Source organism: Echinimonas agarilytica (assembly GCF_023703465.1).
GTDB lineage: Bacteria > Pseudomonadota > Gammaproteobacteria > Enterobacterales > Neiellaceae > Echinimonas > Echinimonas agarilytica.
Genome location: NZ_JAMQGP010000002.1, coordinates 1 through 115,343 on the forward strand (window position 1 = coordinate 1; position 115,343 = coordinate 115,343).

Genomic DNA, 115,343 nt, shown 5'->3' on the forward strand with positions numbered 1-115,343 from the left:
CACCTGATCCCATTCCGAACTCAGTAGTGAAACGCAATCGCGCCGATGGTAGTGTGGGGTTTCCCCATGCGAGAGTAGGTCACCGCCAGGCACCTTTTCAGAGAAAGCCCGATTCGTAAGAGTCGGGCTTTTTTGCGTTTACGGATTTCGTTATATGCACAGACGTCCTTGTCTTGGCGGCATACACGCCATCCTAAAAATCTCTATTCAATCCCCGAATTTTTTAAAGTCTATTGTTAGTTCAGTGAGAGTTGAGTTACCTCAATCGATGGTAAGTTTTGAAGTTCTTGCAACAGACTTGTAACGTCAGTTTGTGGTATTTAATAGCATCAAATTTTAACGGTACCCGAACTCATGAATTTAGTACTTAAATTAATTGCAGGTATTGCGGCGGGGTTAATGATCGGTGCATTTGCTCCAGATGTCATTGCTCGGATAATGCTCACTGTCCAAACAATGGTTGGGCAACTGATCAGTTTTACCATTCCTCTGATCATTCTGCTTTATATTGCCAATGGTATCGGTGGTCTTCCCAGAAATTCAGGTAAAATGCTTGCTCATACGGTCGCCCTCGCATATGGGTCTACGGTTATCGCTGGTACACTTGCCTTCATTTTTGCCAGCAGTGTGTTACCGAGCTTGGTCTCTGCGCATAGCATTGCAGAGTCTGCGGCTGAGGCAGGGCTCACGAGTTATATTAATTTAAAATTGGTGCCTGTCATGGAGATTATGACAGCGTTGGTTTTGGCGTTTGTTTTAGGCATTGGCATGAGCGCCATTCAGTCCAAGTATCTGAATTACGTCATTGATGAAGGTCGCCAGATCATCGATAAATTGTTAGCTCATATCATCATTCCACTATTGCCGTTTTATATCGCCGGTGTCTTTACTCAAATGACACTTGAAGGTTCAGCCGTTGCGACTCTAAAAACATTTGGCGTGGTTTTGATGTTGGCTGTGGCTATGCACTGGTTTTGGCTGACATGCCTTTATGTGTTGACTGGTTTGGTGCAGAAAAAGTCGCCGCTCACGTTACTTAAAAACATGTTGCCTGCTTATTTCACTGCGCTAGGCACAATGTCGAGTGCGGCTACTATTCCGGTGTCACTCAACAGCAGCAAAAATAATGGCGTTGATTCATCCATCGCAAACTTTACAGTACCATTGTGTGCGACGATTCATTTGTCGGGCTCGGTCATTACCATTGTGACGTGTACGACCGCAGTGATGTTAATGACACCTGAATTGGTGACGCCTTCACTTGGGAATATTATTCCATTTATTTTGATGTTGGGCATTACTTTGGTTGCTGCACCTGGGGCTCCAGGTGGGGCTATTATGGCGGCGTTGGGCATTTTGGCATCGATGCTCGGTTTTGGCGAAGGTGCCGTTGCATTAATGATCGCGCTGTATTTAGCACAAGATAGCTTCGGAACCGCCTGCAATGTGACGGGTGATGGAGTGATTGCGTTGTGGGTTGACCATTGGCATGGCAATGGTCAAACCGAAGCCGTTAACTCACCGAATGCTGCGTAATAATTCTTTGAGGTGTTTGACTGGCACTGAGTAGGTAATGGCGCTTGGGTGAGTGAGCGCCGATTCCTTGTTGCTGGTTAATAATACCTTGTTGATGATGGCCACGACTTCGCCAGAATCCACGTCATACACGGGGCTACCACTGTTGCCGGGGTAGGCTGTGGCGTTAAGTTGAAATACTGAATATGGATTTCTTAGAATTTTGAGTTGAGCAGCTGTAAGCTCTGATACATTGGCCACGGGCAACATGACTGGCGCAATTGATGCGATCATTCCCTTGTGCGTGACCGGATGTAGGCCGAGCATGGTGCCAATAGGGAAGCCGGTGAAAGCAATGTCTAATCCTTCTTTTACTTCCATGTTGGAAAGAGTCAAAGGCGGTAAATTATGACCCCTAATGCGCAGGATCGCTAAATCATGCACTTCATCTTTAGCCACTAATGTTGCTTCATATACGCGGCTTGAATGTCTGCCAGGTAATAATACTGCGATGTTTTGTTTGCGGCTGGGATCAAGTTCAGGAACGGCATGCGCATTGGTTGCAATTAAATCCCCTCCGGCAACGGCAAAGCCTGTAGCCATCAGGGTGGCTTTGGGGGCGGCAAGTGGATCGTATAACCCGACACCGACAATACTAGGCTTCACCGATTCGATGAGTTGAATCATGGGTTGGTGTGCTTTTGTAGTAAATACCCATGCACAAAGAATGATAAGCAAAGGAATTTTGAGCTTATTAACAAAACATGCTGAAATGGTCATATTAATGAGTGAAGGCTGTGTATTTAGAGATGATAGAAATTATCATAGCGTAATACGAACTCCGACTGGGAAATCGATCTGTTCATGGAAGAGCTGAAAGTAGCTTCTTTACACCACATTGTCGAATCAGCACCGCAAGATGCTGTAGCAATCATCGACAAAGGCAAAACATTCAGTTTTGCTGATATCAATTTGGCTGTGAGTGCTTATCGTGAACTCATCAACCATTGTTGTCCGATTCAGCCGCGCCAACGGGTCGCTTTTTTTGATGTTAAGTCGGTCGAGCAGGTTGCGCTAATATTTGCGGCTTGGTCTTTGGGGGCTGTAATTGTACCTATAAACCCGACTTTAAAATCAGCCCAAGTGCAACATATTCTGAATGATTCTCAAGCAAGCCTGTTCATAACCTCAGCGCCGCGTTTAAAAGCGGCTGCTGACGATTTTCTGTTGCAGACCGAAGGCCTAACGGTCGGATTGATTGGAAAAAGCGATCTCGTTCAAAGTCCTCGTGTGTTCAGTATTCCTGCGGTTGATGAAATCAATCACCTAGCGGGTGGGCCTCCAATTAATACGGTTCAACCTGATCCCAACGCGCTCGCAGCCTTGCTATATACCTCTGGCAGCACGGGCATGCCGAAGGGCGTCATGGTGTCTCAGAAAAACTTACTATTGGGTGCAGGTAGTGTGGCCGCGTACTTGGGCCTTTCGTGTGATGATCGAGTGATGGCGCTACTGCCTTTTAGTTTTGACTATGGTTTGAACCAACTACTGAGTAGTTGGTATGTTGGTGCTTCAGTGGTACTTCACAATTTCTTTCTTCCCGGTGCTGTTGCAGCGGATTTAACAAAGTATGAAGTGACTGGATTAGCAGGAGTTCCGCCGTTGTGGCGACAACTGTTAAAGCCGCTTACTTCTGCTGGAGCGCTCAAATTACGATTTGTCACCAATTCGGGTGGCGCTTTGACACTCGACATTATCCACGCACTCAATTCGTTGCATTGTGCGCCTGAAATCTATGCTATGTATGGTTTGACGGAGGCATTTCGGTCGACCTATTTAGCACCGAGCCTGTTGCATCAAAAACCGGCGAGTAGCGGCCAAGCTGTGCCCCATGCGCGCATCTATATTCTTGATGATTATCACCAGCCTTGTGCGGCTCACCAAAAAGGTCAGTTGGTTCATGCTGGACCGTTGGTGGCGTTAGGCTATTGGAATAAGCCAGAACAAACCGAACAACGCTTTATGCAATTGCCAACCGATTTAGCAGAATATGAAGGCGAAAAAGCCGTATTCTCTGGTGATCTTGCGTGGCAAGATGAAGATGGCGACATATACATTGAAGGCCGTCTTGATGAACAGATCAAAACATCTGGGTATCGAGTTAGCCCGAATGAAGTGGAAGCTCTTGCCCAATCTATCGAAGGGGTTGAGCAAGTCGCTTGTCTGAGTGTCAAGGACGAAGCAATAGGCCAAGCTATAATTATTGTCTATCAAGGATCGGTTCTATCCAATCACGATTTCCTCACGGCATATAAAGCATTGGCGCCGAATTACTTGTGGCCTAAAAAAATTCACCATGTTTCTCATATTCCACTGAATGCCAATGGCAAAGTGGATCGCGTTTCCTTATCTGAGCGTTATTGTCATGTCACACATCACTAAATTGTCGTCCGGCCATCAACTTCAATCAGCACACGAAGTGGTGAATCATGAACTTGTTATTGCCGGAGAGCCTTTATCAAAACGCGTACAGGAAGCTGGCGGAACGCCTTGTTATATGTACGACATGACACGCGCACAGCAACAAATTACCGCTGTGCGTGAAGCTTTTCCAAAGCAGTTCTCAGTTTTTTATGCGGTGAAAGCGAACCCCAACTCTCAAGTTTTAGCAGCTCTACAGCCATGGGTCGACGGGCTTGATGTTGCATCTTATGGTGAAGTTGAAACTGCTATGAACGTCGGCTATAAGCCCCAAGATATGGGGTTTGCAGGCCCAGCAAAAAGCCAGGGTGAACTCAACGCATCGCTTGAAAATGGGGTGTTCCTTAGCCTCGAATCCATCACCGAAGCAAAACGCATTTGCACGTGGGCTGAACAACATCAAAAGCCGATAGAGGTGGGGATTCGGATTAACCCATCATTTGAACTTCGCGCCTCAGGAATGCACATGGGCGGCGGGGCTCAAGTGTTTGGGATTGATGAAGAAACATTATTTAAAGTGGTTGAAACCATCAACCAAAGCGCTTGGGTGAGTGTCACAGGCCTACACATTTATGCCGGCTCTCAGTGTCTTCAAATGCCCGCTTTGGTTGAGCAGTTTCGTGAGACATTCCTTTGTTTTTCAAGGGTTTGTGAACAATTTGAATTACCTATTAAGCGTTTAAACTTTGGTGGTGGGCTAGGCGTACCATACTTTGCTGGCAATGTGCCCATCGACCTTGCGCTATTAGGTCACGCTCTACATGAATTATGCGCGGAATTTAAAGATTTTATTCAACACAAAGAGTTGATTGTCGAACTCGGGCGTTTTTTGATGGCTGACGCTGGCCTATATGTATCGCAAGTTTCAGATGTGAAAGTTTCACGGAAACACACTTTTGTTATGACGAACGGTGGGATGCATCATCATTTGGCAAACTCTGGGAATTTGGGGCAGTTGCTAAAAAAGAACTATCCTGTTGTCTTAGGTCAGAAAGTTGATTGCCCAGTAGAACAAAAAGTCACGATCGCGGGTCCGTTGTGTACCCCGCTCGACGTGTTGGCAAAGAATATTGAATTGCCTCAGGTAGATATTGATGACTTTGTTGTGATTATGCTCAGTGGGGCCTATGGATTGAGTTCAAGCCCTCAACAATTTTTGAGTCACCCATCAGCTAAAGAATTAGTGATACCGGTTATTTAAAGTGGAGATCGAATGCAGCATCCAATTGAGAGTAAACCAGAGCCCCTTTCGCACATACAGTGGCTAAGTCAGTCGCAAGCGCAAGAGGCTTATGGAGGCAGCGCGATTCAGTCGTCTCGCCAATTGAGTGGTGGGTTTGTTGTGACAAAACAAACGGATGTTGCTGATATTCTGCAATGGGCTGTAGCGCATGATGCAGCCGTACAACCGATCAGTTCAGGTCGAAATTGGGGCTATGGTTCGGCGCTTCCTGTTGCCGATGAAAAGCCCATCTATATTCTGGATCTATCCAAACTCAAGGCGGTCATTGACTTTGATGAACAGCTTGGACTGGTCACTCTAGAACCCGGAGTCACCCAGGGAGAGCTATTGGAGTGGCTTGAGTCTCGTAACTTTGATTACATGGTGCCGGTGACGGGCGCAGGCCCGAATTGCAGTATTGTTGGGAATGCTATCGAGAGGGGGTATGGCATTACCCCTTATGCCGATCACTTCGCTGCCGTGACTGCTCTGACCGCATATCTGTCGAACGGATCCCTCTATCGCTCAAGTTTGAGTGAACTGGATAGATCAACTCACGTCACCGCAGATAAGTCATTTAAATGGAAGGTTGGGCCTTACCTCGATGGCTTGTTCACGCAATCCAATTTGGGCGTCGTGACTCAAATGACCATCCGTTTAGCAAAGCGTCCAAAAGCTTTTGAAAGTTTCTATGTGCAATTTGCTAACGATACTGACTTGGAAGTCGCAGTGGAGTTATTGCAAGGTATCATGCGCGATTATGAAGGTATTGTTGGTTCTATTAACTTAATGGATAGGCGTCGGATTCTTTCGATGGTTGCCAACAATCCAAATGGGCCTGAACAGCACCAAGTGATGACGGACGAACAATGCCAAGCATTGGCTAAATCCTATCAGGTACCTGCATGGATGCTTGTGGGCTCTATTTACGGAACTCCGGCCGTCGTTAAAGCGGTACGCAAAGATGTTCGCCAGAGAGTTAGAAAGTATGCGTCGCGCACCATTTTTTCTGAAGGTTGGCTATTGAAGTTTGCTCGAGGGTTGCTATCGGTATTGCCGGCATCAGTGATGAAAGATGAAAGGGAACAACTTCAAGCGCTTGCCGAGGGTGTGGAGATCATGTTGGGCAAGCCAAATCAAGTCGCATTGCCTTTAGCGTATTGGCGCAACCCCAAGCATCGTCCTGATAAGAGCAAAGAGCTAAACCCTGCAAAAGATGAATGTGGACTCATGTGGTATGCACCGTTGGTGCCGACCAAGAGCAAGAATATGCGCGAATTTGTGAACATGATTCGCGAAATTTGCCCGCTGTATGGTATTGAGCCCCTGGTGACATTGACCAACCTCCGTTTTGACCTAACCGATAGCACGATTCCAATCTTATTTAATGCGCAAGATGAGAATGCAGTGAAGCAAGCCAAGCTATGTATTGCTGAGTTGGTGGATAGAGGGCTTGACCAAGGCTGTGTGCCTTACCGAATGAATATCGATCAACAAACGGAGTTACTTGATCCAAATGCTGAATGCTGGCAGCTGGTTCAGGGAATTAAAAAAACCATGGATCCGACCAATACGATCTCCCCAAACCGTTACAATCCATAATGTCCCCAAATCAAATCAGTACATTGCTCCCAAATTGAAATTTCATTTTGGGAGTTTTTTTTGCGTGTTAATTGTTATCTAAACTATTAACTTGTGTTGCGCTAGATCTCGTTTCTCATTAACATGCTCCGCTATAACGATAAAAATAATGATTTTTCTAAAAACTTAACTTAGGGATTTGCTGTAATGCGCAAACTTATTTCGCTATCCGTTGCTATGGTTTTGTCTGGACCTGCTCAGGCATTAGATATTTCTGATGATGACTTAAAAGAGAAGGGCTTAGCGGCTGAAGTTGAAGGCGGTTTGACACTGTCTACAGGTAACTCAGAAACCACTAATTTACGTGGTCGTCTTGCGGTTGACTATTTTCTTGAAGACTGGCGTCACTATACGCTGGTTGAAGGAAACAGCTCGCAAGATGATGACAAAACCAGTGCTGAGCGTTATTTCGCGGGCTACAAAGTCGATCGCGATTGGAGTGATGTAAACTATACCTACGCTGGTCTGTCGTATGAAAACGACCGCTTTAATGGTTTTGAAGATCTAGTGACAGTTTCTGCCGGTTATGGTCATCGCTTTAAGTTTGGTGATAACATGAACCTCGATACAGAAATCGGTCCTGGTTACCGTTGGAACAATGCTGGCGAAGGCACTGATGAGTGGATTCTTCGTGGTTCGATGAAGTATTTGTGGGAAATCAGTGATAACAGCAAGTTTACTGAAAATGTATCGGTTAATGCGGGTGATGAAAACACCATTAGCCGTTCTGAAACATCATTAACGACCACCATTATTGGCGAGCTTGCTCTGAAATTGTCATTTACGATGACGCATCAGACGAATCCAGAATTTAATGGTGATGGTACGCGTAAAGATAAGTTAGATACAACAACAGCAGTGACTTTGTTGTACCGCTACTAATTGCTAAGCGTGATTTTAAACATTAAAAAACCAGCGATATTCGCTGGTTTTTTTGTAGGTGAGCGTTGTAAGTCAAGGTTGTTGCGTCACAGAGATCGCCACTGCTTTTTTGTATGTCACAACGACCTGATCACCCACTTCAACTCGCTCTAGGTGCTCCGGATGGCGGCGCACAGGTAAGGTAAACTCTCCCCCTGTTGGGCCTTTGAGGGTGACGGTTTGATTGACCTTATCAATGACCAAAATGTCAGCGATCACTTCAGTGACTTCAGAGGCAGAAATACTTGGCTCTGTGCCTTCCTTAGACATATCGAGCTGTTCTCTGTTTTCGATTCGTGCTGAGCCTTCGCTTGCCTGGACTCGGACTGCAAAGGATTCGGTATATTCGGTAGACACCAGATCGCCGACTCTCAATTGCTCGAAGTTGGAAACTCGAGGAGATGCCACTAAAGTGACTTGTTGTCCGGCTCTTGAGATAGTGAGCGTTCTTGATGGATAGTCGATCCCTACAATTTTAGAGTTTGAAGTGATCGTGTTCGATTGCAATACTTCTGGCTCGATAATGGTTTCACCGGGACTCGGAGCGGTTGCACACGCCGTTAACATGGATGCTATGAAACCTACACAAAGAACCATACAGTTACGATTCATAAATAATCCTTTTCGATAATTTTATAAAGCTAAGACTCGCTTAAGGCTAAACAGTTCAGACAATACTTCCAATCACTTAAAAAGTTTACTGACCACTCAATCAGGGCTTGTAACTCCGATCAATGTAACTATAGTAATTGCGATAGGGGTCTGGTGATTAGACTCAATTTTATTTTAAGGATATGACATGAAATTTTCGTTAATGCCACTGTGCCTTCTGTTGATCAACTCTGTTGCTTGGGCTGACTGGCAGTCGGTGCCAGAAGAGAGCGAAATCAATTTCATTTCAATTAAAAAGGGCAGTGTGGCTGAAACACATCGTTTTGATGCATTCAGTTTGTCGTTTAGTGAGACTGGCAAAGCGAAACTTACTATCGATTTGTCTTCGGTTAATACCGGTATTGATATTCGCAATGAACGTATGAAAGAGGTGTTATTTGAGGTTGCTCAATACCCCTCTGCCACTTTCACGGCAGAAGTTGACGATGTAAAAATGTCAGAATTAATGATTGGTGATCGAATTCAGCGCAATGTAGAAGGTCAATTCACCATGCACGGTAAAACAGTGCCTATGACCATGACGCTAAAAGCGGTAAAACTTGCTGGCGGCGATGTTCTAGTGACCACTGTTGCGCCAGCCATTATCGATGCCAAAAACTTCGACCTCGTGAATGGTATTTTGAAACTTCAAGAGTTAGCGGGTCTGCCAAGCATTGCATCAGCAATTCCAGTGACTTTTGAAATACTCATGCGAAAGCAGTAGCCCCACTGACAACAGGTTTTGGGTAGGCGGGCATTGTGCGTTGCCTCCCAAATTGTTGGTTTGAGCGATGAGGTACCGTTCGCATAGTCAATTGGCCCAAATGACAGAATATGTGGGGCTCTGTTGTTTTCTAAAGAACAGAACGTCTTGGCGTTCAGCACGCGTTGACTTAGGTGCGGATCAGAGGCTCTAAAACATTATTAAAGTATGTCAGACCTTTGTTCGTCATTTGCCAGTTCGCTTCTTCTAATATCATTAATCCCATTCCGGCTTGTTGCTCAAGGTAGGGCAATATTTGTGTGCGGCATTGGCCTGTTCTACGTTCAAACTCTTCAAGTGGCGCGGCACTGGTTAAACGAGCTCGATTCATAAAGTATTCGAAAGCTCGGTCATCATCGGCAACATCGGTCAAACTTATTCGGGGGTTCTTGCTGGGTGTTAAGTAGCTTGCAGGTGAAGCGACCTTAGAGGTTCTGAGTAGCCGTTGACTATCGACAACTGTAATTTTTCCGTGCGCTCCGCAGCCTATGCCCAAGTAATCGCCGAAGGTCCAATAGTTTAGGTTGTGGCTGCATTGATGCCCCGGTTTGCTATAGCCCGAGATCTCATACCGTTCATAGCCTGCCTGAGTCAGCCGTTGATGGCCTTGCTCAAAGATATCGACCAGCACTTCTTCGTCTGGCAGTTTCGGTGGCTTTCGATAGAAGTGAGTATTGGGCTCAAGAGTGAGTTGGTACCAACTAAGGTGTGGAGGAGCAAGCTGAATGGCTTGTGCTAGATCGTCCAAACCATGCTTTAGTTGCTGTTCCGGAAGGCCATGCATCAAGTCAATATTGAAGCTTTGTAAAGGCAGTTGACTCGCTAATTCTATGGCGGTAATTGCTTGGTCTTTGTCGTGTATGCGTCCAAGTAAGTTAAGTTGGCGACTGTGTAAGCTTTGAACTCCGATCGAGATACGAGTAATACCTGCGGCAACAAATCCTGCGAACTTCTCTGCTTCTACTGTTCCTGGGTTGGCTTCCATTGTGATTTCGGCATTATAGGCAAATGCAACGGTGTCTTTGAGGCCGTTGATGAGCCGAGTCATAGCCTTTACGCTCAACAAGCTCGGCGTGCCGCCACCGATGAATACGGTTTGAATTTCACGGCCTTGCACCCACAGTAGGTCCTGTCTTAAATCTGCAAGTAGAGCCTCTACATACTGGAGTTCTGGGATCTCGCCTTTCAATGCGTGGCTATTGAAATCGCAGTATGGACACTTCTCAACGCACCAAGGTATATGAACGTAGAGTGATAACGGTGGAAGCTCTAAATGGACCATAATTCGTGCCTGCTAAACCGGTTGTGGGTTAAGAAAGGCGGGTAATTCAGAGAGCAAGGCGTTTAATGCTTGTCCTCTGTGACTGATCTTATTCTTTTGTTGTTTGGTGATTTCAGCGGCGGTCACTGTCATGTCGCTAGGAATGAAAATGGGATCATATCCAAATCCACCGTCACCAAATGCGATTTGTGCAATATTACCGTTCCATCTGCCTTGGCAAATGAGTGGCGTAGGGTCATCGGCATGACGCATGAAAACCAAAACACAGCGGAATCTTGCAGTACGCTGTTGGGGAGGGACGCCATTTAGAGCGGTGAGAAGTTTTTCAACATTATCGCTGTCTGAGGCTTGCTCGCCAGCGTAGCGTGATGAATAGATACCGGGCTTGCCCTGCAAGCAGTCAACTTCCAAACCCGAGTCATCAGCGATGGCTGATAGGCCGGTGATACGAGCGGCATGGCGTGCCTTGATAATTGCATTTTCAACAAAGGTTGTGCCGGTTTCAGGAACCTCTGGTACATCAAATTCACTTTGCGGAACAATCTCAACATCAAGTGGCGCGAGCATGCTTGCAAGCTCTTTTACTTTGCCTTGGTTACCCGTTGCTAAAACCCATTTCATATCGATTATCCTCCGCACTTTTGTGAGCGACGCATGATACCAGATGGAAGCAGCCTGAACGGGTTAGTTCACATAAAACTTTTTAATGAACTGCACAGGGTATTCGCCTTCGTCGGTTTTAATCACTAAATAAAATCGAAAGGTTTCTTCATTACTGTATTTGAGCTGATCAATGTAATAGACCGCATTGCCTTCGATGATTTCTTTAAATGACAGAGTGACGTTATGCCCGAGTAAGTTTTTTGCCTCTCCCGTGAGTGGTGTTTTTATAGCCGCGTTGGCATTCCGTGTGTCTAATATCGATACGTTGATAACAGCATGATAGCGGCTGCGATTGATTTGATAGGTCTTTGCAATTTCGGGGGTTAGAAATGTGCTTTCAAAAGCTGAGAAATGCACTTCGTAAGGCCCTACCTTTTTCATTTCAGCAGATGCGTTGGGCAGCCAAATCATGAAGCCCATAACGGCAGCAATAATGAGTTTAAAAGCTTTCATGATGTATTCCCCAGCATGTTTTTAGGTGGATTTGAATCTTTAGTATAGAAAAAGCCACGCATTAAGTTGAATCGATGCGTGGCTTATGTGAACCCAAAGAGAGTTGCAATGCGCTCTTATTGGAATATCAACACCTGCAAGAATTGCAGTCCAATCAGCAAAATAACGACTGACAAATCGAGTCCGCCAATGCTGGGTATGACCCGACGAATAGGCGCAAGCATTGGTTCTGTGAGCTGATGCAAGGCGGCTTCAATAGGATTATAGCCCTGACTAACCCAGCTGAGAATTGCTCGAATGACAAGAATCCAGAATAGCATGCTAAATATTTGTTTTAGAAGCGTTATTCCAGCACCCACCACAATGACTTGAACGTCCGGCGCGTAGCCAGAAACGGTGAGTAATAACGCAACTTTTGCACAAGCAATGACATATGCAAACAACACAGAGGCGGTATCGACGTTGCCCAAAGGTGGAATCACTCGACGTAATGGGCCCACAACAGGGTGGGTTAATTTCACCACGAACTGACTGAGCGGATTGTAAAAATCAGCCTTTACTAACTGCATCCAGATACGCAGAAGCACGACCATCAAATACAAATTGAATACAGTATCAATCAAAAAGCCTAAGGCTGATTGGTTTGCCATATGAAACATTCCTTCATCAATTTAGAGTAATTTTTCCATCTCTTCAGCACGCGCAACACAAGCTTGCATGGCCTGATCGACCAAACCGGCTAAGTCGCCATTTTCAAAGGTTGCCACGGCTTGCGCTGTGGTGCCACCTTTAGATGTAACTTGTTGTGTTAATTCAGTCAGAGTTTTATCGCTTTGGTGAGCTGCAAGTTGGCTTGAACCGATGGCGGCTTGCTCTACCAATTTGCGTGCTGTTTGAGAATCCATGCCCATGCCTTCTAAACTTTTCTGCATGGCATTCATAAACATAAAGAAGTAAGCCGGTGAGCTTCCGGCCGCAGCGATCACTTGGTTAATTTCAGCCTCTTGTGATACCCAAGCGGTTTTTCCTACTGCTGCCATTAAAGAATCAGCGAGATTTTTGTCGGCATCACTTGTATCGATTTGGGCAAACAAGCCCGTCATGCCTAAGCCAATTAAGCTGGGAGTGTTGGGCATTGTTCTAACAATACGCTTGGCACCATTAAGCATGCTTTGTAAGCGAGCAATGCTTATTCCCGCGGCAACTGAGACGAATAACTTTTGATCGAATCCAGCAACCTCTGTGGTTAATGGTTTCAGCATGTCTTCCATCATTTGAGGTTTGACTGCTAAAACAACAACATCAGCGTCAGCAACGGCTTCAGCATTGTTGGTGCTGACGTGTAAGGTCGGAAACTCCTGCTTTAGGGCGTCGAGCTTACCTTGGCTGCGGTTGCTGACTCGAATTCTATCGGCAGGGTGACCTTGCTTGATGAGGCCTTTGAAAATTGCGCTGGCCATGTTGCCCGCGCCAATAAATGTCACGATTGGATACAAGATTAAGATTCCTTTTTAGGTTGGCGTTGGCCAAATATAGCGGTGCCGATACGAACCATGGTGCTGCCATGCTGAATTGCAAGTTCGAGGTCTTGGCTCATTCCCATCGACAGTGTATCGACCGATGGGTGCTCGGCCTTCAGTGCATTAAATAACGAGCGCATGGTAGCAAATTGTTCGGTTAAACGTTGGGTATCGTTGGTATTTTCCACGATGGCCATCAGGCCGCGCAATGACAGGTTTGGCAGGGTTTCTATTTGACTCACCAGTTGAGGTAATTGTTCGATACTCACACCCGCTTTTTGATCTTCCTGACTGACATTCACTTGAATACAAATATTTAAAGCTGGGAGGCTTGAGGGGCGTTGGTCATTTAGCCGTTGGGCAATTTTGTCTCGGCTTATGGTGTGAACCCAAGCCATGTGCTCTGCAAGGCCTTTGGTTTTGTTGGATTGTATGGGACCAATAAAATGCCAGTTTAGCTCCAAATGAGATAAACGTTGTGCTTTTTCGATGGCTTCTTGACTATAGTTTTCACCAAAATCGAGTTGACCTAATGCGGCGACTTGCTCAATTTCCGAAACCGGTTTGGTTTTTGACACTGCCAGCATCTTGACAGAGTTTGGGGCTCGGCCAAATTTTTGGGCAGCAAATTGAACTTGGTCGTTTGCAGCAGCGAATCGCTCTGTTAGGGTTTGCATAATTTCGTAAAGGCTAACCATTTGGAGTTATTGGCCATGGATATTACCGAACTTTTAGAATTTAGTGTAAAGCATAATGCATCTGATCTGCATTTAAGTGCTGATATGCCTCCGCTTATTCGCGTTGATGGCGACGTACGCAAACTAAATGTTGCGCCGTTAGATCACAAATCAGTACATGCGCTGATCTACGATATTATGAATGACAAGCAACGTCGCGATTATGAAGAGCAACTCGAAAGTGACTTTTCATTTGAAGTGCCAGGACTGGCACGCTTTCGTGTCAATGCATTTGTGACCAACCGAGGCGCAGCTGCGGTATTCCGAACCATTCCATCTAAAGTCTTAAGCTTGGAGGAGCTCGGAGCGCCCGATGTGTTCCGTTCTATCTCGGACAAACCAAGAGGGTTGGTGCTGGTGACGGGACCCACGGGTTCGGGTAAAAGTACCACGCTTGCAGCGATGGTAGACTATGTCAATCAACATCGGAATGATCATATTCTGACCATTGAAGATCCGATTGAATTTGTTCATGAGAACAAGAAATCGCTCATTAACCAACGCGAAGTTCATCGAGATACGCACAGCTTTAGTAATGCGTTGCGCTCGGCATTGCGTGAAGATCCCGATGTGATTCTGGTAGGGGAAATGCGCGATTTGGAAACGATTCGTTTGGCGATGACAGCAGCAGAAACTGGGCATTTGGTGTTTGGCACTTTGCACACCACCTCCGCTCCTAAAACGATCGACCGAATTATTGATGTGTTTCCAGCCGAAGAAAAATCAATGGTGCGTTCCATGCTATCTGAATCACTTCAGGCGGTGATTTCTCAAACGCTGTTAAAACGCAATGGTGGTGGTCGAGTGGCGGCTCATGAAATCATGATTGCCACCCCTGCGATTCGAAACCTGATTCGGGAAGATAAAATTGCTCAAATGTATTCCGTGATTCAAACGGGAATGGCATTGGGTATGCAAACTTTAGATCAATGCCTTCAGGATTTGATGAATCGTGGGTTGGTTGCTCGCGAGGAAGTGATGAAGAAGTCTGCTGGCAAGCAAACCATATAAGGAATCACCATGGAACTGTTGAGACCCTATTTGCAACAAATGGTCGAGCGCAAAGGCTCTGATTTATTTGTGACCGTAGGTGTGCCGGTTAGCGTGAAAGCACATGGCTCTTTAGCGGCATTGGATCAAAATAAACTGAGCTCAGAAGATGCAGAGCGTCTTGTTCATGACACCATGAACGACACACAACGCGCCGAGTTTGAAGTAACCCATGAGTGCAACTTTGCTATTGCTTTGAATGATGTAGGGCGTTTCCGTGTGAATGTGTTTTGCCAGCGAGAGCACTTGGGGATGGTGATCCGCAGAATTGAAACCAAAATTCCCGATGCTGATGAATTGCAACTTCCGCCGATTCTAAAAGATGTGATTTTGTCTAAACGTGGCCTATTTTTATTTGTGGGCGGAACTGGAACGGGCAAATCTACATCGCTTGCGGCCTTGCTGGGTTTTCGAAACCTAAAAACATCGGGTCACATTCTAACCATTGAAGATCCGATTGAGTTTGTGCATGAGCATCGCCAGTGCATTATCACGCAGCGCGAAGTGGGCATTGATACTCCGAGCTTTGATTCGGCTTTGAAGAATAGTTTACGTCAAGCGCCGGACGTGATTATGCTGGGCGAAATTCGCACCTCCGAAACCATGGAGTACGCGCTATCGTTTGCTGAAACAGGGCACCTTTGTATTGCTACATTGCATGCCAATAATGCTAACCAAGCATTGGACAGAATGTTGCATTTGGTTCCGAAAGAAATGCAGGACCAACTGCTGTTCGACTTATCGTTGAACCTAAAAGCTATTGTGGCTCAGCAATTGGTGCCAACAAAAGATGGAAGTGGCCGTAAAGCCGCGATTGAAGTGTTGATCAACACGCCGCATGTGTCGGACTTAATTCGTCGTGGAGAAGTGCATCGCATCAAAGAAACCATGTCGAAGTCGAAAGAGCAAGGAATGCAAACCTTTGATCAGGCCTTGTATGAGTTGTTTAAACGTGGCGACATTACCTATGCCGATGCTTTGCATGCGGCCGATTCAGCGAATGACTTAAGGTTGATGATCAAATTGGCCGATGAAAAAGAGGGCAAAGGAGGCGTGCTCGATGGCGTATCCATTGATATGGATTAACTTCTGAACGTTGGTATATTGTGAGTGATTCGCCGCTATGAATCACTCATCTCTCAAATTCTTTAATCACTTTCTCTTTCATTGAACACAATTTGTTAAACTGGTGGGCAACTTATTCTCAGTGAATACGCTGCTGTATGATTGCGCTTCTTATTAACCAAGGCACATACGTGCTTTTGCCGATCTTGTGTATTTCTCTGTTGGGGAACTATGGTTCCGTTTCAGATATTGCAAGTTTTTCGGTTGCTTCGGCAATTGCTGCTCCAATTGCGCTACTCGTTGCTGTGCCTCATAAAAATTCCGCATTAACCATTCGCGGAGTTTCTATTTCCGGCTTTTTATCCATACGTTTATTGATAATCGCATTCGCGATTTTACTGCTGTTACTGTGTGCCAGTATTATGCCAGCTGCCGTCGTTGGCGCGACCGTATTGCTGTTGAAACTTTCGGAGTTGATTGGAGATGTAGTCACCGTTCAGCACGTTAAACGTCAGCCTCACGACAATGCGCCAGGTGACAAAACCTTGTTGCTCTACAGTGTATTCAAGCTTTTGTTGTTGGCGCCGTTTATCTATCTTGCCTCGCTTGGTTTTTTTGTTGAAGGTCTTCAATTCTTGGCCATTGTGTGGGTCGTTTTAGCATGGCGTATGTCTGGCCAAAAATTTGATTTCAAGGCGGCGAGCGAAAGCGCCAACAAAACGCTTGCGCCGTCTTTGATGGCGGGCATTACCGCGGTATTGCTGGCGGTTCAAATCAACATGCCTAAATATTTGATGGATGTAACCGAACATTCTGAGGCCATTGCAATATTTACCTGCTCTGCATTTATCGGTATGGGCGGTGTATTGTTAGTGAACCTTGTGTGTTTAAAGGATCTTCGAAATTTCTCCATTCGATTGCAGCAAGGCGATTTTCGAGTGATTGGCGACTTTAGTATCAAGGTATTTATGGCTTCAGGCTTATATGCAGCCTTATGTATGATATTGGCTTATGGTGACATCGCTGCTTTTTACATGCGTTTATTTGGGCTTGATTGGTCGGCTTATGAATCTTTGCATTGGGTCTATTACGCAGCCTTAGCTGCTTCAGTTTTTCAAGTTGCCGCGTCAGCAGGTAACCACTATTTAATGGCCGCTAATCGGTATGATTATCCGGCCATATTCAATAGCACCATGGTGTTGCTATCACTCGTGTTATGTTTAACGGGTTTTAAGCTCTATGGGCTAGAGGGACTGTTTGTTGGTTTTGGTTTGGTGTACGTGATTCAAGCCATTGGTGTTTTTGGCCTGTTTCGGTCACTTGTCCGATATAAGCTGGTGGTACCTCGGCGTTAAACATCGAGGGCCGAGTCGACAATAGAGTCGAGATTGTTATTATGAAACGCACTGCCGGCGACGAACAACAGGATGTCGTAGCCATATATAGTTGGAGTAACTGAGTGATTAAACGCATTTTTGATGTCGTTGTGACCGTCCTAATGGTTCTGACATTGTGGCCTGTGATGATTGTGTTGGCGCTGCTCATTCGCTACAAATTGGGTGGACCCATTCTCTTTTGTCAGGTGCGTCCGGGGCTCAACGGCCAGCCTTTTAAAATGTATAAGTTTCGAAGTATGACTGATGAAAGAGATGAAAACGGTGAATTGTTGCCAGACAGCGTTCGTCTCACGTCATTTGGTAAATTGCTTCGGGCGTCAAGTTTGGACGAGTTGCCGGAATTATGGAATGTGCTGAAAGGCGAAATGAGTCTCGTTGGCCCGCGCCCTCTGCTAATGGAATATTTGCCGCTATACAGCACCGAACAAATGCGCCGACATGAAGTTCGCCCCGGTATTACTGGATGGGCTCAAGTGAATGGTAGAAATGCGATCTCATGGCAACAGAAGTTCGAGCTTGATGTGTGGTACGTTGGCCATCAAACCTTATGGCTCGATCTTAAAGTTTTGTTTCTTACCGCGTACAAGATTGTGAAGCGCTCTGACATTAGTAGTGACACATCTGCGACTATGGAGAAGTTCGAGGGCAACCGATAATGCGATTAGTGATTCTAGGTGCCGGGGGGCATGGCAAAGTTGTATTGGATGTTGCCCAACAAATAGGGCGTTATTCAGAATATATCTTTTTGGATGATTTCCACCCTGTCGGCAGTTTGGTTGCGAATACTGAAGTGGTTGGAACATTGGATTCGTTTAAACAATTCGAGTCCAACAGTGAGTTCTTTATTGCTATGGGTCGTTGCCAAAGTCGAGAAATTTGGTATCAAAAATTGGACGTGGCTGGTTTGCCACTAGCCACTTTGGTGCACCCATCAGCGGTGATCTCACCATCAGTGACGTTAGAGCGAGGTGTTTTAGTGTGTGCGGGAGTGGTAGTAAACCCTCATGCTCAAATTGGGCTCTGTACCATTTTAAACACAGCATGCTCGGTTGATCATGATTGCGTCATTGGAGACTTCAGCATTATTTGCCCAGGCGTGTCTCTTGCGGGAGCTGTCTCTATCGGCCCGCGTTGCTGGATTGGAATCGGCTCCACCATTATTCAACAAGTCAACGTGGCTAGCGATTGTGTGCTTGGCGCTGGCGCAGTACTTTTACACTCCACAGAATCACATCAAACATTAGTTGGCGTGCCAGCTAAAGCAATTCAACAAGGGAACGTCAATGCTTAATACACCTTATTCGCCGTGGCCAAGCTTTACTCAAGAAGAAGCCGATGCTGTACAACGAGTACTGCTGTCTAACAAAGTCAATTATTGGACAGGGCAAGAAGGGCGGGAGTTTGAGAAAGAGTTTGCAGCATTCAGTGATTGTAAATATGCCGTAGCGGTAGCGAATGGAACAGTTGCACTCGATTTAGCGTTTCATGCGATAGGGTTGGGTGAAGGAGACGAAGTCATTGTGACGTCAAGAACGTTTTTGGCGTCAGTGAGTTCCATTGTAAACGCTGGCGCAATTCCTGTGTTTGCTGATGTCGATCGGCAGAGTCAAAACATCACAGCCGACACTATTCGGCCGCATATCACAGAAAAGACCAAGGCGATTGTTTGTGTTCACTTAGCCGGTTGGCCTTGTGATATGGATGAGATCTTAGCGCTTGCAAAACCGTACGAGATTAAAGTGGTTGAAGACTGCGCACAAGCGCATGGAGCGAAATACAAAGGTCGTTCAGTGGGTGGTTTAGGGCATATAGCAGCGTGGTCTTTTTGCCAAGACAAAATCATGTCGACGGGCGGTGAAGGCGGTATTGTGACAACCAATGATGAAGCCTTATGGAAAAGAGCGTGGGCGTTTAAAGATCATGGCAAAAGCTTTGATAAAGTTTACAACACACAACACCCGCCAGGCTTTCGTTGGTTGCACGATTCATTTGGTACCAATTGGCGGTTGACCGAAATGCAATCTGCCATTGGACGAATACAATTAAAACGAATGCCACAATGGACTTCAATCCGGCAGCGCCATGCCAAGGCTTTAAATGACGCGTTAAAACAATTTGAATTTATTCGAATTCCAGATCTACCAGATGACATTGAGCACGCGTGCTACAAACATTATGTGTTTGTTGAACCATCGAAACTATCGACACAATACAGCCGAGACCAATTAATGGCAGAGTTGAATGAAGCTGGGGTGCCCACGTTCTCGGGGTCGTGTTCAGAAGTGTATCTTGAAGATGCATTTGCAGGGAGTCATTTGCAGCCGGAACAGCGTTTGAAAATGGCACAGGAACTGGGCGAAACGAGTTTAATGTTTCTTGTTCATCCCACGTTAGAAGACTGCGAAATAGGGAAGTTTTGCGATGGGATCAAACAAGTTCTGACAAAAGTTAGTCCTTAGTCAAATTCTTGACTGTACGGTTGTTGTTAAAAAGTAACCAAAATGTTAGATTTGGATTAAAGATCGTGAACAGTTGTACCTATGATCATAACTAATTACTTAGATAAAATGCCACGCAAAGCGAAGCAGGTGGTCGTAATTGCATACGATGCCTTTGCAATGGCATTGTCTTTTGTTGGCGCTTTTTGGTTGCGTCTGGGGTGGGATTCCTCAAATCTTCATTCCGATCAGCTCATTGTTTTAATGACATCGATTGTCATTGCGCTGGGTATTTCGTCTTTTTCAGGCGTATACCGAGCGGTAACACGCTTTATGACAGGTTCCGTATGGCTTTTAACCATTATGTCTGTCGTTATCGCATCCGCTTATATGCATGCTGTGAGTGTGTTTGCTGACGTATTTATTCCACGATCAATTCCAATCGTATTTGGTGCTTTCTCGGTTTGTTTACTGAGCATTCCCCGTGGTTTGTTGAGTTTAACGTTTGTTCAAAACAAAACTCTCAACAAAGAGAAGGTGGTTATCTTTGGTGTAGGTTCGGCTGGCCGCCAACTCGTTAACGCCCTTAATTCAGGGCGAGATTATCATCCCGTTGCATTTATTGATGAAAAACAACGTTTTGTGGGGTCGTCAGTACTCGGATTGCATGTATACGGCTTCGAGCAGTTGGAAAAGCTCAAACGCCATCATGGCCACATTAAAATACTATTGGCTTTGCCAAGCACCACAGCAGAGCGTCGGCGTGATCTGATCAACAAGATCGAACCATTTGCGCTAGAAGTACTCCAAGTGCCTCATTTAACTGACATCGTCAGTGGTAAGCATCGTATTGATGATTTGCGCCATGTTGATGTGGTGGAAGTGTTGGGCCGTGAACAGGTGCAACCGATACAGGACCTATTTGAGCGAAATATTCGTAACAAGGTTGTTATGGTGACCGGGGCGGGAGGTTCAATTGGGTCTGAATTATGCCGCCAGGTGATTGACCAAAAACCTAGGGTTCTTATTTTCTTCGAATTGTCTGAGTTCAATCTTTATAAAATTGATGCTGAGCTAGCTCAAAAAGCAAAAGCTCAGGGCACTAAACTAGTCCCCGTATTGGGCTCGGTATTAGATCAAACACTGGTTCGCGAAGTGATGAAGCAAAACCGTGTGGACACTGTTTACCATGCGGCAGCCTATAAGCATGTGCCAATTGTTGAAGCCAACGTGATGTCGGGCGTCAACAATAATGTATTTGGAACTAAAACAGCGGCAGAGGCAGCGATTGAATGTAACGTCGAAACATTCGTGCTGGTCTCAACGGATAAAGCGGTGCGGCCTACCAATGTCATGGGGGCGAGCAAACGATTTGCTGAATTGGTGCTTCAGGCACTTGCCGAGGGAAAACACAATACTCGTTTTGTGATGGTTCGATTCGGCAATGTATTAGATTCGAGCGGTTCTGTGATGCCATTGTTTAAGAAACAAATTGAGAACGGCGGTCCAATTACGGTCACACATCCCGATATTATTCGTTATTTCATGACGATTCCCGAAGCCGCGCAATTGGTGATTCAAGCTGGTGCGATGGGCAGCGGTGGCAACGTGTATGTGTTGGATATGGGCAATCCGGTGAAGATTGTTGAGTTAGCCTACAAGATGACTCACCTGATGGGCTTGTCTGTTAAGGATGAGAAGAATACCAGCGGCGACATTGAAGTGAAGTTTACCGGGTTAAGGCCGGGTGAAAAGCTTTATGAAGAGCTGCTTATTGGCGATGATACGATTGACACCAAGCATCCTCGAATCATGTCGGCGAATGAATTTTCATTGCCTTTGTCACAAACATTACCTTTACTGGATAAATTATCGGCGGCTATTTTGCGTCATGATAGTCGAGCCGTGAAGCGCGTGTTACTCGAAGCTCCTTTAGCATATGACCCATCAGAGCCGGTAATGACGTTAGTTTCCAGTGCAGATGACAAGTTAGCGGCGGTTAATTAACCAATCAGTACAAGGTTTTAAATAAAAGGCTTTACCTTTTGATCGAGTGCGTTATAATCCTGCTCGCTTATCTAGGGGCGTAGTTCCAATTGGTAGAACAGCGGTCTCCAAAACCGATGGTTGGGGGTTCGAATCCCTCCGCCCCTGCCAAATTTAAGTAGACCCGGCCTTGCGCCGGGTTTCTTGTATCTACACCATATAAATTTCTTCTTTATTGAATCCGATCGCCCTATATTAGTGCAATACCTATTGATTCTAATAATTCCCGCCGTTATCTTGGTGCATTGTGTTGGTGCGTTTTTAATTATTATTCATTTAAAACAGGTGGTTATATTTTTGGCCTGCTCTTTGCTGAGTCATTGTGTAAGAAGTTAATTGATAAAAGCTCTGCAACGAGTTTTTACAAATTGCCCATAACAATGCAATGAAGCATTAGAGAATATAGTGGCTATGCAAGAAGAACAGTCTGTCATCAAAATTATGTTGGTTGATGATCAAGTTGAACGAGCGGCGCTTGTTGAAGCAACGCTAATTGACAACAACTTTGATGTTGTTGCCAATCTACCCAACGCCTCTGGATTACTTCATCAAATCGGTCTGCATATGCCAGATATCGTCTTGATGGAGTTGGACTCTCCCGATAGAGATATTTTAGAAAGCCTTGCGTTCGTCAATAACCATCATCCCATTCCTGTTGTGATGTTTTCAGAAGACGACAGTCAGCAATTTATGCAACAGGCGGTAGAAGCAGGAGTGAGTGCGTATATGACTCATGCCATTGACCCAAATAAAGTGAAAACTGCGATTGATCTCGCCATGGTGCAGTTTAGACAGCATCAGGCACTTAAGCAGGCACTGATAGATAGTAAAGCCGAACTTGAAGTTCGAAAACGTATTGAGCGAGCAAAAGGCTTGTTGATGGCAACGCAGAAACTAACCGAGCAGCAAGCTCATAAACATTTACGTGATTTAGCCATGAGAGAACGCTGGAGGCTGGAGCAAGCTGCAGACAAGTTAATTGAAAACTTACTGCCGAAAACTTCAGATGTTGAAACTACAAAGGAGGTTGGGTGTGAGCGTTAATCCGTCCATTAAGTTGGGTTTTGTTCGTTTGATTGATAGCGCCCCACTCATTGTTGCTGAGCAATTAGGCTTGTATAAACACCATAATCTTAACGTTGAATTACAACGTGAACGATCATGGGCTGCTATTCGAGACAAGTTGGTTGCGGGTACTATTAGTGGCGCGCAGTTGCTCGCGCCATTGGGAATAGCCATTCATTCCGGACTGATGGGGCATAAGAAAAAGCTCGATATGAGCCTAAGCCTTGGTTGTAATGGCAATGCCATATCCATGTCTTCACGCTGCTGTGCTCAGGTGAGAGCGCTGGGTGGGGAACTTGGCAGCAATCCTATGGTCAATGCTCAGAGCTTTGGGGAATGGGTTCGACATCGAAAACAACCGATTGTGCTGGCAACAGTACACCCATATTCAGTCCATACCTTTCAATTACATGCTTGGTTACGCTATGCAGGCCTTAATCCCGAGACGGATCTGCAGATTGTAACTTTACCGCCTGAACAAATGGTGGATAGTTTAATAAGTGGCCAAATTGAAGGGTTTTGCGTTGGATCGCCATGGAGTTCTGTAGCGGTTCAGAAAGGGGTTGCGGAGATTGTTGCTACAGGCGCACAGCTATGGAGTCAAACACCTGAAAAAGTACTAGGTATGTCACAAGCTTGGGTGGATGAAAACCCAGAAACATACGAACGTTTACTTGCCGCAGTGCTTGGGGCTTGTGCTTGGTTGTCTGATCCGAGTAACAATGACAAAGCCGTTGCGATGTTGGCCCGTCAGGAATATTTAGACTTGTCACCGGCGGCATTAAAGCCTGCAATTTCTGGGCAGCTAGTGCTTAATCGTTTGGGTGAGGAAATACTTGTTCCTAATTTTCACGAATTTTATGGCCGCTTGGCCAATCAATTGTCGGAGATACAGCAGCAATGGTTGCTCACGCACATGCACAGTTGCGTAGCTCCTCATAAACTTACGCTGAAAGACATCGAGAGTTGTTTTAAAAGTGGCTCATTAGCGCAAGCCGAGAAGTTATCGGGAAGTGCTTTACCTGCAATAGCAGGACACAAAATGCCAATGTTAGTCACTATGCAGTAATACGAGTTAAAGGTTTTAGCAATGAAAGGTTTTGTTAGTTTAGTTGGAGCTGGTCCGGGTGACCCTGATTTGATTACCGTAAAAGCATTAAAAGCGATACAAACAGCAGATGTGATCGTTTATGACCGCTTGTCGGCTCCTGAGTTGTTAGAGCATGCAAAACCTGACAGCCAGCACATATACGTAGGGAAAGCGAAGGGGTGTAAGCAAATGTCGCAAAAAGACATTAATCGCTTGTTGGTAACGCTTGCACAGCAACCACGCCGAATTGTTCGCCTGAAAGGCGGTGATCCTTTTGTGTTTGGCCGTGGCGGGGAAGAAATGATGTCTCTGCGAGAAGCTTCGATTGAATACGAAGTGATTCCTGGAATTACCGCCGCAAGTGGTTGTGCTGCCTCGTGCGGTATTCCTTTAACTCACCGTGAAGTGGCGCGAGCAGTCACCTTATTAACGGCACATGGCAGTGATGGAAAACTCCCAGAACAATGGCATGCGTTGGTCCGCCACGATCACACGTTAGTGATTTATATGGGGTTGAGCAAGTTAGCCACTATTACTCAAACATTAGTGCAGCAGGGGCAATCTCCAGATATGCCAATTGCAGTGATCAGCCAAGGCAGCACGCCTCAGCAGCAAACGGTGATCGGTACCCTAAATAACGTGGCACAACGCGTATCGGACGCAGAGCTACCTTCGCCAGCACTGATCATGATTGGTGAATCAGTATTGTTTGCCGAGCATCTTGAGCAGGTGTCTTCTGAGTGTACGCATCAAGTCGCGTGATTCCACTTGCGTGCTGCATTCGGTATGATGGGTGAATTCCACTTCACCCTTGTAACTATTATGAATCAATCTCAATGGCAATTGCTTGATGCGATGGGGGTGAGTAGCTGGCAGCGTAAAGCTGCTGGTGAACTATTGTGCCCCGCAAGTATTCAGACGAATACACCCAGATCGTCGGATTTGATGATTGCAGTTATAGCACCGAAAGACGATTGGGTTTCGGGCCAATTGCTCTTTAAATCAATTGCCAATGCGATTGATTTACCACTTACCAATTTTCGTTACTTCCACGCCATTGAAGACTTACTTCAACACACTTGTAATGAGTTTGACGTGATTTGGTTGGTAGGGAACAAAGCCACTTCAAACTTGCCTTCTAGTTGCAAAATCGTCGAATCTGAATCATTTTCGGTTATGCAACAAAACAGGCAAGCCAAAGGAGCGCTTTGGAATCAAATCAAAGAATTTAGACGTGACGCCTGACCCTTCATTTCGACATTACAACGCATCAGATATTGATCAAATCGCAGCGATAGAGGAGCGGGTACAAGTCACGCCTTGGCCACGCAGTATGTTTATCGAGCCGCTGGAGTATCATCGTTACTTTGGTTTTGTGCTTGAGTGTGAGACAGAGATTGTTGGATTCTATATTGCTGAATTTATTGCAGGAGAAGCGACCTTACATAATGTGGCGGTGAAACCTGCTTTTCAAGGACGCGGGTTGGGCAAACATTTATTGCAGCATTTGATAGAGCAGTGCCGTGACAGAAAAGCGGAGCAGCTTTTTTTGGAAGTTCGAGAAAGCAACACTACAGCTCGTGGACTATACGAATCATTTGGTTTTGAGCAGGTCGGATTGCGCAAAGACTACTACCGAGCTGCTTGGGGCAAGGAGAACGGCTTAGTGTTAGCAAAGGCTTTCTAGCTTTTAAGCGGGGTGCTTTACTCTTGTGTATTGCAATCTAATTGTCATAGTCACATGACAGTCTGAAGTAATATTCTCATTTCGCATGATTGACTTATGTTACTCAGATTTACACTTCTAATCCTCTTACTTCCTTTATTCCAAGGCTGTTCAAGCATCGCTCGCGGCATTACAGAAGCTGTACTGGAGCAAGACAATGTTGAGTACCAACGCAAGTGTCAAGTGTTTGGACGACCTTTTGAAGGGCTTGAGAAGGCTTGGTCAAACCAACAACCTGATGAAATCCGTGAGTTACGATTGCTGGTGGTTCATGGCGCAGGTAATTATCGCAGTGGTTATGCTGATGCGATGAATTATTCTATCGCAGAGCGGCTTGGTTTAACGCGAGTCGATGCGAGGCCGTTGAGCATTGATTTACCTCAGGGAAAAAGCCTCGGGGTTGAATATCCATCGGCTAAAGTCGCAGTGACTCGTTTTCGTAATGCGCAAAATAATCGGCAACTGTTGGTCTTTGAATTGAGCTATGTTGATATTACTCGCCAAGATAAGATGCAATTGGCATTTGATGAATCGTCAGCCATGACAAATCAGCGTGTGGCCGTAAATAAACAACTGAAAGAAATGCTGAATATGCATGCTTCCGATCCTATGATTTATTTGGGTCCCACAGGAGACTTAATTCGAGGGGCGGTCAGTCAGACCATGTGCATGATGCTGCGTGCAGATTGGAATCAACTGACGTCTCAACAAGCCGTGCCTTGCGATGAAAATTACCAACATAAGCTACCTGATAATACCCACTATGCCATCGTTACTCATAGTATGGGGAGTCGAGTTGTAATTGATGTCCTTCAAGACAACGCAGAGACTTCCGTCAATAAAGCATCGTTTGAGCCTCTATTTAAAGAACGACGGCTGCCTGTTTTTATGCTGTCGAATCAGTTGCAGTTGATGCAGCTAGGCCGCACAGCTCCCAATGAGTTCCATCAAGAGCGAGATTACTGTTCAGCTCATTCGGCTGATTTTGATAAGCGCTTAGTGAGAGATTTAGAACTTATCTCGATTACCGATCCCAATGATATTTTTAGCTACACGGTGCCACAATCATTTGTTGATGAATTTGTTGATGCTCGATTGTGTCCATCACTTATTAACGTGGTCACTCAGGTTGCGGTTCCTATCAACATTCTGGGAATGACTGAATTGGCAGAACCTATGACAGCCCATAAAGGTTACTTTTCAGATACGAAGGTTTTGGATGTGATTGCTTTTGGATTGAATGGCGCATTGTTGAATTCAGAAGGACATGCGAGCTGCCGATGGAACGATGTGGTTGAAGACTAATTGGCAGCACACAAAGGTGTTCTGACGTAGCAGTAAAAAATATTAGAAAATTTAGTGCTATGATGCTGAAAGCTATCAAGATAGAGCCTAGATTGGCTTATTTTTGAACAGTTTAGCCTTATGAAGTTAGAGAATAGCGAATGCTTTAACAAATCCACACTATATTCATAACAAAAAGCACCAATATGAACTAAATTTCTATGGCATATAGAATTTTTTGCATTATTAGCCGTGAATAGATGAAGCGCGAGAGGACCATGGAATGAAATATTGGTTAGCCAGAGTTGGCTGCTTAGTGATGGCGTTAAACTTGTTGGGGTGTAGTGATGACCCGCAAGTCGAAACTAAGGAAATAGTTCGGCCTGTCAAACTGTATACAGTTGAACTGGACGATATAGTTGTTCATCAATTTCCTGGAGAAGTGCAAGCCAGTGATCAAGCTGTACTTGCTTTTCGAGTGCCAGGACAAATTGCCAAATATCATGTTTTATCGGGTGAGCAAGTTGAAGCGGGTCAGTTGTTAGTTGAGTTGGACAATACGACTTACCAGTTAGAGTCTGACAATGCACAAGCTGCTTACGAACTTGCGCAAGTCCAACATTCACGTGCTAAGGCCTTAGTGAAAGACTTTTTAATCTCTCAACAAGACTTTGATCAGTCAAAAGCCGATCTATTAGTGGCGGAAGCAAATTTAGACAACGCAAAGTCGCAAGTCGATTATTGCCGTCTGTATTCACCGTATAACGGTGTCGTGGCTAATACCTATCACGAAAATTTTGAATATGTACAAGCCCAGCTTCCAGTATTGTCTGTGCATACGGATGCCAATGTTGATGTGATTGTGCAAGTTCCAGAACGTGTTTTTGAGATCATTTCTCGGACACGTCAAGCCAATAATGACGAGAAAGTCGAAAGCGATATTCAAGTTCAATTTCCTGCTATCCCAACAGAAACATACAAAGCAACGGTGAAAGAAGTGAGTACGGTCGCTGATCCTGACACTGCATCGTTTGCAGTAACGCTGACACTTCCCGACCCCGGCTCTATTAATTTATATGCAGGGATGTCTGCAGCTGTGACCGCGTCGCTGGCAACTGGCGATCGGGTGCGGACTCCGAAGTTACCGGAGAACAGCACCTTTGAAGTCGAGGGTAAAGATTATGTTTGGGTTGTTGATTCTTCCACTCAGCGCATTAGTCAGCGTCAAGTTAGCTTGAACGATGAAGGAGGGCTGGTTTCTGGTCTCAAACATGGTGAGGTTATCGTCGAAACCGGTACGCAAGAATTAAAAGATGGCCAAGTGGTGAAGCATTGGGTCAAGGAACGAGGGCTATAACACATGAAAAAAGCAATTTTTTGGGGAGCATTGTGCACCTCTTGTTTAGGCTTAATGGCTTGTTCCGATGCGCCTGAACACGTCGTCAAAGCGCCTTTGGTTGAAGTGATTCAACTGCCCCAACGAAATAATAGTGATGTCCAAACATTTCCAGCTGTTGTTCGGGCAAAAGATTTAACGCATTTAGGATTCCGAATTTCTGGAGAGATCGCCACGCTTCCGGTTAAAAATGGTCAGCAAGTGAAACAAGGAGAGGTATTGGCAACCTTGGACGCAACCAATTACACCCTCGCTGTCCAAGATCGCAAGGCCAAAGTTGATTTAAGCAAAGTGCAAATGGAGCGCTCTAAAGTCATGGTTGCTCAAGGCAATATGGCCAAGAGTATGTATGACGAGCTTGAAGCTCAATATCGTATGGCTCTTGCAGAATATAACATTGCAAAGACTAATCTTGCTTATGTAGATTTGGTCGCACCGTTTGACGGCATTATCTCCAAGGTTGTGCTGGAAAATCACGAAACAGTTCAGCCTGGAGCGAGTGTTGTTGAGATGCATCGCATTGATAAAGTTGAACTGTCCATTGATTTACCAGATTACGTTGTTGCCACCGCTCGCCGATCTGAAGATGAAACTGAAAACCGTAGTTTGGACATTGATGTGACACTCGATAGCTATCGGGGAGAAACTTTCAAGGCAAAATACATTGAACATACTGCGGAGCAATCTGCAACGGAGAAAACCTACAAGCTGATCTTAGAGATGCCGCTGCTCACTAACAAACCTGCACTGCAAGGAATGGCGGGCAGTATTGAATTAGATATGAGCCGCTTAAACCTTCAGTTTAAAGAAAACTTTCTGGTGCCAGGCGAAGCAGTGTTGGTGCCAGATTCAATTGATCTAACGACTGGAAAACGTGTGCTTTGGCGCTTAAAACCAGATAATACCGTAGAGCAGATTAGTGTCATTGTTGGTGGTGTTAAAGGTAAATTGTTAGAAGTCAGTGGTGACTTGACCGAGGGCGATATGATCATCACTCGAGGACAAAATTATTTGGTAGATGGGATGCAAGTAATCGTTAAAAAGGAAGGGAGTGACGCATCATGAGTGTAGCTGAGTACTTTGTTAAGAATAAAGTTATCAGCTGGATGTTTACGATCATCCTTCTGGTAGGCGGTGCGGTTTCATACACAGAGTTAGGACGTTTAGAAGATCCTAAATTTACCATTAAAGATGCGTTGGTTCTGACAGCATATCCCGGGGCAACACCACTACAAGTAGAGGAGGAAGTCTCTTATCCAATTGAAAAAGAGATTTTGACGCTGCCTTATGTGGACGAGATTAAATCTATTAACAGCCGAGGTTTGTCACAAATCACTGTGACCATGAAAAATACCTACGGCCCCGACGATTTGCCACAAATTTGGGATGAACTCCGTCGCAAGGTGAACGACCTCAAACCGAATTTACCGCCAGGTGTTGGTGAGCCCAATATCATTGATGATTTCGGTGATGTATATGGTGTGATGCTAGCTATTACAGGTAAGGGGTACAGCTACAAAGATCTGATGGATTATGTTGATTTCATCAAGCGTGAAATTGAACTGATTCCGGGGGTCGCTAAGGTTGCGATTGCCGGTGCGCAGCAGGAACAAGTCTTTATTGAAATGTCGCTCAACAAGTTAGCCGCATTGGGACTCAATCCTAACAATGTGTATAACATGCTCACTACCCAAAATACGGTACAACCGGCCGGAGCACTTCGTATTGGCGATGAATACATTCGCTTTCATCCCACCGGAGAATTTAAGTCCGTTAAAGAACTTGAAGATCTTATTATTACATCTGAAGGTTCAAGCAAACTGATTTACTTGAAAGACGTTGCTACGGTCACAAAAGGGTATCAAGAAGTTCCAACCAACATCATCAATTTTGATGGTGCAGAAGCGATTAATATTGGTGTCTCTTTTGCTGATGGTGTCAACGTTGTTGAAATCGGTAAAGCCATGGATGCTCGGTTAGCTGAATTGGATCAATTCCGCCCAGCGGGGATTGAAGTTGGTACCATTTACAATCAACCGAAAGAAGTGGACAAATCAGTTGCAGCCTTTGCATTGAATTTGTTGGAAGCCGTAGCCATTGTTGTTGTGGTTCTTCTGGTATTCATGGGGTTGCGATCTGGTTTACTTATTGGTTTGATTCTTTTCCTCACCGTGATGGGTACTTTCTTGGTGATGAAGTGGTTTGCGATTGACCTCCAACGTATTTCATTGGGGGCGCTGATTATTGCTCTAGGGATGCTGGTGGATAATGCCATTGTGGTGGTCGAAGGCATATTGATAGGGCAAAAACGGGGAATGACCAAACTCGAGGCTGCCAAAGATATTGTTGGACAAACGATTTGGCCATTGTTTGGTGCAACGATTATTGCAATTGCCGCGTTCGCACCTATTGGCTTGTCTCCCGACAGTACCGGTGAATTTGCAGGAAGTTTATTCTGGGTTCTATTAATCTCTCTATTTTTGAGCTGGATTACTGCAATTACATTGACACCTTTCTTTGCTCATATGTTTTTTGATGAGACAGAAAAGAGCGAAAAAACCAGTGATGAGGAAGACGACCCCTATAAAGGAGCGATCTTTGTTTTCTATAAAGGCTTTTTAGACTTATGCATGCGCTTCAGAGGCCTTACCGTTGCTTTAGTTGTTGGTGCTTTCATGTTGTCTATTTGGGGGTATGGGTTTGTAAAGCAATCGTTCTTCCCCCCTTCAACAACTCCCATTTTCCTCATTGATTTATGGTTGCCTGAAGGTTCTGACATTCGCTATACACAAGAAGTGACGGGTGAAGTGGAAGAATGGGTGTTACAACAAGAGTCAGTTCAAAATGTAACAGCAACCATTGGGCAAGGCGCACAACGATTCATGCTGACCTACGAAGGTGAGCGCGCTTATGCAGCATATGCTCAATTGCTAGTTCGTGTGGAAGATTTTGAAGCAGTCATGCCAATGATGACTAAGTCACAGCAAATGCTGGATGCTGAGTATCCGTTTGTGATGACTAAGTTTAAGCGACTCGAGATTGGCCCATCACCGTCTGCTAAAGTTGAAGCGAAGTTCATCGGACCCGATCCGGATGTCTTGCGACATCTTGCCCAAAGCGCAATGGATGTCTTTTACAATGCCGGCGGAACGGTCAATGTTCGTCACGATTGGCGAGAACGCACCAAAATATTGGAGCCTCAGTTCAATGAAATACAGGCGCGACGATTAGGCATTACTAAGGCTGATGTTGATGATGCGCTACAAATGAATTTGTCGGGCCTTAACATTGGTTTGTATCGTGAAGGTACTTCATTGCTTCCAATCGTTGCTCGTTTGCCTAAGGAAGAGCGAGCACAAGCACTCGAAGGTATTCGTTTGTGGTCACCAGTGGCTCAGCAAATGATTCCATTGCGACAAGTGGTTGATGGTTACAAAGTAATTTGGGAAGACCCGATTATTCAACGTGAAGATCGCAAGCGGATGATCACAGTGATGATGGATCCGAACTTTAGCTCAGGTGAAACAGCCACAACGCTTCGCAATCGTGTGATTGACGATATCGAAGCGATTGAGCTACCATCGGGTTATGTGTTGGACTGGGGAGGCGAGTATTCCGACTCTAAAGATGCTCAAGAAGCGTTGTTTGCCACGTTGCCAATGGGTTACTTATTTATGTTCTTAATCACTGTGTTTTTGTTTAATGCAGTGAAAAAACCATTAGTGATTTGGGCCTGTGTGCCTCTTGCGATGATCGGTATTGTGAGCGGCCTTCTAATCCTAGGTAAACCATTCGGCTTTATGGCCCTATTGGGCATGTTAAGTCTATCGGGTATGTTGGTGAAGAACGGTATTGTATTGCTAGATCAAATCAACATTGAGATGGCTTCGGGCAAAGAACCCTACAAAGCTGTATTTGACTCAGCAGTGAGTCGTGTTCGCCCTGTATGTATGGCCGCAATTACAACCATTCTAGGTATGCTTCCTTTGCTGATCGATGCCTTCTTCGAGTCTATGGCTGCCGTTGTGATGTTTGGTTTGGGAGTGGCAACGATACTCACCTTGATTATCGTTCCTGTGTTGTTCTGTATGTTCCATGGTGTTAAATACCGGCCACTGGCAGATATTGAAGGCAAAGACTAATCGTGACTGTTTGTAAAAAAGGCGCCTACGGCGCCTTTTTTATGAGTTGCTCTGTGACTGATATTGGGTTGAATTGAGTGTGACATCAATTGGACCGGTATATTTTTACCCCTTATGAAAATAAAAGCGAAAGAAAAAAGATTACTGAAAAGGGCATTAAGCGAGTGGGCTGAATCTGAGTTCCTGTCGGAACAACAGCGTGATCAGTGCGAAAAGTCCATCGAAGTAGCGGGCTTTGACTGGCATCGATTTGCTCAATACATGCTCTGGGCAGCCTTACTGTCATTGGCTATATCCTTGGTATCGTTGGTGCTTGATGATTGGCTTATGGCTCTGATTAAACGCATTTTCAATGCAACCGAACTGTCGAAGGCAGCGGTCTCGGGTGGATTTGGTTTGAGCTTGTTGATGGGGGCAAAATACTTTGCCAAGCTATCTCCTCGGCAGCGCCTCACATTTGAAACACTTATCGTCATTTCTGCCATGTTTCTTAGTACTTCAGCCTACTTTGGCATACAGAGCTTTTATGGTGAATTGATGATAAGGCCATACGTGTTGCTGCTCGTCTTGTTATACGCAGCCATGTCGTATGTGTTTGGCTCTCAAATTTTGTGGAGTACTACATTAGTCATGTTGACGGTTCTATTTGCGTTGAATCTATCTGATGTTGAACGTGGCTTTTTACCTTCATTTGCAACGTCTGTAGCTTTGCGATTAGTGCTTCTAGGCGGTTTAGTTACAGTGTTATCGTTCTGGCAAACATCCCATCGTACCCTGGGTTTTCAATTGATTTCTCGCCACTTTTCGGCCGTGTTGGCTTTAGTCGCGCTTTGGGTAATGTCGTTCACAGGACTTTCTGAGGACACCTCTCTTTTTGGCACTTTAGAGCTCTGGCCTTGGTGGGTCGTAGCGGTAGGTGTTGCATTTATGGTTCTGGTCGCAGGCCTAAAGTGCCATGACTCTGTACTGAGTCAGGTGGGTATCTTATTTGTGTTATTGAATATCTATACACGATTTATTGAGTTAGCTTGGTTTCACTGGAGTAAAACGGTGTTCTTTGCCGTGTTGGGCTTAAGTCTGTGGGCGATAGGTCACTTTTCAGAGCGCCTGTGGCTGATCCAATCTAAACCAAAGGCGCGGGCAGAAACAACGAACGGAAGGCCTTAGCTGTCAACCGTGGGGTTAGTTGGTTTAATATCATCACTCGGATAACAGCCTAAAATTTTGATAAATGTGGTGATTTCACCAAGATTTTTCAGTGCATTTCTCATGTTGTCGCTGTCAACGTTGCTTTCTACATCGACATAAAACATCTCTTCCCATGGGTTTCCGGGAATAGGGCGCGATTCGAGTTTGCACATATTAATTTTGTTTTGCTTTAAAATGAGCAAGGCATCTACCAGAGAACCTGGACGTTGCTTCACCGACATAATAAACGTAGTTTTCGCAGGAATTTGAGCTGCCACATCAATAGGTTTTCTCGCGACAACAATGAAGCGGCTGTAGTTTTGTTTTTGATTGGCAATGCCGGTTTGGATGGGGGTAAGGCCATACAAACGCCCCCCCTCTGAATTACCAATGGCTGCAACATCATCGCGTTGAAGTTGCGAGACGATCTCTAATGCATTGGCAGAGCTATCTGCTTGTTCTATTTTGATATCGTTCAACGTACTGAGGTATTCACTGCATTGAGCGACAGGCTGAAAATGCGAGTAGATTGTTTTAATTTTGTGTTCTTCAGTGTCCGTTGCCACGAGTAAGCAATGCTCAACAGGCACTGATAACTCACCTACAATATGCAAACTGGTGTGTTGGAGAATGTCATACACCTCATTAATACCGCCTGAAGATGTGTTCTCTATGGGGAGTAATGCGTAATCGGCTCTGCCACTTTCAACCGTATTTATAATTTCTTTAAAGCTTGCACAGCCATGCTCAATGACTTCTTCGGCTCGTCTTGCAAAATACTTTTGAGCAGCTAAGTGAGAGTAGGAACCTTGTTGCCCCAAGAATGCCACGCGTACTTTATGTGCCACAGTTTCAGGGTTGATGTGGTTTTGCAAATAAGCTTGCTGTAGCAAAACAGAATCTTCAATGATGCTATGGAAGACTTGGGTGACATATAGCGCATCAAGATTGAGTGCTTTGCCTTGCTCGATGAGCTTGACCAAGAGTTGTTGCTCACGTTCGGTATCACGCACGGGCTTGGTCGTTGCAAGTTTGCTTTGTGCAACATTAATACTGAGCTTGCGGCGTTTAGAGAGTAACTCTAGGAGCTGACTATCAGTTGAAGATATGTCGATTCTTACTTGATTAAGGTCTGGCGAAGACATCTGATTCCCTCTGTGCCGCAATCTATTTATACAGCCAATAAAAAAGCCTCCCATGCAAGGGAGGCTCTGATGATTCTTTTTATAACGTAACCAACATCACCGTCCCGACAAAGGGAAGCTAAAGAAATGCTTAAACGATTGAGGAGGTATTTGTTTCATAGCCCCCAATCTAAGGGATTGAGGGCTCGTATGTCAACTGAGAGTGCCATGAGAGCCGAGTTTTATTCGTGCTCTCACTTGACGGGAGTTAGGCAGCTTGGGTGCGACTCGCTGTTTGTTTGCCGCGGTAACGAATGAGTTGCTGCTTTAGCTTGTCAACCAAGCGGTTGGTTGCAGTGTTAAATTCTTCATGTTGAGCTTTGGCAAACAATTCTGAACCGGGTATGCCTATTCGTGCTTCCACCACAATATCGAGACCATCTTTATCAACGATGACGTGGGGGTTAAATAGGTCGGTATCAAAACGATTAAGCTTTTCAAAAGCTTGTAAGACATGTTCTTTCATGGATGGGGTGACTGACATAGTTTTGCAGGTAATTTCGATCATAATCGTGTATTCCTTTTTCGTTTGCCACACCCTTAGAATACGGTTCAAGCTCAAGAAAAATGTGATTTAGATCAAGTCTAAAGACGGGAAAGAAAGTTCCCAATAATATTGTGAGAAACGCTGCAAATCTATTGAAAATATGAGTGCTGAAATGGATTTTTCTAGAACCGGTTGTGGTGTCGTTTACGAGGCCTTAATCCAATTCCAATCATGAACTCAAGTGCAGCTAATATGAGTACTGTCGCGAGAATCATTATTAAGAGCATGATGTACAACCAAATTATCTATAGTGGTTAAGAATTAACCTGTTTTAGATTGTTCAGCTGCGCCTGTCAAATACTTTTTGAAAAAGGTTATATATTTGAGATTCCTGTCTGTTTTTTATACAGACACAACGTTCCCTGAAGAACCAATTTGGGATTTTCCGCCTTGTGCGGTGTAGGTTGTTGATGCACCCTGCTGACCAATTTTTGACATAACACCGTGAATACGGCCAATGCTTGTCATGGCTAGCGCGATCGATTTGCCGTTGTCTTCATTCAACTGTTTACAGAGTTGAAGCATAGCTTTAGCTTTTGCTAAGTGCCTTTGAAATTGTTGAGCTTTCAAGTCAAATGCGGCAAGAGCTTGATCACCGGCTTGAAGTTGCCGCAGAATGTCATTTTTTTTGGGTGGAATGGCGCTCAAATCATCGAGTTTTCGCTCAGACAATATCTTTTGCTCAACGAGCAAAAGTTCTTGAAGTTGGTTTAAACGTTGCAGTTGTTGACCTAGAAGGTCTAACGCTGTTTCTGAGTTACTCATTAGGAGCTCACATAGTTACCGATTTCTTGTTCAAAATCTTGCAGCTTTTGTGCCAACCGTTCGGAATCAACAGTGTATTGACCCTCTGATAGCGCTTTTTTAATTTGGGCGACTTTTTCCTGATTGAAGGAATCTGAAGTAGACATGTTCCGTTGCATTTGTCCTAACGATTGCGCCTGCTGTGTTAAAGACACAGAATCCTTGGGTACAACCTGAGCTTGGCTCGTTTGGTTAGATTGAGTTTGGGCAAGTTGACGCGTTTGTTGCTGATTGGCGGTGCCTACCGCTTTAGACTCGCTGCCTTTCACTTGCGTGTTGTGCCCAGCATTCAATCGATTAATATCAATTGCCATAGTGATAATTCCCAATCAAAAAGAAACAAATGTTAACTCCCTTAGTATATCGGACGTTGAGAGAAAAACTTTAATAAGAATTTATATTTTAACCTGAACGCGACCTGTCGCACTGACGACAGCCGATATTTTTCGACCCGAACGTTTATTTTCTACGCGTACAGCTTGGCCCACAATACCATCAGATAAAGCTGTCCCTTCAGTTTTTAATACTAAACCCTGCCCTACGGCCTCAATAATAATCTGTTCGCCTTTGCATACTTGGCATAAATTGCGACTACGAATCACTTGGCCAGGACTGATGGAGTGCTTGACGCGGGCTCCTACTATTTGTTCAAAATTATTGTAGTGAGCACCACGAAGAGCAAACGCATCGCGGTACTCAATGGCGATATCATCGTCTTCGAGTATAGTGCCTGCTTGTACCGCAGACTTGGTAATAATCGCGGGTTCCATTCGTTTGACTTGCGTTGGAATGTAAAGCGACCAAAGGGTGTCGGACGACTCACTAACGCAAGACGCATGAATTGTATTTTGGCGACCGATGGTTTGCCGTTTGCCTGTCATGCGAAAGCTTACCGGTTGAGGACAATCATCTAAACGGATTCGAGGATCGAGTCCCCTTACTTCAACTTCCCATCTTGTTTCTGGAGATTCTTCGAGTTGGTTGACAATATATTGACGCACTTGCAATCGAAGATCATCGAGCGAAACCGATGCAATACTTTGAAATGACGTTGCATATAGGGCGCTTATTCCAAATATTGTGAGTAAGGTGCTAAATCCTTTTGGATTTTTCATTCGATTTCCCATAGATTCAACTATGCTGTATAAACGCTGAAGGCGTCGTAACAATGACGCAGACACAAACTTAATAGGGTGTCACGCAAACTGCGTGCCACCTCTAGCATTGAAGTGAGGTTGTATTCATGGCTGGGATTCTAGACTCAGTAAATCAACGTACTCAACTTGTAGGCCAGAACCGTCTTGAGTTGCTATTGTTTAAGCTTGGTGGTCGGCAGCGCTACGGCATTAACGTGTTTAAAGTGAAAGAAGTGCTGCAGTGCCCAAATTTAACCTCTATGCCAAAACGTCACCCTTTTATATGCGGCGTTGCACATATTCGAGGACAAACCATATCTGTGATTGACATGAGCTTGGCCACAGGTGGTCGACGTATTCAAGATGTTGAGAATTGCTTCATTGTAATCACCGAATATAACCGTTCTACTCAAGGCTTTTTGGTCTCCTCAGTCGAACGTATTGTTAATGTAAATTGGGAGTCTATTCAGCCGCCACCGGTAGGTTCAGGTAAAGCGAGTTACTTAACAGCGGTAACTGAAATAGAAAAAGAACTTGTCGAAATTCTCGATGTAGAAAAAATTCTTCATGAGATTGCTCCGATTTCTGCAGATGTCAGTGAAAAGATCATTGACCAAAAAGCCGCTGTTGCGAACGAGGGCAGAGCCATCATGATTGCAGATGACTCTAGTGTTGCTCGGAATCAAATTAAGCGCGCATTAACACCGTTAAATATGGAAATCCATCTTGCTCGAGACGGAAAAGAAGCGCTTGAAACCTTAAGAAATCTGGCTGAGACACACGACCCCATTCATGATTGGATGCCGGTAATAATCTCTGATATTGAAATGCCAGAGATGGATGGTTACACACTATGTGCGGAGTTACGTAACGACCCAAAACTCAATAAACTGCATGTGATTTTACATACATCGTTAAGTGGTGTGTTTAATCAGGCGATGGTGTCCAAAGTTGGCGCTGATAACTTTATTCCTAAATTTAATCCCGACGAGCTTGCTGAAGCAGTACAAACTGCCGTTGAGCAAGCGTTATCGGCGACTAAATAACATCAGAATGTACTGGGGTACTGGGTGCCAACCAAAAATATAACGGATATTGAGTACAAAACGTTTCGAGATTATCTCGAAAAACAATGCGGTATTGTGCTCGGTGATAACAAACAGTATTTGGTGAAGAGCCGGCTAGCGCCAGTATTGACCAAATATAAAATAAAGAGCTTAACGGAGTTGTTGAGCTCCTTATCGTCTATTTCTCAGCGGGAACTGCGTGCCGCTGTCATTGATGCCATGACAACCAATGAAACGCTGTGGTTTCGTGATGGTTATCCCTTTGAACTTCTTAAAAGTAAAATATTCCCTGATTTTCATGGGCAACGAAAGCCTATTCGAATGTGGTCAGCGGCTTGTTCTTCGGGGCAAGAGCCTTATTCATTGTCAATGACCTCGCTTGAGTATCAAATGCAGCGGCCGGGCACATTACCGGGCGGGGTGGAAATTCTGGCAACTGATATTTCTGCCTCTATGCTCGAGCAATGTAAAGGTGCTGAATACGATGAGCTTGCTCTTGCGCGCGGATTGTCTCCGGAACGGCGTCGCCAGTTTTTTGAAAAAGCTGATAGCGGGCGTTTCCGCTTGAATTCAAAAGTCCGGCAGCAAGTCACATTCAGATATGCAAACTTGCTTGAGAGTTACGCATTACTGGGGCGTTTCGACATTATATTTTGTCGTAATGTATTAATTTATTTTTCGGCGGATGTGAAGTCTAAGATTATTAATCAGTTTGCCGGTGCCCTGAATCCAGGTGGTTACTTGATGCTCGGCGCTTCAGAGTCTATCTCTGGATTAAGCGATAAGTTCGAAATGGTTCGCTGCAATCCAGGTATTGTGTACAAAGTCATCAAATAACCTTATCTACCCTCAAAGGGCATGCAACACTTGTTGTGTGCCTTTATTGTCCTCACTTTCTATTCAAAGTGTCAAAAAATAGACTGGCATAACTATTGCTTTATCTCAATGTAATCTATTTGGGAGGCGATTATGGCGATTAATTTTGACAATGCTCTTGGCATACATCAGCACACACTCGGTGTGCGGTCTCAGCGCGCAGAAGTATTGGCTTCTAACATGGCTAATGCCGACACACCTAACTACAAAGCGCGTGATATCGACTTCCAAACTGCGCTTTCAAGAGCGCAAAGTAACCAATCTGGACGGCAAAGTCTTGCCCGTACAAACGAGCGTCATATTGCCATGTCGTCAGAAATGACGCCGGAAATGAAGTTCCGAGTACCGAATCAGCCTGATACCGGAGATGGCAATACCGTTGACGTTCAGGCTGAACGTAACAATTACCTTCAAAACTCGTTGGAATATCAAGCCAGTGTGCAATTTCTGGGCAGTAAGTTCAAAGGGCTTACTAAAGCTCTGAAAGGGGAATAATTATGAGTTTATTTAACGTATTAGATGTATCGGGTACGGCAATGTCGGCACAGTCGGTACGCATCAATACCACCGCAAGTAACTTGGCAAATGCCAACAGTGTATCGAGCAGCTCTGAGGAAACTTATCGAGCCCGCCAACCCGTATTTGCTGCGGAAATGAATCGAGCAATGAATCAGCAGCCTCATAGTGTTCCTGTCGAAGTGGTCGGAATTGTTGAGAGCGATAAGCCATTGAATATCGAATATATGCCAAATCACCCGATGGCAAACGAAGAAGGCTATATCTACAAGCCCAATGTTAATGTTGTGGAAGAAATGGCGAATATGGTTTCAGCTTCACGCTCGTATCAAACTAACGTGCAAGTGGCTGATGCTGCGAAACAAATGCTGCAACGTACGTTAGCATTAGGCCAGTAAGGAGTAATCCATGAGTATTGATACTTCGGTTTCAAATCCTTACCTCGATAGTTTACGCATCGACACAAGCGATAGCGCTAAGTACGAGACAGAGGAAGAGCGTAGTGAATTGAGTCAGGAGGACTTTTTTTCTTTGCTAACCCAGCAGCTAGCTTATCAAGATCCGTTTAAACCGGTGGAAAATGCTGAAATGATCTCTCAGATGACATCATTTAGTACTGCCGAAGGGATCACCAAGCTTAATGATCAGATCACCGACATGAATGCCATCATGTCATCGTCTCAAGCGCTGCAAGCTTCAACCTTGGTAGGGCAAAAAGTGTTGGTACCGGCAAGTACTGGCCACAATGACGGTGATGGTATAGACGGTATTGTTGCCGCTGAACTGCCGACTAACGCATTAACGGTGACCATTGAAGATGAAGTGGGACAAGTGATAAAGACTATCAGCATAGGGGATGTAGCCGCAGGAACGACTCAGTTTGAATGGGATGGCACAGACCTTGCTGGTAATCCTGTAGCTGAAGGCAACTATGTTGTGAAGGCAAACGGTTTCCAGGATGGCAAAACCGTTGAATTGGCCTCTGCTGTGTACGCAAAAGTAGAAAGCGTAAGCCTAAGCAATTCATTAAGTGAAGCCGCTCTGAATTTATCAGGGTTGGGCAGTATTACATTAAGCGACGTATTAGAAGTCGCTGAAGGTTAACCTTCTTCCGAAGACAGGAGAGTAGTTATGTCATTCAACATTGCCCTGAGCGGCCTGAATGCCTCACAAAAAGACTTAGACACAACCGCCAATAACATTGCGAACGTGAACACATATGGTTTTAAAGAGTCGCGTGCAGAATTCGCAGATGTTTATTCAACCAGTGTCTTTAGTAATGCTAAAACGAAAGTGGGTGAAGGCGTTACGACCTCAGATATTGCTCAACAATTCAACCAAGGTAGTTTTTTGTTTACTAATAACTCCCTTGATATGGCTGTTGATGGCGAAGGTTTCTTCGCAACCAGTGCGAACCCTGACGACTTGAATGTGAATTTAACACGCGCAGGTGCATGGAAATTAGATGATAACAATTTTGTTGTTAACTCGAACGGTGAGTTTTTACGTGTATTTCCAGTCAATCCAGACGGCACAGTATCATCGGTGGCTTTAGCTTCAACTCAGCCGTTGGAAATTCCAACATCAGCTGGGGAGCCCACTCAAACGGCTCTTGTTGATATTAGTGTGAACTTACCAAGTGGCGCTGTACCGCCTGATGATGGAGCGGGCTTGCCTGTTCCGTTCGATTTTACAGATCCATCTTCCTATAATGCTTCAACGTCGGTGACGACTTATGACTCCTTGGGGCAAAGTTACGTGATGACAACGTACTATCGTAAAGAGAACTTGTCGCCAGCCCCAAGTGATCCCAATAAATGGGAAGTGTTTTACACCGTTTCTGATGGTACTGATACACGTCCCGTCAGTGTCGATGATTTAGCAACCGGTGGTAGCCAAGGTGATGTCGCTTTCACTGATCCGAATACGGGTCGAGCAATCTTTGGTCACTCGATCATCTTCAATACTGATGGCTCATTGAACTCCATTAACGGCGGCAATGACGTTGTTACCGAGGAACTTGGTGTGGGTGGTGCTGGTGTGAACATGGGCGGTGCCGATGAAACTCAACAAATTACCGTGAATCAGAACGATCCAACTCAATATGCGTCTGCATTTGAAGTCAAATCCTTGAGTCAAGATGGTATTACAGTTGGCCGTTTAACGGGTATCGATATTGGAACCAATGGTTTGGTGCAAGCGACTTACTCAAATGGTTTTACCGAACCTTTGGGGAAAATTGCGTTGATCACCGTGGCTAACTCACAAGGCTTAGCTCAAATTGGTAATACGTCGTGGCAAACAACCCAAGGTTCAGGCGACCCGTTAGCGGGCGAACCTGATTCTGGTTCATACGGTAAAATTCGTTCAGGTACGATTGAGCAATCAAACGTTAACTTAACGACAGAATTGGTTGATTTGATTACTGCCCAGCGAAACTTCCAGGCCAACAGCCGAGCGCTCGAAGTCAATAATACAATTACTCAGAATATTCTCCAGATTCGATAATATCTGGTTTTAAGAAGGCTGCTTTCGAGCAGCCTTTTTTATGTTTACTGTTCAGTTTTTGTCTTCTTTATTCCCACCACGTTTTTGACGCTTATCAATTAAATCCTTTAAATTCAATGCTTAGCAGATATGGCATCTTAATTGCAATTTCCATAGTAATACTTCGTTCGTGACAAAGGTTTGACTATGGATCGCGCTCTTTACATCGCCGCTCAAGGTGCCAATCAGAATATGAATGGCATTGCACTTCGCAGTAACAACCTTGCGAATGCCAAAACCACCGGCTTTAAAGCTGATATGGAGCAGGCCCGAGCAATGCAAGCATTTGGCGAAGGCATGCCCACGCGTGTATTCGCGATGACCGAACGCCCATCTCAAGATTTTAGAGCGGGCTCCTTCCAAACTACCGGACGTCCACTAGATGTTGCCGTTAAAGGCAATGGGTGGTTTGCCGTGCAGGGCGCAGATGGACAAGAAGCCTATAGCCGAAGTGGCAATTTAAAAGTCGCGGATACCGGCATTCTAGAAAACGGTAGAGGCCAAATGATGATGGGGCTAGGTGGCCCAATCATTGTGCCAGTGCCCATGGAAAAAATAGAAATTGGCTCTGATGGGACCGTTTCAGTGTTGCCTCAGGGCGCACCTCCCAATGCCATGGAAATTGTAGGGCGAATCAAAATGGTAAACCCCGACATTCGAGAGATGGTCAAAGGCACTGATGGACTGTTTCGATTGAAAAGTGGCGAAGATGCCGAAGAAAGTTTTGAAGCTCGTTTAGCGACGGGTGTTTTAGAAGGCAGTAATGTGAACGCTGCTGCTGAAATGACCAACCTTATTAACCTGCAACGACAGTTTGAGATGCAGGTGAAACTTATGAAAACCGTTGAAGATATGGACTCAGCGTCCTCTCAACTTATGAGCTTACGCGGTTAACACTAGGAGATACTGACGATGCATCCCGCTCTATGGATTAGTAAAACAGGCCTTGACGCGCAACAGACTGATATCTCGGTTATTTCGAATAATATCGCGAACGTTAGCACGGTCGGCTTTAAGAAAAGCAGGGCGATCTTTGAAGATCTGCTTTATCAAAATATTCATCAGCCCGGTGGTGCCTCTTCAGCAAACACCGAAATGCCATCGGGGTTGATGCTTGGTGCTGGTGCCAAAGTTGTTGCAACGCAAAAAATCCATACTCAAGGTAATTTGCTGACCACCGACAATGCGTTGGACTGGACCATTGAAGGCAAGGGTTTTTTCGAAATTTTGCTCCCCGACGGCAACATCGCATACACCCGCAATGGTCAATTTACCTTGAATGACGAAGGCACCATTGTCACCAATGGCGCTGGGTATGAATTACAGCCCAATATCCAAGTTCCAGATGATGCCCAGAGCATTACTGTGTCAGGAGATGGCGAAGTCTCTGCCCAAGTTTTAGGTCAGGCAGAAGCTGTGGTACTCGGGCAGTTGACTATTTCAGATTTCATTAATCCATCGGGGCTAGAACCGTTGGGTGAAAATTTATATTCCGAAACAGGTGTAAGCGGAGCTCCTGTTCAGGGTAATCCCAACTTGGATGGCTTAGGTCGAATTCGTCAAGGTGCACTTGAAACATCCAATGTGAATGTGACCGAAGAATTAGTGAACCTGATTGAAAGCCAACGTGCCTACGAGATGAATTCAAAGGTTATCTCGGCGGTCGACCAAATGTTGTCGTTCCTTAATCAGCAGCTTTAAGCGAGGTTTGATATGAAACGCTTGATGATCATGAGTGCGTTAGTCGTTGCAGGATGCGGAGCGACTCAAAAACCCATTCAGGATGACCCGTACTATGCGCCGGTATTTCCGGAGATGCAGACTAATCCGGTGATCGCGAGTGGTTCATTATTTCAATCTGAATATGCGCAGAATCTGTATTCCGATATTAAAGCCCATCGAGTAGGCGACATTATTACGGTTGAACTGACTGAGTCGACCACGGCTAAGAAACAAGCAAAAACTGAGATTGATAAAGATTCAGGCGTATCACTCACAACGCCCGTTCTGATGAACTCTCCGATCACATATAAAGATCAAGAAATCAACGCCAGCATTAATATGGCGAATTCATTTTCAGGTGAGTCAGATGCGGATCAGAGCAATAGCTTGCAAGGCTCCATTTCTGTTCACGTGGTGCAGGTGATGGCCAACGGTAATCTAGTGGTACGGGGTGAAAAGTGGATTACATTAAACAATGGCGATGAGTTCATTCGTTTATCGGGGATCATTCGTCCAGAAGATATCTCAACAGAAAATTCAATATCATCGACTCGAGTGGCCAATGCTCGCATTCAGTATGCAGGAACAGGGGCTTTTGCCGATGCGCAAGAGCAAGGCTGGTTTAGTGCTTTCTTCAACAACCCACTGTTTCCATTTTAAAGGAGCAACGCATGATGTCGTTTAGAACTTTATTCATGATGTGTCTGAGCCTTATTGTGGCCATTGGGCCCGTTCAGGCAGAACGCTTAAAAGACATCGCCCGAGTTCAAGGCGTTCGAGACAACCAAATTGTGGGGTATGGCTTAGTTGTTGGTTTACCGGGCACCGGTGAAACCAGCAACTTTACCGAGCAGAGTTTTCGCACCATGTTGAGTAATTTTGGAATTACTTTGCCATCGGGTCAGCGCCCTAAAATCAAAAACGTTGCAGCTGTTGCGGTTCATGCCACCATGCCTGCGTTTGTGAAGCCGGGCCAGAAAATTGACATTACAGTGAGCTCTGTGGGAAGCGCTGAAAGCCTCCGTGGCGGTACATTGTTACAAACCTTCTTAAAGGGGGTAGATGGCAAAGTCTACGCGATGGCGCAGGGCAATTTATCGGTGAGTGGTTTTAGTGTTTCAGGGCAAGACGGTTCCAAGGTGATTCAGGATACACCGACCGTAGGACGTATTCCTGGTGGCGCGATTGTAGAGCGTGAAATTGCCTCACCCTTTGCACAAGGTGACTATCTCACATTCAACCTCGATGATGCAGACTTTTCAACTGCCAAGCGCGTATCTGATGCAATCAATGATTTAGTCGGTCCCAGTACAGCTATGGCGATGGATGCTGCATCAATTCGGGTTTTGGCACCCAGAGATGTCTCTCAGCGCGTTGCGTTTCTATCGTTATTGCAAGAAGTCACGGTGGAACCGGCAGACACTTCTGCTCGTGTGGTCGTGAATGCGAGAACAGGCACCATTGTGATTGGCAAAAACGTCACTCTATTGCCCGCAGCTATTACACATGGTGGCTTAACCGTCACCATTGCAGAAACACAGCAAGTCAGCCAAGCCAACCCATTCGCACAAGGTGGTGAAACGGTTACCACCAATAATAGTGTGATTGACGTCAATCAAGAAGATGCTCGCATGTTTTTGTTTAATCCAGGCACAACGCTGGATGACTTAGTTCGAGCGGTGAACGCCATTGGCGTGGGTCCCAGTGATGTAATGGCGATTTTAGAAGCGTTAAAGCAAGCAGGAGCCTTACGTGGCGAGCTTATCATCATCTAATCAACTTATGCCTTCTGAGCAGGCGCTAAACCAAGCAGGCACGTTTAACGACATAGCGTCGTTAGATAACCTGCGCTCTGCAGCACAAAAAGATGAGAAAGGTGCGCTTCGAGAAGTTGCGTTGCAGTTTGAGTCCATCTTTATGCAGATGATGCTTAAAGGCATGCGCGAAGCAAATGCTGCGTTTGAATCGGATCTATTTAATTCAAATTACTCAAAGTTTTATCGTGATATGTCAGACCAACAAATGGCGCTGAGCATGTCTGAACAAGGTGCTTTGGGGTTAGCTGACGTCATGATTGAGCAGTTAAGCCCTGAAACCAGCAAAATGACCCCTGCAAGCGTGCTTCGTAATGCTGAATCAGAGCGCCCTCAGTCGATCACTCTACCTTCTGAACTCAATGCGATTTCATCACGTTCTTCTCGACTAGCAGAACAGACTCAGCCTGTTCAACTAACTGAACAAGAAGCGTTATTCAGTAGTCCCGAAGACTTTGTTGAAAAAATGCTGCCGCTTGCGCGGCAAACTGCTGCCGCTTTGGGCGTGGACGAAAAGGCCATACTGGCACAAGCGGCATTGGAAACGGGATGGGGCCAAAAAGTGATTCGAAATAGTGACGGTTCGAATAGCTTCAATCTCTTTAATATCAAGGCTTCCGGCGATTGGAAAGGGAACCAATCTCGGGTGTCTACGTTGGAGTTTGAATCAGGGCTACCCGTCAAAAAAATGGCTTCATTTAGAAGTTATGAAGGCTTCAGAGATAGCTTTGATGATTATAGGGAATTTATTGGAAATTCATCACGTTATAGTGATGCTGTAAGTAAAAAAGACGACTCGGCAGGATTTTTGCAGGAATTACAGCGTGCCGGTTATGCAACGGATCCCGACTATGCCAATAAAGCATTGTCTGTGCTTCGTAAAGTTGCCGGAATTATTGATTCGAAATAACGCAGTAGAACGAATTTCCGGAGCTTCCAAATGGCGGTAGATCTATATCAAATTGGCGTGAGTGGACTGTTAACAGCGCAACAACAGCTGTCGACAACAGGTCACAACATTGCAAACGTCGATAACGAAGGCTTCACTCGCCAACGAGTCATTCAAGGCACTCAAACCCCTCATTGGGAAGGCTCCAATTATCTCGGCACAGGTACATATGCGCAGGAAGTGTCGCGCATTTATGACCAATTCGCATTTAAAGAAGTTGTTTTTCAACAAAGTCGCTTTAGCCAAGCAGAGGATTACCATACTCGACTAGCCGGCTTGGATAGTAACTTATCCCGCAGCGGAACCAACCTCCTCGATACTGTTGCAGCATTTTACGATGCGGTGAATGCCATTGTTGATCAGCCCAACGATATTGGTATTCGTCAAGTCATGCTCGACAAGGCAAATGCCATGGCAGGCACGTTTAATGCGATGAATAGCAATCTTGAAATTGAATATGCGGCGGTGCAAAAAGATATAGAAACAGTGGCTCAGCGAATGGATGAAATTGCAGAGCAGCTGGCACAAATTAATAGCGATATTGTTGCCGCATCAGGCGCAGGCCAGGGCGCAACACCCAATGATTTATTGGATCGCCGTGATCAACTCGTCAAAGAATTATCTGAATACACAACCGTTTCAACTGTTGAGCAGCCGACGGGAGCGATGACGGTCATCATTGGTTCTGGGCAAACACTGGTTGCCGACAACACAGCATTTAGCGTCACTACTATTCCAGGCGATTTAGACCCCACTGATGTACGAATTGTGCTCGAACAGAAAGGAAATATCGTTAATTTAGATACCGCAAACATTGGTGGAAAGTTACAAGCGATGTTTGACTATCGAGATGGTGAACTCAAGCTGGCAATGCGCGAGATGGGGCTCACTGCAATGGGCATCGCAGATGCGATGAATAATCTTCAGTCCGTTGGATTAGATTTGAATGAGACATTTGGTAATGACTTATTTACGCCGATTAATCAACTCGATATTGCACAACAACGAGTGGTTGATGCGACCAACAATACAGGAACTGAAGCCCACCTCGTTAACATCACCGATACTAATTTGTTAACTGGCAATGAATACGCATTGCGTTACGACGCTGCCACCGGCTATACCCTCACAGATATTACCAACGGTGACTCTTATGCTTTGGGCCTGACAGGTACCGGCCCATTTTTTCCTGATGCCGATGGTGATGGCGAATCTGATATTGGCTTTGAGATTGAAGAGCTGGGCACTGGCCCTGTGGCAGATGGAGATTCTTGGTTAGTGAAACCGACACGTGGTTTTGCTGGCGATATTGCTGTCGAGATTTCCAACCCAGAGCAGATAGCAGCGTCCTCTGTACTGGCGATATACCCCGATAGTGGCAACGTGAGCCCCGCGTCGGTGACTTTAGAAAATATCACTGATGTCACCAACCCTTTGTTTCCCTCAGCAGGAAATCCATTGGAATTTGTGTTTATTGAAAACGGTGGTGTATTGGAATACGACGTGCTCGATAGCACCGGCGCTTCAGTGATTGGTGGTTATCAACCGCTGGGTGCAACACCAGCAAGTATTCCTGCATTACCCATTGATTTAGGTTTTACCGTTGAAGTCACAGGAAACCCAGTGGGGCAGCCACCGAACACGCCAGATTCATTTGTCATTGAATACGCGTTTGGCACAGGCAACAACCTCAATGCTATTGCCATGGCAAATATCCAAAATGAAAAGCTTTTGAAAGATGGTCGAGCGACGATTCAAGACAATTTTCAAAACCTGAATACTCAAATCGCTGTGAAAACAGAAACCGCTGAAATTCAATTGAGTACAGTCACCATCACCAAAAGCGATGCTGACTCCCGCTGGTTGGGTATTAGCGGTGTCAACCTTGATGAAGAAGCATCCAACTTATTGAAGTATCAGCAATCTTATCAAGCTGCCGCGCGAGTTGTGACCGTGGCGCGTGAAATCGTCGATACCCTGCTTAATGCAGTGTAATTAGAGGTTTTTGTCATGCGAGTATCCACATTTCAATTTTACCAGTCGAATACTAATAATATTCTCGACAAACAAAGCCGAGTGAATGATCAAATCATTCATTTATCGGAAGGCAAGCGCGTCATTGTCGGTTCGGACGACTCGGTTGCCACCAATTCGATCCTCAATTATAAGCAAGAAATCCGAGTGACCGATCAGTACCAGAGAAATGGCGATTTTGCAGAGTCACGCCTGCGTGCAGAAGAAACCGCGCTAGGCTCTGCTGAGACGGTGTTACTCCGTATCAAAGAACTGACATTGCAAGGTAATAACGGTGCTTTGGGGGCAGAAGAACGCGATGCAATCGCGCAAGAACTAGAAGCCCGTTTAGAAGAGTTGCTGAGTCTTTCGAATACCAAAGATGAAGGCGGTAATTATGTTTTTGCCGGCTTTCAAACGTCTATTAAACCGTTTGAGCAACAGCCTGATTCATCAGTGATTTATAACGGTGATCAAGGCCAGCGTGAAACCAATTTAGGTCCGTCGGTTACGATTACGACAAATGATTCAGGCCAAGATGTATTTGTTGAAATTCCTAATAGTGTGGGTCACTTTAGGCCTGAATATGGTCCGAATACAACGGGTCTATATGGCCCAATTAACGCTGGGAAGGCTTTTGTAGACTCGGCCACCATTGTTGACCCATCTCAGTATGATACGGCGGCATTTCCTCCGCCTTACACCATTTCTTTTCAAGAGGATCCCGTCACTCTAGAAATGGGGTACTACGTCACCGATTCGAGTGGCGCCTATATTGAACCCGCGCAACCCGCGCCTATTCCCCCGGCACTTGCTGTTACTAATCCATATGTACCGGGCGAAAAAATCTCGATTGTGAATGACAGTGTGGAATTCATTCTTACAGGAGATCCGGTTGACGGTGATGTCATCGAGTTGGGCGAACAAGACAGTAAAGATGTGTTCGAAACGGTAAATGAAGTCATTGATTGGCTTCGTTCGCCGCGCGGCACTGATGAGCAGCGTAATCAGTTGCAAGTTGATATAGGCCACCTTATCGAAGATTTAGATTCCAGTTTCAATCACATCACTGCGATCCATGCCAGCGTCGGGAGTCGGCTTCAGGTTGTAGATAGTCAAAACAGTATCAACCAAGACTATGTATTAACGATCGAGACAGCACGTATTCAATTGGAAGATTTGGATATCGCAGAGGCAACAACAGAATTTAAGCGGCAAGAAATTGCCTTGCAGGCTGCACAGGCATCATTTGCGCAGCTCCAAAATTTGACGCTTTTTCAATATATATAGATAACTGATTGAAAATAAACAAAATAAAATTTTGGCATAGCAAATGCATTTACTTCTGTGTAACGCCAAATTAACGGCAATTATTTGACTCATAACCGGATGGCTTCAAGCCCCGGCAAAAAAAGATGAAGTTGGAGACTGATCATGGCTTTAACCGTACAAACTAACATTTCGTCGATTACGGCTCAGCGTAACCTGAATCGGTCTACCGACGACTTAAACGTATCTTTAACTCGTTTGTCTTCTGGTTTGCGTATTAATAGCGCACGAGACGATGCAGCGGGGCTACAAATTTCAAATCGCCTTACATCTCAAATTAATGGGTTGGGTGTGGCCACTCGGAATGCCAACGACGGCATTTCGATGTCACAGACAGCAGAAGGTGCATTGCAAGAATCAACGAACGTATTGCAGCGGATGCGAGATTTGGCCATTCAATCTGCCAATGGCTCAAACGCAGCCAGTGACCGCCGAGCGATTCAAGAAGAGATTGCTCAGCTACAAAAAGAACTAACACGTATTGCTGAAACCACAACCTTTGGTGAGCGTAACTTATTAGACGGTACCTTTGGTACTGAATCATTTCAGGTGGGTGCAAACGCCAACGAAACCATTGAAGTGTCACTTGCTGCGTTTACGGCATCAGACATGGGCGCTTACCAACAACAATTGTCAGTTGCATCTGATGCAACTCAAGCGGTTACTGCTGGTTTAGGCGGCGTTGTGACTGGCGCGGCAGCCAGTGCGCCGTTGGCCAATGGCGTGGGCGCGGGTACGGTGACAATTACAGCAAACGGTGTGCAAGTTGATACCACAATAACCGCTGATGCAAGTGCGAAAGACATTGCCAATGTAGTGAATGCCGTTGAAGGTGAAACGGCAGTGTCTGCAGATGCTCGAACGAAAGCGATTTTGAGTGGCTTTAGTGGAGATGACACGATTTCATTTAAGTTGTCTGGCTCCAGTGATGACCCATTGGATTCGAAAACAATTATTGCTGTAACAGGACCAAATGGCGAACTTGATGGTCTCGCGAACGAGATTAATAAGGTTTCAGGTGATACTGGCGTCACAGCTTTTGTAAACTCAGATGGCAATGTTGAACTTGTCAGCGAACAGGGTGACGACATTGGCATGTCTGAATACCTCAGTCGAAACACAACTGTTCTATCTGTTCAAGCTTATGAGTATGACGGCACCACAGTTGCTGGAGCGGCAACAACCTTAGCCGGTGCGGGGGGGAATGTTACAATTGCCGGAACCGTGAGGTTTGATAGTGCGACGTCATATGTCGTAGACACTAATGGTGGTAACTCCTTAGTCGGCTCGTCTGACCCTCTGGGTTTATATGGTGCTGCTGCAGCAACTAACGTCTCTGGTTTGGCTGAAGTATCAGATATTGATGTGTCATCCGCGAAAGGCGCGCAGGATGCTATTGCCGTGATTGACGGTGCGTTAACCTATATCGATAGCTCAAGAGCCCAACTGGGTGCGGTTCAAAATCGTCTGGCTTCGACTATTTCGAACTTGGATAATATTATCGAAAACCAAAGTGCTGCTAGAAGCCGTATTCGAGATACAGACTTCGCGGCAGAAACCACTGAACTGACCAAGAATCAGATCTTGCAACAGGCTGGCACTTCAATTCTTGCTCAAGCACAGCAGATTCCTCAGGCCGCACTAAGTTTGCTGCAAGGTTAATCTCCGAGTAAGCTAAACTTATGAAAAGGCAGCGTTAGGCTGCCTTTTTTGTAGTTGTTATTGGATGGAAGCCTTTATGTTTGAAGATCGAAGTTGGAACAAAGACTTTTCTAAACCTTGCCCCGCAGCGCAGGAATTAATTCGTGAGCAGCTCGAATTATCTTACAAGCAAGGATCAATCAAGCGAGTCTACAAATGTGCTCAATTTCTTGATAAGTATCAACTGATAGCAGACAAAGAAGCCAAACTATTGGCGGAAGCAGGGCTAAAAACTGGCCATAAAAAAGCAGCTTTACTTGGGTGTCAACGTCTTGTTGAATTAGACCCAAGTAATCACGAAAGTGTTCAATTTTTGCTGCAATCCTACATGAGCGTAGGAGACTTCAAGCACGCACATCAAACATCGCAAATTTTGTTGGCTCAAGGGCTCGTTGATGAATCATTTGTTGCCGATTTAAACGATAAAATTTCATTGAAGCATGAACTTGAAAACCTAATTATCCAATTGTTTTCTTCGCCAGTATCAACCTCAGAATCAGAGCTGCATTTCTCTCAAGTTCAGCAAGTGCTGCAACTTGCTGCAGACATTAACGATATGGAATTATGCTTTAAAGTTGTGACGGGGTGTTTGTCTGCGCGCTCAATTCCCAACGCGTGGGTCATATCAATTTTTGATTTATTGACTGAAAAATTTGATCAAAATACGCATTTAGATCTTTTAGATCACCTTAGAATTGACCATTATTGGGCCGATTTTGCAGAACATTTTGTGAAATATTGCAGCTTAAATAGCAAATCAATTGACGCTCAAACGGCGCAAAAATTGTTGGCAGTGGTCCAAGGAGTTCCAGGAAAAGAATCGGCTTCTTTAGCGTTGTTGGTATTGACCCAGCAGTGGAGCAAAGCCGAACGGCTACTTGCTAAAAATAAATCCATTCAATGGCAAAACTATAGCCTTAAGTCCCTAGCCAAATTGCTTTGTAACCTCAACAAAATGGATGCTCTTGATCGCTTAATCGCAAGAAATGAAAATACCAGCGCTGAAGTTTTTTGGCTCCTCGCTGCTGGTTTAGAGGGCAACAGTAAAGCTTTAGAGCGTAGACTTCAATTGTTGCAACAGGCTTCAAAATTGTCTGAAACGAGCTCCCAAATTGCCAATGATCTCGGTGATGTATATTTTGCTTTGGGGCGGCATGAAGAAGCCAAAAACGCATTTTACAAAGCATACTCGTTAGCGCCAGATGAAAATTTTTACACGTGCTATAACTTGGCTATGACCCTTCAAGTGCTGGGTGGAAATAAACAAGCCCTTGATTATTACAAGGTTGCTTTATCAATTGATCCAGAGCGCAGTGTGTCGTGGAAAGCGGTAGGTAATTTCATGAGTGCTTCGGGCAGCGCTCATTTAGCCCATGATGCGTTTCGACTTTATTTGGCGGTTTACCCAAATGATGTGGAAGTTTGGTTGCAATACGCGACGATGTTGCAAAGCCTCAATGAGATCGAGTTAGCACTTGATATCGTTGAGGAAATATCCACTCAACATCCCAACAATTTGACAGCCAAAGTGGTTTTTTCCGGTCTTAATATGACGTTGGGAAAAGCGACACAAGCGAGACAAATCAATGAGCAATTATTGTATTCGAAAGACACTCCGCATCACTTTAAATTGCAAGCGCTGGGAAATGCCCTTTTTGCTTCGAACTATGATCCTAAATTGAATTCTGAAGAGCTTTATGGCAAATACAGCTTGGTACAGCTGCTGTTACCAAAGCAAAAGTACTTTGAGTGGAACGCCAGTGGAAATAACAAGAAAATAAGGGTTGGATACGTGTCTGCTGACTTTAAAACTCACGCATGCGCATATTTTATTGAGCCCCTTCTTTCTCACTATAATCATGACCGTTTTGAAGTGTTTGCCTACTCAGGGGTAAATATTGAAGATGAATATACTGACTTGTTCAAAGGTAAGGTCGATCATTGGCGGTATATTGCAAAGCTCAGTGATGACAAGGCAGCAGAACTAATTCGAAGCGATGAAATTGACATCCTAGTGGATCTCAGTGGTCATACATCGGGCAGTCGGTTATCGGTTTTGGCTCTTAAACCAGCTCCTATTCAGATGAGTTGGTTAGGCTATGGTTATACCACAGGGCTGCCGCAAGTTGATTACTTCTTGTGTGATTGGGAAATGGCGCCTGAGGGTTCTGAGATGTTATTTTATGAAACACCTTTACGCCTCGATAGACCTAGTTTCACTATTAAGCCACATCAGAAATATTTAGATTTTGAACCTAAACGTAGAGACCTTTTTGATGGTTCGCCCATTGTGTTTGGATCTGCAACTCGAGCGATAAGAATCAACGATCAGCTTATCGCCGCATGGGCTGAAATAATATCAAGAGTTCCTAACTCTATTTTAAATATAGATAACCCTAATTTTGCTGATCCTTATTCAGCCGAACAGATGACTCAGCGCTTCGTCGATGCGGGGATTCCAAGAGAACAGTTAAAGATTGAACATGCCGGTGACTATTTCAATACCATTGCCGCTATGGATATTTGTTTAGATTGTTTTCCGCATAACTCAGGCACCACTATTTTTGAGATGTTGTGGTGTGGTACCCCTGTCATTACAAAGCGAGATCGGCCATCGGTCGGGCGAATTGGGGTATCGATTGTGCAAGGGGTGGGCCGACCAGAGTGGATTGCGGACTCTGTAGAAGAGTATATCGAAAAAGCTGTCAGTCTCGCTCTTGATAGAGAGAGATTGGCAATGATCACGAAAAGCTTACGCAACGACTTTAAGACATCTCAGCTCTATGATGGAGAGGGCTTTTGTCGTTCAGTTGAACGTGCTTATGAACATATTCTATCCGAGAGGTTCTCATGAAAGCAGTGATTTTAGCCGGAGGTTTAGGCACACGTATTAGTGAAGAGTCGCACCTTAAACCTAAGCCCTTGATTGATGTGGGTGGGCGTCCCATGCTCTGGCATATCATGAAGATATGCTCTTTTTATGGGATCAATGATTTTGTAATTTGTTTAGGATACAAAGGTTACAAAATTAAGGAGTATTTTAGTAACTACTTCTTATACAACTCCGATGTGACCTTTGACTTCTCACAAAACAGCATGGAAGTGCACAATAAAAAAGCAGAGCCTTGGAAAGTGACATTGGTCGATACTGGCGAGGACTCGATGACGGGGGGCCGTCTCAAACGAGTTCGCGGGTACCTTGATGATGAACCATTTTTATTTACCTATGGTGATGGGGTAGCCGACATTAATATCCATGATCTCGTGTCATTTCATAAATCCCATGGAAAGCTGGCAACTGTTAGTTCTGTGTTACCTCCTGGGCGATATGGGGCGCTTGATTGTTCAGGTAGTCAGGTCAATGGATTTCGAGAAAAACCACGTGGCGATGGTGGCATGATCAACGGGGGTTTTTTTATCCTAAACCCGAAAGCTATTGATTATATTGCTCATGATGGAACTTCATGGGAGCTTGAACCCTTGAATCAGCTTGCAAGCGATGGTGAGTTGCAGGCATTCAAACATGAAGGTTTTTGGCAAGCCATGGATACGCTGAGAGACAAGACACATTTGGAAAATTTGTGGAAGTCCAACAAGGCGCCTTGGAAGGTGTGGGAATCGTGATGAGTTTTTGGCAAAATCGCCGAGTGTTCATCACCGGTCATACTGGCTTTAAAGGGGCATGGCTTAGCCAGTGGCTTTTGCAAATGGGGGCACAAGTTCACGGGTATGCGCTGCCACCAGAATCGTCTAATTCGCTGTTTTCGATCTTACAATTGGAAACGAGAATGAACCACATATTAGGTGATATACGTGATAGCGAGGGGCTTACCAAAGCACTCGTCGAAGCTAAAGCAGATGTGGTGTTTCATTTGGCGGCACAGCCACTTGTCATCGATGGTTACAAGTTTCCAGTGGACACATTTGACGTGAATACAATGGGAACGGTGCACTTGTTGGAAGCCGTCCGACAATGTAAGTCTGTGCGTTCGGTCGTCGTCATCACAACCGATAAGGTTTATGAACCGAGTACTCTCGGGACCCCTCACATGGAGTCAGATCCACTCGGTGGATACGACCCTTATAGTGCAAGTAAAGCTTGTACCGAGCTGGTAGTGCAAAGTTATCGTCGCTCATTTTTTAATGAACACGGACGAGTTGGAATTGCGACAGCTAGAGCGGGGAATGTCATTGGCGGAGGAGACTTTGCTGAGCACCGTTTGATTCCCGATATTTGTAAAGCTTGGAGCCAAGCTAAGCCACTGGTTATTCGCCAACCGAGAGCGGTTCGTCCTTGGCAACACGTGTTGGATGCTTTGCATGGCTATTTACTATTGGCTCAGCAGATGTTCCATACGCCTCAAATAAGCGCGCTAGCTTGGAATTTTGGCCCGGCTCAAGCTGATATGTGGCCTGTTGAGGCCATTGTGAAGCATATGCAAGAGCAATGGCAATTGCGAACAAAACAAGAGGTCTCGGTTCAGATCGAAGCCGCCGTTTATCATGAAAACCCTTCTCTGCTGCTTGATAGTCATAAAGCCCACACCAACCTCGATTGGCAACCCGTATGGTCACTTTCTACAGCTCTTGATTACTCCTTGCAGTGGTATTTAGCGTGGGCAAACTCAGCGGATTTAATGGCCGTTACAGAATCTCAAATTAACACATTCATGCAAGGAGTGGTTACCGATGCAACAAGACTTTAGTGTAGAAACTTTACCACTCAAAGGTGCATTTCGAGTTCGGCATAAGGTTTTTTCAGACCACCGAGGAATGTTTAAGCGTTTGTCTTGCCATCAAAGTTTGTTGGACTCAGGTGTTGATGCTCAACCACGACAAGTCAACGCATCGCTGACTCCGAAAAAAGGCACGATTCGGGGAATGCATTTCCAGCATGAACCTGCGACAGAAACTAAAATTGTGTGCGCAATGTCGGGATCATTATTTGATGTGTTGATTGATTTAAGACCCGACTCCGATACTTATTTGCAATGGTACGGTGAACAGCTTTCTGGTGAGTCTCACAGCAGCCTCATTGTGCCTCCAGGGTTTGCTCATGGGTTTCAAACCACCAGTGACAACGTACTCATGATGTATTTGAACAGCACTGATTATGCGCCTGATTTAGAAAGCGGAATTCACCCACTTGATCCAAGTATTGCGGTTGCATGGCCACTCCCTGTGACCGAGCTGTCTGCCAAAGATTCAGAGCATTCGTTCATTGACAGTACTTTTAATGGTATTAGCCTTGGCACATTTGAGGGAACTTAGATGACTATCGAAATTCATCCTACAGCCAAAGTGTCTGCGTTGGCCGATATAGAAGTTTCCGTCCGAGGAACCAAAGTTGTCATAGGCCCGCGCACTGTCATCGATGCGTTTGTAAAATTCAAACCCGCCGGAGGGAAAGGCGATGTGGTGATTGGCGCTGACTGTGTTTTAAACTCCGGGTGTGTAGTCTATACCGGAAACGGTCTTACCATTGGTGATGGTGTTGCTGTTGCGGCAAACACTACATTTGCTCCAGTAAACCATGCCTTTATGGACAAAAACCGGACAATTCGAGAGCAGCGCTTTTTACCGAGTAAAGGCGGTATTGTTATCGGAGATGATGTTTGGATTGGCGCGAATTGTGTCATTTTAGATGGAGCATGTATTTCTGATGGAGCTGTCGTTGGAGCGATGTCCTTGGTGAGGGGGAACGTTGCTCCTTATAGCGTTGTTGCGGGGAATCCTCTGCGACAAATATCAGAGCGCACATGATGTTCACTATATTTGGTTCAACGGGCTATATCGGCAGTGAATTGGTCAAGCATCTCTGTTCACTCAATGTGCCAGTGCAGGCCATCGCCCGTGGCGATTCATCATGGAAGTCACGTTCGCTGGGGCATGTCATTTATGCCGTAGGGTTGACCGCTGGATTTCGTGAGCATCCAGAAAAATCATTGGAAGCGCACGCTGGGCTGCTATCTGAAATTTTATGTCATCAGAGATTTGATTCACTGACTTATTTATCATCAACTCGTTTGTATGGCTTGCAAAGCGAACGAGCAGCAAAAGAAGACGATGCGATTTCGATTCGACCTTCATTGAGCGGTGTGTACGATTCTAGCAAGCTACTTGGGGAAAGCCTTTGCTTAGCGCAGTCTTTGCCCACAGTTCGGGTTGCGCGCCTTTCAAATGTATTTGGTGTGGGGCAACCCAGTAATGTCTTTCTACCTCAAGTACTATCGTCGTTGAGAGAGTCTGGCCAAGTTGAAATTGGAGAAGCACCAGACTCCTCGAAAGACTACATCTCGATTGATGATGTGGTGAAGATGCTGGTGAGCATCTCACAAAGGGGGCAACACAGGATTTATAATGTTGCGTCGGGTCACAATGTGACGCACCTTGAGATTGCTCACGCAGTTGAAAAATTTATTCCCAATTCGGTGAAGTTTGCGGCCCAAGGGCAAACTCGTAAGCTTGCATCCATTGATATCGCGCGAATTCATGATGAATTCAATGTCACTCCTAAATTACTTTTGCCATCGATAGAAGCGCTACTTAAAAGCGATGGTTTTGCCAACACCATGAGGAAAATTTAATGAGCTACGAGAAATCTCCAGCGGTCATTCAATTTCATGAAGAAAAGAAGCAACGTATTGCCGGCTATCGCAAAGATGCTGAGTGGCAAGAATTGAATAAAAAGTGGGTAAAGAAGGCCTTCGATCATCAGTACATGTACAACTTTAGTTGGATGGGCCGCCCGGTTATTCAAATGCCTGCCGATTTCTGGGCAATGCATGAGTTGATTTGGGAAATCAAACCTTCGGTCATTATTGAGTGCGGTATCGCGCACGGTGGAGCCTTAATTTTCTATGCATCACAGTTAGAAATGCTGGGCAAAGGTAAGGCGATTGGTGTGGATATTGAAATTCGACCACACAATCGCGAAGCCATTGAATCTCATGAAATGTTCAAGCGTATCGACCTCGTCGAAGGATCCTCTGTTGCTGATAGTACCGTCGCGCAAGTGAAACAGCTGATGGCCAATGAAACGGGCCCTGTGATGGTGTGCTTGGATTCCATGCATACTGAAGAACATGTGATCGCAGAACTCAATGCATATGCCGAACTTGTCACCTCCGGTAGCTACCTGGTTGTGTTCGATACTGTTGTGGAAGAGTTACCCAAAGGCTATTTCGACAACAGGCCGTGGGATGTTGGTAATAGTCCGATGACTGCAGTGAACAAGTGGCTTACGACTCGTACTGATTTCGTTCGCTCTGATTACGACGATAAATTAGTAGCCACTGCGTGTAATGGCGGTTTCTTGAAGAAGATTTGAGCAAGGATTAGATTGTGAATGATGTAATTACCAACCAGTTTTATGGCGTATCTGACGCGGCGAAATTCTCAGAAGGCATGCGGATGGTGTTGGAATCCGTAGGGCACAATAAGAATATATATGCCAGCGATAATATGATGACATTTGGTCGAAATATGGGGTTTATGACGGACCCCGAATTCGTCAAAGTGATTCAGGATAACAACCCAGAGGATCTCGAGTTATCATTTCTTTGGCGCACGCACACCTTAGCTTGGGCTGCTCGCCATGCGGCTCAACTTGAAGGGGATTTCGTAGAGTGTGGATGCTATCGGGGGTATACAGCAAAAGTCGTTGCTGATCTTGTCGGCTTTTCTGACATGAATCGTCAATATTGGCTATATGACGTATTTAACCCAGAGACTATTATGGGAAGTCATAATGCTTCGATTTCTGACCCTTTTGAGTTTGTTAAAAAACGATTCGAAGCATATAACAACGTGAACGTTATTAAGGGGTATGTCCCCAGTTCATTTGAACAAGGTATGCCTGAAAAAGTAGCTCTGCTTCACATCGACATGAACCATGCTGAAGCCGAACTAGGTGCACTAGAACATCTTTTTGAACGCGTCGTATCTGGCGGAGTGATTGTTTTAGATGATTATGGGTGGACAGCTTATAAAGCGCAAACAGTAGTGGAAGATGGCTGGCTAAATGCAAAAGGGTATTTTGTGTTGGAACTTCCTACAGGGCAAGGTGTAGTTATAAAAAGATAGGTTTAAATTGCTGTTATTCAAACGCTTTTAATTTTTTTATTTTTTTTCTAAAGGTTTTCTACGAAGAGTCGTTAACTTTAGTGAGACTAAGAAACACATCTAGCGAGACTCAGGTCCGCAGGTATAGAGGAAGCGAATCATGGCTTTAACAGTACAAACTAACGTATCAGCGATTAACTCAACTCGTAACCTGAGTAGCGCATCTGCTGGCGTAGAAACATCATTAACGCGTTTGTCTTCTGGACTTCGCATTAACAGCGCACGTGACGATGCGGCCGGCTTGCAAATTTCTAACCGTCTGACTTCTCAGATTAACGGTTTGAACGTTGCAGTCCGTAACGCAAACGACGGCGTATCTATTTCGCAAACTGCAGAAGGTGCGTTGCAAGAATCAACGACCATCCTTCAGCGTATGCGAGACCTATCAATTCAGTCAGCAAACGGTTCAAACAGTTCTTCAGACCGTACAGCGATTCAAGAAGAAGTTGCACAACTTCAGAAAGAATTGACACGTATTTCTGAAACAACATCGTTTGGTGATCGTAAACTACTTGACGGCACGTTTGGTACTGAAACATTCCAGGTCGGTGCTCAGGCGAACGAAACAATCGATGTGACACTGGCTGCGTTCCGTGCAACAGATATTGGTTCGTACCAACAACAGCTCGTTGCAAGCCAAGCAAGTGAAGGTTTAGGTGCTGTTGCAAGTGCATCAGGTAACACCACCGCTGGTGGTACAGTACCCGGTAACGGCGTTGCTGGTGGTACTCTGACGATCACCTCATCAGGAGAGCAAGCAGAGATTACAATGTCTGCAGACGCTTCTGCAGCAGATATCGCTAAAGCGATTAATGACGGTGCTGGTCGTTCAGGTGTGACTGCTGATGCACGCACAGCGGTTGAGCTGAGTGGCTTCACTGCGGGCGATACCATTGCAATTAACTTGAATGGCGCGAATGACCCAGGCGATGCCAATACGGTGATTGCTATTGTGGGTGATGATGGCAACCTCGAGTCACTTGCGAACGAAATTAATAAAACGTCGGGCGATACAGGTGTAATTGCACGTGTGAACGACTCGGGCAACATTGATTTAATCAGTGAATCTGGCGACGATATTGGCATTGCCAACCTGGGCGATACAACATTCGATTTGGAAAGCTATGAGTACGATGGTGTTACTAAAGGTGTAGGTGCAGCAACCTTGAGCGCATATGGTGCGGTCAACGCGGCAGGTGTTGTTAAAATTGACGGCTCTTCTGCATATACCTTAGAAAGTAGCGATGCAACAACATTGATTGGTTCAAACGCTGCAGCTGGTACTGGCCCTGAAGAGTTGTTTGGCGCCGCTGCTGCAACTAATGTCTCGGCGTTGAATGATGTTGCAGATATTGATGTATCAACAGCGAAAGGTGCACAAGATGCATTGTCTGTTATCGATGGCGCCCTGACCTTCATTGATAGTTCTCGTGCGGAGCTTGGTGCGGTTCAAAACCGTCTGAACTCAACGATTTCTAATTTAGATAACATTGTTGAGAACGCATCTGCATCACGTAGCCGTATTCGTGACACTGATTTTGCCAAAGAGACAACTGAATTGACTAAGAACCAGATCTTGCAGCAAGCAAGTACATCTATCTTGGCTCAAGCACAGCAGTTACCTCAGGCAGCATTAAGTCTCTTGGGTTAATATTCAAGGACTTAAGTCAACTTCAGAAGGAGCTCACGGTTGTGAGCTCCTTTTTGCGTTTAAACTATTAAAGTTTTTTGAATTACGGACGATAATTATACAAGAACTGTTTTTGGAGGTGGTGTATGGCAATTGAAGCAAATGTAGCAACAGAAGTTGTGGCTGCCCTAACTGGTGCACAATCCAATAGCACGACGGGGACAGCTCAGCACGATCTGACTGCTTCTGAAATTGCAGAGCAAAAAGCTGTTGCGGCCAGTGAGAAAATTCAAGAAGCAGGACAAAATGCTGAAAATCTTACGCCTGAGCAACTCGAAGTAGTGGTACAACAATTGCAAGATTTTGTGTCCACACTTAATCGAGGAATAGCGTTTCAGGTGGACGATGAGTCAGGTAAAGATGTAATCAAGGTAACAAACCGGGATACCGGAGAGTTGGTGCGGCAAATTCCTTCCGAAGAAGTGCTACTTCTTGCCGCAAGGTTATCAGAAGCAACCGGACTGCTTGTAAACACTGAAGTGTAAGTGAGTCACTATGTCAACTATTTCTACCCCAGGCATCGGTTCTGGTATTGATATCAATGCGATTGTTGGAGCGTATATTGACGCTTCTCGTGTGCCGTTTGAAGAGCGAACAGCAGAAAAACAATCGACATATACTAATCAAATTACTGGATATGGCACTTTACAAAGCGCCGTCGACAGTTTGAAGACGTCTTTGACTAAACTAGCTGATCCTGATCTTTACTCAGGCATGAGCATGTCTATGAGTAGTGCGAGCAATTTTTCGGCAAAGATTGACGACACCGCTGATATTGGTTCATTTGAACTTGAAGTAAAGCAACTTGCTGAGGCACAGAAGCTGACATCAACAGGCTTTGTTGCTGAAGATGCTGTGGGTGAGGGAAGCTTGGAGCTGTCGTTAGGTTCATCTTCCTTTACCATCGATATTGCAGCAGATGCTACGATTGAAGATATCAAAAATGCCATTAATGATGCAGATTCAAATCCCGGTATCAGCGCTTCAATTGTGACTGATGATACGGGGTCACACTTGGTATTAAACTCCACTGAAACGGGTACTGATAATCAAATTAATATCACTGCTTTTGATGCGGGCGGCACTGAAATAACTGACGGTACAGGCTTAGGTCAATTACAATTTGATTCTACTGATGTGGCTAACAGCCAAATGTCGGAAACTCAAGCAGCGCAAGATGCAATCGTTATTATTGATGGCTCGTTAACGGTGACGAACTCCTCCAATACTATCGAGAATGCGATTCAGGGTGTGACCTTAGATTTAAAATCTGCGAACGACGATGGTGACACAACAACCATCACTATTAGTGAAGATAACAGCCAAGTTGAAAATGCAGTGAAAGCATTCATTGATGCATACAACGGCTATACAGAAACATCTAAAAGCTTGCAGTACGTGAATCTTGATGCAGAAATAACGGCGCCTCTGAACGGTGACTCAACTGTCCGTATGATGGATAGACAGTTTAGGGAACTCGCGTCATCGGCATTTGGGAGCGGAGTGTTTACCTCACTTTCTCAGTTGGGGATTACCACTAATGAGGAAGGTTATCTTGACTTGGATAGCGACGTTTTGTCTGACGCGGTGAAAAACAATAAAGAAGACCTTCAGTCATTCTTTGTTGGCACTGAAAGTGAGCCTGGTTTAGCGGTGAGTTTTGAAGAGAAGATTAGTGTTTATTCTGGGGCTGATGGTATTGTCAGTACGCGGATCAATACACTCACCGGGCAAGTAGAACGTCTTGATATTGAAACTGAAACCTTCAATGAGCGGCTTGCCACTCAAGAAGAGCAGCTCTACTCTCGCTTTAATGCTATGGATATAACAGTTGCAAGCTTACAAAATACATTGAGTTTTGTGACAAGTCAGTTGAGTAATTTGCCTGGAGTAGTAAGCCAAGATTCATAATCAGGCTTTACATTGAGACAAAAGGCTGCCTGGAAAAGGCAGCTTTTTTGTGCTCGCCATGTTTTCACAAGACTACCGAGTTTTTTTGATGCTTTGATAAACCGCTGCGCCCGCAGAAGTTTGACGAAGCGACAGCACACCTTGCTTCGCCTTTTCTTTTTCGATGCCTGCGAGCTCAATCGTTTCCACAAGGAGTGACTGCACCTCAGTGAGCAGAACAATCGCTTGTTGTTGCTGTTCACCGGTTTGAGATTGGGCATGGGAAGCCAAAGTTTGGGCCACAGACTGAAGAGTTTGCGTATGTTGCCCAATGATATCAAGGGCAACTTGCAATTCGCTTGCGTCTCGATGTGAGCTGAGCTCTTCAAGTGCCTTTTGAAGCTCGACCTTAAGCTCGTTTAGTTGTTTTGTGGCGTCATTCAGCACTTGGGGTTCCTGGCACTTGTCCATTTTTATATTCATCTGGGATGCCGTCCCAACCTTCCTTTAATTCTCGAACAATGCCTGCGATTTCATCGATGGGGGCTTGTTCAGACTGGATATTGGCAATAATTAATTTTTGCGTACAGTAGTCATAAAGCACATCAAGGTTGCTGGCAATAGTGCCGCCTTTGTCCAAGTCTAAACTCACTTTCAAAACGTCCAAAAGGCGAATTGCTTTACTGATGGATTCGCCTTTTTGTTTGATATCTTTACGCTCAATTGCGTTTGAAGCGGCGACAAGGTTACCGAGAATATGTTGAAAAATAGCGGTTACTTGAGCATGAGGAGATGCCTCTTTCAAGGACGCTACCGTATTTTTACGATACTGCTGAATCGAGTGTCGGGCCATTTTAAAGTCACTTCTCTTTATCTGAATTGAGGTGCTATTGATTCAGTGCCCCAATTATCTATTAGTGTTTCCAGCACTGCCGAAAAACTGTCATCTGGCAATAGTGCTGCAAAGATTGTACCTACTTGTAAGTCGGAGCGTGAGTCGATTATCCACGGATCATAGTTAAATATTTTGTTAAACAAACTGACCTAGGTCGAAATTTCAAAGGAATTCTGAACAATAGATTCATTCCAACACCTTTGTGCGGTTGTCATGCTGCATTGTTTGGTTAGAATAAACTGAATCGTTTTTTGTAAATCTGATGTATATTTGAAGAATACAAAAATTCAATCGCAACAAACGCATGGCAGCAAGGTAGTCGACACGAATGCAAGGTAATTCTGAGGTTTTGGTCATAGATGACCACATGAAACGAAAACAGCAGGTCGAGCTGTTGCTGCAGTTTATTGGCGAACCATGTAAGTTGGTGAGTTCGGCCAACATTGGAGAAGTGCTAACCGAGCAAGTCGCTTGGCGGGCAGTGGTTGTGGGACAAGTTGATATTGGCTCCCCATTTGAATTGGTGAGCCAACTTGCTGGTCAGTATAAGGCTCAGCCCTTTTTACTGATTGGTGAATTAGGTGATTGCGTGGCAGATCTGCCAAATGTAATTGGTAGCGTGCTAGAACCATTTAGTCATAGCCAAATGACTCAGATGTTACATCGCTGCCAAGATTATCATTTGAAAGCCCCTTCCAAGACAAAACCTACGAGCCAGCATCAAGAAATACTATTCCGAAGCTTAATTGGTCGAAGTGGTGGCATTCAGCAAGTGCGCCAGTTAATCGAGCAAGTGGCCGTGACGGAAGCCAATGTACTGGTGTTAGGTGATTCAGGCACAGGTAAAGAAGTGGTTGCCCGAAACATTCACTACATGTCTGCACGCCGTTCAGGACCATTTGTTCCAGTCAATTGCGGAGCGATTCCGCCAGATCTGCTAGAAAGTGAACTTTTTGGTCATGAGAAAGGGGCATTTACGGGAGCGATCTCGGCCCGCAAAGGTCGTTTCGAAATGGCTCAAGGTGGCACATTATTTCTAGATGAAATCGGTGATATGCCGCTTAACATGCAAGTTAAACTTCTGCGTGTGCTCCAAGAACGTTGTTTTGAGCGTGTCGGCGGTTCAACATCCATTGATGCAGATGTCCGCATTGTAGCAGCAACTCATCGCAATCTTGAAGGCATGATCGATAAAGGCGATTTTCGCGAAGATTTATTTTATCGTCTTAATGTATTTCCAATTGAAATGCCTTCATTGAGTGAGCGACGTGAAGATGTGCCATTGTTAATGCAAGAACTTATCGAACGTTTAGCGTCTGACCACAAAGTTACAATTCGGCTGACTGAACGAGCACTTGATTCCCTCATGGAACACACTTGGCCGGGCAATGTGCGTGAACTAGCAAACTTGGTTGAACGCCTTGTGATTCTGTTTCCAAATGGCCTGATCGATGTGAATGATTTACCATCTAAATACCGCCATGTGGATGCGCCAGAGTACGATCACGAGTATGACGAGTCGCTATTGGAACAAGACATGCTCAATGACGTGTTCCAAAATGATGTATACGAGCCACCTGAAAGTTCCATGTCGACTCAGCTTCCACCTGAAGGTTTAAATCTCAAAGAGATGATGACCGAACTAGAAATTGACATGATCAATCAAGCGTTGGAAACCACCGATTGGGTTGTTTCTCGAGCCGCTGATTTGTTAGGCATGCGTCGTACGACTCTCGTAGAGAAAATGAGAAAGTATTCTTTGTCTAAAGATAGTGCCTGATTGAACAGGTGTCGAAATCATGACACCTACATTTCTTATCTAACCTTATGAAAAACATCAAATAATAAGTTGGCATGGCGACTGCATTGTACTGTTAGATTCAATTTTCTGACAGAGGCCTGCATGCAGTCTGGCAACATCGATATGAAACCGAGGAAATTATCGGCCCACGCGACGGTGAAGGACGATGCTGCTCAATGGCAGCAACGTTCGGCATACTTGGCTGACATATTGGATGGCTTGCCATCGGCGATGATTGTATTGGATGCTGCAGGAATGATAGTCGAAGCCAATTTGGCCGCGATCGAAATGCTGGGTGAGCCGCTTGAAGGTGAACGCTGGCGAACTATCATCTCAAGAGCTTTCAGCCCTCAAGATGATGATGGCTATGAAATCTCTCTAAAAGATGGCCGACTGATTAAATTTGTCACGCGCCCTTTAAAGTGTGGTAGCGGTCAAATTATAGTTTTGACTGACTTAACCGAAACTCGCCAACTTCAAGCGCGGGTAGCTCACTTACAGCGTTTATCGTCACTCGGTAAGATGGTTGCATCATTAGCCCATCAGGTTCGAACTCCGTTATCTGCGGCTATGTTATACGCTGCCAACTTGGGGAATGAATCGCTCAACCCAGTAGCGCGAGAAAAATTCCAAAAAAAACTACTCGATCGCTTGAAAGATTTAGAATGTCAGGTCAGTGATATGTTGTTATTTGCGCGCTCTGGCGAAGGGTTATCTACAGGGCAAGTGTCGAGTCAGCAATTACTCACTTCCATTGAACAAGCTGTTGAAGTCATGGTGGAACAGCACAAAGCAACGCTAGAAGTATTGCTGCCTGAGCCCGACCAAATTCTTGCGGGCAATGCCAGCGCGCTGTCGAGTGCTATCAGTAACCTTGTGCATAATGCACTTCAAGCCAATGCAAGTCGTATTCAAGTCAAAGCACATCCAGAAGGTGAGTCGCTCCATTTGTGCGTGTCAGATAATGGTAGTGGCATTGCTCCGCATATGATTGAACGAATTCAAGAGCCGTTTTACACCACTCGAAGCCAAGGCACAGGGCTTGGTTTAGCCGTAGTGAAAGCTGTGGTTCAGGCCCATCAAGGTGAATTAAAAATTCGTTCTCAAATGAACATAGGTACGCAGGTTTGCATTTGTTTACCATTGGTTGAAGGGCTACAAGCTCCTTTAGCGTCTGAGGTCGTAGGAGAATAACTTATGACAGCACATGTACTTGTAGTAGAAGATGATGCAGGTTTAAGAGAAGCATTGGTCGATACGCTCGAGATTGCAGGGTATCAATGCTCTGAGGCGACCAGTGGTGAAGAGGCGCTATTAGCGTTGAAGGAACCTGTATTCGATATTGTGGTATCGGACGTGCAAATGGACGGTATGGACGGGCTTGGCCTGCTGCGCTCTGTTCGAAGTTCATACCCACAGCTTCCCGTTTTGTTAATGACAGCATATGCCAATGTGCAAGATGCCGTTAAAGCAATCCAGGACGGAGCCACGGATTATTTATCCAAGCCATTCTCACCTGAAGTATTGCTAAATCAAGTAGGACGATACGCGCCCGTTACTCGCGTCGAATCCACCACGCCAATTGTGGCCGATGCCAACTCTAAGGCTTTGTTACAGTTAGCAGCCAAAGTTGCAAAATCAGACGCAAGCGTAATGGTGCTGGGCCCTTCGGGAACCGGCAAAGAGGTATTGGCCCGCTATATCCACGATTGCTCATCGCGAAGCACACAAGAGTTTGTTGCGATTAACTGTGCCGCGATTCCAGAAAACATGTTGGAAGCGACACTATTTGGTTATGAAAAAGGCGCGTTTACTGGCGCAATACAAGCGTGTCCAGGCAAATTTGAGCAAGCTCAGGGCGGTACTATATTGCTCGATGAAGTGACTGAGATGGATTTGTCGCTTCAGGCGAAGTTACTTCGCGTGCTGCAAGAAAGAGAAGTTGAACGTTTAGGTGGACGTAAGACCATATCGCTCGATGTGCGAGTGTTGGCCACCAGTAACCGAGATTTAATGCAAGCTGTAAGAGAAGGAAAATTCAGAGAAGATCTGTATTACCGTCTGAATGTTTTTCCACTGACTTGGCTGCCTTTATGTGAGCGTTCGGCAGATATTGTACCGTTGGCTCGTCACTTGATTCAAAAACATTGTCAGCACTCAGGTTGTGCGGTGCCCTCGATTACAGATGCAGCCATTGCCAAGCTTGGCAGTTATCACTGGCCTGGTAATGTGCGCGAACTGGACAACGTGATTCAACGTGCGTTGATTTTGCATCACGACAGAATAGATGCAGAAGATTTGATGATTGAAATGCACATGAGTCCTACAGCCAACGTGGCTTCAGTGGTACCGAGTATGCCCGCTCAACAGGCAAATGCATTGGCCGATGCTGCCATTGCTGCCGATGACTTAGGCAGTGAGCTGAGATCTCAAGAACACCACATTATTCTTAAAACTTTGGCCGAATGTGACGGGAAACGATCAGAAGTTGCAAATAAATTAGGGATTAGCGCCCGAACGTTACGATATAAAATTGCTAAGATGCGAGATAATGGAATAGAAATACCATATTAAAATCAAGCGTTTATGTTTTTAAGGCAGCTTTCGGGCTGCTTTTTTCGTTTTTGGCAAACTCTTTGCAATTATCTAGAGAACATTGTTTATTCCGCCAATATTTTGGCAGCGTGAGGAAATACATCATGAAAGTCATGGGAAGCGAACTACTCCAACAAATGCAAGGCATGCAGGTTGAAGCCGGTAGCAAAGTAATGACGCACGCTCCAATTGAGGCCAATAATTCCAACGCCGTTGATTTCGGCAACTTGCTCAAGAATGCAATCGATAACGTGAATGGTTTGCAAGGTGACGCCAAAGAGAAAGCAACTGCTTTTGAAATGGGCGACCGCTCTGTGTCATTAGGCGATGTCATGGTTGCTTCACAAAAATCATCCGTTGCATTTGATGCCACCGTTCAGGTGCGCAACAAACTGATGGAAGCGTATAAAGAAATCATGAGCATGCCGGTTTAATCGGGAGGATAGTCCGTGGCTGAAGCAGCAACCCCATCAACAGATCTTACCTTGTCAGACTCTTCAACTGAGTTAGCTGAGGTGGATGATCAAAAGTCGAGTTTCTTCGACAGCTTGAACAATATCGATTTGATTCGTCAGGTCGTGATTGTTTTATCCCTGGCTATTTCTCTTGCCTTGGTCATTTTCATTTTGATGTGGGCCTATGAGCCTGAAATGAGGCCGCTGGGTAAAATGGACACCGAAGAGCTCATCGAAACCTTAAACTTCTTGGACCAAAATAAAATTAACTACAATGTCGACGGCAGTGTGGTAATGGTTGAAAGCAGTGATTATCAAAACATTCGATTGATGATGACTCGCGCGGGTTTGATGTCAGAAGGTGAAACAGGCGACAACATTCTCATGCAAGATATGGGATTTGGTGTGTCACAGCGTTTGGAAGGCGAACGTCTCAAATTCAGCCGAGAGCAACAATTGGCAAAAGCCATTGAGTCACTCAATCCTGTTAAAAGAGCGCGTGTCCTGTTGGCAATTCCAAAAGAAAATGTGTTTGCTCGAAAAGTAAAACAACCCAGTGCGACAGTTGTTGTATCGTTATCTCGTGGTCGGAGCCTCACCCAAGAAGAAGTCGATTCGATCGTCGATATTGTGGCTTCAGCAGTGCATGCAATGGCGCCTGGACGCGTGACTGTAACAGACCAAAACGGACGCTTACTTAACTCTGGTTCACAAGATCCTCTGAGCATGGCGCAGCGTCGCGAGTACGAATTAGAACGTAAGCGTGAACAAGAATACATGGAAAAAATCGACACCATCATGATTCCTACCGTAGGTGTTGATAGCTATACCGCGCAAGTTGACGTGGACATGGACTTCACATCTGTGGAACAAACTCAGCGTGTATTTAACCCAGACTTACCCGCCGTACGCTCGGAAATGACGGTTGAAAATATGAATTCGGGAGATCTCGCGGTCGGCATTCCTGGTGCGCTAACGAATCAACCTCCATTGAATGCCGATATTCCAGAAAATGCAGTGGGGGAAGGGGCTGCTGAGCGTGCAACACCCACAAGTCATCACAAAGAAGCCACACGAAACTATGAGCTAGACACAACAGTCAGTCACACGCGTCAACAAGTGGGTGTGATTAGACGTTTGAGTGTGTCTGTTGCAATTGATCATACGCGCGGTTTTGATGCAGAAGGAAATCCAACATTAGAGTCTCGCTCTGATGCTGACTTGGCAAGTATTAAGCGTTTACTTCAAGGCGGATTAGGGTTTTCTCTCCAACGCGGTGATACGCTAGAAGTCGTCTCTGTACCATTTGTACGCACTGATTTTGAAATGACGCCAGAATTACCCTTCTATGAAACGGAGTGGTTTAAGTACTTGTCCAAATGGCTCCTATTGTCATTCATTTGTGTTGCGCTTATTTTGGGGGTGATGCGTCCAATGCTTAAACGCCTCACGGGATCTGATACAGATGGACAAGAAGATGCAATGCTGATGGACGGCCCTGTAGCCGGACAACTCGACGACACCATGCTTGCAGCGCAAGAAGCCTTATTAGAATCTGATAACGACGAACTGATTAGCACGCTCACTAGTGGTAGACTTGAATTACCCGATTTACACCGTGATGAAGATGTGCTCAAAGCTGTTCGAGCCCTTGTGGCGAACGAACCTGAGCTAGCGGTGCAAGTTGTGAAAGGCTGGCTCGACGACAGCTCTAATTAAGGCGGGGGATAAATCATGGCTACAATTGCAGCGACCGAAGAGACAGATCCAGAACTAAAAGATGTGTCTGGTTTTGACAAAGCGGCAATCCTACTTTTAAGTTTGACTGAAGAAGACGCCGCGGGCATTTTGCGCCAGCTTGAACCCAAACAGGTTCAAAAAGTAGGTATGGCAATGGCGGGCATGAGCGATTTTACGCAAGAACGTATTACCGCTGTTCACAAACTGTTCCTAGCCGACATTCAAAAGTACTCTTCCATCGGTGTCGACAGTGCAGACTTTATTCGCAATGCATTGACCAAAGCATTGGGCGAAGACAAAGCTGGAAACTTAATCGATCAAATTATTTTGGGCGGCGGTTCAAAAGGTATGGACTCGTTGAAGTGGATGGATGCGCGCCAAGTAGCAAGCATCATTCAAAACGAGCACCCGCAAATTCAAACCATTGTGATGTCATATCTCGAACCAGAGCAGTCGGCAGAAATCATGTCGCAGTTCCCAGATAAAGTGCGTTTAGACTTAATGATGCGTATTGCCAATCTCGAAGAAGTGCAACCCGCAGCACTGCAAGAATTGAATGAGATTATGGAAAAACAATTTGCTGGCCAATCCGGTGCTCAAGCGGCCAAAATGGGCGGCTTGAAAGCAGCGGCCAACATTATGAATTACCTTGATACTACTATTGAGGGGCAGCTCATGGACATGATGCGCGAAAGCGATGAAGAAATGGCGCAGCAAATCCAAGACTTGATGTTTGTCTTTGAAAACCTCATTGATGTTGATGATCGAGGGGTACAAGCACTGTTGCGTGAAGTACAACAAGACGTATTGCAAAAAGCATTGAAAGGGGCTGATGATCAGCTTAAAGAAAAATTCTTTGCCAACATGTCGAAGCGTGCAGCAGAACTGCTTGCAGATGACTTAGAAGCTATGGGACCTATTCGTGTCAGTGATGTTGAAGCTGCACAGAAAGAGATTCTGTCCGTTGCTCGCCGCCTAGCAGATTCAGGAGAGATCATGCTCAGTGCCGGTGGTGGCGATGACTTTGTATAGGGGTTTATAGATGAGCTCTGAGCCGCTAGATTCGCATTCAAAGCCAGCTTTTGACGAAACAGAAGCTGAATTGCTTGAGCGTTGGGCTATTCCTGATGTAACTCTGGAATCAAGTAGCCAGCGTTCGAATGCTCTGAACGTGCAACCTCACGCTTCAGTTGTTGATGCTGAAACAACTGAAGAAGAGCATGAAGAGCCGGTTGCAATGACGGCTGAATTACTTGAAGAAATTCGCCAAAGCGCTTATGAAGAAGGGTTTGAAGAAGGTAAAAAAGACGGCTTCGAGGCTGGACACGCCGAAGGCTTAGAACAAGGCAAAGCGCAAGGTCATACAGAAGGTTGCGAAGCTGGCTACCAAGAAGCATTGGTAAAAGGCCAGGCAGAAGTTGAAGAACGAACTACCAGTTTAGAAGCGCTCATGCGAGCACTGCATGAGCCACAGCAGCAAATCGACCAGGATGTTGAGGCGCAGCTCGTCAATTTAGTCACACAACTGAGCGAATCTGTGGTTCAGCATGAATTGGTGACTAACGGTCGGGTTATTTTGCACACATTACGACAAGCCGTTGAGTTGCTTCCTTTTCAGCAACAGCGAGTGCGTGTGCAGTTGAACCCATCAGATTTAAGCCTCATTCACGATGCCTATTCAGATGAGCAGATTAAACAGCGCGGTTGGATGTTAGAAGCTGAGCCCGACTTAGCCATTGGGGATGTTCGACTCCTCACAGAGCATTCTGATGTCACCATCGATATGAAGGAGCGTCAGCAGCGAGTCAATGAGCTCTTTTTAAGCCAGTTAAATCATCACTTAAAAGCAACATCACAGCCGCAAACAGAAGTCGCTCCGAACACAAATTCTTCCGATCCATCCCGCTCACCTAGTTCCAAATCAGGCTCGCAAGATGAAACTCTCGCTGAGTGATCGCTTAAAGCGATACGAGCTGGGCGTTCAATCCTTAGCCCCCGTCATGGCAGGCCGCCTTACCCGTGTGGTTGGTCTCACGTTTGAAGCCGTAGGTTGCAGAGCCGCAGTGGGAGATGTGTGTGCTGTTGAAGTTGAAAGCGGCACCATTAAAGCCGAAGTGGTTGGATTTGATGGAGATACGCTCTATTTAATGCCTGCCGATGATGCCGTTGGTGTGGTACCTGGAGCGCGCGTGGTGCCCATGGGGAAATCTGACGGAATTCCAGTGAGTATGGCACTGCTCGGTCGTGTCATTGATGGCACGGGAAAACCGCTCGATGGTCTCGGCCCTATTTATAGTCAAAATCATGTGTCTGGACGCGCTAAAGCGTTTAACCCATTATTACGGCGTCCCATTGCTCAACCTTTAGATGTTGGGGTCAGAGCCATCAACACGATGAATACCGTGGGTCAAGGACAACGAATGGGGTTGTTTGCGGGATCTGGTGTAGGTAAAAGTGTGCTCATGGGAATGATGACCCGTGGAACTTCTGCCGATGTGGTGGTGGTTGGACTCGTTGGAGAACGGGGACGAGAAGTTAAAGAATTTATCGATGAAATTTTGGGACCTGAAGGCCGACAACGTTCTGTTGTAGTGGCAGCTCCAGCAGATACCTCATCATTAATGCGCCTCAAAGGTTGTGAAACCGCGTTATCGATAGCCGAATATTTTCGGGATCAGGGCTTGAACGTGCTTTTGCTGGTGGATTCGCTCACTCGTTATGCTCAAGCACAACGAGAGATTGCTTTGGCTGTTGGTGAACCCCCAGCCACAAAAGGCTATCCGCCTTCGGTATTCGCAAAATTGCCTCAACTGGTGGAGCGCGCCGGTAACGGTGGCGAAAATCAAGGCTCAATTACTGCATTTTTCACGGTTTTGACCGAGGGTGACGATCTGCAAGATCCGATTGCAGATGCAGCACGCGCTATTTTAGATGGCCACGTTGTACTCTCTCGTCGTCTTGCTGATTCTGGCCATTATCCAGCGATTGATGTAGAAGCATCGATTAGTCGTGTGATGCCCCAAGTTACCAGTGATGAACATTTGATGTGCGCGCGTATGGTGAAACAAGTTTATGCTGCGTACCAGTCTAATCGAGATCTCATCAACATTGGTGCTTATAGTCGTGGAGCCGATCCGAAAGTTGACGCTGCGATCGAGTTCTTGCCTCAGATCGAAGGCTTTTTCCAACAAAAAATGAAAGATGTGACACCTTACGATAGTAGCCTCCAAAACTTGGCTGAACTTGCTGCCAAAATGAGCCAACGATTAGGCGGGTTTAACTAATGGCACAAATCAAGCAATTACAAATGATCGTGAGTATTCGCCAAGAAGCCGAAAACAAAGCTGCACGAATGATGCAGGAGTCTAAACAAGCGCTCGACATGCAACAACAACAGGTTCAAACGTTGCGAGATTATCGCAATGACTACCTCAAAAAAATGATATCTGAAAGTGCTGAAGGGCTCACAGCGCAAAGCTACGGACATTACCACGGCTTTGTTACTAAGCTCGATGACGCTTTAGGCAGAGCCGAACAGTCAGTCGCTGTGGCCCAACAAGTATGGCAACAGCGCCAACAAGTTTGGATCGATGCCCGTGCTGACACCAAAGCCATTGAGATGTTGATCGAGCGAGAAGAAATGATCATCGCACAGCAAACTCAACGTCGTGAGCAAAAGCAAATGGATGAATTTGCATCCATGCAGTTTGCCCGCCGCCGCTCAACTTAGTGCAAACTATTACCTGACGTTTTGGCTTGAAGCTGATATTCCTTAGGCGTATGCCCTGTGTGCTTTTTGAATACTGTGGAAAAATATGTAGAGTTGTTGAAGCCCACCTCGAATGCAGTATCAGTCACTGATTTTGACAACAAAATGTCTTTAGCTTTGTTGATTCGAACCTCGACCAAGTATTGGTTAATGGTTTGCGATGTGACATTTTTGAAGATCTTCATTAAATGCGAGCGGCTTGCACTCATCTCTTCCACTACATCGCGAATGCTCACATCTTCATGATAATGCGTGAGAATATAGGATTTTATCCGGTCTACCAATACTTTCTCAGCCCCAGCATTTGGTTCTGATCTGAAGGACTCGGTAAGATGCGCAGCTTCGACCAATAGAATCTCAGAGATCGCATGAATAGTTTGAGCCTCAGAAATACTGATTCTTTTTTGCTCAAGTCGTTCGATACGTTCAGCAGCACTGCCACTGTTGAAAATCACAGCATCAACCATCATAAACAATATTTCTTTGGCTCGAATTTGATAAGTGGCTAAGTCACCGGAGGTAAACTTTTCCAACGTGTCAGCAAGCTCTGTAACTCTGCTGTGAATGATCCCTGCACTGCCGGTTTGAACCGCTTGCAACAAGGCTTCACGTTCTCTAAAAGGATAAGATTCATTGAACTTAACAGGGTAGTAGTTCGCAAACCCTACATTCTTGGGGGCTGAATACTGAGCAATCGCTAAGTTATTTTGGTGCTCAGAATGAAGTTTTACTTTGTCATTGAGCAATTGAATATCTTGGTAGACGGCCCATGCCCAAATGATAGCTGTCAAACTACAGCCACCGTAATAAAGTCCCCAATGATTCAAGTTGCTGCCTATACCTATCGCTAAACAGAACGCAACGACGCCATAGAGGTAAGTATTCACTTGCGGCACTGCATTTCGCTTTATGAGCCACAGGCTAGGTAGCAGCAGTTGCAACGAAACAAGCAAAACTTGTGCGCTATGGACCGTTCGATCACTAATATTGTGGAGCTGAAACAACCACGGAATTTCATGGCTTTGGTAGTGATACAAAGGCGTAGCCAGCACAAACAGTACCGACCAGCTAATACCAAGAAGTACCGATGGAAACGCAATAGTCCGAGTGATTTTTACACGCGATTGGATCAGTAAAGCTAAAAGTAATGACGGAGTTCCGATACTAAAAAGGACGATATTTCGGAATATATCGAACCAGCGTTTGCTTTCGCCTAAAGGCGTTAAATTTAGAGTCGGCCCCAACAAAAACAAAATAAAGCAAATGAGGAATGTGGCGTACAGAGCAAAGGTGCGGCCAAACCTGCCACGAACAATAAAAAAGTATACAAGCACCATTGCAAAGATATTAGCAGAGGCAAATGGCACGACCGCCCGCAAAAAAACATCCCAGTTCAAAGCAATATCGTTCATAAAAACTTCAGACTCCCTGCGCTTTTGAGGCTCAACTATGTTGTCTGTGCCTCGTAAAATCAACGAATGTTTGATCATTCTATGAGGCGGTTCAGAACTCTAAAAATTATCTTGCTGAATGTGCCACTCAGAACACTTGTATGAGGTTGTTTTTCTTTATATTTTTTAAGTTAAATTCCATCTTAAGTTGTTGTTATTTATGTTTTTGCTGTTTTTCTAAAATTCGTTTGGAGGATTGTTAATGCGCTTTTGAATTTTACGCTAGAAACTATTGAAATCGCCATGTTGTGACTCACACAAGTTAACTAGCTTAGGTTGAATGAATATGTTGTATGGAAGAACAATACAGAAAATTTTCTTTGTATTGTGCGCTTACCTTGGGGCCTGCTGTGAAGTTTTAGCGGCTCAGCCGAACATCCTATTGATCATTTCAGATGATGCCGGTTACCACGACTTTGGTTTTCAAGGCAGTCGTACCATGAAAACACCTCATTTGGATGAATTAGCTGCGCAAAGTGTAGTGTTTCGCCAGGCATATGTTTCGGCAGCCGTATGTGGTCCGTCTCGAGCGGGCTTATTCACCGGAAAATACCAACAACGATTTGGTTTTGAAGAAAATAATGTACCTGGCTACATGAGCGCCTCCGGTTTAACTGGGGAAGATATGGGGCTACCACTCACAGAAACCACCGTTGCAGATCATTTGAAAGGTTTAGGGTATGCAACGGCGTTGTTTGGCAAATGGCATCAGGGAGATGGTGACCGATTTCACCCTACGCGTCGTGGATTCGATACATTCTACGGGATGCGAACCGGAGCTAGGAGTTATTTCAGCTACAGCGAGGAGGAATTAGCCCAGCGTAAAAATGAGCGCATGGAGCGCGGTTTTGGTCACTTCGTCGAACACCAAGGTTACTTGACCGATGTACTCGCAGCCGAAACTAACGCTTTTATGGAGCAAAGCGTAAAGGATGGAAAGCCATTTTTCACCACGCTCTCGTTTACTGCGGTGCATGCACCAATGGAAGCTAAACTGGACGATCTGGCTGCTTTTCCTCATTTAACCGAACCTAGAAAAACACTCGCGGCGATGAATCTAGCGATGGATAGAGCTGTTGGGAGTGTGATGTCGAAACTCGATGCACTTCATATTGCACAGAACACGCTCGTTGTTTTCATGAACGATAATGGTGGCCCTACAGACCAAAATGCGTCTAACAATTACCCATTAAGTGGTACCAAAGCGACCCATCTCGAAGGGGGGATTCGAGTTCCCATGCTAATGCGTTGGCCACAACAAATTAGTATGGGTAAAACGTATCGTTTCCCTGTGTCATCGCTTGATTTATTTCCAACATTTGTTGCAGCAGCAGGTGGAGATATTGCTGAAATGAAGGAGCTTGATGGTGTCGACCTAATGCCTTTTGTTCAACAAGAGTCGCAGCTCAGGCCGCATCAAACCCTGTATTGGAAAAAAGAGAATCGTGCAGCCATCCGCGACATAGACTGGAAAGTGATTCGTTATCCAGACCGTGTTCCAGAGCTATATGACTTATCAACCGATGTTTCTGAATCACATGACGTTGCCGCGCAACACCCGCAGATCGTCAATAAATTGTTGAAGCGTTTGTTTGCATGGGAGCTGACATTGGAGCGTCCTTTATGGCAACTCAAACGAGAATTTGAAGGAAGTGCAATTCAAAGAATGGATGAATTTCGAAATCACACGCCAGATAAATCGATGAACTAAGTTGGAAATTGAAGTATGAAAAAATTGAGTTATACAAAGCAAATTGCAATTGCTGTCATGGGATATCTCAGCAGTTTTGTGGCGTGTGCCGAAGAAAATGAAAGGCCAAATATTGTTCTGATCTTAGCGGATGACCTTGGCTATAACGATGTGGGCTTTACGGGTGAAACTGAGATTCAAACGCCGAATATTGATCAATTGGCGAGCGACGGCATTATTTTCAAAAATGGCTATGTGACGCACCCGTATTGCGGCCCTTCGCGCGCGGGTTTGCTGACTGGACGCTATCAAGCGCGCTTCGGCATGGAAAACAATGTGTCGTATGCGCCAGATGATAAATATATGGGCTTACCCGTCACCGAAACAACGTTTCCAAAGCGCTTGCAAGTAGCTGGCTATGAAACGGCTGTATTTGGAAAGTGGCACCTGGGTGGCGCGCCTCACTTTCAGCCTAATAATCGTGGGTTTGATTACTTTTATGGCTTCTTAGACGGCGGCCATAACTATATGCCCGGTGAGGCAACGGTTGGCGGTGGTGGATACCTATTGCCCTTAATGAGAAACAAAGGCGTTGCCGAGTTTGATGAATATCTGACGACGGCATTGAGCAATGATGCTGCAAGGTACATTCAGCAGACTTCGGATAAGCCATTTTTTATGTACATGTCATACAACGCACCGCATGCTCCGTTGCAAGCCCCTCAATCATACATAGATAAATATAGCCATATTGAGAATAAACAACGGCGTATTTATGCGGCCATGGTTGATGCGATGGACGACGGGATTGGCACGCTGATTAACGCATTAAAAGAAGCGGGAAAGTTTGATAATACATTGATTTTCTTTTTATCAGACAATGGCGGTGTGTACCCAGAAGAATGGCTGCCTACGTTCTCTTGGGCGGATAACACCCCTTTTAGACGCGGTAAAGTAGCGTTGCTAGAAGGCGGTGTTCATGTGCCCTTTATTGCCCACTGGCCTAACAAAATTAAAAGAGGCCAAACATTTGAGGGGCTCGTTTCATCGTTAGATATAGCGGCTACATCAGTTGCACTTGCGGGGGCTCGAAACGGTGATTTAGACGGCGTCGATTTGGTGCCATACGTCACCGGACAAAAACGTGGAAGCCCGCATCATGCTCTGTTTTGGCGGCTGGAGGAAGCAGCCAATATTTATGCCGTTCGGACCATGGACGCAAAGTACATGAGACAGCCGCTACCTAATGTGGGGAGAAGCTACTTTGATATGTTGGCAGACCCTTACGAAACAGAAAATTTGGTGGATCAGTATCCAGAGAAACAGGCTTATTTAGCAGAGCTGTGGAATGAATGGAATTCTAAGAATGTGAATAGTGTGCTGTATCAGTCTTGGGAATATAAAAAAGCGGTGAGTGACTTTTATGAAACTCTCCACCAAAAAAATGTACGTGAGGCGAAGCAAACGCCCACTTATAAAATTGAGTAATTTACAGCCAAACGTCCTCATACCATTTAATTGTTTTGTTGATCTCGCTTGCATACTTTGTGCGGTGCAAGCGTTTTTTAGACTTCTATTCAAGGCAACCGAGTTCTTTTCTCTTCTACCACCATATGAATGGTATGAACCTTGCTTTTACTCTGTCTAGTTAATTCTATTCGTCTCAAAATTTGAGGCGCTTACTATTGGGTAAGGGTAAATACATGCTACCAATTTCTTCGTTAAATGGTTCTGCAGATGCATCGAGTGCGTATAGAGATGCGTCGTCTGAAAATGGCGATGGAGGATTATTCGCTAGCCTTTTTAATGAGTTAGATCTGTCTGAGTCAGAGGCGGATGGCATTGTACAAATGCTGCAAGGCGAGCAAGCGGAGCAGTTAGATTTATCGGGGCTTTCACCATCAGAATCGGTCAATCAATTGTTGAATTGGCTCAAACAGCAACAAGAACAAGGCAATCAGTTGCCACTTGATGCCGAAACTATGGCGCGAGCAGAAGATATCTTAGGGCTAATAGCCGAGTACGATAATGAAGCCCCTGTCATAAGCGACGAAACTGAGCTGGCACAAGATGAAACGCAAGTAGAAGCAAAAGAAGAAGATTCAAATCGAACAGCGCCATCTTTTATAGCTAAAGACAACGATACCGAGTCTATGCGGCAAGCACTTGCCTCGCTCATCCAGCAATTGAAACTGTCGGAGGCAGAAGCAAAGGCTCAGAAGGAAGATACTGTGACGGATGCAGAATCGGGGCGGAGCTTCAAAGAGTCCCAATCAGATCAAGCAAAAGCTTCAAGTGTATGGAATGACCTACAAATGACTTCGGCCGAGCTGAAAAGCCAAACCAATTCAATTGGTGGGGTGGAGATTGGTGATGCTCAAAATATGCTGTCAGATATTCCGTCAAAAATGGCACTCAACACGGATGGTCAAATAGATGAAAACCTACTAGAACAAGAAGAACTATTGCCATCGGCACCCAAAAAGGCCTCTGAAATTTTATCGCCTCCGACCGCCAAACATGATCCGCTTCAGCAAATGTTCCAACGAGAACTTGCGCAGCTTCAACCCAACGATATGGCCCCTGTTGATGAAGCAGTTATTGAAGACGAATTGCAGATTCAATCTAAAGTCAATGGTCAACAACCGGTTTCAGAGCGAGCCTTGGCTGATCTCAAACCGATAGCGGTTACCGCCGTTGAAAGTAAAGCTTCAGGTCAAATCGATCAACAGTCAACGGATGACAGCAGCAAGCCCAATATGCTCACAAATAAGGCCGAATCAACACAAGGTGAGCCCGGCACTTCAGACCAAGAACTTGCACAAAATACAGCGGGCAAATTTAATGTGAAAATTGGCAGTTCCAAAGAAGAATCCCAACTGGCTTTTTCGGAAAAGCTTGCCAAAGAGCAGCTGAATATTGCTCAAACGCGAGATAGCCAAACCCATTCAGTATCACCAACGCGTGCGCCTGTTGAAGGCCAAGCGGTTCCATCGGAATCTAATCCAGCGGCACTTGTGATTAATGGTAAAACTGAAACGCAATTGAAAACGGACTTGAAACAAGCTGAAGCGACGAAAATCAACGATGATGCAGAACAGTTCGATGCTGATTTAGCCGCTGATGATGGTTTGGCAGATGATGCAGAGCAACGTCAACAACCACGCCACAGCGCCGGTAATATTTTTGCTTCGGTTGCCACTGGGCAAACAGCACCGGACTCTTCCATATCAACAGGGCAATTTTCAACCTCTATTTCTCAAGCTCAACAAGCCGTTGTTAATGTCGCTGCTGCGCCTCAATCAATGGCGGCAGAACTAGCCATAGTGGAAGAGAAAATGCAGCTTCTGCAAGACAAGCTAGCACCTATTTTGGGCCAACGACTTATGATGATGATGGATAAGAACATACAAACCGCAGATATTCAGCTCGACCCGCCCGAGTTGGGGAGCTTAATGGTTCGGGTTCAAGTTCAAAATGATCAAGCTCAAGTGAGTTTTGTGGCCCAAAATGCTCAAGCCAAAGATGCCATCGAGCAAGCCATGCCGCGCTTAAAGGAAATGCTGCAACAACAAGAAATGGAGCTTGTGAATGCCAATGTTTCCTACCAGCAAGGTGATCGTGGTGGACGAGATCAGCAACAGCAAGGTTCTCATGCACAAAATTCACAGCAACAAGTCGAACAAGACATTGCACAGGTATCACAACCACAGCAGATAATGTTGAAAGCAGGGCATGTAGACTTCTACGCTTAAGCTGGGCTGTGATAACCTTGTCGCCGTCACTGACCAAATATTACGGAATTATATAAAATGGCTGAAGAAGTCGAATTAGAGGTAAAACCCGCAAAGAGCAAATTACCTCTTATTATTGCAATTGTTGTTGTTTTATTAGTCGGAGGTGGCGTTGCGGCCTACTTCTTGCTTGGTAACTCTTCAAGTGACGGGGAATCGTCAGCAGCAGAGGCAGCTCCTGCAGCTGCTGCAGCATCGGCAGAGTTAGGTGATGCTTTATATGTAGCGATGCCCCGACCTTTTGTATTTAGTGTACCCGGGCAAGGCCGTGAGCGTTTAGTTCAAATTAAGGTTCAGCTTTTGGTACGAGGGCTAGATGCCGAGCAGCTAGCCAAAAAACACATTCCTCTGGTTGAGGGAACATTGCTCAAAACTTTTAGTTCTTCAACCGCCGAGGAACTGGCTTCACTAGCTGGTAAAGAACGAGTGCGAGAGCAAGCACTGAGCGATGTTCGTCAATCCTTCCTTGATGTTGAGGGCAAAGATGTCGTCGAACAAGTACTCTTTACCGGCTTTGTTTTGCAGTAAGGTGTAATCGTGAGCGATCTGTTATCACAAGATGAAATTGATGCGTTATTGCATGGCGCAGAAGATGTTGAAGAAGAGGAAGTCGAGGAGGGCGCTGGTGAAGGCGTCATGGAATACGACTTCTCCTCTCAGGATCGAATTGTTCGGGGTCGTATGCCGACCCTTGAGATTGTGAATGAACGTTTTGCTCGCCACATGCGAATTAGCCTATTTAACATGATGCGTCGTTCGGCTGAAGTGTCGATTAACGGCGTTCAAATGATTAAATTTGGCGAATACGTCCACACATTATTTGTACCTACATCATTAAACATGGTTCGGTTTCGTCCGCTTAAAGGAACGGCTCTGGTCACCATGGAAGCCCGTCTTGTATTTGTGCTTGTGGACAACTTCTTTGGCGGCGATGGCCGCTATCATGCAAAGATTGAAGGTCGCGAATTTACGCCTACCGAACGCCGAATTATTCAAATGCTGCTCAAGCTTGTATTCATCGATTACAAGGAAGCATGGGCGCCGGTGATGGATTGCGAGTTTGAATACCTAGACAGTGAAGTGAATCCATCAATGGCGAACATCGTCAGTCCAACGGAAGTTGTTGTGGTGTCCTCGTTTCATATCGACCTCGATGGTGGTGGTGGTGATTTTCATATTGCCATGCCGTATTCAATGCTTGAGCCCATTCGCGAGTTGCTTGATGCAGGTGTTCAAAGCGATAAGGAAGACACTGATTTGCGCTGGGCTATGGCTCTGCGCGATGAAATATTAGATGTCCCCGTTGGTCTTCGTGCAAATTTGCTCGATACCGAAGTATCGCTGCGCGATATTATGGACTATAAAGCGGGCGATATTATTCCTGTCGAAATGCCAGAAACTGCAACCGTGTTTGTTGAAGAGCTGCCGTCTTATCGGGCTACGGTTGGTAAAAGCAATGACATGTTAGCATTGAAAATTAAAGAAAAAATAAAACGGCCGAGCGGCGTGAAGAGCGAACTCGCTCTGGTGACGCGCGGCGGTGTCCGGATCGATGGGCAAGCTGACATTGAGCGCCTAGAAGATACGTTGAATGAGGACGACCTATGAGCGACAACGAAAACGAAAATGAAGCGGTAGACGATCAGGCTATGGCCGACGAATGGGCCGAAGCTCTTGCGGCGCAAACGTCCGATGGTATTGATAATGCAGCGCTAGATGCGCAGCCCGCAGATCTTCAAGATTTCTCAGAATTTGACGATGACGCGCCTATTACACAGGCTGATAAGAAGCGCTTAGAAGGTATTCTAGATATTCCCGTGACCATTTCGATGGAAGTGGGGCGTAGCAAAATTAATATTCGCAATTTGTTGCAGTTAAACCAAGGATCTGTTGTTGAACTGGATCGAGTGGCGGGTGAACCCTTGGATGTATTAGTTAACGGTACGCTGATCGCGCATGGTGAGGTTGTTGTGGTGAATGACAAATTTGGTATTCGCTTAACCGATGTGATCAGTCAGACCGAACGCATTAAAAAGTTGCGATAATCGAATGATGATTGCATGGTTAATGGCTGCATCAGAAACGGCAAAAGTGTTACAGCCAAGTACGGCAGTTGATACAACTGGTCAGCTTGTTTCCATGATGATTTCGCTCATGGTGGTGTTAGCCATCGCAATTGGTCTTGCCTTTTTGTGGCGACGCTTCATGCCGCAAAGTATCACGGGTCATCACGGACTTGATATCGTAGCCAGTCGAAATATTGGCAGTCGAGAACGTTTGCTACTCGTAAAAGTTGGCCAACGTTATGTGTTGCTCGGAGCAACACCACAATCTATTAATCAACTCGCTGAATTTACTGCCGACGAACTTCCCGAAGCTCTTTCGGCTGTAAAGCAGCAACCAGTTCAAACATGGCAGTTATGGCGAAGCAAAACTTAATTCGACTTTTTAGCGCGTTGCTAACGGCCTTCGTATTGGCATTGCCGATGGCTGCGATGGCTCAAGACCCAGCATCTGCACCCGATCCGGCGGCAGCTCCAGGTGCGCTGACGGCATTTACGGTGACAACCAATGCTGATGGTTCGCAAGATTATTCTGTAACCTTGCAGATTCTGGCGATCATGACATCCCTATCGTTTATTCCCGGAATTCTGATGTTGATGACGTCGTTCACGCGTATTGTTGTAGTGTTATCGATTTTGCGACAAGCAACGGGTCTGCAGCAAACCCCTTCAAATCAGATCATTATTGCCTTAGCCCTGTTTATGACGCTGTTTGTGATGCGTCCGGTCATCGATCAGGTATACACCGCCGCGGTTGAGCCTTATATGGAAGAATCCATGAACTTCCAAGATGCAATTGCTACTGCGCGAGTTCCGATAGAAGAGTTTATGCTGGCGCAAACTCGGGTGAATGATCTTGAAGCCTTTATGAATATCGCCAATATTGAGCCCATTCCAGCGGGTGAGCGCGTGCCACTCACTGTGCTGATCCCCGCATTTGTGACCAGCGAGCTTAAAACTGCATTTCAAATTGGCTTTATGTTATTTATTCCGTTTTTAATCATTGATTTGGTAGTGGCGAGTGTGTTGATGGCAATGGGTATGATGATGCTATCACCCATGATTGTATCGCTGCCCTTCAAGCTTATGTTGTTTGTATTGGTGGACGGTTGGAATTTGGTTCTGGGTACATTGGCTAATAGTTTTGGGCTTTAGCTGCCATTCATTGTGCGAAGGCATTAAAAAGGAGAGCAACCATGACACCTGAGGTATTTGTCGACATCTTTCGCGATGCACTGCAAATTATCGTGATTATGGTGTCTGCTATTGTGCTACCGAGCTTAGCAATTGGCCTTGTTGTTGCCGTGTTTCAAGCGGCAACATCCATTAACGAACAAACTTTAAGCTTCTTACCCCGTCTTCTTGTGACGCTTGGTGCTCTGATGGCTTTAGGTCATTGGCTGACTGCGACCATTACTGAATTTACCTTGGAGTTGGTGGCTCGCATTCCTGCGGTGATTAGCTGATGGAAATGCCACTGGATGTGGTGATGGATTTTCTGGCGGGGCTACTTTGGCCACTAGCTCGAATTTCTTCCACACTGGCTTCAATGACACTTCTGAGCTCTCAGAACTTGTCCATGCGCGTTCGTATGGGGCTGGCCGTTGCAATTACAGTGGCCGTTCAGCCCATCTTACCTCCCATGCCTGATGTTGATATGTTCTCGTTGGGTGGCATGATCATCACCATGCAAGAAATGCTAATAGGCTTTTCAGTGGGGATTGCATCTCAACTTTTGATCGCGAGTTTTGTCCTCGCCGGACAAATTATTGGTATGCAAACCAGTTTAGGCTTTGCCAATATGGTTGACCCCATTAACGGCCAACAAGTACCAGCAGTAGGGCAATTCTACTTGTTACTGGCGAGCCTTGTGTTTTTATCGTTTGATGGCCACATCGCGCTGATATACATGGTGGTTCAAAGCTTCAATTCCCTGCCTGTTGGGCTCACCAGCATGTCAGAAGTGAATTATTCTGCCATGGTTGAATGGGGTGGATGGATGTACACCATGGCATTGAGTATGTCGCTTTCAGCTGTAGTGGCGTTGCTGTTGATTAACTTTTCTTTTGGCGTGATGACGCGCGCGGCTCCCCAGCTCAATATTTTTGCGATTGGTTTTCCGATCACCATGCTCTCGGGCTTGCTCATTATTTGGTTAACCGTGGGTAATTTTGTTGAACACTTTGAACGGCAGTGGATTCGGCACATTGATTTAGTGTGCGACCTGTTGCTGATGAGTTGCTGACGGGGGCGCTATGGCGGAGACCGACCAGGAACGCACAGAAGAAGCCACCCCCCGAAAACAGGAGAAGGCACGCGAAAAAGGCCAAGTGCCCCGCTCCAAAGAACTGGCTACAGCAATGGTACTTATTTCGAGTGCTATCGGCTTTTTATGGTTCGGGCGCGATGCGTCCATGGCCATGCAGCAGATCTTTATTGATTCGTTAACCATTGAGCGTGCTCGAATCTACGATATGAATGCCTACATCAATGGTATTGCGGGTTCCTTGAAAGGCTTATTGCCGTCTATGGCAGCGTTTATGGCTTTGGTATTTATTTGCGCGTTTGTGGGATCTATCGCGTTAGGTGGTCTTACCGTCAGTGCTGAGGCTGCGCGCCCCAAGTTGAGTAAAATGAGTCCGCTGCAAGGTTTTAAGCGAATGTTCGGCACCCAAGCGGTTGTGGAATTGGTGAAGGCCATTGCAAAATTTTCAGTGGTGGCTGTCGTCGCAGTCATGCTGTTAAATATTCTGTTCCCTGAGATTTTGCAACTCTCGAGCGAGTCTGCGCCGGGGAATATTATTCATGCGATTACCATGTTCGTATGGATGTTTGTGGGGCTTTGCTGCTCCATGCTATTGATTGTGGTAATTGATGTGCCGTTTCAATTATACAACCACAATAAGCAACTGCGCATGACGATGCAAGAGGTGAAAGACGAATACAAGGACACCGAAGGTAGCCCTGAAATTAAGCGTCGTATTAGGCGAGTTCAAATGGAAATGGCGCAACGTCGTATGATGGGCGAAGTACCCAATGCCGATGTGGTGGTGACCAACCCAGATCATTTTGCGGTTGCATTACGATATGACAGTCGCGATGCAAAAGCTCCTGTGGTCGTCGCCAAGGGGATTGATTTTGTGGCCGAGCAAATCAAACAAATGGCGCGAGAGCACGAAATTCCAATTATGCGTCAAGCGGCTCTTGCTAGGGCTGTCTATTACACCACAGAATTAGAAAAAGAAATTCCAGGCCCTTTGTTTGCGGCTGTGGCACAGATTTTAGCCTATGTTTTTCAACTTAAAATGTATCAAAAAGGTAAAGGCTCTCGTCCTAAGAGCTTGAACATTGATAAAGAAATCCCTCGTGAATTACTGCTGGACCAAGACGGTAAACAAATATTCCCCCCTGATGAATAATCGCTGATTCGCTTGAGTTTATCGATTGGCCTACTCCTTGCAACCCGCTCTTTATAACGACAATTCTTTGGCGCTGACGAGCACAATTAATGAACCTTGCTGCAACATTCACAAGTTTTAAATCCAAGGGCATCCGACTGAATGGTCTGGGCGTACCGATCATGGTACTGGCATCGCTGGCAATGGTGACATTGCCAATGCCGCCGCTGCTGCTGGATATTTTATTTGCATTCAATATCTCTCTGTCAATGGTTGTGTTGTTGGTATCGGTATATACCCGACGTCCTATGGAATTCTCCGCTTTCCCTACGGTTTTGTTGATCGCCACGCTGTTGCGTTTGGCACTGAACGTTGCATCCACACGGGTTGTATTGCTTGAAGGTCATATGGGCGGTGACGCTGCGGGGCAAGTGATTGAAGCCTTTGGTAGCGTGGTGATTGGCGGTAACTATGCCGTTGGTTTAGTAGTGTTTCTGATCCTCGTCATTATTAACTTTGTGGTTGTGACTAAAGGTGCGGGTCGTATCTCAGAAGTGAGTGCGCGATTTACCTTGGACGCAATGCCAGGTAAGCAGATGGCAATTGATGCCGATTTGAATGCTGGGCTAATTAGCCAAGAACAAGCCAAAGCGCGTCGTGAAGATATTGCTCAAGAAGCTGATTTTTATGGCTCAATGGACGGTGCGAGTAAGTTTGTAAAAGGCGATGCAATTGCCGGTATCTTGATTCTATTTATCAATATCATCGGTGGTTTCGTGATTGGTATGGTGCAGCACAACCTGCTGTTTGGTGAGGCGGTTGAAATTTATACGTTACTGACCATTGGTGATGGTTTAGTGGCACAAATTCCATCGCTATTGTTATCGATTGCTGCGGCCATTATGGTCACCCGTCAAAATAAAGACGGTGACATGGGCGAACAAATGGTTTTCCAGATGTTCGACAGCCCGAAGGCGTTGACCATTTCAGCGGGAATTCTTTTTGTCATGGGCGTTGTGCCCGGCATGCCTCACTTTGCCTTTTTATCACTTGCCTTATTGTGCGGTGGAGCAGCGGCTTGGACGATCAGAAAGCAAAAACAACAAGCGGTTCAGGAAGAAGTTCAACAAGTCGAAGAAAAGCAAACTCAAGTTCAAGAGCAACAGCAAAAAGATTTGTCGTGGGATGACGTGCAACACGTTGATGTTATTGGGTTGGAAGTGGGTTACCGCTTAATTCCTATGGTCGATAAAGCGCAAGGTGGAGAGCTACTCAACCGAATTAAAGGTGTTCGTAAAAAGTTATCTCAAGAATTTGGTTTCTTGGTGCCAGCGGTCCATATTCGAGACAACCTCGATTTACCCCCAAACAGCTACCGCATTTCACTTATGGGCGTGTCAGTGGGTGAAGCCGAAGTGACGCCTTCGCAAGAGCTAGCAATTAACCCAGGACAAGTGTTTGGCGAAGTGAACGGGGTGAAAACGACCGATCCAGCCTTTGGGCTCGATGCCGTATGGATTGACCCAAATACTCGCGAACAGGCACAAGCGCTTGGGTATACCGTGGTTGATGCATCAACGGTCGTCGCCACTCATTTAAGCCAGTTGCTGACTAATCAAACCGCCAGCTTGCTGGGTCATGAGGAAGTTCAGAACCTGTTGGATATGGTTGAGCGTAAATATCCAAAACTTGTGGATGGCTTAGTGCCTGATCTGTTGCAGTTGAGTGTGGTCACTCGAATTCTTCAAAACCTTCTCAATGAAGGCGTACCCATTCGAGATATGCGCAGTATTTTACAAACGCTTCGAGAGTATGCGCCGAAGAGTCAAGATACTGACGTATTAACAGCAGCTGTTAGAATTTCATTGAAGAAGTTAATTGTTCAGGAAATCAACGGCTTAGAGAGTGAGATGCCGGTAGTGGCATTGTCGCCAGAGTTGGAACAGATGTTGCACCAGTCTCTACAAGCGACGGGAAATGAAGGTGCTGCGATTGAGCCTGGACTGGCTGAACGCATGCAACGCTCACTTCATGATGTTGCACAACAACAGGAATTAGCAGGTCAACCTGCAATCCTATTGACCTCGGGAGCCTTGCGCACCACCTTGTCTCGATTTGTGAAGAATACAATTCCAGGCATGAGAGTGTTGGCTTATCAAGAAATCCCGGATGACAAGCAAATAAAAATTGTGAGTTCAATTGGTCAGTAGCGGAATATTTGAGGAGTAGCAGACGTGAAAATTAAACGCTTTTTTGCCAAAGATATGCGAACAGCCCTTGCCGAAGTAAAGGAAGTGTTGGGAGCTGAAGCTGTGATTATGTCCAGTAAGAAAGTGACGGGTGGCATCGAAATAGTTGCAGGTATTGATCCTGAACAACTTGAAGCAAGCTTGAATTCCACCGTTCACGAAGCGCCATCGATTGCGATTAAACAGCCCGTCAAACGTGCACCGACGAAATCTGCTGCAGCCGTTCAAGCATCACGGGATCTGCCCGACGATCAAGTGAATTTGAGTGGATTGCGAAATAAGATTGCTGCGTTTAATCAAAATCAAGCCGCGAAATCGAATGCGCCAACGAATGAATCTGAAGATTCTTTGCAAAGCTTACTCAAGCGTCAGCAACAGCAAGTGCAAAGCATGGAAGTCCCCAAAAGAGCTCAAGAGCGCACAGTGAATCCAGCGTTTTCGGATTGGGATAAAAATGGGCAACAGCCGCAGCACGCAGCCCAATCATCAAACGAAGCACAACAACAAATAGCTGCATTGCAAGAAGAAATGCAGGCAATGCGTCAACTTCTAGAACATCAAGTTTCCGGATTAATGAAAACTGAAATGGAGCGCTCTGAACCAGTAAGAGCTATGCTTGTGAAACAATTAACTAAAATTGGTATTTGTTCAGATTTAGCAGACCAATTTGCATGCTATATTGGGGAGAACGTTACTGGACGCGATGCTTGGCGTCAGCTGCAGCAATTAATTACAGAACAGTTAGTTGTAACTGATGATGAAGTGCTACGTTTAGGAGGTGTGGTTGCGCTAGTTGGGCCTACAGGAGTTGGTAAAACAACGACTATCGCTAAGCTTGCAGCACGATTCGTAGCGCTACATGGTGCTGATCAGGTTGCCTTAGTCACAACGGATAGCTATCGAATTGGGGCCAAAGATCAGTTGGCAACATATGGTCGAATTTTGGGTTGTCCGGTTCGTAGTGCTAAAAATTCGGAAGAATTAACAGAGCAATTACATAACTTACGACACAGAAAGTTGATTTTGATCGATACTGCGGGAATGGGACAGCGTGATATGCGTCTCAATGAACAGTTAAATACCCTAATCAGCAATACCCGTGTTAAAATCAAGAGCTATCTGGTCTTGCCTGCAACTGCCCAACGAGTGGTGATGCAGGAAGCCGTTGAACAGTTTAGAAAAATTCCGCTACGTGGTTGTATTTTCACCAAATTGGATGAATGTCTCAGCCTCGGAGAGTGTATAAGCGTAGCGATTCAAAATGCATTACCAATCGGGTATCTTAGCGATGGACAGCGAGTACCTGAAGATTTAAGAGTTGCTGATGCTAGTTACTTGGTGCGCGAGGCTGTAGCCTTAGCGGCAGGACGACGTCAGTCACCGCGGCCAGCCGAAAAAAGAGGTCGCGCCGAAAATTCAAGAATGTAAGCGAGTAGTATGGAACTGGACCAAGCAACAGGGTTGAGAAAGATGAATCGCCGAAAGATGGTTAAAGTCATAGCCGTAACAGGCGGTAAAGGAGGCGTTGGTAAAACCAATGTTTCGATCAACCTCGCGGTTTCGTTGGCGGCACAAGGGCAACGAGTCGTCGTATTAGATGCTGACCTTGGGTTGGCAAACGTTGATGTATTGTTGGGACTTCGCGTCCACAAAAACATTTCTCACGTTCTTTCAGGCGAATGCGACTTGGAAGAAATTATGCTCGAAGGTCCCGGCGGCATTCGAATTGTTCCCGCATCTTCAGGCATGCGCAGCATGGTTGAACTCACGCAAACAGAGCATGCGGGCCTTGTTCGAGCATTTAGTGAATTGCAGGGCGACTATGATGTGTTGATCGTAGATACCGCCGCAGGCATTTCTGATATGGTTTTGAGCTTCTCACGCGCTGCGCAAGATGTAGTCGTGGTGGTGTGTGATGAACCCACGTCAATTACCGATGCTTATGCTTTAATCAAGTTATTAAACCGTGAGCATGGTCTATTCAAATTCAAAATTGTCGCCAATATGGTGAAAAACTTGCGTGAAGGCCAAGAACTTTTTGCCAAACTCTCTAAAGTAACAGACCGATTTTTAGATGTCGCATTGGAGTTGGTTGCAACGGTTCCATTTGATGAAAATGTCCGTCGAGCCGTGCGTAAGCAAAAAGTAGTCGTGCAAGAGTATCCAAAGTCTGCTTCTTCTATCGCATATAAAACGCTGGCTTCAAAGGCCATGACGTGGCCAATTCCATCTCAACCTCAAGGACATTTGACGTTTTTTGTAGAGCAGCTTTTAAACGGCAATGTAAGAGAGCAGGAAGATACTATAAGTGAGTAAAGCCGCTCCCTATATGGCGCAACAACGAGATGAACTGGTTCGGCAGCATGCCGATTTAGTGAAACGCATTGCGCATCATCTAAAGGGAAGGTTACCTGCAAACGTTCAAGTTGACGATTTAATTCAGGCAGGCATGATTGGACTGCTCGAAGCGCTTAAAAATTATGACAATGCCAAAGGTGCTGCATTTGAAACATATGCAGGCATCCGAATTCGAGGCGCTATGCTTGACGAACTAAGACGCGGAGATTGGTCACCTCGTTCAGTGCATCAACAAAGTCGAAAAGTTTCTGAAGCAATACAACGCGTCGAGCAAGAAACAGGGCGTGATGCGCTTGATTCAGAAGTTGCAAGTAAGCTTGATATGTCGGTGACGGATTATCATCACCTGATTGCAACACTGAATACTGGAAAAATAGTTGGCATCGAAGACCTTGGGGTCAGTGAAGATGCTGTGAGAGTGGAGTCGCAGGATGATGATGATTCGACACCGTTTCATGACATCAGTCGCGAACAATTCCAAAAAGCACTCTCTGAAGCAATTAAGACCTTACCTGAGCGAGAAGCTTTGGTATTGTCTTTGTATTATGATGATGAATTGAATTTGAGGGAAATCGGTGATGTATTAGAAGTGAGCGAATCTCGTGTATGCCAGATTCATTCGCAAGCGATGCATCGTTTGAAAGCCAGACTAAAGTCTTGGCAAGATTGACCGATATATAGTTTTAATGCGCCTGTGGGAGGGCATGCTTTGAAAACAGACATGAAGATCCTGATTGTGGACGATTTTTCTACAATGAGGCGAATCATTAAAAACCTTTTGCGTGATTTGGGCTTTACCAATACTCAAGAGGCTGATGATGGTAGTACAGCGTTGCCTATGCTTAAAAATGGTGAGTTTGAATTTGTAGTCACAGATTGGAACATGCCTGGTATGCAAGGTATTGATTTACTCCGAGCTATTAGAGCGGACGATCAGCTAAAGCACTTACCTGTATTGATGGTGACTGCTGAGGCGAAACGAGAACAAATTGTTGCTGCGGCTCAAGCTGGAGTAAACGGCTATATTGTGAAGCCTTTTACAGCTGCGACTTTGAAAGAAAAGCTCGATAAAATATTTGAGCGTATTGCTTAACGCGGTAGAGCGGCGGAGCCAACCAACGAATGACGACGATAGCGCCTAGGATCACCCTAGAACAAGCAAAGCAGCTTGTTGAGTTGATTGAAACGGGAGAGCAGGAAAAAGCTAATAACTTGCTTGATTCTGTAGTTGAAGAAAATATTAATCGAGCGGGCGGACTGCTTCAGCTCGATAATGACCTGTTTGAACAGATAGGTAAGTTAACTCGACAACTACACACCGCTTTGTCGGATTTTCAACTGGATCCCCGCATTACAGATCTCGCCCGAACAGAAATGCCAGATGCACAATCTCGATTAAATTACGTGATTGAAATGACGGAAAACGCAGCCAATAAAACAATGGATGCGGTCGAATTTGCGCTACCTGTTGCAGATAAATTGAGTGAATCATTTGAAAACCTCCAACCTCGCTGGTCTTTGCTGATGAAGCAAGCAACCAGCTTGGATGAGTTTAAAGGTTTGTGCCAAGACACAAATACTTTTTTAACAGAGGCGCACAATGACACCAATCAACTGCATGGCAAGCTGACAGATGTGTTAATGGCTCAAGATTTTCAAGACCTTACAGGCCAAGTGATTCGACGTGTTATTCAGCTTGTACAAGAAGTTGAAGACAGCCTAATTCACATGCTTAAAGTTTTCGGCGAAAACATGGAAAACACTGCAGTGGCTGAGGAATCAAGCACTGTGGCGGAGAATAAAGCAGCCAAAGCTGTGGAAGCGGAAGGGCCTGTTATGGATGCAGAAAACCGAGAAGATGTCGTTAACGATCAAGATGATGTTGATGATTTGCTTTCAAGTTTGGGCTTTTAGCAGGAGAAAGATGTATGTCATATGATCTTGATGAAGATATCCTGCAGGACTTCTTAGTTGAAGCTGCTGAAATTCTAGAGCAACTGCAAGAGCAGTTGGTGGAGCTTGAGAATAATCCGGAAGATAGTGATTTACTAAACGCTATTTTTAGGGGCTTTCATACCGTTAAGGGAGGGGCCGGCTTTCTTTCTCTTACGGAACTCGTTGATGCGTGTCACGGGGCAGAAAACGTCTTCGATATCTTGCGCAATGGTCAACGAGCGGTTACATCTGAATTGATGGATGTAATTTTACAAGCGCTCGATGCTATTAACGAAATGTTTGTTCAGGTGCAAAATAGAGAAGCTTTAAGTGCTGCAGACCCTGCTATTTTGGCTGAGCTACACAGACTCAGCTCTCCTGAAGCAGAAGTCGCACCCGCTGCACCTGAGGTTCCAGCTCCTACCGTCACTCCAGAGCCAACTCCTGAGGTCATTCCAGAAAGCAATGCCGCTGATACTGCCATTGGTCCGGTTGATGATATCAATGATGACGATTTTGAACGGCTATTGGATGAACTACACGGCAAAGGTGGCAGTCCCACCGCTGCCAGCGCTCAGCCTTTAACGACTCCTAGCCCTGCACCGGCAGCTCCTGCCGCGTCATCGGGCATGGGTGATGACATTACCGACGACGAATTCGAAGCTCTGTTGGATGAGCTTCATGGTAAAGGTAGCTTCAGTGCAGCAGAAGAAGCGGCTGCGGCGCCGGTACCAACTCCAGATTCAGGCAGTACTGAAGATACGATTTCAGATGATGAGTTTGAAGCCTTGCTGGACGAATTGCATGGAAAAGGTGGCTCCCCTAATCCAGGTGCTGCGGATGTGGCTCAAACTGCTCCAGAAATACCTGCGCCTGCCGCTCCTGCTGCGGAAACTCCCGTTCCAGCGCCAGAACCTGTCGTAGCAAAACCGAAACCTGCGGCCGCAGCCCCAGCTGCACCCAAAGAAAAAGATGCTCCCAAAGCTCCAATGAAGCCGAGCCAAGGTGAGACAACCGTGCGTGTTGATACAGCTCGGTTAGACCAAATTATGAATATGGTGGGTGAGCTCGTTCTGGTTCGAAACCGCTTACTTAGCCTCGGCTTGACCCATAACGATGAAGAAATGGGCAAAGCCATTGCTAATTTAGATGTGGTGACTGCTGATCTGCAAGGTGCAGTCATGCAAACCCGAATGCAGCCGATTAAAAAAGTATTCGGACGCTTCCCTCGGGTCGTTCGAGACCTTGCGCGAAGCTTGAAAAAAGAAATCAAGCTTGAGTTGGAAGGTGAAGATACAGATTTAGATAAAAATCTGGTTGAAGCTCTAGCCGATCCGCTCGTCCACTTGGTTCGGAACTCGGTTGATCACGGTATCGAAATGCCAGACATCCGAGCTGCAGCAGGCAAAGATAGAACCGGTATTGTCAAACTTTCTGCCAGCCAGGAAGGCGATCACATTCTGCTGACCATTACAGATGATGGCGCGGGAATGGATGCTGAGCGTTTAAAAGGCATTGCCATCGATCGAGGTGTACTGGATGCGGATTCCGCTGCTCGATTGTCCAATGAAGATGCTTACAATTTGATTTTTGCGCCAGGCTTTTCGACCAAAACAGAGATTTCCGATATCTCTGGTCGAGGTGTGGGGATGGATGTTGTAAAAACAAAAATCACTCAACTCAATGGCTCGGTTCATATTACGTCGGACAAAGGCGTAGGAACTCGACTTGAGATTAAGGTGCCGTTAACGCTCGCGATCATGCCGACGCTAATGGTTGTGGTGGGCAAGCAGACATTTGCATTACCACTTGCATCCGTCAATGAGATTTTCCATCTCGACTTAGGCAAAACCAATGTCGTTGATGGCCAAGTTACCGTGGTGGTTCGTGACCGAGCTATCCCACTCTTTTACCTCGACCAATGGCTCGTTAAATTCGCCGGTGGAGAACAAGATCGCAGCGCATCGAAAGGACATGTGGTCATTGTTCAGGTCGGTATGCAACAAATTGGTTTTGTTGTAGATGCCTTAATTGGACAGGAAGAAGTGGTGATTAAACCATTGGGTACTATGTTACAAGGCACGCCTGGTATGGCCGGTGCAACAATTACCAGCGATGGCGGTATTGCACTCATCTTAGATGTTCCTAGTTTATTGAAGTTTTACGCACGTAAGTCGTAGGAATAGCGAGGCCTAAATGCAGCTGAAAGTTCTGGTCGTCGATGACTCCAGCTTTTTTCGTCGCCGTGTCAGCGAAATTATTGATTCTGACAGCGGCTTAACCGTGATTGATACTGCCGTAAACGGCAAAGAGGCTGTTGAAAAAGCTAAGGCTCTTAAGCCTGATGTTATTACAATGGACATCGAGATGCCCGTTATGAATGGCATTGATGCTGTGAAGTCTATTATGGCTTCCAAACCAGTGCCGATCTTGATGTTTTCTTCTTTAACGCACGAAGGGGCGAAATCGACCTTAGATGCGTTGGAAGCCGGCGCTCTTGATTTTCTTCCCAAGAAATTTGAAGACATTGCTCGAGATCGTAAAGAAGCAACCCATGTTTTAATTGAGCGCATTAAAGAGATAGCTCGGAGGCGGTTTAGTCTTCGGCCTATTACTAAGCGTGCTTCGCCGACTTCAAATTCTTCGCTGAACAAAGCACAAGCATCTTTGAAAGCTGCATCAAGTGCACTTAAGGGGCCAAAACCTGAAGTTCGTAAAACACCAATAGCCAAAGCTTCTGTACAACCAAGATTGGCGGCTTCGCCTGCGCGTACATCTAGAAAATCGGCAAGCGGTAAGCAATACAAGCTGCTGGCCATTGGAACGTCTACGGGAGGACCTGTTGCGCTGCAGACTGTATTAACGCAGTTGCCGCAGAACTACCCTTTGCCAATTCTTTTGATTCAGCACATGCCAGCCGCCTTCACAGGAGCATTTGCGCAGCGACTCAATGGCTTATGCAAAATTAATGTTAAAGAAGCTGCGAATGGTGACGTTATAAAAGCAGGGTGTGCTTATTTGGCACCTGGTGGTACCCAAATGATGCTTGATGGTAAACCTAATTCTGCCCGTATCAAAATTGTGGATGGGGGGGAACGAATGAATTATAAACCGTCAGTTGATGTTTCTTTCGCCTCGGCAGCCAAAGTTTATGGTGGCGACGTGTTGGCCATAGTGCTCACTGGAATGGGCGCAGATGGGCGAGACGGAGCCCGAATGTTGAAAGATTTGGGTGCTAAGGTCTGGGCACAAGATGAGGCGAGCTGTGTTGTATATGGCATGCCTCAAGCGGTAGCGAGTGCTGGAATCGCTGAAGACAGCATCGACCTAGCCGACATTGCAGAACGAATCGTCATAGAGACTCATGGATAAATCAACACTTCTGGGCATATTACTGGGCTTTGGAGCTCTGTTTTTAGGGCAAGTATGGGAAGGGGGCAGCTTATACTCCCTTCTGAGCTTTCCTGCCTTTTTGATCGTTGTCGGTGGCACTATTGGTGCTGTACTTATTCAAACACCTCTTGTGGTTGCAAAGAGAGCGTTGGGCCAATTGGTTTGGATGATCAAAGCGCCTTTGCCTCCGCTCGATGAAGGAATTGAAAAAATTCTCCATTGGTCGAATATCAGTCGCCATGATGGTTTGTTAGGGCTTGAGAATCAGATTATGGATGAGCCTGATGATTTTGTTCGCAAGGGTCTTACTCTATTGGTAGATGGCGCAGAGGCTGAACAAATTCGCGCCACCATGGACATTGATATGGTGATGCAACGTGAGTTGCAACTCGATGCGTCTAAAACATATGAGGCCATGGGCGGGTACTCTCCGACTATTGGAATTATCGGTGCCGTTTTGGGGCTCATTGAAGCCATGAATTATTTGAGCGAACCAGAGCGCCTTGGTGTTGGGATTGCGACAGCCTTTGTCGCTACCATTTACGGTGTTGGTTTTGCTAACTTTATATACCTACCTATTGCCAATAAAATTCGCTACCACATTTATAATCAAGCCAACTATCAAGAGCTCATGGTTGAAGGCTTGGTTGCAGTTGCTCATGGTGAAAATCCTCGCAATATTGAAATGCGTTTACGCGCATTTACCCAACAATAATTTGGGGGCCTTGTGTACAAATACAATCGCGCTCGACGTCACCGCAATGATCAACATATAGACCGCTGGTTGGTCTCATATGCCGACTATATGACCCTGATGTTCGCTTTGTTTGTAGTGTTGTACGCAATGGCACTTGCCAGAGAAGGTTCATTGGAAGAACTAACACAGCGACTCGGTGACATCTTCAATTCTAAGCAGACCTCACAGGCAGAGCCGAATCCAAATTCAGGGCTCATGCTCGAAGCCAGTGATGACCACCTTTATGGCCACGGTTTGATGAAAGAAGGCGGTCCAGAGTTGGTCGACGCCGAATCTGATATTCTAAATATCCGTAAAAAGCACGAAGGTACAGCGCTTTCTAATTTAGAAAATGACTTGAACGAAGCATTGCAAGAATTGGTGAATGCGGGGTTTGCGGATATTGAACGACAAGATGATTGGTTAGTGTTGTCATTGAGCTCAAATCTAATTTTTGCGAGTGGCAGTTCCAATCCCTCAAGCAATTTAAAAGAATTGATTCCAGTTGTGGCCAAAGTTTTAGCCCCTGCAGATAATTATATTCGAGTGCGTGGTTATACTGATTCGGCGCCAATTGATAACGAAGTATTTAGCTCTAACTGGGACTTGTCAGCAGCGCGTGCAGCAAAAGTATTAGATGGTCTGATCGGCCAAGGCATTCGTGACAATTTGTTAGCCTTGGAAGCCTTTGGCCCTAATTTTCCTCGCGCGACCAACGAAACCTCTGAAGGGCGAGCGGCAAACCGTCGAGTTGAAATTGCCGTCTCTAAGTGGGCATCTCCCACAGAAGATGATACTGCGGAGGTCACCCAAGAAGAGGCACTTAAGCCACTTGAAAAACTGGATGACTACGACAGCATTCAAGTGATCGAATTACCTGGCGGCGGTATCCGTATTACGACACGTCGCTCCCCGGATGATCCTGCAGCTCAGGAGCCACAGCCATGATGGTTTGGACAGTGGCGAATCAAAAAGGCGGAGTTGGCAAAACTACCACAGCCATTTCGTTAGCCGGACTCATGTCTGAGCGCGGTTATAAAGTGCTATTGGTTGATATGGATCCGCATTGCTCTTTGAGTTATTACCTCGATATCGATACAGAGTCGCTAGATTGTTCTGGCTATGACATGTTTGTTGCTGCCCGAGAAGCCTCCGCGATTGATATTGAACAGTGCATTGCGCCAACAGGTGTAGACGGTATCGACATCATGCCTGCGAATATGGCAATGGCAACGCTGGACCGAAAATTCGGTCATACCGAGGGAATGGGACTAATCTTAAAGCATGCGCTTAGCCTTGTGGCGAAATCCTATGATATAGCGATAATCGACTGCCCTCCGGTTTTGGGAGTTCTGATGGTCAATGCGCTAGCCGCAAGCGATAAAATATTAGTGCCGGTTCAAACAGAATATTTAGCATTAAAAGGCTTAGAGCGCATGATTATGTCATTAGATATCATGAAAATGTCGCCTAACCAGAGCATTGACTATCTTGTTGTGCCAACTATGTTCGATAAGCGCACCAAAGCTGGTGGGCAAGCAATGGAAACATTAAACGAGCAATACGGCGACCGAGTTTGGCGATCTGTGATTCCAGTGGATACACGATTTAGAGATGCATCGTTAGAACATGTGCCGCCCTCAATTTTTGCAGCACAAGCAAGGGGAGTGGTTGCATACCGAGAGCTATTGGATGATTTGATTGACCTACATGTTGCCAAACACACCGAGGTAGCTTCATGAAGTCGAGTGATAAAGCGATTCAAGACTACTTCTCTGCTTTGCTCGAAGAGCCAAGTGATAAGATCATCGAACCTGCTCCACTGCAAAAATTATTGGATGATGTGTCCAAGCCGCCGGTGCAGGCTGACACAAAACTTGAAGAACCGAAGCAAGTGTCTGATCTCAAGGTGGCACCTGTCACGGAAGTGGCTGAAGAACCTTCAAAATTGGTCCCATTGCGCTCACAACGGCAGCAGCGCTCAGAGACTGTTGCTAAGATTAAAACAGCAGAGATTGACGTTAAACCTGAACTTGTTCATGTTGTTGAAACACCGGTAGACATTGCTACTGCTCCAGAAGTTGTCGCTCCTGCAATTATTTCTGCATTAGTTGAGCAACCCGCTATACCTACTGAAATTTTTCAGGCATTGTTTTTCGACGTCGCAGGAATGACACTTGCTGTGCCGTTGGAAGAACTGGGCGGTATCTACAATATTGAAGAAGATGGCGTGCGACATTTATTTGGTAAGCCACCTTGGTTTTTAGGCTTAATGCCGCATCGAGACCGCCAATTAAATGTGGTGGATACTGCATTGTGGGTCATGCCAGAAAAATATGATGAAACGTTGGCAGAAAACCTCAACTATCAATATCTTGTTATGTTAAAAGATAGTGATTGGGGTTTTGCATGCGAACGCCTAATAACGACTAGTCAATTAGAGCCTGCTGATGTCAATTGGCGGGGAAGTATGGGCAAGCGTCCTTGGCTCAGAGGCATGGTAAAACAAAAGATGTGTGCCTTGATGAACGTTGATGCCTTGATAGAATTGCTCGATACTGGTGTGAATAGCCAGGCCACTTAATTATATTCGGAGTAACACGATGGCTGATGATAGAACTAATGCCGCAAATGCTGAACGCGACGATCAGGTGTTGCAGTGGGTCACTTTTAGACTCGACAATGAGACATACGGCATTAATGTAATGCAGGTACAAGAAGTATTGCGTTATACCGAAATTGCTCCGGTTCCGGGCGCTCCAAACTATGTGATGGGGATCATTAATTTACGTGGCAACGTTGTCACAGTTATTGATACTCGCTCGCGTTTCGGTCTGGTTGGTTCTGAAGTGACAGACAATTCACGTATCGTGATTATCGAAGCTGAAAAGCAAGTCATCGGTATATTGGTTGATAGTGTTGCCGAAGTGGTTTACTTGCGAAGCTCAGAAATCGATTCTGCTCCTAATGTGGGTACAGAAGACAGTGCTAAGTTCATTCAGGGTGTATCGAACCGTGATGATGAGTTGCTGATCCTTGTTGATCTCAACAAGTTGTTGAGTGATGAAGAGTGGGAAGAGTTAAACACTCTTTAATATGACACTTCCAATTGAATATTTAGTTTGGGGGGCTCTGGCGCTTTCTGCCTTTGCATTCCTGTTCGCGTTGTGGATTGGCAAAATCGTGCGGCGTCGAGGTGCTGATCAAGAATCAGTTGACCGAAGATTGAACGCGATTGAGCAAATAGTTCGCCAATTGAGTCGAGCCAACGACCCCATTCTAAATGATATTCAAGAAATACGAACCGGCTCGCTGGCGGTGGGCCGTCGCCTTGGCCTTCTAGAGCAGCGTTTATCAGATTTGGTCGATCAACAGCCAACGGTTGACGATCTCGAACCGCAACGCCGTATTTATAGTCGCGCGGTTCGTATGGTCGAACTGGGCGCTGATATTGACGAAATTATGCAAGAATGTGAACTGCCCCGAGCTGAAGCAGAATTGATCGTTAACCTTCATACCAAAAATTAATTTCCTTACCGACCCGTCTTCGGTGAGGCCTGCTTTTAGTGCATTGGGGGAAACTTCCATTTGATCGACCTGAATTCACATCGGTGAAGTGACCCTAGCAGGTTACAGTGACATCCGTATATGTAACTTATGGTGCGCTCATAATGAAGTCCAGTTTTATCGCAGTAATGCTGCTCGGTGTGGTATGTCATATCACTTCATTTTCATCGCAGGCTGCTCTGGCGCCTTCCACATCGGAATCGAATGAACCCGTCGCCAATTCTATTGTTTATGACTATGGGGATCTCGGCGAATTCTTGTCAGATAAATACATCGTAACGGTTGACGGTGTATCGTCAACGGTTCTCAAGACCTTTCCTCGCGATGCCGGTTTGTGTGGCAACTACCCGCGTTGCGATGGGGCGAAAGTTTATCGCGAAAATAATCGTACAATGTCTTGGACCGGTTTTTCGTTTAAGCAATCTGTTGAGGTCGTTGTGACTAAAACTGACGCCACTTCAGGGTCAGTAAGCGACATTAAAGTACTTCCTTCACACAATGAAGGCGTCGACTATTTAGTCGTGTCTAAAGATTTGAAAAAGCGCGAAATCAAACTTCGACTATTTAAACCAAACTTAAAACTGTCGGTTGAATATGTGGATGAGCGTTACATGCCTTATCGCCAGATCCCATTCGATTCATTGATGCTTTTTGCCGATCAGCCAGAGTCGAAAGATTTGGCGAAAGTACCGGCTAAACCGGATCAAAACACATATTTTGTATCAGCCGATAAGCCATTTAACGCCAAATTTGCAGCTAAGGTAGCCACCGTTGCATTTCAGCCAGGAACTCATGATTTGGGCTATTGGCGTGTACCTGAGTCGGTTAAGCATGTGTACATTGCTGGCGGAGCATATGTGCGTGGTGCGATTGATGCGGGTATTAAAGGTACTAAATACAAAAACGGTTTCACTTTGTCTGGGCGTGGGGTTTTGTCGGGCGACCCATTCCCGTGGCGCGCAAATGCTGACAAAGACGGTTTAGTTGCCTGTGAAACTATGGTCAACGGCGAGCGCCAATCGGCGGATTGTTGGGCCAACTCGGTCAAGCTGGTTCGTATTAAATCAAATGACTACTTAGTCGAAGGTGTAACCATCGTAAACGCGCCTCACTATTCGTTGATCACGAAAGCTGTGAACCCGAAGCGATCTCAGGGGCGTATCGACAATGTTAAATTGTTTGGCAACTGGTTATACAACAATGACGGTTTCGGTCCTAATGATAATGATGTCATCAATGACTGTTTTGTATCGGCCTATGATGACGCATTTAAGGTTTACCATCACAACATGGTGATTGAAAATTGTACCGTTTGGCAAATGGACAATGGTGCTGTATTCCAGTTTGGGTGGTTTCCGAAAAATGTCACTCATGCTGTGATCCGAAATATTGACGTGATTCATGCTGAGACAACGGGCTTGAACCAAAATGCGAGTATCCTCAATTACGCGCAGCGAACTGAAAAGTTGCGTAAGCATGAGACTCAGGCACCGAAATCTGATATTAAAAATATTCGTGTTGAAGGGCTCAGAGTTTACGGTCCTGTCACGCGATTCTTCGGGTTTGAGAACTACCAGCCTCGGCATACGGCGCAATCTTTTACGAACTGGTTAGTCAAAGATGTAGAGCTCGACGCGTTGGTGCAACCGGAAGAATACGGCACGCGAAAACATCCCGGAAAGATCTTTTCTGAAGGTTCAGGAAACGGCACGATTGTTGGTCCTAACCGCCGTCCGTTCAACGCCATTATTGATCAAGCAGATCGCGGACGCATCCAAGGTTTTGTGATTGAAAATATGACCATTGGTGGGCAAAAATTAACGGCCGACAATGCGGCAACCTTGGGGTTGATGGATATTCAAACGAAGGCTGAAGGTGATGTAGTCTTTAAATAGCGCACACGCCTCACTCCAGCCTTGTAAAAAGCGGAGCTTATTGTGCTCTGCTTTTTATGCTGCGGGTAAAACAAAGCTAAGCTTGGGTTGAAATTTTGTTGTAAAGTTTAGCCCATTGTTCAGGAAACTTGCCTTCTAACAAGTAGGCAAAACTGATGACTTCAGCAACTAGTACATAAAGCTCTCTTGGAATATTATCGCCCACTTCAATATGGCTCAGAAACCTCGCTAACTCAGCATCTTTGTGAATGTAGATGCCTTCCTCTTCTGCAATTTCAACAATCTGTTCGGCCAGCTCGGCAAAGCCCTTAGCCAGCACTGTGGGTGTGTTTTTAGCGTCGTAGCCTAGTGCGATTGCATAGGGTTCTAAGTCTTCAGGGATATCACTCATTAGGCCTCCGTATTGACCAGTTGCTGAATAGATGAAACCAACCTGTCAGGCACATTGCCTTGCTGGCTTGTGAGGTTTCTGGGACGAAAACCTAAATCATTGAGGCGTTCGCGCCATCCTTCCAAGGCTTTTTCGGCACGCTGTTGCGTGGATATCTTGTCGGCATAAATATCTAAATCCAAACCATCTGGGCCATACAATGCATGAACTAAAATCGCTCCGGTATTAGGTAAATCAAATCGAAGCTTTAAGTGCCAACTTTTCGATGATGTCTCGCTACTAGATTGATCTTCTTGCGGTTGTTGTTGAATCAATATTTCAAAAAGCTGCACATCGCCATTCAATTGAACAGGAATTGTCATGTGCTGATTGAGTTGTTGGGCAGTTTGGGTTGTTTCTGCACTTTGATGTTGTGCGGCACGTTGATGATGGTTGAGTTTTGAAAGCGACTGTGTCACTTGTTCGAGCTGTATTCGGGCCGACTCTTGTGTCCTGAGTTTTCCGGCCATACGTTTAAGCAACAGGGCGACGGCAGAGGCGGGTAGATCCGGTAGCAATTGCTTAACCGAGTGACTTAAAGCTTGCTGCGTAATGCTCTCTGACTCTTCCTTATCAGGAGATGGAGCAGCGCTAAGTGGGCTTGAGTAATAACTTTGCATAGCACTCAGCAGAGCCACTGCATGTTCGATTTTAGTGGGGCGAGAGTGTTCAGGCGACGGGGTGCTCGATGTGAAGAGCGGCTTTAACGGCGAAAGCTGCAGCATCAGAGATTCTATGGCTTTGAAGTCAGCGGTTTGATCCGCTTTAGGAATGGCCTGAATCACAGGAAAAAGCAATGTGAATAACTCTAGCATTAATGGAGCTGAGCTCGGTTTTATTTGCGTTAACTGAGAGATGTCGACCCCTTGCAGTGCCCTTGCTAAGCCAAAATGTGGTTGCGACAACTCTGTTTTAGGGGGGGGAGTTGTCGGATCCGATTTTACATGTGATTGACTGAGTGGATCAGAGGGGATTGGTGATTTGTTTTCTGCCACAGGTTGGTTGAGCAATTTACTCACCGCGTTGATTAACTTATCAGTGGGCAATTGTGCCAATGATTGAAGCGCTTTTTGCATTCGCTGTTGCACGGCAATGTCTTCATCGTTGGCGTTAACTTCAACTGGTTGTTGAGAAGAGGATGAGTGAGTTGAGGTTATAGGCGCTGATTTATTCAATGCTGACGTTAGGAGTTGCTGTTTCAGTAAGTCTTGCCAATTTTCTTTGAGTTCACTTGTCGGGGTCATTAATGCCGCAGAGAGTAACGGTGGCATGGTGGGTACAGAAGGTGTGATCGGCGTAGTCACAATCCCCTTCATTTCTTGTATGGCTTGAACAAACGCGGCGATGAAGGGCTTTACCGCAGCGTTTGATGGTGAAATATCAATGCTCACCTGTGGTGTCTTCCATTGGATGCTTGCAACGATGTTACTCGAGAGCTTTACAACGAGCTCACCTATACCCTTTGGGAGTGGCGTTTCTTGCATTAGAGTTCTGGGTGACGGATTGGCAACCGCTAAGTTCAATTGGAATTCGGGGTTTCGGATGGTGTAGCCATCTGACTTAGCGTTAAATGAAACTGATACGGCTTGACCTATCAGCATCAGAGCTTTGAGTTGGTCAATCGACACATCTACAGGCTTTACCGTCATGTGACTCGCTACAGCTTGCTGAACGTTGGAGGTGGCAGGCTGTGGCGGCACTGTGATCTCAAGATTTGATTGGCCTAAGGTTTTAGCAGTTGTGTCGAGCTTCAATAGAAGAGGTATAGAGTGTTGAGCGAGCCACTTTAGCAACTCTCTGTTGTTTTGTTGAACCTCGGCAGATGGCTGCATTGGCAAAGGTATACGAACAAATTCTGTGGTGTCACCGGAGCGCTCTATATGAATGGATGCTGGAGTTGGGCTAGGTCGAGCCACCAACAATTGCTGGTCAAATGCTTCCGTTAACGTCGCAAGCACTTGGCTGTTGAACTGAGGTTGTTGAGTCGGAATATTGTTAAATTGAGTAATTAAGTTCGCCAAAGCAACCAGTTGGCTTTGATTTAGTGGAATCGAAACCAGTTGAGGAGAAGCTTCAGAAGCCAACAACTGTGGTTGCTTGAGTAGGCTCAGAGTGATGAGTTGGTGTTCTGCGGTTAATTTTAAGAGTTGTGATGCAGCTATTTGAGTATTGTCTTTGGCTGGATTAACATTTGTTTTGTTGTTGGTGTTCAATATTATGTTAACGGAACCATTGGCGTTGCTTACATGAAGTTGAGTTGGACTCTGTATGCCTTGCTTTGATTTTCCTGGGCTCGATTCAGTGAGTTTCAGTGAGGTCTCGTTAAAGGTAATAGTGGTGGTACTCGGAGTCGGAATTGAAACGCTGCGAGAATCATTTTTAGGCAAGGTCAGACCTGTCTCAGAAGCTTGCGACACAGGTGTTGGACTTTGACTAGATGGTATGTTCACGTCACTCATAGATGAATCGTGCCCTTTTTGACATAGCTTTGTTATTATCGGCTTAGCAAGAATAAACCTAAAAAGAAAATATCAACATGCTCGAAGCGCGTAGTTTGAGCCTTGCACGCCAATCACGACAATTATTCAGTCATATAAGCTTCATGCTTAGGCCTGGCCAAGCTCTTTTACTTGAAGGGCGAAATGGTGCAGGCAAAACCAGTATGCTTCGAATTTTAGCTGGGCTAGCGCGCCCAGATGAAGGCGATGTGTATTGGCAAGGTGAAAAAATATCCAATTCAGCACTGTTCCGTGACGACCTATTATATTTGGGGCACCAGCCTGCGGTAAATCTCGAGCTCACACCATTTGAAAACTTACGTTATCTGAGCGCCTTACATGGTGATAACCCACAATCTATTGCTGAAATACTTGCCGCAGTCGGTTTGGCTGGTTATGAAGATGTGCCTTCTGGAAATCTATCTGCGGGCCAACAGCGGCGCGTGGCGTTGAGCCGCTTGTGGTTGTCTAATTCAAAGCTATGGATATTGGATGAGCCGCTTACCGCGCTCGATGTAAGAGCCGTTGCCGGGCTGGAAAAACGCTTTGCTGATCATGTCGCCAACGGCGGTATGCTTATCGTTACGACTCATCAAGCCGCGATTTTGCCGCAGCAAGCCACCATTCAATTGCGATTGGGAGAGATTCAGCAGGAGGTGGAATCATGAGTGCTTGGTTTGAAACACTGCGACGCGAGAGCTTGTTGGTGTTGCGTAAAAAGTCAGATGTGCTCAACCCTCTGGTGTTCTATCTTCTTGTTATCAGTCTATTTCCATTGGGAGTTGGGCCTGCGCCATCTATTTTAGCGCGCATTGCTCCAGGTGTGATTTGGGTTGCAGTATTATTGAGTGTTATGTTGTCTCTTGAACGTTTGTTTAGAGATGATTACCGTGACGGCTCTCTTGAACAAATGCTGTTGTCTGTGAATGGTGGTGCAGGGCTAATTTTAGCAAAAGTCATGGCGCATTGGTTGATGACATGCGTACCTATTTTAATTCTGTCACCGTTGGCTGCATTATTGATGGGAGTGCCTGATTCAGCGGTGTCGGCCATTATGCTCACACTATTGGTGGCAACTCCGGCATTAAATATGCTAGGTGCCGTGGGTGCTGCGTTGACCGTTGGAGTGGGTCGAAGTGGCGTATTATTGAGTTTACTGATCCTACCGTTGTTTATTCCGGTACTGATCTTTGCGACTTCCGCAATCGATGCGGCAGCGATGACATTGCCATATATTGGCCAGTTATCGTTGTTGGCAGCATTTTCCGCAGGAGCTATTACTTTAGCTCCATTTGCCGTTATTGCGGCATTAAGAATTAGTGTGCAATAAGTTATGTTTAAGTGGTTACACCCCTACGCAAAATCTGAAAATCTCTATCGCCTTAGCGGCAAATTTTTGCTCTGGTTTGGTTGGTTAGGCTTTATTGGTGCAGTTGTTGGCACCATTTGGGGGCTAGGTTTTACGCCTGCCGACTACCAGCAGGGCGATAGTTTCCGAATTATTTATGTGCATGTGCCAATGGCGATGATGTCTATGGGGGGATACCTAGGAATGGCTATTGCTGCTTTTATTGGCGTTGTTTGGCAACAAAAGCATTCAGACATGATGGTCATGGCGATTGCTCCAATTGGCGCGATTTATACATTCTTGGCGTTATTTACCGGTGCAGCCTGGGGCAAGCCAATGTGGGGAACCTGGTGGATTTGGGACGCGCGTCTCACCTCAGAGCTGATCTTGTTGTTTTTGTATTTAGGGGTAATGGCTTTGTATAACGCTTATAGCGACAAGCGAAGTGGCGCTCGTGCTGCTGGTATTTTGGCGATGGTTGGCGTTATTAATTTACCGATTATTCATTATTCGGTGGAGTGGTGGAATACACTGCATCAAGGCGCAACCATTACTAAATTCGCTAAGCCGTCTATGGATACGAGCATGTTGTGGCCATTGCTCATCAATGTGCTGGCGTTTGGGTTATTGCTAGGGGCGCTTGCTCTGATGCGCTTAAGAAACGACTTGTTGCGAACGGAGGGACATCGGCCTTGGGTTCAAAAAATTGTAGAGGGAGAAAACTAATGTTTTTTGATTCCATGAGTGAATTTTGGCATATGGGAGGGTATGGCTTCTATGTGTGGTTGTCATTTGGTGCAACTTTAATTTGTTTCGTTGGCGCATGGGCTCACACCGTTTATACCCGTAAGAAGATCATTGCAGGCGTGCGTTCTTTTCAAGAACGTCGTGCCCGTAGAAAGTCAGCAGCTAAAACAGAGAGAGTGTTATGAACCCAAGACGCCAAAAAAGATTGATTACCAGTATTGCAGTGATCTGCGGCCTGGGGATTGCTGTGGGCTTTATTCTCTTCTCAATGAAACAGAATATTGACCTGTTTTACACGCCAAGTGAGATCATCAATGGTAAAAATGAAACTGGGATTAAGCCCAGTGTGGGGCAGCGTTTACGAATTGGTGGCATGGTGGTGGCGGGCACAGTGGTTAGAGATGACAACTCTTTGAATGTGCAATTTGATCTGATTGATACGGGCCCTACAGTCACGGTGACGTTCGACAAAATTCTGCCCGACTTGTTCCGAGAAGGTCAGGGCATTGTTGCCAACGGCGTACTGGTGGACGCCACAACAATTAAAGCTGACGAAGTATTAGCAAAACATGATGAAGAATACATGCCGCCTGACGTTGCCAAAGCGGTGGGCAAAGTACATCCAAATGGTGTTGGAAATAAAGCTAAAGAAGGGAGTTATTAATACATGATTGCTGAATGGGGCCATGTGGCACTGATTTTAGCGTTAGCTATTTCAGTGCTGACCGCGATAATTCCTCTCGTTGGAGCAAGCAAGGGCTGGAACAACTGGATGCAGTTGGCTAGACCGTTGTCTCAAATGCAATTTGTTTTGGTCGCATTAGCTTTTGCTGCATTGTGCTATGCATTTTTGCAGGACGACTTCACCATTAGCTACGTTGCGCAAAACTCGAATTCTAAATTACCCTGGTTTTATAAATTATCTGCTGTTTGGGGAGCTCATGAGGGCTCTTTGCTACTTTGGATCTTGATGCTCACAGGTTGGCAAGGCGCGGTATCTATTTTTAGTCGAGGCTTGCCTTTAATTGCCGTAGCGCGAGTATTGGCAGTGATGGGGATGATCTCGTTCGGTTTTTTAGCGTTCATTCAATTCACATCAAACCCATTTGAAACCTTATTGCCGTTCTACCCTGTGGACGGACGTGACCTTAATCCTCTGCTACAAGATATTGGTTTGATCATGCATCCTCCCATGCTTTATATGGGCTACGTAGGATTTGCTGTTGCCTTCGCATTTGCAATTGCAGCCTTGTTGTCGGGACAGCTTGATGCAGCGTGGGCTCGCTGGTCTCGTCCTTGGACAATGGCTGCTTGGATCAGTTTGACTATTGGCATTGCGTTAGGCAGCTGGTGGGCCTACTACGAGCTTGGTTGGGGCGGTTGGTGGTTTTGGGATCCAGTAGAAAATGCATCGTTTATGCCGTGGCTGGCTGGTACCGCTTTGATTCATTCATTGGCTGTGTGCGAAAAACGTGGCGTGTTTAAGTTGTGGACGGTGCTTCTTGCACTATCTGCTTTCTCTTTAAGCTTGCTCGGAACTTTCTTAGTCCGTTCAGGTGTATTGGTATCGGTGCATGCCTTTGCCAGTGATCCGAGCCGGGGCCTATTTATTCTGGCTTTCTTATTTATCGTGATTGGTGGTTCGTTAAGTCTCTTTGCGTGGCGCGGTGCAGCCATTAAAAGTCGCGGCAAATATGAAGTAGTGAGCCGAGAAACCATGCTCATAGGCAATAACCTATTGTTGGTGACCTCTACGCTTGTGGTGCTGATTGGTACCATTTGGCCATTGATCCACAAAGAATTGGGATGGGGCACAATTTCGGTGGGCCCTCCATTCTTTAATTTGTTGTTTTCGATATTGATTGTGCCGTTTGTCTTCTTGCTAGGTGTTGGGCCTCTATCGCGTTGGCGCAGACAAAGTGGGTCACAGCTTCGCAATCGCCTGTTGTTTGCGGGCGGCTTAAGTGTGACCGCAGGCCTCGGGTTAAACGCCATGTTTGGACGTGTTGAAGAGTTTCACGCAGCATTGGGTATTATACTCGGCTTATGGGTGGTGATCTGTACCATTCAAGAGTTGCTGACTCATCAGAAAGGCAATATGAGCCTCTTTAAAGCATTGTCGAAGCTCACCCGAAGTCATTGGGCCATGGTCATAGGTCATTTAGGCTTTGCCGTGAGTATTGTGGGCATTGCACTGACAAGCGCTTATACCACAGAGCACGACGTAAGAATGCAGCCAGGCGATGTTGAGCCGATGGCCAGCTACACTGTCCGTTTTGACGAAACTTACGAGCTTGATGGACCCAACTATCGAGGTACTGCAGGCGAGTTTTCTGTATTTGATGGTGATCGTTTAGTGACGACCTTACATGCTGAAAAACGCCAATATCTAGCATCCGGTTCAATCATGACTGAGGCCGCCATTGACGCCGGATTGTTCCGCGACCTATTCATCGCTCTGGGCGAACCTCTTGGGGGTGATGCATGGGCTGTGCGGTTGCATTATAAGCCTTTCATCCGTTGGATTTGGCTTGGTGCATTAATCATGTCGTTTGCAGGTTGTTTAGCGATTGCTGATAAACGTTACCGACTGGCGCGCAGGCAACCCGAGGACGAGCCTGTAGCACAACCTGTAGAGGCTCCGAACTCATGAATAAGCGCCTTATATTGCTCGTTCCCCTTGCATGCTTTTTGTTTGTAGGGGCGTTTTTCTACACGGCCTTGTTTTCCGACCCAAGAGAGTTGGAATCGGCATTGGTGGGTAAGCCCGTGCCAGAATTTGAGTTGCCTGACTTACTCAACCCTTCAAGGCAGTTAACAAAACAAAGTTTTGGCGAAGGCCATTATCTGATCAATGTTTGGGCAACATGGTGTCCTACCTGCCGAGCAGAACATGAATACCTGAATAAGTTGGCAAAACTTGGTGTGAAGATTGTGGGAATTAACTACAAAGATGAACCGGCCAAAGCTCGAGTTTGGTTAGAACAACTTGGCGACCCTTATGTACTGAATGTTCAGGATTATAAAGGGGACCTCGCCATTGACCTTGGCGTGTACGGTGCTCCAGAAACTTATGTTGTCGATACCAATGGCATTATTGTTTATCGTCATGTGGGTGATGTTAACGAACGAGTTTGGCGCGATAAACTGGCCGAAAAGTACCGCGAAGCAGGAGAAGTGAATGAGCTTTAACCGCTTAATATCGATTGGCTTTGCCGCCACGTTAGGTCTGATATCTTTGTCTGCCAATGCGACCATTGATGCCTACCCTTTTCAGGACGAAAGCAAGGAAGCTGAGTTTAAAGAGCTTATCAACGAGCTACGCTGTCCCAAATGCCAAAACCAAACCATCTCTGACTCCGATGCTGGTCTGGCAAAAGACCTAAAAGACAAAACTTATGAAATGGTGCAAGAAGGCGCAACCAAGCGCGAAGTGATTGGTTATATGGTTGATCGCTATGGTAATTTTGTGCATTACCAACCACCGGTTCAAAGTTCTACCTGGGTACTTTGGTATGGCCCATTTGCATTCATGCTGGTGGCATTTATCGCCATTGTTGTGGTTATTCGCCAGCGCGGAAAAACCACAACATCAACCGTCGAATTGTCAGCGCAAGAAAAAGCACGTTTGGACGAACTAATGAAAAAGGATGACTCCAAGTCATGATGGTATTTTGGATTGGCGCATTAGTATTGTTGGCATTAGCGCTAGTGCCATTTTTGTTCAACGCGAGTAAACCCAAAGTAGGCGAGAACAATACACAGTTGGCTTTGAATAAACGTATATTTAACCAACGCTTGGCTGAGCTACAAAAACAAAAAGACAGTGGAGATATATCAGAAGCTGATTTCGAGCAACTCAATGCAGAGCTACAAGCGGGCTTATTGGATGATACCGAAACGATGGATGTTCCCGCCTCTGAGCAAGATGGCTCCATGCGGCCAATTTGGGCTCTATCAGCCGTTATTTTTGCCGCGGCGATTGCTTTGTATGTTGGCATGGGCAATTACCAGAAAGTAGAAAATTGGCAAACCGCCATGACAAACATGCCACAATTGGCAGAAAAGCTCATGGGGCCAGACGCTGCCAATATGTCTCAAGAGGAACTTGAACAGTTTGCATTAGCTCTACGTACCAAGCTTAAAGAGAATGGCGATGACGCTATGGGTTGGTTGCTGTTTGGACGCATTCAAATGTCTTTCGGACGAATCAATGAAGCGACTGAAGCCTTTGTTGAAGCGTTGCATCTAGCTCCTGACAATAAAGCGGCGAATCTAAGCTATGCCAAAGCATTGGCGATGACTGGCGATGAAGGCAAAATGGCTTACGCCCAGAGTGTGTACAAGCGTTTGTTAAAGCAGTCGCCTGAAGATCTAGATATCTTAAGTGAGCAAGCCTTTACCCTGTTCGAGATGGGAGATCAACAAGGCGCTTTTGCAAGCTGGCAGCGAATGCTTGAAATCCTGCCAAGCGATCATCCGCGTCATGCTCAAATCACTCGCACATTGGCAATGATTAAAGGAAGTGCGGCAGGAGATGGTCCTCATGGTACCGTTGCCCACCCCGCTGCTGAGGCAGCTCCGCCCGAGCCGGTTGCAAAAGAACAGGGTGTTGCTGATGCACTGAGCGTCACCGTCACAGTTGATGTTGCTCCTGGAGTTGACTTACCTGACAATGCATTTTTGGTGGTTTTTGCCAGAGCGGTGAGTGGTCCACCCATGCCTATGGCAGTAAAACGAATGGAGTTGCCAGCTTTGCCGGTCTCTATTACTCTTAGCCAATCCGATGCAATGATGGAAAATTATCAGCTCGGCACCGTTGAACCATTTGAGATTGTTGCCAAAGTTGCAATGAGCGCAAATGTTGCCACGGCTCAAAGTGAATTGGAAAGCGTCAGCAAAGGGTTGACCAAAGCCGATCTACCAACGTCTGTGAATTTGACGTTGAGAACACCGCAATAGCAATAGGATTGCCATGAACAATATATCCAGAGTGCTGCTTGCATCAGCGCTCTGTTTGTCATTTGTAACTTCGGTTAAGGCCGGTTACGAAAATGCTGCGCTTCAAAAAGAGCAAGAGGCGCGTTTAGAAGCGATTTATGCCAATCGTATCTATGACAATCGAGATCCACTTGAAGATTTAAACCGGGTCATTTTTGATTTCAACTTCAATGTACTAGACAAGTATATTTACCGTCCAACAACCGTGTTCTACATTGATTACGTGCCAGATTTTGGTAAAGAAGGCATTAACAATGTGATTCGGAATATCGATGAACCTTCTTCCGCTGTGAATAATGTATTGCAAGGAAATTGGTCAGATTCGGCCAACAATGTTGGCCGATTTGCGATTAATACAACTGTTGGACTAGTAGGCTTTATCGACGTTGCCAGTTATATGGGGATGGAACGGAAGCTCGATGAGTTTGGGGAAGTGTTGGGTCATTATGGTGTTGATGATGGGCCCTATCTCATGCTGCCTGTGATCGGCCCCTCATCGGTTCGAGAAGAAGTGGGTGATTACGTTGATGACTTGTATTGGCCGTTGTCGACTCTGAGCTTCTGGCCTAAGCTATTAAGATGGGGCTTTAAAGGACTGTATACGCGTGCTCAGCTCATTGACCAAGAGCAAATGTTGTATAACAGCCTTGACCCTTATTCGTTCGTTAAAGAAGGTTATTTTCAATATATGCGCTATCGCGTGTATGACGGCAAGCTTCCTGAAGTGGAGCCTGAAAATGACGACTTTCTTGACGACTATTTAGATGAAATAGACTCGGCTGAATTCTGATTTAATCAGAGTCGGGCTTTATCGGAGATCACGTTGGTTACATCCAAAAAAATGTCCAAAGGCTGTGTTCTTATCATAGATAAAGACCCTGTATTTATCCGCGGATGCTCGGAGTTTTTAACCTCACAAGGCTATGTGGTTGAAGCCGCTATGAATACACAAGATGCTTTAACTTTGTTTGAAGACGAACATCCTGATGCAGTATTTTGTGAATTAGAATTTAATGAAATGCACGGCATTGATTTGCTTGTGCAGTTGCGTAAAAGTCATCCGCATGTGCCCATTATCATGACGTCAGAAGAAGGTCATATGAGTGGGGTTTTATCAGCTTTGCGCCATGGTGCGCATGACTTTATTACCAAACCGTTACCTGAACCTTCAGTCTTGTCGCATGCCTTAGAATCGGCATTGGGCAAAGATGATGCTCAACGCATGCAAGACGAAATGGAAATGGCCATTAGCGAACTTCGTTATAATCGAGAATCTTTAGAGCAAGATGAGTCGATGGCGAGCTTGTTTCAAGCAAGCCTACTGCCTGAGCAGCAGCTTGATTTAGGTAAATTCCGTGTATCTTGGCGTATGCCTCTTCGGCCTCAACCGAGTCGTTACTTTCTCGACGTATTTGCACTATCCAGTCAGTATGTGTCTTTTTATATTGCAGATTTTGGTGAAGACACTCCCGATGCTGCATTTGCAAGTGGGGCGCTAAAAGTCGTATTTAACGAAGCATTTCGTGAATTTGGACACAGCAATAACAAGTTGCTGGCAAGTCCTGACGGCGTGATGGGGTGGGCGAGTTATTACCTGAAATCATTAGAACTTAAGCAATCACCTGCTTTGATTTATGCCTTACTCGACGTTGAAAAAGGTCAAATGCAATGGGCTAGCGCATCCTTCGATAAAGGGCCATATGTTTGGTTAGGAGCGGCAACTCAAACCTTGTCCGATGCTGGACCATCTTTACACGATAGCGATGCTTCGGACTATTCCAGCCATGCGTTTATGGTGGAAGAATCGCGTCCATTGGTGTTTAGCCATTTAGAAGGTGAGCAGCTACGAATGCTGGCACAGTCTGATGTCAATGGGGCGTTGCCATCTCC

The 115,343-nt window shown here is 45.6% G+C and carries 112 protein-coding genes, 1 tRNA gene, 1 rRNA gene and 1 pseudogene (1 of these 115 running past the window's edge); 97 read left to right on the forward strand and 18 right to left on the reverse strand.

Features of this window, described 5'->3' with window-relative positions; genetic code table 11:
* Nucleotides 1-91 (forward strand): 5S ribosomal RNA (gene rrf / locus NAF29_RS04300); the annotation flags it as partial.
* A gap of 263 nt (nt 92-354) precedes the next feature.
* The gene (locus tag NAF29_RS04305; RefSeq protein WP_251260272.1) at nt 355-1,536 is read left to right on the forward strand and encodes a dicarboxylate/amino acid:cation symporter; all 1,182 of its coding nucleotides are present in this window, start codon (nt 355-357) and stop codon (nt 1,534-1,536) included.
* Here NAF29_RS04305 and NAF29_RS04310 read toward each other — a convergent pair.
* The gene (locus tag NAF29_RS04310; RefSeq protein ID WP_251260273.1) at nt 1,519-2,202 is read right to left on the reverse strand and encodes a S1 family peptidase; all 684 of its coding nucleotides are present in this window, start codon (nt 2,200-2,202) and stop codon (nt 1,519-1,521) included. The genes NAF29_RS04305 and NAF29_RS04310 overlap by 18 nt on opposite strands.
* Nucleotides 2,203-2,379: 177 nt before the next feature.
* Here NAF29_RS04310 and NAF29_RS04315 point away from each other — a divergent pair, with 177 nt between their 5' ends.
* From NAF29_RS04315 to NAF29_RS04330, 4 genes are all read left to right on the forward strand, one after another.
* On the forward strand, nt 2,380-3,957 hold the full coding sequence (locus NAF29_RS04315) for an AMP-binding protein (protein WP_251260274.1): 1,578 nt from the start codon (nt 2,380-2,382) through the stop codon (nt 3,955-3,957).
* Nucleotides 3,899-5,197, forward strand: a complete 1,299-nt coding sequence (locus NAF29_RS04320; protein WP_251260275.1) for a type III PLP-dependent enzyme domain-containing protein — start codon at nt 3,899-3,901, stop codon at nt 5,195-5,197. The genes NAF29_RS04315 and NAF29_RS04320 overlap by 59 nt, the downstream gene beginning before the upstream one ends.
* A 12-nt stretch (nt 5,198-5,209) precedes the next feature.
* Nucleotides 5,210-6,820 carry an FAD-binding oxidoreductase gene (locus NAF29_RS04325; RefSeq protein WP_251260276.1) on the forward strand — a complete coding sequence of 537 codons (1,611 nt, stop codon included), beginning with the start codon at nt 5,210-5,212 and terminating at the stop codon, nt 6,818-6,820.
* A 186-nt stretch (nt 6,821-7,006) separates the two neighbouring features.
* On the forward strand, nt 7,007-7,741 hold the full coding sequence (locus NAF29_RS04330) for a DUF481 domain-containing protein (protein WP_251260277.1): 735 nt from the start codon (nt 7,007-7,009) through the stop codon (nt 7,739-7,741).
* A gap of 72 nt (nt 7,742-7,813) precedes the next feature.
* Here the strand turns inward: NAF29_RS04330 and NAF29_RS04335 are convergent, their stop codons facing one another.
* Nucleotides 7,814-8,392 carry a hypothetical protein gene (locus tag NAF29_RS04335; protein ID WP_251260278.1) on the reverse strand — a complete coding sequence of 193 codons (579 nt, stop codon included), beginning with the start codon at nt 8,390-8,392 and terminating at the stop codon, nt 7,814-7,816.
* 187 nt (nt 8,393-8,579) lie between these two features.
* Here NAF29_RS04335 and NAF29_RS04340 point away from each other — a divergent pair, with 187 nt between their 5' ends.
* Complete coding sequence (locus NAF29_RS04340) at nt 8,580-9,155, forward strand: YceI family protein (RefSeq protein WP_251260279.1); 576 nt, start codon at nt 8,580-8,582, stop codon at nt 9,153-9,155.
* A gap of 169 nt (nt 9,156-9,324) precedes the next feature.
* On the opposite strand, the gene hemW is transcribed toward NAF29_RS04340, so the two are convergent.
* The 6 genes from hemW to NAF29_RS04370 form a co-directional block, all read right to left on the reverse strand.
* Nucleotides 9,325-10,476, reverse strand: a complete 1,152-nt coding sequence (gene hemW, locus NAF29_RS04345; RefSeq protein ID WP_251260280.1) for a radical SAM family heme chaperone HemW — start codon at nt 10,474-10,476, stop codon at nt 9,325-9,327.
* A 12-nt stretch (nt 10,477-10,488) separates the two neighbouring features.
* Nucleotides 10,489-11,097, reverse strand: coding sequence for an XTP/dITP diphosphatase (locus NAF29_RS04350; protein ID WP_251260281.1), 609 nt, complete (start codon nt 11,095-11,097; stop codon nt 10,489-10,491).
* A gap of 63 nt (nt 11,098-11,160) precedes the next feature.
* Nucleotides 11,161-11,592: a DUF4426 domain-containing protein gene (locus NAF29_RS04355; protein WP_251260282.1), complete on the reverse strand. Its 432-nt coding sequence runs from the start codon at nt 11,590-11,592 to the stop codon at nt 11,161-11,163.
* 116 nt (nt 11,593-11,708) lie between these two features.
* A complete protein-coding gene (locus NAF29_RS04360; RefSeq protein ID WP_251260283.1) occupies nt 11,709-12,242 on the reverse strand; it encodes a YggT family protein in 534 nt (177 codons plus the stop codon).
* Between the two features lie 21 nt (nt 12,243-12,263).
* Nucleotides 12,264-13,088: a pyrroline-5-carboxylate reductase gene (gene proC / locus NAF29_RS04365; protein ID WP_285817599.1), complete on the reverse strand. Its 825-nt coding sequence runs from the start codon at nt 13,086-13,088 to the stop codon at nt 12,264-12,266.
* Nucleotides 13,089-13,090: 2 nt separating this feature from the next.
* Nucleotides 13,091-13,789, reverse strand: coding sequence for a YggS family pyridoxal phosphate-dependent enzyme (locus tag NAF29_RS04370; RefSeq protein ID WP_251260881.1), 699 nt, complete (start codon nt 13,787-13,789; stop codon nt 13,091-13,093).
* Between the two features lie 36 nt (nt 13,790-13,825).
* Between NAF29_RS04370 and NAF29_RS04375 the strand changes: the two genes are divergently transcribed.
* From NAF29_RS04375 to NAF29_RS04460, 18 genes are all read left to right on the forward strand, one after another.
* On the forward strand, nt 13,826-14,860 hold the full coding sequence (locus NAF29_RS04375; RefSeq protein ID WP_251260284.1) for a type IV pilus twitching motility protein PilT: 1,035 nt from the start codon (nt 13,826-13,828) through the stop codon (nt 14,858-14,860).
* A 9-nt stretch (nt 14,861-14,869) separates the two neighbouring features.
* Nucleotides 14,870-15,985, forward strand: coding sequence for a PilT/PilU family type 4a pilus ATPase (locus NAF29_RS04380; RefSeq protein ID WP_251260285.1), 1,116 nt, complete (start codon nt 14,870-14,872; stop codon nt 15,983-15,985).
* A gap of 137 nt (nt 15,986-16,122) precedes the next feature.
* Nucleotides 16,123-17,319, forward strand: a complete 1,197-nt coding sequence (locus NAF29_RS04385; RefSeq protein WP_251260286.1) for a polysaccharide biosynthesis protein — start codon at nt 16,123-16,125, stop codon at nt 17,317-17,319.
* Nucleotides 17,320-17,423: 104 nt separating this feature from the next.
* Nucleotides 17,424-18,017, forward strand: coding sequence for a sugar transferase (locus NAF29_RS04390; protein WP_349665553.1), 594 nt, complete (start codon nt 17,424-17,426; stop codon nt 18,015-18,017).
* Nucleotides 18,017-18,652: an acetyltransferase gene (locus NAF29_RS04395; RefSeq protein WP_251260287.1), complete on the forward strand. Its 636-nt coding sequence runs from the start codon at nt 18,017-18,019 to the stop codon at nt 18,650-18,652. The genes NAF29_RS04390 and NAF29_RS04395 overlap by 1 nt, the downstream gene beginning before the upstream one ends.
* Nucleotides 18,645-19,820, forward strand: a complete 1,176-nt coding sequence (locus NAF29_RS04400; protein ID WP_251260288.1) for a DegT/DnrJ/EryC1/StrS family aminotransferase — start codon at nt 18,645-18,647, stop codon at nt 19,818-19,820. Before NAF29_RS04395 ends, NAF29_RS04400 begins: the two co-directional genes overlap by 8 nt.
* Nucleotides 19,821-19,901: 81 nt before the next feature.
* Nucleotides 19,902-21,806 carry a polysaccharide biosynthesis protein gene (locus NAF29_RS04405; RefSeq protein WP_251260289.1) on the forward strand — a complete coding sequence of 635 codons (1,905 nt, stop codon included), beginning with the start codon at nt 19,902-19,904 and terminating at the stop codon, nt 21,804-21,806.
* 73 nt (nt 21,807-21,879) lie between these two features.
* A tRNA-Trp gene (locus tag NAF29_RS04410) sits at nt 21,880-21,956 on the forward strand.
* 300 nt (nt 21,957-22,256) lie between these two features.
* Entirely contained in the window at nt 22,257-22,889 is a 633-nt protein-coding gene (locus NAF29_RS04415; RefSeq protein WP_251260883.1) for an ANTAR domain-containing response regulator, read from the forward strand.
* Nucleotides 22,879-23,979: a CmpA/NrtA family ABC transporter substrate-binding protein gene (locus NAF29_RS04420; protein WP_251260290.1), complete on the forward strand. Its 1,101-nt coding sequence runs from the start codon at nt 22,879-22,881 to the stop codon at nt 23,977-23,979. The genes NAF29_RS04415 and NAF29_RS04420 overlap by 11 nt, the downstream gene beginning before the upstream one ends.
* Before the next feature lie 21 nt (nt 23,980-24,000).
* Nucleotides 24,001-24,762, forward strand: coding sequence for a uroporphyrinogen-III C-methyltransferase (cobA, locus tag NAF29_RS04425; RefSeq protein WP_251260291.1), 762 nt, complete (start codon nt 24,001-24,003; stop codon nt 24,760-24,762).
* A gap of 60 nt (nt 24,763-24,822) precedes the next feature.
* Complete coding sequence (locus tag NAF29_RS04430; RefSeq protein ID WP_251260292.1) at nt 24,823-25,245, forward strand: DNA polymerase III subunit psi; 423 nt, start codon at nt 24,823-24,825, stop codon at nt 25,243-25,245.
* A complete protein-coding gene (gene rimI / locus NAF29_RS04435; RefSeq protein ID WP_251260293.1) occupies nt 25,235-25,687 on the forward strand; it encodes a ribosomal protein S18-alanine N-acetyltransferase in 453 nt (150 codons plus the stop codon). Before NAF29_RS04430 ends, rimI begins: the two co-directional genes overlap by 11 nt.
* Nucleotides 25,688-25,783: 96 nt before the next feature.
* Entirely contained in the window at nt 25,784-27,031 is a 1,248-nt protein-coding gene (locus NAF29_RS04440) for a hypothetical protein (RefSeq protein WP_251260294.1), read from the forward strand.
* A gap of 262 nt (nt 27,032-27,293) precedes the next feature.
* Nucleotides 27,294-28,367 (forward strand): efflux RND transporter periplasmic adaptor subunit, encoded by a 1,074-nt coding sequence (locus NAF29_RS04445; RefSeq protein ID WP_251260295.1) that lies wholly within the window; start codon nt 27,294-27,296, stop codon nt 28,365-28,367.
* Nucleotides 28,368-28,370: 3 nt separating this feature from the next.
* A complete protein-coding gene (locus NAF29_RS04450) occupies nt 28,371-29,471 on the forward strand; it encodes an efflux RND transporter periplasmic adaptor subunit (RefSeq protein ID WP_251260296.1) in 1,101 nt (366 codons plus the stop codon).
* Nucleotides 29,468-32,548 carry an efflux RND transporter permease subunit gene (locus NAF29_RS04455; protein WP_251260297.1) on the forward strand — a complete coding sequence of 1,027 codons (3,081 nt, stop codon included), beginning with the start codon at nt 29,468-29,470 and terminating at the stop codon, nt 32,546-32,548. The genes NAF29_RS04450 and NAF29_RS04455 overlap by 4 nt, the downstream gene beginning before the upstream one ends.
* 114 nt (nt 32,549-32,662) lie before the next feature.
* Nucleotides 32,663-33,715 carry a hypothetical protein gene (locus NAF29_RS04460; RefSeq protein WP_251260298.1) on the forward strand — a complete coding sequence of 351 codons (1,053 nt, stop codon included), beginning with the start codon at nt 32,663-32,665 and terminating at the stop codon, nt 33,713-33,715.
* Here the strand turns inward: NAF29_RS04460 and pheA are convergent.
* The 5 genes from pheA to flgA all read right to left on the reverse strand — a co-directional run bounded on the left by pheA (nt 33,712) and on the right by flgA (nt 37,386).
* A complete protein-coding gene (gene pheA / locus NAF29_RS04465; protein ID WP_251260299.1) occupies nt 33,712-34,881 on the reverse strand; it encodes a prephenate dehydratase in 1,170 nt (389 codons plus the stop codon). The genes NAF29_RS04460 and pheA overlap by 4 nt on opposite strands.
* 247 nt (nt 34,882-35,128) lie before the next feature.
* Nucleotides 35,129-35,428, reverse strand: a complete 300-nt coding sequence (gene hpf, locus NAF29_RS04470) for a ribosome hibernation-promoting factor, HPF/YfiA family (protein ID WP_251260300.1) — start codon at nt 35,426-35,428, stop codon at nt 35,129-35,131.
* A 381-nt stretch (nt 35,429-35,809) separates the two neighbouring features.
* Nucleotides 35,810-36,232 (reverse strand): flagellar protein FlgN, encoded by a 423-nt coding sequence (flgN, locus tag NAF29_RS04475; protein WP_251260301.1) that lies wholly within the window; start codon nt 36,230-36,232, stop codon nt 35,810-35,812.
* Nucleotides 36,232-36,585 (reverse strand): flagellar biosynthesis anti-sigma factor FlgM, encoded by a 354-nt coding sequence (gene flgM, locus NAF29_RS04480; RefSeq protein ID WP_251260302.1) that lies wholly within the window; start codon nt 36,583-36,585, stop codon nt 36,232-36,234. Before flgM ends, flgN begins: the two co-directional genes overlap by 1 nt.
* 81 nt (nt 36,586-36,666) lie before the next feature.
* A complete protein-coding gene (flgA, locus tag NAF29_RS04485) occupies nt 36,667-37,386 on the reverse strand; it encodes a flagellar basal body P-ring formation chaperone FlgA (RefSeq protein ID WP_251260303.1) in 720 nt (239 codons plus the stop codon).
* A gap of 128 nt (nt 37,387-37,514) precedes the next feature.
* Here flgA and NAF29_RS04490 point away from each other — a divergent pair, with 128 nt between their 5' ends.
* The 26 genes and pseudogenes from NAF29_RS04490 (at nt 37,515) to fliD (ending at nt 63,666) form a co-directional block, all read left to right on the forward strand.
* Nucleotides 37,515-38,453 carry a chemotaxis protein CheV gene (locus NAF29_RS04490; RefSeq protein WP_251260304.1) on the forward strand — a complete coding sequence of 313 codons (939 nt, stop codon included), beginning with the start codon at nt 37,515-37,517 and terminating at the stop codon, nt 38,451-38,453.
* 24 nt (nt 38,454-38,477) lie between these two features.
* Nucleotides 38,478-39,311 carry a CheR family methyltransferase gene (locus tag NAF29_RS04495; protein ID WP_251260305.1) on the forward strand — a complete coding sequence of 278 codons (834 nt, stop codon included), beginning with the start codon at nt 38,478-38,480 and terminating at the stop codon, nt 39,309-39,311.
* A 132-nt stretch (nt 39,312-39,443) separates the two neighbouring features.
* Nucleotides 39,444-39,845 (forward strand): flagellar basal body rod protein FlgB, encoded by a 402-nt coding sequence (gene flgB / locus NAF29_RS04500; RefSeq protein WP_251260306.1) that lies wholly within the window; start codon nt 39,444-39,446, stop codon nt 39,843-39,845.
* Between the two features lie 2 nt (nt 39,846-39,847).
* On the forward strand, nt 39,848-40,264 hold the full coding sequence (gene flgC / locus NAF29_RS04505) for a flagellar basal body rod protein FlgC (protein WP_251260307.1): 417 nt from the start codon (nt 39,848-39,850) through the stop codon (nt 40,262-40,264).
* A gap of 10 nt (nt 40,265-40,274) precedes the next feature.
* Nucleotides 40,275-40,970, forward strand: coding sequence for a flagellar hook assembly protein FlgD (locus NAF29_RS04510; protein WP_251260308.1), 696 nt, complete (start codon nt 40,275-40,277; stop codon nt 40,968-40,970).
* A 27-nt stretch (nt 40,971-40,997) separates the two neighbouring features.
* Nucleotides 40,998-42,374, forward strand: coding sequence for a flagellar hook protein FlgE (gene flgE / locus NAF29_RS04515; RefSeq protein ID WP_251260309.1), 1,377 nt, complete (start codon nt 40,998-41,000; stop codon nt 42,372-42,374).
* A gap of 186 nt (nt 42,375-42,560) precedes the next feature.
* Nucleotides 42,561-43,307 (forward strand): flagellar basal body rod protein FlgF, encoded by a 747-nt coding sequence (locus tag NAF29_RS04520; protein WP_251260310.1) that lies wholly within the window; start codon nt 42,561-42,563, stop codon nt 43,305-43,307.
* A gap of 18 nt (nt 43,308-43,325) precedes the next feature.
* Complete coding sequence (gene flgG, locus NAF29_RS04525; protein ID WP_251260311.1) at nt 43,326-44,114, forward strand: flagellar basal-body rod protein FlgG; 789 nt, start codon at nt 43,326-43,328, stop codon at nt 44,112-44,114.
* Between the two features lie 12 nt (nt 44,115-44,126).
* A complete protein-coding gene (gene flgH / locus NAF29_RS04530) occupies nt 44,127-44,795 on the forward strand; it encodes a flagellar basal body L-ring protein FlgH (RefSeq protein ID WP_251260312.1) in 669 nt (222 codons plus the stop codon).
* Between the two features lie 38 nt (nt 44,796-44,833).
* Nucleotides 44,834-45,910 (forward strand): flagellar basal body P-ring protein FlgI, encoded by a 1,077-nt coding sequence (locus NAF29_RS04535; protein ID WP_285817627.1) that lies wholly within the window; start codon nt 44,834-44,836, stop codon nt 45,908-45,910.
* Nucleotides 45,888-46,859 carry a flagellar assembly peptidoglycan hydrolase FlgJ gene (flgJ, locus tag NAF29_RS04540; protein ID WP_251260313.1) on the forward strand — a complete coding sequence of 324 codons (972 nt, stop codon included), beginning with the start codon at nt 45,888-45,890 and terminating at the stop codon, nt 46,857-46,859. Before NAF29_RS04535 ends, flgJ begins: the two co-directional genes overlap by 23 nt.
* 30 nt (nt 46,860-46,889) lie before the next feature.
* The gene (gene flgK, locus NAF29_RS04545) at nt 46,890-48,893 is read left to right on the forward strand and encodes a flagellar hook-associated protein FlgK (RefSeq protein ID WP_251260314.1); all 2,004 of its coding nucleotides are present in this window, start codon (nt 46,890-46,892) and stop codon (nt 48,891-48,893) included.
* A 15-nt stretch (nt 48,894-48,908) separates the two neighbouring features.
* Complete coding sequence (gene flgL / locus NAF29_RS04550; protein ID WP_251260315.1) at nt 48,909-50,201, forward strand: flagellar hook-associated protein FlgL; 1,293 nt, start codon at nt 48,909-48,911, stop codon at nt 50,199-50,201.
* A 144-nt stretch (nt 50,202-50,345) separates the two neighbouring features.
* Nucleotides 50,346-51,902 carry a flagellin N-terminal helical domain-containing protein gene (locus tag NAF29_RS04555; protein WP_251260316.1) on the forward strand — a complete coding sequence of 519 codons (1,557 nt, stop codon included), beginning with the start codon at nt 50,346-50,348 and terminating at the stop codon, nt 51,900-51,902.
* A 76-nt stretch (nt 51,903-51,978) separates the two neighbouring features.
* Nucleotides 51,979-54,795 (forward strand): tetratricopeptide repeat protein, encoded by a 2,817-nt coding sequence (locus tag NAF29_RS04560; RefSeq protein ID WP_251260317.1) that lies wholly within the window; start codon nt 51,979-51,981, stop codon nt 54,793-54,795.
* The gene (rfbF, locus tag NAF29_RS04565; protein WP_251260318.1) at nt 54,792-55,565 is read left to right on the forward strand and encodes a glucose-1-phosphate cytidylyltransferase; all 774 of its coding nucleotides are present in this window, start codon (nt 54,792-54,794) and stop codon (nt 55,563-55,565) included. Before NAF29_RS04560 ends, rfbF begins: the two co-directional genes overlap by 4 nt.
* Nucleotides 55,523-56,647 (forward strand): CDP-glucose 4,6-dehydratase, encoded by a 1,125-nt coding sequence (gene rfbG / locus NAF29_RS04570; RefSeq protein ID WP_251260319.1) that lies wholly within the window; start codon nt 55,523-55,525, stop codon nt 56,645-56,647. Before rfbF ends, rfbG begins: the two co-directional genes overlap by 43 nt.
* The gene (locus NAF29_RS04575) at nt 56,631-57,212 is read left to right on the forward strand and encodes a dTDP-4-dehydrorhamnose 3,5-epimerase family protein (RefSeq protein ID WP_251260320.1); all 582 of its coding nucleotides are present in this window, start codon (nt 56,631-56,633) and stop codon (nt 57,210-57,212) included. Before rfbG ends, NAF29_RS04575 begins: the two co-directional genes overlap by 17 nt.
* Nucleotides 57,213-57,704, forward strand: a complete 492-nt coding sequence (locus tag NAF29_RS04580; RefSeq protein WP_251260321.1) for an acyltransferase — start codon at nt 57,213-57,215, stop codon at nt 57,702-57,704.
* Nucleotides 57,701-58,528: an NAD-dependent epimerase/dehydratase family protein gene (locus NAF29_RS04585; RefSeq protein ID WP_251260322.1), complete on the forward strand. Its 828-nt coding sequence runs from the start codon at nt 57,701-57,703 to the stop codon at nt 58,526-58,528. Before NAF29_RS04580 ends, NAF29_RS04585 begins: the two co-directional genes overlap by 4 nt.
* Complete coding sequence (locus NAF29_RS04590) at nt 58,528-59,271, forward strand: cephalosporin hydroxylase family protein (RefSeq protein WP_251260323.1); 744 nt, start codon at nt 58,528-58,530, stop codon at nt 59,269-59,271. The genes NAF29_RS04585 and NAF29_RS04590 overlap by 1 nt, the downstream gene beginning before the upstream one ends.
* 14 nt (nt 59,272-59,285) lie before the next feature.
* Nucleotides 59,286-60,026: a TylF/MycF/NovP-related O-methyltransferase gene (locus NAF29_RS04595; protein WP_251260324.1), complete on the forward strand. Its 741-nt coding sequence runs from the start codon at nt 59,286-59,288 to the stop codon at nt 60,024-60,026.
* A 139-nt stretch (nt 60,027-60,165) separates the two neighbouring features.
* A pseudogene (locus NAF29_RS18470) lies at nt 60,166-60,912 on the forward strand (flagellin N-terminal helical domain-containing protein); the annotation flags it as partial.
* Between the two features lie 183 nt (nt 60,913-61,095).
* On the forward strand, nt 61,096-61,716 hold the full coding sequence (locus NAF29_RS18475; protein ID WP_432763228.1) for a flagellin: 621 nt from the start codon (nt 61,096-61,098) through the stop codon (nt 61,714-61,716).
* Nucleotides 61,717-61,841: 125 nt separating this feature from the next.
* On the forward strand, nt 61,842-62,240 hold the full coding sequence (locus tag NAF29_RS04605) for a flagellar protein FlaG (RefSeq protein WP_251260326.1): 399 nt from the start codon (nt 61,842-61,844) through the stop codon (nt 62,238-62,240).
* Nucleotides 62,241-62,250: 10 nt separating this feature from the next.
* Nucleotides 62,251-63,666, forward strand: coding sequence for a flagellar filament capping protein FliD (fliD, locus tag NAF29_RS04610; RefSeq protein WP_251260327.1), 1,416 nt, complete (start codon nt 62,251-62,253; stop codon nt 63,664-63,666).
* Nucleotides 63,667-63,738: 72 nt separating this feature from the next.
* Here fliD and NAF29_RS04615 read toward each other — a convergent pair whose 3' ends face one another.
* Together NAF29_RS04615 and fliS are read right to left on the reverse strand one after the other, a co-directional pair.
* Nucleotides 63,739-64,116 (reverse strand): hypothetical protein, encoded by a 378-nt coding sequence (locus tag NAF29_RS04615; RefSeq protein WP_251260328.1) that lies wholly within the window; start codon nt 64,114-64,116, stop codon nt 63,739-63,741.
* Nucleotides 64,082-64,498, reverse strand: a complete 417-nt coding sequence (gene fliS, locus NAF29_RS04620) for a flagellar export chaperone FliS (protein ID WP_251260329.1) — start codon at nt 64,496-64,498, stop codon at nt 64,082-64,084. The genes NAF29_RS04615 and fliS overlap by 35 nt, the downstream gene beginning before the upstream one ends.
* Nucleotides 64,499-64,868: 370 nt before the next feature.
* On the opposite strand from fliS, the gene NAF29_RS04625 reads away from it, so the two are divergent.
* From NAF29_RS04625 to fliJ, 9 genes are all read left to right on the forward strand, one after another.
* The gene (locus NAF29_RS04625) at nt 64,869-66,320 is read left to right on the forward strand and encodes a sigma-54 dependent transcriptional regulator (protein ID WP_251260330.1); all 1,452 of its coding nucleotides are present in this window, start codon (nt 64,869-64,871) and stop codon (nt 66,318-66,320) included.
* Between the two features lie 144 nt (nt 66,321-66,464).
* Nucleotides 66,465-67,535 carry a sensor histidine kinase gene (locus tag NAF29_RS04630; RefSeq protein WP_251260331.1) on the forward strand — a complete coding sequence of 357 codons (1,071 nt, stop codon included), beginning with the start codon at nt 66,465-66,467 and terminating at the stop codon, nt 67,533-67,535.
* Nucleotides 67,536-67,538: 3 nt separating this feature from the next.
* Nucleotides 67,539-68,915, forward strand: coding sequence for a sigma-54-dependent transcriptional regulator (locus NAF29_RS04635; protein WP_251260332.1), 1,377 nt, complete (start codon nt 67,539-67,541; stop codon nt 68,913-68,915).
* Nucleotides 68,916-69,040: 125 nt separating this feature from the next.
* Nucleotides 69,041-69,370, forward strand: coding sequence for a flagellar hook-basal body complex protein FliE (gene fliE, locus NAF29_RS04640; RefSeq protein ID WP_251260333.1), 330 nt, complete (start codon nt 69,041-69,043; stop codon nt 69,368-69,370).
* A 15-nt stretch (nt 69,371-69,385) separates the two neighbouring features.
* On the forward strand, nt 69,386-71,110 hold the full coding sequence (gene fliF, locus NAF29_RS04645; protein WP_251260334.1) for a flagellar basal-body MS-ring/collar protein FliF: 1,725 nt from the start codon (nt 69,386-69,388) through the stop codon (nt 71,108-71,110).
* Between the two features lie 15 nt (nt 71,111-71,125).
* Complete coding sequence (fliG, locus tag NAF29_RS04650; protein ID WP_251260335.1) at nt 71,126-72,163, forward strand: flagellar motor switch protein FliG; 1,038 nt, start codon at nt 71,126-71,128, stop codon at nt 72,161-72,163.
* Nucleotides 72,164-72,173: 10 nt separating this feature from the next.
* The gene (locus NAF29_RS04655) at nt 72,174-73,085 is read left to right on the forward strand and encodes a flagellar assembly protein FliH (protein WP_251260336.1); all 912 of its coding nucleotides are present in this window, start codon (nt 72,174-72,176) and stop codon (nt 73,083-73,085) included.
* Nucleotides 73,066-74,415 (forward strand): flagellar protein export ATPase FliI, encoded by a 1,350-nt coding sequence (gene fliI / locus NAF29_RS04660; protein ID WP_251260337.1) that lies wholly within the window; start codon nt 73,066-73,068, stop codon nt 74,413-74,415. The genes NAF29_RS04655 and fliI overlap by 20 nt, the downstream gene beginning before the upstream one ends.
* Nucleotides 74,415-74,861 (forward strand): flagellar export protein FliJ, encoded by a 447-nt coding sequence (gene fliJ, locus NAF29_RS04665; RefSeq protein ID WP_251260338.1) that lies wholly within the window; start codon nt 74,415-74,417, stop codon nt 74,859-74,861. Before fliI ends, fliJ begins: the two co-directional genes overlap by 1 nt.
* On the opposite strand, the gene NAF29_RS04670 is transcribed toward fliJ, so the two are convergent.
* Nucleotides 74,858-76,312 (reverse strand): helix-turn-helix transcriptional regulator, encoded by a 1,455-nt coding sequence (locus NAF29_RS04670; RefSeq protein WP_251260339.1) that lies wholly within the window; start codon nt 76,310-76,312, stop codon nt 74,858-74,860. The genes fliJ and NAF29_RS04670 overlap by 4 nt on opposite strands.
* Nucleotides 76,313-76,637: 325 nt before the next feature.
* Between NAF29_RS04670 and NAF29_RS04675 the strand changes: the two genes are divergently transcribed.
* The 26 genes from NAF29_RS04675 (at nt 76,638) to NAF29_RS04800 (ending at nt 103,429) form a co-directional block, all read left to right on the forward strand.
* On the forward strand, nt 76,638-78,062 hold the full coding sequence (locus NAF29_RS04675; RefSeq protein ID WP_251260340.1) for a sulfatase-like hydrolase/transferase: 1,425 nt from the start codon (nt 76,638-76,640) through the stop codon (nt 78,060-78,062).
* Nucleotides 78,063-78,077: 15 nt separating this feature from the next.
* Nucleotides 78,078-79,529 (forward strand): sulfatase family protein, encoded by a 1,452-nt coding sequence (locus NAF29_RS04680; protein WP_251260341.1) that lies wholly within the window; start codon nt 78,078-78,080, stop codon nt 79,527-79,529.
* A 215-nt stretch (nt 79,530-79,744) separates the two neighbouring features.
* A complete protein-coding gene (locus NAF29_RS04685; protein WP_251260342.1) occupies nt 79,745-81,796 on the forward strand; it encodes a flagellar hook-length control protein FliK in 2,052 nt (683 codons plus the stop codon).
* A gap of 57 nt (nt 81,797-81,853) precedes the next feature.
* A complete protein-coding gene (gene fliL, locus NAF29_RS04690; protein WP_251260343.1) occupies nt 81,854-82,363 on the forward strand; it encodes a flagellar basal body-associated protein FliL in 510 nt (169 codons plus the stop codon).
* A 9-nt stretch (nt 82,364-82,372) separates the two neighbouring features.
* On the forward strand, nt 82,373-83,443 hold the full coding sequence (gene fliM / locus NAF29_RS04695) for a flagellar motor switch protein FliM (RefSeq protein ID WP_251260344.1): 1,071 nt from the start codon (nt 82,373-82,375) through the stop codon (nt 83,441-83,443).
* Nucleotides 83,440-83,880 carry a flagellar motor switch protein FliN gene (fliN, locus tag NAF29_RS04700; protein ID WP_251260345.1) on the forward strand — a complete coding sequence of 147 codons (441 nt, stop codon included), beginning with the start codon at nt 83,440-83,442 and terminating at the stop codon, nt 83,878-83,880. The genes fliM and fliN overlap by 4 nt, the downstream gene beginning before the upstream one ends.
* A gap of 4 nt (nt 83,881-83,884) precedes the next feature.
* Nucleotides 83,885-84,274 carry a flagellar biosynthetic protein FliO gene (fliO, locus tag NAF29_RS04705; protein WP_251260346.1) on the forward strand — a complete coding sequence of 130 codons (390 nt, stop codon included), beginning with the start codon at nt 83,885-83,887 and terminating at the stop codon, nt 84,272-84,274.
* A 47-nt stretch (nt 84,275-84,321) separates the two neighbouring features.
* Nucleotides 84,322-85,053, forward strand: a complete 732-nt coding sequence (fliP, locus tag NAF29_RS04710; RefSeq protein ID WP_432763229.1) for a flagellar type III secretion system pore protein FliP — start codon at nt 84,322-84,324, stop codon at nt 85,051-85,053.
* Between the two features lie 41 nt (nt 85,054-85,094).
* Nucleotides 85,095-85,364, forward strand: coding sequence for a flagellar biosynthesis protein FliQ (gene fliQ, locus NAF29_RS04715; protein ID WP_251260348.1), 270 nt, complete (start codon nt 85,095-85,097; stop codon nt 85,362-85,364).
* Nucleotides 85,364-86,143 (forward strand): flagellar biosynthetic protein FliR, encoded by a 780-nt coding sequence (gene fliR, locus NAF29_RS04720; protein WP_251260349.1) that lies wholly within the window; start codon nt 85,364-85,366, stop codon nt 86,141-86,143. Before fliQ ends, fliR begins: the two co-directional genes overlap by 1 nt.
* 10 nt (nt 86,144-86,153) lie before the next feature.
* On the forward strand, nt 86,154-87,317 hold the full coding sequence (gene flhB / locus NAF29_RS04725; protein ID WP_251260350.1) for a flagellar biosynthesis protein FlhB: 1,164 nt from the start codon (nt 86,154-86,156) through the stop codon (nt 87,315-87,317).
* An 89-nt stretch (nt 87,318-87,406) separates the two neighbouring features.
* Nucleotides 87,407-89,506: a flagellar biosynthesis protein FlhA gene (gene flhA, locus NAF29_RS04730; RefSeq protein ID WP_251260351.1), complete on the forward strand. Its 2,100-nt coding sequence runs from the start codon at nt 87,407-87,409 to the stop codon at nt 89,504-89,506.
* 24 nt (nt 89,507-89,530) lie between these two features.
* Nucleotides 89,531-90,973, forward strand: a complete 1,443-nt coding sequence (gene flhF, locus NAF29_RS04735; protein WP_251260352.1) for a flagellar biosynthesis GTPase FlhF — start codon at nt 89,531-89,533, stop codon at nt 90,971-90,973.
* A 9-nt stretch (nt 90,974-90,982) separates the two neighbouring features.
* Nucleotides 90,983-91,861: a MinD/ParA family protein gene (locus NAF29_RS04740; RefSeq protein ID WP_251260353.1), complete on the forward strand. Its 879-nt coding sequence runs from the start codon at nt 90,983-90,985 to the stop codon at nt 91,859-91,861.
* Entirely contained in the window at nt 91,854-92,573 is a 720-nt protein-coding gene (locus NAF29_RS04745) for an RNA polymerase sigma factor FliA (RefSeq protein WP_432763225.1), read from the forward strand. Before NAF29_RS04740 ends, NAF29_RS04745 begins: the two co-directional genes overlap by 8 nt.
* Before the next feature lie 39 nt (nt 92,574-92,612).
* Nucleotides 92,613-92,996, forward strand: coding sequence for a chemotaxis response regulator CheY (gene cheY, locus NAF29_RS04750; RefSeq protein WP_285817601.1), 384 nt, complete (start codon nt 92,613-92,615; stop codon nt 92,994-92,996).
* A gap of 29 nt (nt 92,997-93,025) precedes the next feature.
* Complete coding sequence (locus NAF29_RS04755; protein ID WP_251260355.1) at nt 93,026-93,817, forward strand: protein phosphatase CheZ; 792 nt, start codon at nt 93,026-93,028, stop codon at nt 93,815-93,817.
* Between the two features lie 14 nt (nt 93,818-93,831).
* A complete protein-coding gene (locus tag NAF29_RS04760; RefSeq protein ID WP_251260356.1) occupies nt 93,832-96,018 on the forward strand; it encodes a chemotaxis protein CheA in 2,187 nt (728 codons plus the stop codon).
* Between the two features lie 16 nt (nt 96,019-96,034).
* Complete coding sequence (locus tag NAF29_RS04765; RefSeq protein ID WP_251260357.1) at nt 96,035-97,210, forward strand: protein-glutamate methylesterase/protein-glutamine glutaminase; 1,176 nt, start codon at nt 96,035-96,037, stop codon at nt 97,208-97,210.
* A complete protein-coding gene (locus NAF29_RS04770) occupies nt 97,203-97,946 on the forward strand; it encodes a flagellar motor protein (protein ID WP_251260358.1) in 744 nt (247 codons plus the stop codon). The genes NAF29_RS04765 and NAF29_RS04770 overlap by 8 nt, the downstream gene beginning before the upstream one ends.
* 12 nt (nt 97,947-97,958) lie before the next feature.
* A complete protein-coding gene (locus tag NAF29_RS04775) occupies nt 97,959-98,915 on the forward strand; it encodes a flagellar motor protein MotB (protein ID WP_251260359.1) in 957 nt (318 codons plus the stop codon).
* On the forward strand, nt 98,912-99,709 hold the full coding sequence (locus NAF29_RS04780; protein ID WP_251260360.1) for a ParA family protein: 798 nt from the start codon (nt 98,912-98,914) through the stop codon (nt 99,707-99,709). The genes NAF29_RS04775 and NAF29_RS04780 overlap by 4 nt, the downstream gene beginning before the upstream one ends.
* The gene (locus NAF29_RS04785; RefSeq protein WP_251260361.1) at nt 99,706-100,551 is read left to right on the forward strand and encodes a chemotaxis protein CheW; all 846 of its coding nucleotides are present in this window, start codon (nt 99,706-99,708) and stop codon (nt 100,549-100,551) included. The genes NAF29_RS04780 and NAF29_RS04785 overlap by 4 nt, the downstream gene beginning before the upstream one ends.
* Nucleotides 100,552-100,570: 19 nt before the next feature.
* Complete coding sequence (locus NAF29_RS04790; protein ID WP_251260362.1) at nt 100,571-101,062, forward strand: chemotaxis protein CheW; 492 nt, start codon at nt 100,571-100,573, stop codon at nt 101,060-101,062.
* A gap of 1 nt (nt 101,063) precedes the next feature.
* The gene (locus NAF29_RS04795) at nt 101,064-101,495 is read left to right on the forward strand and encodes a DUF2802 domain-containing protein (protein ID WP_251260363.1); all 432 of its coding nucleotides are present in this window, start codon (nt 101,064-101,066) and stop codon (nt 101,493-101,495) included.
* Nucleotides 101,496-101,638: 143 nt separating this feature from the next.
* On the forward strand, nt 101,639-103,429 hold the full coding sequence (locus NAF29_RS04800; protein WP_251260364.1) for a hypothetical protein: 1,791 nt from the start codon (nt 101,639-101,641) through the stop codon (nt 103,427-103,429).
* Nucleotides 103,430-103,505: 76 nt separating this feature from the next.
* On the opposite strand, the gene NAF29_RS04805 is transcribed toward NAF29_RS04800, so the two are convergent.
* Together NAF29_RS04805 and NAF29_RS04810 are read right to left on the reverse strand one after the other, a co-directional pair.
* Nucleotides 103,506-103,820: an EscU/YscU/HrcU family type III secretion system export apparatus switch protein gene (locus tag NAF29_RS04805; protein ID WP_251260365.1), complete on the reverse strand. Its 315-nt coding sequence runs from the start codon at nt 103,818-103,820 to the stop codon at nt 103,506-103,508.
* Nucleotides 103,820-106,318: a flagellar hook-length control protein FliK gene (locus NAF29_RS04810; RefSeq protein WP_251260366.1), complete on the reverse strand. Its 2,499-nt coding sequence runs from the start codon at nt 106,316-106,318 to the stop codon at nt 103,820-103,822. Before NAF29_RS04810 ends, NAF29_RS04805 begins: the two co-directional genes overlap by 1 nt.
* Before the next feature lie 77 nt (nt 106,319-106,395).
* Between NAF29_RS04810 and ccmA the strand changes: the two genes are divergently transcribed.
* The 11 genes in view from ccmA to NAF29_RS04865 are tightly spaced (at most 33 nt apart) and all read left to right on the forward strand, a layout consistent with a single transcriptional unit that may run on beyond the window.
* Nucleotides 106,396-107,025, forward strand: a complete 630-nt coding sequence (gene ccmA, locus NAF29_RS04815) for a cytochrome c biogenesis heme-transporting ATPase CcmA (protein ID WP_251260367.1) — start codon at nt 106,396-106,398, stop codon at nt 107,023-107,025.
* Entirely contained in the window at nt 107,022-107,687 is a 666-nt protein-coding gene (gene ccmB / locus NAF29_RS04820; RefSeq protein ID WP_285817602.1) for a heme exporter protein CcmB, read from the forward strand. Before ccmA ends, ccmB begins: the two co-directional genes overlap by 4 nt.
* Nucleotides 107,688-107,690: 3 nt before the next feature.
* A complete protein-coding gene (locus NAF29_RS04825) occupies nt 107,691-108,431 on the forward strand; it encodes a heme ABC transporter permease (protein WP_251260368.1) in 741 nt (246 codons plus the stop codon).
* Nucleotides 108,431-108,637, forward strand: coding sequence for a heme exporter protein CcmD (gene ccmD, locus NAF29_RS04830; protein ID WP_251260369.1), 207 nt, complete (start codon nt 108,431-108,433; stop codon nt 108,635-108,637). The genes NAF29_RS04825 and ccmD overlap by 1 nt, the downstream gene beginning before the upstream one ends.
* Complete coding sequence (ccmE, locus tag NAF29_RS04835; RefSeq protein ID WP_251260370.1) at nt 108,634-109,116, forward strand: cytochrome c maturation protein CcmE; 483 nt, start codon at nt 108,634-108,636, stop codon at nt 109,114-109,116. The genes ccmD and ccmE overlap by 4 nt, the downstream gene beginning before the upstream one ends.
* Nucleotides 109,117-109,119: 3 nt before the next feature.
* Entirely contained in the window at nt 109,120-111,105 is a 1,986-nt protein-coding gene (locus tag NAF29_RS04840; RefSeq protein ID WP_251260371.1) for a heme lyase CcmF/NrfE family subunit, read from the forward strand.
* A complete protein-coding gene (locus tag NAF29_RS04845; RefSeq protein ID WP_251260372.1) occupies nt 111,102-111,644 on the forward strand; it encodes a DsbE family thiol:disulfide interchange protein in 543 nt (180 codons plus the stop codon). The genes NAF29_RS04840 and NAF29_RS04845 overlap by 4 nt, the downstream gene beginning before the upstream one ends.
* Nucleotides 111,634-112,119, forward strand: coding sequence for a cytochrome c-type biogenesis protein (locus NAF29_RS04850; protein ID WP_251260373.1), 486 nt, complete (start codon nt 111,634-111,636; stop codon nt 112,117-112,119). Before NAF29_RS04845 ends, NAF29_RS04850 begins: the two co-directional genes overlap by 11 nt.
* A complete protein-coding gene (gene ccmI, locus NAF29_RS04855) occupies nt 112,116-113,414 on the forward strand; it encodes a c-type cytochrome biogenesis protein CcmI (RefSeq protein WP_251260374.1) in 1,299 nt (432 codons plus the stop codon). Before NAF29_RS04850 ends, ccmI begins: the two co-directional genes overlap by 4 nt.
* Before the next feature lie 13 nt (nt 113,415-113,427).
* Complete coding sequence (locus NAF29_RS04860; RefSeq protein WP_251260375.1) at nt 113,428-114,243, forward strand: MlaA family lipoprotein; 816 nt, start codon at nt 113,428-113,430, stop codon at nt 114,241-114,243.
* A 33-nt stretch (nt 114,244-114,276) separates the two neighbouring features.
* Nucleotides 114,277-115,343 carry the 5' portion of a response regulator gene (locus tag NAF29_RS04865; protein ID WP_251260376.1) on the forward strand. It continues 82 nt past the right edge of the window, so the window shows 1,067 of its 1,149 coding nt (coding positions 1-1,067); the start codon lies at nt 114,277-114,279; the stop codon falls past the right edge of the window.

Coding starts and splice junctions, on each gene's coding strand:
- NAF29_RS04380 (WP_251260285.1), top strand. CDS start 14,870: ATGGAACTGTTGAGACCCTATTTGCAACAAATGGTCGAGCGCAAAGGC.
- fliR (WP_251260349.1), top strand. CDS start 85,364: ATGGAAATGCCACTGGATGTGGTGATGGATTTTCTGGCGGGGCTACTT.
- NAF29_RS04330 (WP_251260277.1), top strand. CDS start 7,007: ATGCGCAAACTTATTTCGCTATCCGTTGCTATGGTTTTGTCTGGACCT.
- NAF29_RS04510 (WP_251260308.1), top strand. CDS start 40,275: ATGAGTATTGATACTTCGGTTTCAAATCCTTACCTCGATAGTTTACGC.
- ccmA (WP_251260367.1), top strand. CDS start 106,396: ATGCTCGAAGCGCGTAGTTTGAGCCTTGCACGCCAATCACGACAATTA.
- flgC (WP_251260307.1), top strand. CDS start 39,848: ATGAGTTTATTTAACGTATTAGATGTATCGGGTACGGCAATGTCGGCA.
- NAF29_RS04385 (WP_251260286.1), top strand. CDS start 16,123: ATGATTGCGCTTCTTATTAACCAAGGCACATACGTGCTTTTGCCGATC.
- NAF29_RS04615 (WP_251260328.1), bottom strand. CDS start 64,116: ATGGACAAGTGCCAGGAACCCCAAGTGCTGAATGACGCCACAAAACAA.
- NAF29_RS04370 (WP_251260881.1), bottom strand. CDS start 13,789: ATGCAAACCCTAACAGAGCGATTCGCTGCTGCAAACGACCAAGTTCAA.
- NAF29_RS04630 (WP_251260331.1), top strand. CDS start 66,465: ATGAAACCGAGGAAATTATCGGCCCACGCGACGGTGAAGGACGATGCT.
- NAF29_RS04400 (WP_251260288.1), top strand. CDS start 18,645: ATGCTTAATACACCTTATTCGCCGTGGCCAAGCTTTACTCAAGAAGAA.
- NAF29_RS04790 (WP_251260362.1), top strand. CDS start 100,571: ATGGCTGATGATAGAACTAATGCCGCAAATGCTGAACGCGACGATCAG.
- NAF29_RS04360 (WP_251260283.1), bottom strand. CDS start 12,242: ATGGCAAACCAATCAGCCTTAGGCTTTTTGATTGATACTGTATTCAAT.
- NAF29_RS04795 (WP_251260363.1), top strand. CDS start 101,064: ATGACACTTCCAATTGAATATTTAGTTTGGGGGGCTCTGGCGCTTTCT.
- hpf (WP_251260300.1), bottom strand. CDS start 35,428: ATGATCGAAATTACCTGCAAAACTATGTCAGTCACCCCATCCATGAAA.
- flgE (WP_251260309.1), top strand. CDS start 40,998: ATGTCATTCAACATTGCCCTGAGCGGCCTGAATGCCTCACAAAAAGAC.
- NAF29_RS04585 (WP_251260322.1), top strand. CDS start 57,701: ATGATGTTCACTATATTTGGTTCAACGGGCTATATCGGCAGTGAATTG.
- fliJ (WP_251260338.1), top strand. CDS start 74,415: ATGGCACAAATCAAGCAATTACAAATGATCGTGAGTATTCGCCAAGAA.
- flgN (WP_251260301.1), bottom strand. CDS start 36,232: ATGAGTAACTCAGAAACAGCGTTAGACCTTCTAGGTCAACAACTGCAA.
- fliL (WP_251260343.1), top strand. CDS start 81,854: ATGGCTGAAGAAGTCGAATTAGAGGTAAAACCCGCAAAGAGCAAATTA.
- fliE (WP_251260333.1), top strand. CDS start 69,041: ATGAAAGTCATGGGAAGCGAACTACTCCAACAAATGCAAGGCATGCAG.
- NAF29_RS04680 (WP_251260341.1), top strand. CDS start 78,078: ATGAAAAAATTGAGTTATACAAAGCAAATTGCAATTGCTGTCATGGGA.
- flhB (WP_251260350.1), top strand. CDS start 86,154: ATGGCGGAGACCGACCAGGAACGCACAGAAGAAGCCACCCCCCGAAAA.
- NAF29_RS04460 (WP_251260298.1), top strand. CDS start 32,663: ATGAAAATAAAAGCGAAAGAAAAAAGATTACTGAAAAGGGCATTAAGC.
- NAF29_RS04535 (WP_285817627.1), top strand. CDS start 44,834: ATGTGTCTGAGCCTTATTGTGGCCATTGGGCCCGTTCAGGCAGAACGC.
- flgB (WP_251260306.1), top strand. CDS start 39,444: ATGGCGATTAATTTTGACAATGCTCTTGGCATACATCAGCACACACTC.
- NAF29_RS04625 (WP_251260330.1), top strand. CDS start 64,869: ATGCAAGGTAATTCTGAGGTTTTGGTCATAGATGACCACATGAAACGA.
- NAF29_RS04340 (WP_251260279.1), top strand. CDS start 8,580: ATGAAATTTTCGTTAATGCCACTGTGCCTTCTGTTGATCAACTCTGTT.
- NAF29_RS04450 (WP_251260296.1), top strand. CDS start 28,371: ATGAAAAAAGCAATTTTTTGGGGAGCATTGTGCACCTCTTGTTTAGGC.
- pheA (WP_251260299.1), bottom strand. CDS start 34,881: ATGTCTTCGCCAGACCTTAATCAAGTAAGAATCGACATATCTTCAACT.
- NAF29_RS04455 (WP_251260297.1), top strand. CDS start 29,468: ATGAGTGTAGCTGAGTACTTTGTTAAGAATAAAGTTATCAGCTGGATG.
- hemW (WP_251260280.1), bottom strand. CDS start 10,476: ATGGTCCATTTAGAGCTTCCACCGTTATCACTCTACGTTCATATACCT.
- NAF29_RS04580 (WP_251260321.1), top strand. CDS start 57,213: ATGACTATCGAAATTCATCCTACAGCCAAAGTGTCTGCGTTGGCCGAT.
- fliI (WP_251260337.1), top strand. CDS start 73,066: ATGAAACTCTCGCTGAGTGATCGCTTAAAGCGATACGAGCTGGGCGTT.
- fliG (WP_251260335.1), top strand. CDS start 71,126: ATGGCTACAATTGCAGCGACCGAAGAGACAGATCCAGAACTAAAAGAT.
- NAF29_RS04590 (WP_251260323.1), top strand. CDS start 58,528: ATGAGCTACGAGAAATCTCCAGCGGTCATTCAATTTCATGAAGAAAAG.
- NAF29_RS04765 (WP_251260357.1), top strand. CDS start 96,035: ATGCAGCTGAAAGTTCTGGTCGTCGATGACTCCAGCTTTTTTCGTCGC.
- fliD (WP_251260327.1), top strand. CDS start 62,251: ATGTCAACTATTTCTACCCCAGGCATCGGTTCTGGTATTGATATCAAT.
- NAF29_RS04805 (WP_251260365.1), bottom strand. CDS start 103,820: ATGAGTGATATCCCTGAAGACTTAGAACCCTATGCAATCGCACTAGGC.
- NAF29_RS04310 (WP_251260273.1), bottom strand. CDS start 2,202: ATGATTCAACTCATCGAATCGGTGAAGCCTAGTATTGTCGGTGTCGGG.
- NAF29_RS04845 (WP_251260372.1), top strand. CDS start 111,102: ATGAATAAGCGCCTTATATTGCTCGTTCCCCTTGCATGCTTTTTGTTT.
- NAF29_RS04635 (WP_251260332.1), top strand. CDS start 67,539: ATGACAGCACATGTACTTGTAGTAGAAGATGATGCAGGTTTAAGAGAA.
- flgH (WP_251260312.1), top strand. CDS start 44,127: ATGAAACGCTTGATGATCATGAGTGCGTTAGTCGTTGCAGGATGCGGA.
- flgG (WP_251260311.1), top strand. CDS start 43,326: ATGCATCCCGCTCTATGGATTAGTAAAACAGGCCTTGACGCGCAACAG.
- flhA (WP_251260351.1), top strand. CDS start 87,407: ATGAACCTTGCTGCAACATTCACAAGTTTTAAATCCAAGGGCATCCGA.
- NAF29_RS04490 (WP_251260304.1), top strand. CDS start 37,515: ATGGCTGGGATTCTAGACTCAGTAAATCAACGTACTCAACTTGTAGGC.
- ccmI (WP_251260374.1), top strand. CDS start 112,116: ATGATGGTATTTTGGATTGGCGCATTAGTATTGTTGGCATTAGCGCTA.
- NAF29_RS04350 (WP_251260281.1), bottom strand. CDS start 11,097: ATGAAATGGGTTTTAGCAACGGGTAACCAAGGCAAAGTAAAAGAGCTT.
- flgM (WP_251260302.1), bottom strand. CDS start 36,585: ATGGCAATTGATATTAATCGATTGAATGCTGGGCACAACACGCAAGTG.
- fliN (WP_251260345.1), top strand. CDS start 83,440: ATGAGCGACAACGAAAACGAAAATGAAGCGGTAGACGATCAGGCTATG.
- ccmB (WP_285817602.1), top strand. CDS start 107,022: ATGAGTGCTTGGTTTGAAACACTGCGACGCGAGAGCTTGTTGGTGTTG.
- NAF29_RS04675 (WP_251260340.1), top strand. CDS start 76,638: ATGTTGTATGGAAGAACAATACAGAAAATTTTCTTTGTATTGTGCGCT.
- fliS (WP_251260329.1), bottom strand. CDS start 64,498: ATGGCCCGACACTCGATTCAGCAGTATCGTAAAAATACGGTAGCGTCC.
- NAF29_RS04840 (WP_251260371.1), top strand. CDS start 109,120: ATGATTGCTGAATGGGGCCATGTGGCACTGATTTTAGCGTTAGCTATT.
- NAF29_RS04605 (WP_251260326.1), top strand. CDS start 61,842: ATGGCAATTGAAGCAAATGTAGCAACAGAAGTTGTGGCTGCCCTAACT.
- NAF29_RS04785 (WP_251260361.1), top strand. CDS start 99,706: ATGAAGTCGAGTGATAAAGCGATTCAAGACTACTTCTCTGCTTTGCTC.
- NAF29_RS04755 (WP_251260355.1), top strand. CDS start 93,026: ATGACGACGATAGCGCCTAGGATCACCCTAGAACAAGCAAAGCAGCTT.
- NAF29_RS04440 (WP_251260294.1), top strand. CDS start 25,784: ATGTTACTCAGATTTACACTTCTAATCCTCTTACTTCCTTTATTCCAA.
- NAF29_RS04520 (WP_251260310.1), top strand. CDS start 42,561: ATGGATCGCGCTCTTTACATCGCCGCTCAAGGTGCCAATCAGAATATG.
- NAF29_RS04670 (WP_251260339.1), bottom strand. CDS start 76,312: ATGAACGATATTGCTTTGAACTGGGATGTTTTTTTGCGGGCGGTCGTG.
- fliP (WP_432763229.1), top strand. CDS start 84,322: ATGGCTGCGATGGCTCAAGACCCAGCATCTGCACCCGATCCGGCGGCA.
- cobA (WP_251260291.1), top strand. CDS start 24,001: ATGAAAGGTTTTGTTAGTTTAGTTGGAGCTGGTCCGGGTGACCCTGAT.
- fliO (WP_251260346.1), top strand. CDS start 83,885: ATGATGATTGCATGGTTAATGGCTGCATCAGAAACGGCAAAAGTGTTA.
- NAF29_RS04395 (WP_251260287.1), top strand. CDS start 18,017: ATGCGATTAGTGATTCTAGGTGCCGGGGGGCATGGCAAAGTTGTATTG.
- NAF29_RS04555 (WP_251260316.1), top strand. CDS start 50,346: ATGGCTTTAACCGTACAAACTAACATTTCGTCGATTACGGCTCAGCGT.
- NAF29_RS04770 (WP_251260358.1), top strand. CDS start 97,203: ATGGATAAATCAACACTTCTGGGCATATTACTGGGCTTTGGAGCTCTG.
- NAF29_RS04375 (WP_251260284.1), top strand. CDS start 13,826: ATGGATATTACCGAACTTTTAGAATTTAGTGTAAAGCATAATGCATCT.
- flgK (WP_251260314.1), top strand. CDS start 46,890: ATGGCGGTAGATCTATATCAAATTGGCGTGAGTGGACTGTTAACAGCG.
- NAF29_RS04445 (WP_251260295.1), top strand. CDS start 27,294: ATGAAATATTGGTTAGCCAGAGTTGGCTGCTTAGTGATGGCGTTAAAC.
- NAF29_RS04860 (WP_251260375.1), top strand. CDS start 113,428: ATGAACAATATATCCAGAGTGCTGCTTGCATCAGCGCTCTGTTTGTCA.
- NAF29_RS04810 (WP_251260366.1), bottom strand. CDS start 106,318: ATGAGTGACGTGAACATACCATCTAGTCAAAGTCCAACACCTGTGTCG.
- NAF29_RS04800 (WP_251260364.1), top strand. CDS start 101,639: ATGAAGTCCAGTTTTATCGCAGTAATGCTGCTCGGTGTGGTATGTCAT.
- NAF29_RS04560 (WP_251260317.1), top strand. CDS start 51,979: ATGTTTGAAGATCGAAGTTGGAACAAAGACTTTTCTAAACCTTGCCCC.
- NAF29_RS04740 (WP_251260353.1), top strand. CDS start 90,983: ATGGAACTGGACCAAGCAACAGGGTTGAGAAAGATGAATCGCCGAAAG.
- NAF29_RS04415 (WP_251260883.1), top strand. CDS start 22,257: ATGCAAGAAGAACAGTCTGTCATCAAAATTATGTTGGTTGATGATCAA.
- NAF29_RS04320 (WP_251260275.1), top strand. CDS start 3,899: ATGGCAAAGTGGATCGCGTTTCCTTATCTGAGCGTTATTGTCATGTCA.
- NAF29_RS04780 (WP_251260360.1), top strand. CDS start 98,912: ATGATGGTTTGGACAGTGGCGAATCAAAAAGGCGGAGTTGGCAAAACT.
- rfbF (WP_251260318.1), top strand. CDS start 54,792: ATGAAAGCAGTGATTTTAGCCGGAGGTTTAGGCACACGTATTAGTGAA.
- NAF29_RS04335 (WP_251260278.1), bottom strand. CDS start 8,392: ATGAATCGTAACTGTATGGTTCTTTGTGTAGGTTTCATAGCATCCATG.
- flgL (WP_251260315.1), top strand. CDS start 48,909: ATGCGAGTATCCACATTTCAATTTTACCAGTCGAATACTAATAATATT.
- NAF29_RS04825 (WP_251260368.1), top strand. CDS start 107,691: ATGTTTAAGTGGTTACACCCCTACGCAAAATCTGAAAATCTCTATCGC.
- NAF29_RS04430 (WP_251260292.1), top strand. CDS start 24,823: ATGAATCAATCTCAATGGCAATTGCTTGATGCGATGGGGGTGAGTAGC.
- NAF29_RS04685 (WP_251260342.1), top strand. CDS start 79,745: ATGCTACCAATTTCTTCGTTAAATGGTTCTGCAGATGCATCGAGTGCG.
- ccmD (WP_251260369.1), top strand. CDS start 108,431: ATGTTTTTTGATTCCATGAGTGAATTTTGGCATATGGGAGGGTATGGC.
- NAF29_RS04325 (WP_251260276.1), top strand. CDS start 5,210: ATGCAGCATCCAATTGAGAGTAAACCAGAGCCCCTTTCGCACATACAG.
- NAF29_RS04760 (WP_251260356.1), top strand. CDS start 93,832: ATGTCATATGATCTTGATGAAGATATCCTGCAGGACTTCTTAGTTGAA.
- NAF29_RS04405 (WP_251260289.1), top strand. CDS start 19,902: ATGATCATAACTAATTACTTAGATAAAATGCCACGCAAAGCGAAGCAG.
- ccmE (WP_251260370.1), top strand. CDS start 108,634: ATGAACCCAAGACGCCAAAAAAGATTGATTACCAGTATTGCAGTGATC.
- NAF29_RS04575 (WP_251260320.1), top strand. CDS start 56,631: ATGCAACAAGACTTTAGTGTAGAAACTTTACCACTCAAAGGTGCATTT.
- NAF29_RS04850 (WP_251260373.1), top strand. CDS start 111,634: ATGAGCTTTAACCGCTTAATATCGATTGGCTTTGCCGCCACGTTAGGT.
- NAF29_RS04655 (WP_251260336.1), top strand. CDS start 72,174: ATGAGCTCTGAGCCGCTAGATTCGCATTCAAAGCCAGCTTTTGACGAA.
- NAF29_RS04305 (WP_251260272.1), top strand. CDS start 355: ATGAATTTAGTACTTAAATTAATTGCAGGTATTGCGGCGGGGTTAATG.
- flgA (WP_251260303.1), bottom strand. CDS start 37,386: ATGAAAAATCCAAAAGGATTTAGCACCTTACTCACAATATTTGGAATA.
- NAF29_RS04355 (WP_251260282.1), bottom strand. CDS start 11,592: ATGAAAGCTTTTAAACTCATTATTGCTGCCGTTATGGGCTTCATGATT.
- NAF29_RS04315 (WP_251260274.1), top strand. CDS start 2,380: ATGGAAGAGCTGAAAGTAGCTTCTTTACACCACATTGTCGAATCAGCA.
- fliQ (WP_251260348.1), top strand. CDS start 85,095: ATGACACCTGAGGTATTTGTCGACATCTTTCGCGATGCACTGCAAATT.